Consider the following 82,326-nt stretch of genomic DNA (forward strand, 5'->3'; position numbering starts at 1 on the left):
TTGCTTTTGTTGTTATGAACATTCTAACAGGAAATCATGATGGATTCACCAGACACGCCCTAGAATACCAAAAAAGAGGTGATCAATGTAAAGAAATTGTTGCAAATACTCTAAATAAGCTCAAAGTAGGACGTCAACGTTGCGTTTATCCTTTGTTAATGATCTATGATGATGAGATTACAGTGGATTTTGAAGAAGATAACTTAGAAACAACATGTACAGTTCTTCTTGATCGATCAAATGAGTCCCTACCTTTCTATGTACACTTGGGCCATAAATACCATCTTCTTCGTTTAGCAGCGCAGATGCTATTAGTAAAGGAGTTTTTACCTGAATGTAAAGTTCAAGGAAAGCTCCAGTATCGAAATCAAACGACCAATTTTTATTTTAATCGATCTGTGATGAAAGAGTTAATTGAAGTAATCGGTAATATACATGAAAACAAGATTGATGGAATTATACCTAATTCTTATCGCTGTATGAACTGCAATTTTAATACCAAATGTACAGAATTAACGCGAGAGGTGCGTGAAATGATTGAGCAAAGAACATAATAAGGGAAAAGAGAGTGAAGAGGAAGTAATTTTAACACTTCTAAATAATACCTTAGAAAATATGAAGTATCTAAGGGAAAGCTCAAACCACGTCTCGCCAGAAAGCTTTTTTCCTCATCTTCGAGAAGTAGTGGATTTGATAGCCAAACAACCGATGGCGCTTCAGGTGATAAAGGAGCGTCAAAAAAAGTTTTATGATATCCAATCAGCTGTAGAAACAAGCATTTTTTTAGATAAAAAGTTGAAGCTACCGGATTCATCAGATGAAGAAGTTGTCTTTATTTTTGGGTTATTGAAGTATTTTACACTTGTATATAACCGATACTCAATATTTGATGCGATTTATCCATATAGAGAAAAGACACCAGAAGAATTAGAAGATGAGGAGAAGAGGATTCAACAATCGATATGGGAAACCACTCAAGAGGAAGAAGAATATGATCGATTACAAAAGCTCCGTCGAAAGCGAATGCAAGAGAAAAATAGGAAATCATCATCAACTAACTTTATAAACGAAGTCCTGATCCCTTTTATCCGTATGATTGAGCGAGAATTAATGAAGGCAAAGTTAGAGCTAGAGACAAAAAGGGCTACAGGAGTTCACATAAATATTGAAGGGAATGTTGGAGATCATACCGTTATCGGTAATTTCGAAAATAGTAAAAGCACCATCAATAGCCATAATCAATCTAATTCCACAGATAACCCAGACGAAAGTTAATGAGGAACTACTGTGAAGTAAAGATATAATCCATGTATACCCCTGCCCTGTTTGTTGGAATGACGGTGGGGGTGTTTTTGTTGCATAGAATCAGCGATACAGGGAAAATCATATTTCTACTTTTCATTTTACAGATATCCTCCTTTTTTATATCATATATAATATGGGAAATTTATAAATTTGTATATACTATGAAAATATTAAGGAGAATTTTTATGTACTCCAATAGAATGCGCTTGATCGCTTCATTATTCTCTTTAACTTGTTTAGGATTATATTCCTTATACTTAAGTGAATGGGATACTAGTTCAATTAATGTACAAATCATTCTTTTTTATCTGGCCATTGCGTTGATACTCATTTATACCTATGGGCTTATCGCACACATGTTTATCCTATGGGTATTAAAGAGAATGAAAAAGCAAAAAATCTGGATAAGGGAAATTACTGAGCTTTTCCTGTATTTATTTTTCGGCCTTGTATTTGACTGTTTCATAGGGTTCATAGCAAATCGTTTTGTATTTACAGGTATTGCAACCATTTCGTCCCTATCAGGTTATGCCATGCTTAAAATCCTGAGCTTTCACCGCAGTCGCAACTAGCTAGTGAGCTCAGATGAGTTTCGGTACATTTTCGGAAAAAGAGCGACAATGATCAGGCAGAAGACATTGATAACAAACTCAAAACAGCATTATTGATTATCGATAAAGATTTTAAAGCAAAACTCAATTATTCGCTTATTGTAGCCAGACCGAGAAATGTATTTGCGAATGAATATTTCTTGGTTAATCCTGTAGTCGAAATCTTAAGCCCTTAATGAAAGCTGTAGGCTTGGATGAGTTAGGTTTATACTATGCAGATTGGCTGGAAGAAATCATACCGACCGAAGTGAATGATTGAGGGGAACGTCCTGAAAAAAGTGCATCAGAATTAAGTCATTAGCTTAGCATCGCCGTTTTTATATTGCTTCCACACCTTTAATATAAAAGCCCCATCCGATTAAGTATCGAAGGGGCTTTTTATGCTCTGGATTATTGGAAGGGCAACGTATCCTGCATCTCTGGTGGCTCGGGTTTTAGATCCGTCGAACCCAAGCGTGTGGGAATCTTTCCCACCGAAGTGGATCATCATCAACTTTTGATAAGGGGGACCGCCATCAAGGCGGACTTTATCATCTATTCGCAAGCCACCCCATCCCCATCCCGATCCTTTTTGGCATATCCCGGTTCACCCGTATAGATCGCTGCCGCTCCGGCTGCCGTGCTTCGAAACAGTTCGCGTAATAGAGGCAGGAGGGACGACTTTCGGTTGACCTAAGGCTAAATGAGAATCCGATAGCTATAGAATTTTAGCACTTATATTAACGATCATTTGCTTAGTTATATGGGTTCTAAGTAGGATACGGATTGGGTACCGGATCTAAATTTCAGAAGAAAATCATGGTAAAGGAGAAGTAAAGATGAGTGAGTGGCGATTAGAAATTTTAAAACATGAGGGGAAAGAAGTGATATTAAATCCAACATGGGATCAAATAACATCAGCTCTAAATAAAATGGACGGATATGATACCCTTGACAATATACTATTGATATCAAATGAAAGTGGCCATTTTACAATTACTGGGGGGAATAGGGTAAAAGGAAAAAGGGTATATCATGTTTTTTCTATGGATAGTGAAGGAGCAGACGCAAATTTGGTAAATCCCTCGGTATCTAAGTCAAATAAAGAGTACTTACAAATCACAGTTCAGAGAGTAGGTTTTGAGTTGCTTAAAAAATATCTTGTTGAATATGGTGACATGATTAAAGCAGTTAAACACTTTTTTGAAACAGGAGAACTTACAGGAGATCAAGAATGGGAATAAGTAACAACGAAGAATTGGGGAAGATATCTTCACCCCGTTTAGTATTGCTAAGGGCCATCATCAAAGATGGCTCTTTATTTTGCTTAATATTTTTGTTCGAGTAATGTTCAATGAAAATTAGCAGGATGTAGCCGATATGAAGTTCATTTTTACCAGGAATTGGGCGGAGACGCCGCTTGACCACATTTTGACCACACACTACTGATCACTAGGGTAAATCAGATGAGATATGGCATTGCGAAGAATCCCGATTTCATGCGGACATTTCAACTATAGTACATTAAAATTCACTAGTATTATTGGGCGATACTTCATTTAAATGAAAAAACTGAAACACATTATAAACTCATTAGAAAAACTTTTGCAAAGATCATTCATTATTATTATAAGAGGTTTTGCGCAAAACTTTTTAGTAGAGGTTTTAGAAAAAGGAATACTTAGCAGATTTAATATTGATGTCAAAAAACATTTCATCTTCGTCTTAGCTGTGATGTTTATTCTGGAATGTTTGGTTCTAATATCCATTTCTAGTTTAGCCACCAGTAAATTAAAAGAGCTGTTTTCCTTGCAATCTGTCGTTTATTATTATTATGCGTATGTATTTATTTCCATTGGACTTTTACCGATTATCGCGCGGACTTATAAATTGATTACGCCATTAGATAGACAATTATTGTATAGATCGCCCCTTCGAAATAGAGATATCTATTTATTACTTTGGATAAATGATTTTATTAACAATAGTTCTGTGATTCTTTATTCCTTGAGTATAGGTATTGGAATAAGCTTTCATATACCGCATTCAAAATCCCTATTTTTTTTGATTACTACTTGTTTAATCATCCTAAGTTCTATGATTTCTTATGCTTTGCAGATCATCTTTATCTCGCTTAGAGTAAACATGATTAAAAAGGGATACGGTATTGGAGCTTTTATTATATCTTTAATGATTGGTTTATGTACACTTTGTTTCAGTATTGTTCTTTCTAAATTGATACTTAATCTTTCAATTCCCACTTTTTCTATGATTTTAAATAATGTTCATAAAAAAGCGGCTTTCAATTGGGTTGATTTCATGTCTATATTTTATAAATCTATGATGACAGTAGACCGATTTATGAAAATGATGATGGATGATTGGATGATCAATGCAATAGCAACAAGAATGTTATTCGGTTCACTTCACAAATCCGATTTATTCGCATTATCCATCACATTCATCACATTACTACTCATATTCATCATGTCATTTAAAAAAGCGGGCTTTTGGTACCGTCAATTTTTGGATATGCCCGAATCTGACGTTGCAAAAGGATATATTTCTTATTATGGGGGGGTTTTGCAAAAACTGAATAGAAATCCCCTTGTACGAGTACAAATAAAAAAGCTTTTTAGGGATAATGAACAGTTATCTATGCATTATACCTTCTTTTTTATCGATTTTAGCGTTTGGATGTTTACGGGTTTTGCGATTTCTATTGCGTCTTTTAAGCATGCGTCTGCGTTGCTGAGTTTGTTTGGTACTTGTTTCGTCATCAACGCAATAACCAGAGATGGATTTTCATCAGGAGTTGATCTGTTTCCAGGGCATTTAAAATTTGATGCGGATGGCAAATCTGTACGATTGTTTCGTCTTTCAGGAGGCTCTTTGTCCCAATTGTATCAATCAAAGATAAAAACACAGCGTTTATTAGGCTTACATGAATCGATTTTAGGCCTGTTGATCGTAATCATGATTTTAAGGGTAAATTTTTACTCCCTGCTATTTTCGGGCTTGATTTTTCTACTAAATTATTTGGTTATTCCTCATTTATCAACTTTACCTTCTTATTTGAGTCCTCATTATAAACGACAACACTATACGGAGGCGGAAATCTATAAGGAGCAAGAGTTGTTGGACAATACTATTTTCGGCAGAGCAAGACAATTATTAACTCTTGCCATTGTTGTTCCATTCATCATCGAATATTTTGCCAAGATAAGCATGAACACGTTTTGCATGATGTATGCTTCGTGGGTTGTCATTTTAATCTTGTTTGTGAGTTTAATGATACGTATGACTGTTAATAAAACAACTCGACGTTTGGATCGGAGCGATCTTGTAGCATGATGATATTCAATATAAAAAAATATCTTATCGTTTCTAGTGCCATATACTTCGGATCACTTTTGTTGGGGTGTTTGTTGTATATTACCGTTCCATTTAATCTAGGGAAAATTAAGGTTGTAAATCAAACCGCCTGGTTTGAGTATGTCATGCACAATGGTTCACTCAATCTAGTTCTGATATTTGGATTTTTGACGTTTTGTGTTGTATCTGTGGTTCTCCTTTTGTTTAATGGAGTAATCATTGGATATATGGTGGCGCATGCTGCCAAATATGGCATGTTTTTAAAATTCTTTTTCCTATTGGCTCCTCATGGCATAGCTGAAATACCTGCTATGCTTTTGGCCAGTTCGATCTCTTTTACGACGCTGTCTTACTTACGAAAGCAATTAAGACAGAGGCAAAAAATAAGTTTTAAATACTTATCTTTAAACGTTTTTAAGTATTCCGTTATAGTCGCCATTCTTACATTGATTGCCGGAATTATTGAATCAAATGTCACCATAAACATTTCATCATAGGTGTGATAGCGATGCTGTTAGAAGTGAAGGAGTTATATAAAAAATTTGGCAGTAAGGCAGTTATAGAAAATTTGAATCTACATTTACATAGTAACGAAATAGTTGCTTTGATGGGACAGAATGGAGTTGGAAAAACAACTCTTCTTAACATCCTTACAGGATTGATATACCCTGACTCAGGTGATGTAACGATCGAGGGGAAAAATCTCTTTAATCAAGTAGAAATAAGAAAACAAATCGGATATATTCCCGTAGATGGATTTTTCTATGACCATTTAAACGCATATGAAAATCTAGAGATGGTTGCTTGTTTATATGGAGTAAAACCTAAAAAAACCGATATAGAACAACTATTAGAACAAGTTGGTCTTTATCCAGAAGATGCAAAGAGACCGACTGGAACATACTCTTCAGGGATGAAACAAAAGTTAAACTTTGCAAGCGGAATGATTCATCAGCCTAAGCTATTGGTCTTAGACGAACCATTTAATGCTTTGGATCCCCAAACCACTTCTATTTTCAAAAACTTATTAAAGGATTTTGTTAATAAGGGTAAAGGGATTTTATTTACGAGCCATTTGCCCGAAACGATTCTGCAATTAGCAGACCGGGTTGTCGTCATGAGTAATAAGAAAATAGAAAGTGAGTTAACGTTAGAGAAGTCACTTAGAGTGGAGCAATTATTAAATTGGTTTAATAGTGCTATTAATATAGGGGGATATCAATGAGTAGCGAAAAACAAACTTTTCTTCAGTTGCTTATGAAAGAATTGACGAATGCTACTGTATTATTTCCACTGTTATTCGGTTTGATTGTTTCTTGTTTCTTATTTGGGTTCGATTGGAGAATCATTGCGATGTTTATCGGGGCTCCATTGGTTTGGTTTCTTATTATTTATTTAATAAAACAAAATAAAAGGGACTGATGTAGCACCTTAAAATCCTCTATACCCAAAATGTGGGATTTCGGATGGATATGGGATGATTCGGGAACGGCGAAGCAAGCAGAAAAGTCGCACAAGCCGTGGAGCGTGATTTTGCGTGGACAAGGGGGACCGCCATCAAGGCGGTCTTAGTCATCTATTCGCAAGCAACCCCATCTCCATCCCGATCCAGCTTTTTGGCATATCCCGGCTCACCCGCATAGATCGGTGCCGCCCCGGCTGCCCGCGCTTCGGAACAGTTCGCGTAATAGACGGAGGAAGAACGGCTTTCGGTTGAAGGGGAGTCATTGCTTGAAGAAGAGGAGCTGCTGCTGGTTGTGGTTTGCTGTTTTTTCTCTTCTTCAGCGGCTTTCAGTTCGTTTTCCTTTTTGGTGATTTCTTCTTGCAACTTCTTCTTTTCTTCCTCGCAAGCTTTCAATTTCGCTTCGAGATCCTGCTTGCTCTTTTTCAATTCTTCATTCTGCTGTTGCAGTTGTTTCAGTTGCTTCAGTTGTTCATTGTTTTTAGCCAATTGCTTCTTTGCTTTATCCAGTTCCGCTTCGATTTCGGCTTTGGCCGTGTCCTCGACGGGTTGCGGTTGGCTTGGGGCAAGAATGCCGATCAGGATGAAACAGAGAACGAATAAGGCGGCGTTCCAAACACGTTTCCCCAGATCGACTTGCTTGTAGGCGATTTTTTTATGTAGTGGAGTCGGATAAATGATGCCGACCAGAGCGAACAGCAAAAGCAGCGTGAGAAGTACGATGATAGCTGACATGGGTCAGGTTGCCTCCTTTGTGTGAATGAAAGGTTCTAGCATGAAGGTGAAGTAGGAGAGGTTATTGTTTTTGGGTATCATGCAAAATTGCGATAGAAAACACCATGAAAAGGATATCATCAATTTTTGTATTATACAATATTGTTTTTATTATAAATAAATATATTGTTTTATTGTTGTGATTGTTGGTCCCAGCACATATCGGAAATCAACAGACCGTGAATTGTCTTTTATCTAAAAATTGTGGTATTTTACCCAAACACGGTAACCTTCCCCCGTCTTTTTTTGGTGCTACACTTGATTTGTGACAAAACATCAAGACAGGGAGTTAACAAATGAGTATGAAAGCGCATTCATTTCAGCTACGTCTGCTTTGGCTCTCTCGGCCGCGGCCAGTCTGGTTGTGGCCAGTCCGATCGCCAGTGCGGCCATGCCGTGGGGCTGTACAGGGTCGGCATGATGTCGGCCTGCGGGACTATGCCAAGCGGTGCGTGGTCAGGTTGGGGACGGCGGTGGACGTGAACGCGCTTGCCCATCAACCGCGGTACCGTGACCGAAAACCCTGCGCCGCCTGCACTCCGGCCGGCTTCCTTCGGGACTTTCGTTGCGGGCAATGGAAATCCGCCTCCACCCTTAAGCCGGTTGGTGGCGGATTTTTCGCTTTTCACCAAGCGTCATCTTCCCAAAAAAGTGGCGCTTTGCGGTAAACGGAAGCGATGGTTTATTTTTTATCTTTTTATTCCGATCGTTTGATAAAATTGAAGGAGATGCAAAATGGGTGATGCTTATTATTAAGAACAGACTGAGAAAACTCAATACCTTGCGCAACCAGATCCTTTCTGTCTTTCTCATAGTCATGCTGTTCGTCCTGGCCATCGTGTCCTTTTTGGTGTATAACCAAGTGTCCGCGCTGGTGAAGAACCAGGCCGAGACACAAATGAAGCAGACGGCCGTTGAAGCAAACGGAAGAATGGAAACGCTTTATAAACAAGTGGACACCTTGTCCAGCCAGCTTGCGACGAACCAAACGGTTCAGCAGCTGATGCTGTCCATGGTGAACGGAAACGGTTTGGACTTTTCCGAAAAGCAAACGCTGGCACGAATCATCGGCAACTACCAGGTGTATTCGAACGGCATTCAGTCCTTTGAACTGTATTCGGTCGACGGAAACCGAATCTTCCCGTTTGATGACACTCGGCTTTCGGACAGGATTGACCGCAAGTGGATTGAGCGGGCGGAGTTGGAAAAAGGGAAGGCTGTTTGGGCTGGCAAGGATCCCCACAACGGCAACTATTCCCTTGCGATCCGCAGAGTCAGTTTGATGGACCGCTGGTTTAGCAAAGGGGGCTATCTGGTCACCCGCATTGATAACAGCTATTTTCAGTTAAATCACATTCATCGTGGAGATGAGCGCCGGGAATTCATGATGCTCCTTGACCAAAGCCTCACACCCATCACTTCCAACTATCAAGGTAGCCTGGAAAGGGTATTGGCGGGAGACCGTATTTTTGCTTCCAAAGGATTATGTCAGATACCGGCTGACAGGCAAGATCCACAGTGAATATTCGGATGCGGCGGGAACGTTGTTGCTTGATGTACAGAAAAAAGAATGGAACGAAGAAATTTGCGGGCTGCTCGGAATACCGGTTCAGATGTGCCCGCCGCTTGTTGAGTCGCATGAATGTGTCGGTGGGCTTCTTCCCGCCATATCCGGGGAAACGGGTTTGCGTTCCGGCACGAAAGTGTTCGCTGGGGGTGCCGACAATGCATGCGGCGCGATTGGTGCAGGCATCCTTTCGGAAGGGAAGACGCTATGCAGCATCGGCACTTCCGGGGTGGTGCTTTCATATGAGGCGCAAGGAGACAAGGATTTTCAGGGCAAGGTCCATTATTTTAACCATGGCAAGGAAAACGCTTTTTACACGATGGGTGTCACGTTGTCCGCAGGCTACAGCCTGAGCTGGTTCAAAGACGTTTTCGCGAAAGGAGAAGACTTTGATGCCTTGCTGGCGGATATCAATGAAGTCCCCATTGGTGCTAACGGACTTCTTTTCACACCATATTTGGCCGGTGAACGGACCCCATACCCTGATGCAGCGATCAGAGGAAGCTTCATCGGCATGGACGCATCCCATCAGCGAAGCGATTTTGTCAGGGCCGTCATGGAGGGAATCACTTTTTCCTTGAATGAATGCATGGAGATCTTCCGGGGAAATGGCAAAACAGTCGATTCGGTCATCTCGATTGGCGGAGGGGCGAAAAACCCGGCGTGGTTGCAAATGCAGGCGGATATATTCAACGCTGATGTGATCAAGCTGTCAAACGAACAGGGGCCTGGAATGGGCGCCGCCATGATTGCCGCGTTTGGCTGCGGTTGGTTCCCTTCACTGGAAGCGTGTGCGGACGTCTTTATCCAGCCTGCGAAGACATACAGGCCGATTGTGGAACATGTGGAAAAGTACGATAAACTATTCAGAATATATAAAAAGGTGTATGGGCAAACTAAGGCGCTTAGTGAAGAATTGATGGAGTTCAGGAAATAAAGAACGGGTTAACCACCGCCGGGGCCAGCCATAGAACCAAACGCCACTTGCCCCCGGCTGGTGGTTTTCTCATATGCCCCCATTTTTTAAAAGGATTGCCGGCTCTTTTTTCTGTTCCTACATTTCTATGTAAAATAATTTAAATCATTGATAAAATGTTTTTAAAAATACATAAAGGAGATTGAATGCTGTGAGTCGATGGGAACAATGGGAGATGGAAAGCAAGATCAGGGAAGTGTTGCAAGCGGTGGAGAGTGATCGCGGGGAGTCGCACCATTTTGGGCGTCCGCTTTATACGGCGTACCAAATCGCCATCGCCATAGGCAAGCGGTACCCGGACTTTCTGGAGCAAATTGAGATGGAGATCGGAGGGGAGGGGGCGGAGAGCTCCTTGGCTCGCTATATTGCGCAACGGTTGTCCGTGAGGATCAAAGACGGGCGCATTGCGGATATCGAAGGGTTTTTGTTGGCGGCGGATCATGTGAAGGAGATTGATTTCATCGATCCGAGCCGCGAAGAGATTGAGGCCAATATCACGAGCGATGTGTCGCTGTTCCGGTTGAAGGGATAAAAGAAAGTCCCCCGACATGATGGGGGACTTTGTTTATGTCAGGAGGGGAAATATTCTTTCCACCGCTCATCCACTTTCCGCTTGATGTCCGGGTCGGGTTCCAGTTCATCGGGATAGCCCGGTTTCATCCGCGCATCGACGATGATCGGGAAGCGGTAGCTCGCATGGTGGCGTGTCCATTCCGCTTTGGCGTAAATGTCGTGAGCGGGATCGAAGCGGGTGAAGATGGTCCACAGGAACGGGGTTTGGCCGGAGGCGGCGGTGATGTCGTCCACCAAGAAGATCATCGGCCACGCTTGCAACTCCTCGTGATAGTGGGTGAGCAAGCGGTCCGCCAACTCGGGGGCATCGGCAAACGAATCCGTCTCCAGCACCAGCGCGCCGCGGCAGTAAACGGCGGCCTGCTTCACCCCTTGCATCTCGGGACCGTGGAATTCGGCGGGCAAGTCCCGTTTGGCTTCGCCCGTTCCGATCAGCACGGCCTTGCTGCCGTGGTTGAAGCGGCGTCCTGTGTAATCCAGCGTGTCCATGGAGGTGTTGCCGAAGACGAATAAGTCAGTGGCCGGGTCAAACCGTTCCAATACGGTTTCAAAGAGTTGCGGGAAGTTTTCCAGGGTGACGGACCGGTCGGTCAGGATGAGGAACTTGGTCAGCGTCAATTGCCCTTCGCCCAAGATGCGGAAGGCGTGCGCCAACGCTTCCCGGCTGTAACTTTCCCTGACGACGGCCGCCGCCAAGGAATGGAAACCGGTCTCGGCGTACGTCCACAACTCTTTCACTCCCGGCATCACCATCGGGAATGCCGGAGACAGCAGGCGTTGCAAAAACTCACCCAGATAGTAGTCTTCCTGGCGCGGTTTGCCCACCACGGTCGCCGGGTAAATCGCATCTTTGCGGTGGTGGACGCTGTCGACATGGAACACGGGGAAGTCATGAGCGAGCGAGTAATATCCATAATGATCGCCGAACGGCCCTTCCAGGCGGCGCGCATGGGGAGGGACATGCCCGGACAGGACAAACTCCGCTTCCGCAATGTAAGGATAGCCGCCATCCGCCGGACGGACGACCGGCAACTTTTCGCCGATGATCAGTGAGGCCAACAACAGTTCCGGCAAGAACTCGGGTGCCGGTGCGATGGCCGAAGCGATGAGGGCGGGCGGCCCGCCGAGATGGACGCGCACGGGCAGGGCTTGGTCCTTCTGTTCGGCGGCGAAATGATGGAAGCCGCCCCCCTTGTGGATTTGCCAATGCATGCCCGTGGTCTCGTGATCAAAGATTTGCATGCGGTACATGCCCAGATTGTGCTGTCCGGTTTCGGGATGCTCCGTATAGACTAGGGGCAAGGTGACAAACGGTCCGCCATCCTCCTGCCATGAAGTGATGACGGGCAGCCGGCTCAGGTCCACTTGCGGCTGTTTGGTTTCCAGCACAGGCGCCTGGCTGGCCGAAACGGGTTTCAAACCCACTTTGAGCAATTCGAAGATGAGTTGCCGTTCTCCCCAGATCGCTTTTGGCGTGGGCGGCATGAGTTTATGTACCATGTCGACGGCTTGTTGCATCAGCCTTTCCGGGCGAGGACCAAAAGCGAGGTCCACGCGGCGGGAAGTGCCGAACAGATTGGTGACTACCGGGAAGGAGCTTCCCTTCACATTGGTGAAAAGAAGAGCGGGCCCTTCTTCGGCGATTACGCGGCGGTGAATTTCGGCCAATTCCAGATGGGGGTCAACCGGTGCGTCTATTTCCACGATATCGTTTTCACGTTGCAGTTGCTTTATAAAAGTTCGTAAATTTTTATGCACGAAACATCTCTCCTAAATCAGCGGTGCCGATTGCCACGAAACGAAATGACGGTGTTGAAAGCGAATCGGTCCCCCTGCTCCTCAATGGTCTCTAGGCCTATTATACCGAAGACGTCACGTAAAAATATAGGGCCGCCAAGACCGGTTTCGTAGTATAGTATGAACAAAGGAGTGAATCAACCGATGGCAGTCATTGTGTATTCGCGGCCGCATTGCATTGAATGCAATGTGCTCAAGCGGTTTTTGAACGACTACAAGATTCCGTACGAGGTGCGGGATTGCGGGGAAAATCCGCAATATCTGGAAGAAGTGAAACAAATGGGCTTTTTGGGTGTCCCCGTCACGGTGGTGAACGGGCAAGCGATTCATGGGTTGCAACCGGATGCGATTTTAAAAGCATTAAAAGAAAAAAACAATTAATCTTTGAAAAGTCCTACCTTTAATGGTAGGATTTATTATTTATTTTCGCAAAAAATTCATATATAATAAGTTAACAGTCGCTCAATTCTTAATGATTCAATTCAAAGTAGTTGCTGTTTTATTCTAATTTTTTACTATTTAAAAAGGGGGTAGAATTGTGGAACTCTTTCGTAAAAAGAGCGTGGATTATGCCCTGGAGATGACTCGCAAAGGACCGCAATTGCGCAGGGAACTTGGGGCATGGGATTTGACACTGCTTGGCATCGGCGCGATTATCGGTACAGGGATTTTCGTCTTGACGGGCATTGGTTCGTTGACTGCGGGTCCCGCACTTACTTTATCCTTTATTCTTTCTGGATTGGCCTGTCTGTTTGCCGGACTGACGTATGCCGAGTTCGCTTCAATTGTCCCGGTGTCGGGTTCCGCTTACACCTACAGCTATGTGACGCTCGGTGAATTTTTCGCCTGGATCATCGGGTGGGACTTAATCTTGGAATACTTGCTTGCCGTAAGTTCCGTCTCGGTGGGATGGTCGGGTTATTTTGCCGATCTGCTCATGGGATTTGGCATCGAGATTCCAAAATCATTACTGACGTCGCCACTTGAAGGCGGGGTTATGAACCTCCCGGCTTTCGTTATCCTTCTGCTCATCACCTTGCTGGTGTCGATCGGGGTGAAAGAATCCAAATGGGTGAACAACGTGATTGTGGTCATGAAGCTCGTGGTGGTTCTCTTGTTCATCTTGGTTGGATTCTTCTATATCAAACCGGACAACTGGACTCCGTTCATGCCATTTGGATTTGACGGGGTGTTCCAAGCGGCCGCGGTCATCTTCTTCGCCTACCTGGGCTTTGACGCGGTAACCACGGCGGCGGAAGAAACACGCAATCCGCAAAAAGACTTGCCCAAAGGCATCTTGTGGTCGCTCGGTATCTGTACCGTCTTATATGTGATCACCACGCTGGTGATGACCGGTCTGGTTGAATTCAAACTATTCGAAGATCATAAAGAAAGCCCGGTTGCCTTTGCGATTTCCGTGACGGGCCAAGACTGGCTCCGCGGTTTTGTCAGCGTGGGAGCGACGGTGGGGATGTTGACCGTCTTGCTCGTCATGCTGTATGGCCAAGTGCGTGTCGGTTACTCCATGTCCCGCGATGGCTTGTTGCCGAAAGTGTTCTCCAAAGTAAACGCAACCACGCGCACGCCCTTTGTGAACACCTGGATCTGCGGTTTGATCTGCGCCGGCTTGGGTGGGTTTGTTCCCTTGAGAGAACTCGCTGAGCTGACGAACATGGGTACATTGGCGGCATTCGTTCTCGTATCTGTGTCCGTGATGGTCCTGCGCAAAACGCAACCCGATTTGCCACGGGCGTTCCGTACGCCATGGGTGCCGCTGGTGCCGATTCTAGCGATCTTGTTCTGCGGTTTCTTGATGTTTAAATTGCCGGGAACGACTTGGTTGCGCTTCTTGATTTGGTTGGTGGTCGGTTTGCTCGTCTACTTTGTGTACGGATACCGCAACTCGGAATTGAACAAGAAAAACTAAGAAATGGAAAAAGCTGTTGCCGTTGATCGGCAGCAGCTTTTTTAATCGATCCATTTCATTGTCGACGAGGAGGAAGCCTGAACCTGGCGGTTTCGTTTCCGTTTGCTTTTTTTTCGTTTGAGGTAGGCTTCGCGCTCCCAGCGCTTGAGCAGGGGATAGGGATCAAAGGAATAAGTGTTGCGCCCATTAAACTTGTATAAGCCGTAATGGAGATGGGGAGGGAATTTGCCTGATGTTCCAGGCGGGCCGTAACCGGATGAACCGACATAGCCGATCACATCGCCCGGCTTTACGATATCCCCTTTCTTCAATCCTTTGCGGAAACTGCTCAGATGGGCGAAGTAATGATAGCGGTTGTGGATGTCGCGTATGCCCAAGCGCCAGCCTCCATAGCGGTTCCAGCCCTTTAACTCCACGTAACCGTAGCTGGTGCTGAGCACGGGTGTTCCATAATCGGCGAAAATATCCGTCCCTTCATGAAGACGCAATCCGCCCCATCCACGCCGGTCACCCCAAGTGTTGTGGTAAGTGTAATTGTATTGCAAAGGGATGGGAAAAGATCGCTCATGGAGTTGGACGGTCTGAAACTTGCCGTAGATGCGCGCCATATGGGTAATCACATCGACCGCGGTGGGATGATGATAATAATCCCAGATGCGTTCGCGAATCTGCTCTTCTTTGATGCCTTTCGCCGCCAGGAAAGATGCGATGCTGTAGAGGACATCGACTGGATCGTGCGGATCCGCTTTCCCGTCGCCATTGCCATCCCTGCCGATTCCTCCGAAGAACGAGATCGAAGCGGGGATCAAGTCTTGCGGATCGGGATTGTTTATCCCCGTCCATACCAAAGGGGGCACTTGAATGGAAATGAGCGTCGATGCGGCCGTCTTTTTCTTCTGCGGGTGCGAGTTTTTCTCGTATTGGTCCAGAGCGGCCAGATAGGTCCACGGAACGCCAGTCAATGTCTGCATCGATTCGTACAGGTTTTGCCTTTGGGCCGCCACCGCTTTCTCTGTCGCATCGGTTGGCGCCGGGGAAGAGGCGGCCCAAGCGGGTTCGGGTGTTGCACTGCTGAGGAGGATCAAGCATAAGAGCAATAGCCATCGTCTCTTCATGGTCATCACCATAGATCATAGTTAAGATTGATGTGGATAGTCTGCCACGATCCATGGAATTCCATGATGGTAGATTGAGGAAAAAAGCGAGGCCCCATCTCAAGATGGAGCCTCGCTTACGGTTATGTTATTTTGCTTGCTTGATTTGGTTGACGATTCCGTTCAGTTGATCCAACATGATCATTGCGGCTTTGACGCCGCCAGCGGTGTTCCAGATCACGTCATCCACTTTAAAGGCGCGGTTGTTTTTCACCGCCGTCAAGTTTTTCCACAATGGATCGTTGGTGATTTCTTGTTCTTGCGCATCACCTTTTTTATCCCCTTCATCATAGGTGAAGTAGAAGATGATGTCACCATCGCCTTGCGGAATCTGTTCTTTGGAGATTTCCATCGCAAAGTCGTCTTTTTGTCCCAGTTCCGTGCGGGCAAACCCAACGTCTTTCAACAATACGCCGGTGAAGCTTTGTTGTTGGTAGATGCGGGTTTTGCCGGCCATGAAACGGATGACGGAAACTTTTTGCTGCAACAGGTCGCCTGCGTTTTGTTTCACTTCTTGCACTTTTTTCTCATAGTCAGCCAATACTTTTTTGCCTTCGGCTTCTTTGTTCAGCGCTTTGGCGTACAGGTCGAAGTTGACTTTCCAGTCGCCGCGCAGTTCTTCCGCAAATACGGTTGGCGCGATGGCGTTGAGCTGGCTGTACACTTTTTCTTGGCGCATTTTGTTGCCGATGATCAAATCCGGTTTCAAGCTGGCGATCGTTTCGAGGTTTGGCTCATGCTCATTTCCCACGGTTTTGACGCCTTTGGTTTCAGCCAACAGATGCTTGTAAAAAGGCTTTGCCGTAAACGATTCCACCGCACCGACAGGCTTGACGCCCAAGGCGAGCGCCGCTTCAAGCCCTTCATTGGTCAAGACAACCACGCGCTTGGGTTCGGCCGGCACTTTGGTGGTGCCCATGGCATGTTGAATGGTGCGTGTTTGTTCCGTCGCCTTTTCCTTGGGCGCAGGGGAAGATGAACAACCGACAAGTGCGATCAGCATGGCGCTGAAGACAAGCAGAGAACGAAGAAAATGTTTCTTAAGTCCGATCATAGAGGTAACTCCTTTCAGGTGTGTAACTGATAATGATTATCAATTATTTCGTTGCCTTTACTATAGCGCCTGTGACGATGGCTTGTCAATCATTTTTTGATAATGATTTTCAACGTCATTGACACGATTTCACCCTTCACATAGACTAAAATTGGTTTTAGTGGAAGAGATAACGGAACGAAGGTGACATTAGTTGAAAGAACTTGCTTACACACCTGGACGCAAATGGTTTGGTCTTTTTGGCGGTGTGCTGCTCGTTGGGTTGTTGATGGTGTTAAGTGTCAGTGTCGGTATCATACGCATCCCATTTCATACAGTAGTGGAGTCGTTTACCCATTTTAATGGTTCCAACCAACATCTGATCATTCAGACAACGCGTGTGCCCAGAACCTTGATTGCCGTGATGGTGGGGGGGAGCTTGGCGGTTGCCGGCGCGATGATGCAAGCGTTGACGCGCAATCCGTTGGCCTCCCCCGCAACATTGGGTGTGAATGCGGGCGCGAGTTTGCTTATCGTGGCGGGTGTTTCTTTCTTTTCCTTGACGGCAATGTCTTCCTTGATGGCTCTTGGATTTGTTGGAGCCGCGATATCTTCTTTTGCCGTGTATTTTTTGGGTTCGGCGGGAAGAGGAGGGTTGACGCCGGTCAAATTGACGCTGGCGGGTTCGGCGATTTGGGCGTTGTTTTCCTCGTTGACCCAAGGCTTGCTCGTCATGAATGAAAAAGGATTGAATGAGTTGCTGTTTTGGCTGACGGGGTCCGTGGAAGGGCGCAAGTTGGAGTTGGCGGTTCCCGTGTTTCCTTTCATGGTGGGCGGATTTGTGCTGGCGTTTTTGTTGTCCCGCGCCGTCAACATCTTGCTGATGGGGGATGAAGTCGCCGTTGGCTTGGGTGTGAAAACGGGATTGATCAAATGGTTGGGCTCGGTTGTGATTATCCTGTTGGCGGGTGGCGCGGTGGCCGTCGCCGGTCCGATCGTGTTTGTCGGTTTGGTTGTGCCCCACATCGTGCGTTGGTTTGTAGGGACGGATCACCGGTGGGTTTTTCCTTACTGCCTGGTCTATGGGGCGGCCATGTTGCTCATCGCTGACATCAGCGGGCGTTTTATCATGAATCAACAGGAGATTCCTGTCGGGGTGATGACCGCCATCATCGGGACGCCTTTCTTTATTTACTTGGCTTTGCGAAATGGAGGCGAGCGGACATGAAGAAGATGTGGACGTGGCGGTGGAAGGGTTTTTCCCAGCTCGTAGACGCCAAGGTGATCGGGGTCCTCATTGTGCTGGCCGGCTTCACCTTGTTGGCTGTGTGCGTCAGCGTGGGAGTCGGCGAAATGTACATAGCCCCGCAAGATGTGTTGAAGGTGTTCATGGGTTTGGGGAACCCTTACCATACGTTGGTGGTGGAAACGCTGCGTTTGCCGCGCGTGATCATCGCCCTTCTCGCCGGAGCGGGGTTGGCCGTTTCGGGGGCGATCCTGCAAGCGGTCATTCGCAATCCGCTGGCCTCGCCCGACTTGATCGGCATTACGGGAGGGGCCACCGTCGCCGCCGTCACGGTGATGACTTTCTTCAGTGATGGCTCGACGGCTCTCACGGTTCCGCTCTATTGGGTGCCCCTGGCCGCGTTTGTCGGCGCCATGGCCGTCGCTTTGTTCATGTATCTCTTATCTTGGCGCCAGGGGGTAACCCCTTTTCGGTTGATCTTATTGGGCATTGGCTTTTATACGGCGATGCAGGCCTTCACCAATCTGGTCATTTTGCTTGGGCCGGAGATGCAAGCCGTCCAGTCGAAAACGTGGATCACGGGAAGTGTCTATGGCAGCAATTGGCAGCAGGTCATGATCATCTTGCCATGGATGGCGGTCTTTTTGCCGCTCATCTTCTTCTTTGCCCGCCATCTGAACGTACAACAGCTGGGTGATCATGTCGCGACAGGACTGGGAAGCCGCGTGCATCGGGATCGTGTGCTGTTTTTGTTTTTGAGTACGGCTTTGACGGGCGCCTCCGTCGCTTTTGCGGGAGGGATCAGCTTTGTCGGCTTGATTGCTCCCCATGCGGCCCGCCGTTTGGTGGGGTCTTCTTATGGTGCGCTCTTGCCCGCGTCGGCCTTCTTGGGAAGCATTTTTGTCATGGTCGCGGATCTGTTGGGGAGAACCTTGTATGCGGCTCATGAGATTCCCGCCGGTGTGTTTACGGCCGTGATTGGCGCCCCTTATTTTATCTATCTTCTAATCCAAAGTCGAAATCGGACATAAGAGGATAGCTGGATAAGACAAACCCCAGAGAAGGAAGATTTTTGAAAGCGGAGTGACTGGGAGCTGTTAATCAAGCTTCGTTAAGAACGGAGGAGGAAAGCGGGCAACGGAGCGATAGCGACAACGAATGTGATTGTTGCCCGCGCCGGAGTTCGGTGACGGAGCTACATTCCGATAAGGCGACCAAGGAACGGAGACTCAAAAATCGACTTCGAGACCACTTTGTAAACAAGATAGCTTAGTTTTCCATCCTTTGTGGTAATATAAAGGAGACATTGAAGAATCACTTGTCACATAGATAGGCGGATGTGGTTTTTTTCAGGGGGGATTTAGGTGTCAGAGAACCATGTGACCAAAGAACGGAAGCCGGAGTGGCTGAAAGTTCGCTTGAATACAAATGAAAATTTCCAAGAGTTGAAGCGGATGATGCGGAGCAAGACATTGCACACCGTCTGCGAAGAAGCGCGTTGCCCCAATATCTTCGAATGCTGGGCCAACCGTACGGCCACCTTCATGATTTTGGGTGATATTTGCACGCGCGCTTGCCGTTTCTGCGCGGTGAAAACGGGTCTGCCAACGGAGTTGGATTGGGCAGAGCCGGAACGGGTGGCGGAAGCGGTTGAGCAAATGGGTGTGCGCCACGTGGTGGTCACATCTGTTGCCCGCGATGACTTGAATGATGGGGGAGCGGCTATTTTTGCGGCCACGATCAAAGCGGTCCGCAAACGGAATCCGTTGACCAGTGTCGAAGTGTTGATCCCTGACTTCTTGGGCAACTGGGATGCGCTCAAAGTGGTGATGGATGCGAAACCGGATATCCTCAACCACAACATTGAAACGGTGCGCCGCCGTTCCGACCGCGTCCGCTCCAAAGCGAAGTATGACCGCTCGTTGGAGCTCCTGAAACGGGCCAAAGAGATGCAGCCGACCATCCCGACGAAGTCCAGCATCATGGTCGGCGTCGGTGAAACCTTCGATGAAGTGGTTGAAGCGATGCGGGATCTGCGCGCGCATGATGTGGATATCGTCACGATCGGCCAATATCTGCAACCGACGAAAAAGCACTTGAAAATCGAACGTTATGCCACACCGGAAGAGTTCGCGCAGTGGAAAGAAATCGGACTCAGCATGGGCTTCTCCCATGTCGAATCCGGTCCGTTGGTGCGCAGTTCCTACCATGCGCATGAGCAGGTGCAATCGGCGCAAAAAAACGACCAACAAAAATTGGCGCAGTAACGAATAAAAAAAGGACGGCTCTTGTGATAAGGGTCGTCCTTTTCTCATCCTAGTCCATTCGCGGATTGACTTGGCGCAGGGAGTTGGGATTGGCTGATTCGTTGACGTCCGGCGGTGTCTCATCCCCGAGCTTGCGCAGGAGTTGCTCCAAATCGCCCTTCACCCCTTCGACATCATGGTTGCCGACCATGCGCATGCCGATGTCGTTCATCTGCGATTCCAAACTGCGGTTGGTGGTGATATGGACACGGTAATAACGGGGGGTGACGCTTTCAGCCGTGCGTCTGGCCTCTTTGACGGTTTTGGGGTCCATTTTTCCGTTTTTGGTCGCGATGCCCACAAACACGTGATCATCTGTGACCAGTGTGGTGGCGGTTTTGACATTGGGGAGATACGCAACCAATTCCGAAATGTGGCGGGCGAGCAAGTCGCGGTCGACAAACACGCTTGTGGTTGCGCCCGCTTTGTTGTGATAATTTTCTGGATTATATCTGAAATATCCCACTTCATTCTGGCCGCCGCCACCGGCGTTTTCTTCACCGGTCATCGTGTCATTCCGCACGCGGCCAATCCGTGTTTCTTGGCCCTCTTCACGATATAACGGTTCCGGGGTGCTGTTGTTCAACGTGCCGCCGCGGTTTTCCATACCCTGTTCATCCCCGTTGTTGTTGGCACAAGCAGGAATAAAAAGAAGGCTAACGAGAATAAAGTATATCCAGCGTTTCATTTCTTCACCTCCTATTTGCTAAGGTGCCCAAATCCCTTTTCGTGATACAGAAGGTTTTTTACCTGTTACAGGATGTGATAACATATAATGGAGAATAGGAACAGAAAAGGTTGATCGTCATGGAACGTATTCAGATATATGGTTTGGAGTATGAAGTGTTGACCAATTATCGTGAAGGATGGAATGCTGAGGCTTTTCGCCGCCGATATAGCGATATTTTGGCGAAATATGATTATATCGTGGGGGATTGGGGATACGGGCAATTAAGGCTCAAGGGTTTTTTCGCCGATCAGCATGCCCGGGCGACAACAGAGACGCGCATCAGCTATCTTCAGGAATATCTAAATGAATTTTGCAACTTCGGATGCGCTTATTTTGTGCTGAAACGGGTGGGAGAAAAAAAGGAATAGCGAAATGGAACGAGCCAGCTCAAAACTAAAGAGCTGGCTCGTCCGGTTCATCATGCGTGGGGTGGCTTCCGGGATATTCCCTGGCGATGCCTTCATGAAACTCCCGCATTTCATATGTAAAGCCAGAATGGACCTGTTGACCCGGTTTCCATGGCGTCGACTTGCCCAACTTCTGATTGTGCGCCGCGCCATAGGGGCCTTCTGGAAATTCTTCCGGTTGGATTTTTTCGTGTGAGAATGTCATCTGTTCCGCCTCCCTTACGCTTAAGATAAGATGGCGCGGGGGAGAATATGTGTGTCAAATCATGGTATACAAGAATTGGCGCAGTTCTTCCGCTTCCGCCTCTGACAATTGGTACACATGCTCCAAATAGCCGGGCTCATCCAAATCATCTTGGCCAATAATGGCAAAACGGTTTGATTGCAGGTTCAGCACCAGCAATTTGCCATAGAAACGGTCGGTCACCGTAATGGCCAGATCAAACCGATTCGTCTCTCCCATAAAGCTGACAAAGCGGGTTCGGGTATTGACTGTGTCATCATATAAAAACACCCAATCATTAGACATAAAGAAAAACTCCTTCAGAAGTGTTTTCTTCCATTATACCGAGAGGAACCCGGACCCGAAAGGTGAGATATAAATGGCGTAAAAATGAATGGGCTCAGCCGATCATGATAACATTATAAAAGTCCAAAGAACCGGGATTTTTTCTGCCGGCGCGGCAACAAACCGTATTCGCTGGTGGCGGCGGTCAGCCGTTGGGTGAACGAGACATTGCGCAGTTCAATCCGCAATTGGTCTTGTTTTTTGCGAATCTCATCAAACATATGTTGCACTTCATTGGCTGAGACGGAATCATAGCTGACCGTCAACACTTTTTGCTCCATCTCCTCCAATGATTCAAACAATCCAACCATGTGCGTTTCCATGCGTTCCATCCGTTCATACAATTCTTCCACCAAATCGCCCACATTGTCGATGGTTTCCAGCAAATGATGAAACATCTTTTCGGTTGTTTCCGTGTCCAATCTGGTTGGTTCCGCCGTGGAAGGCGGTTGGGAAAGTGAGATTTTCCCCTCTTGGATCAACTCTTCACGGACTTGTTTTAACGTCTTATTGGAGTCGTTGAGCCGCTTTTTGATATCCAGCAAACGGCTAAAGCTTTCCTCCGACAAGACATAATGGCCTCGCTCGTTCCAATTGGGACCGATATATTCTTGAAACGTATCAATCCAATTGCGGACGGTGCGAGCATGGACTTGCAAGCGCTCAGCCGCTTCTTTAGTAGAGATACACCCCGCTTGAGCCATCTTTTACCCTCCCCAAAAAATAAGTGTTTTTGTACGATTTCGCCCATTGTAAAATATTTCCTTCAATCAAGACAAAGGAAGTCACTAGCTGACAAAACTAGTGACTTTGTCGGATAAACAAACACGCGCGTCGAATGCCGGCGCAAAAATACTGCCCTGTGGGTGAAAGCTTCGTTACTGGGAGATACTTTCCGATAAGGCAACCATGAAACGAAGACTCATCAATCGACTCCAAGGCCGGCTTGTCAGCAAGCTACCCCCCCATGGGCATGAGGGGTTCGGTCTTTATTGATATGGAAATTGCGAGCGGTAGTTGGCAAACTGCTGCGCTTTTTGAGTGACTTTGTTCTGTTCCGCCGCCTCCAATTTGTACCAGCCTTTTTGGTGCATCAGGTTAAACAGATCGCGCTGGGCGCGGTGCACTTCGTTTAACAGTTGGAGTTGGATATCAAACAATTGCTGGTTGCTCGCTTCATTCACCGCGGTGTTATACCCGGCCGCCATATATTTTTCCATCGCCAGCATGTCGTTAATGATATCGCGGTCGTTGATTTCGGGCCCCTTCACTTGCGGCAAACCGGTAGAACGCTCAGGACCGATGATGTTTTGTTGGTTTGGGTTCACGATTGGATCTCCTCCTATTGGGTCATTTGCGGCATTTGTGCCGTAGCCGGCATGGGTGTGCCCGCCCCTGTTGCCATCTGCAACTGGACCAACAATGTTTCATAGTGGCGTTGATGCATTTGTCCCACTTGGTTGATCAAGGTGGCGATGGCAGGGTCTTGCACTTCGCGGGCGGCATGATGACACTTTTTCATGGCAAGAAGTTCCCAGGACATCTCATCCGTCAGATATTGCAAATCTTTTGTTGAAATTTGCACAGGTCATCCCTCCTATTTAGGTTTCGGGAGTAATGTTCGCATGGCGGGGAGTGATTATTCCCTTTCGGTTGAGGGATTAATTGTCACTCATATGTAATGGTTTGCATTCCAACGCCTGGCTTATAATTCAATATGAGTGTCAATAAAACGGCATTTTCCAATGTAGGGGGAACCGATATATGGTGTATGATGTTAATGTAAAGCGAATTAAAGTACAATTATGTTATTTGGCCCAATGTCAAGAGGTATTGCGTCAAATGGATCCGCAAACAAGCGGCCTTACGGAAAAGTTTGCGGCGGAGCGCGCTTTGCACTTGGCGGTAGAATGCATGATCGACATTGGCAGCGTAATGATTGATGGATTTATCATGCGGGATCCAGGGGGATATTCGGATATCGTTGAGATCTTGTTAGACGAAAAAGTCATTTCGGCAGACGTGGCGGAAACATTGAAAAAACATGTGCAACTTCGCGAGCGTCTGGTACGTTATTATGATAAGGTCACCTGGACTGAAATTCGCCCGATGTTAGGTGATATGGAGTTATACACTTCATTCAGCGAACAAGTAGAATCCTATTTAAAGCAAGAATTGGGAGCAGATTGGTTGGCATAAAGGGTATATCAGAAGAGAGAAAAGAGGAGAAAGGAAGGTGATGCAGATGAGCGAAGCGGGTTCAACCAGAAAAGAGATCCTATTGATGCTAAAAATGGAAGGGCCGCTTACAGTAGGGGAAATGGCCGAACGTCTGGGAGTCACAGAAATGGCCGTGCGGCGCCACATCAACACCTTGGAACGGGATGGGCTAATCCAAGCACGGCTTTTGAGACAAGCGATGGGCCGACCAACCAGTCAGTATTACCTAACGGAAAAGTCGGATGAATACTTCCCAAAGAGTTATTCGAACTTTACCATCGATTTATTGCACGATCTTGAAAAAAATTTTGGTCAAGAGATGATCAACCAGATTTTTCACAATCGTGAAGAACGGTTAACCGAGGCGCACCAGGCTGAATTTGCCGGTAAAGATCTTAGTGAAAGAGTGCGCATGTTGGCCGAGCTTCAAGACCAAAAAGGGTACATGGTGAAAGTTGAGAAGTTGCCCGATGGCAGCTACGAACTCATTGAATATAATTGTCCCATTGCCCAAGTCGCCAATCAATACAATCAAGCTTGCCAATGTGAACTCAATTGGTTTGAACGATTGCTGGATGCCCGGGTGGAGCGTCCGGAGTGTCAAGCCAAGGGCGGACAGCATTGCATCTTCCGCATCAAACAAAAACAGACAAGTTAAACGGCACGCCTGTCGTGTCGTTTTTCTTTTGGCGCGGACATGGTACAATCAATGAGAAATGATCAGGAGGGGACATCATGTCAAATTGGTACGAGAAAAGTTTTGGCGAAGATTATTTGATAGTCTATAAACATCGTAGTAGACAAGATGCCTCCCGAGAAGTGGCGAGGTTGCAAGAATGGCTTCAGCTACAAGAAAAGCAACTTATTCTCGATCTGTGTTGCGGAATGGGGCGGCATACGATCGCATTGGCGCGGAAAGGATACTCCATGGTGGGGTTGGATTTGTCGCGCGTTCTCCTTTCCCATGCAGTGAGAGAATCAGAAGGATTGGCGATCCCTTTTGTCCATGGGGATATGAGAGCCCTGCCCTTTGTGGATCACACGTTTGATGTCGTCTTAAACTTATTTACTTCGTTCGGTTATTTTGAGCGTGATGAAGATAATCTCCGTGTACTAAGCGAAATCCACCGCGTCTTGAAACCGCAGGGACAGTTTGTGATGGATTTTCTGAATCGGCATGCCGTTGAACAAAACTTGGTGCCGGAGAGCGTCAGGGAAGAAGACAATGTATGGATACGGGAAGAGCGCTGGATTGACGGGGATTTTGTCTGCAAAAAGATCACTGTCAAAGATGAACGAGGGGAACGGCGATATGAGGAGCGGGTTAAAATGGTTGAATATCCGCGCCTCCGGCAATGGATGGAGCAAACCGGCTTGACCGTTGTCCAAGCATATGGTGATTTTGCAGGCCATCCCTATACGAAGGAAAGCGAACGAATGATAATGGTGGGTTGTGTGAACAAATGAAAAAATACCATGGCTACTTGATCGATTTAGATGGAACCTTATTTCGCGGCACAGAGCGGATTGATGGCGCCCTTGAATTCATTGAGTGGCTCCACAAACAGGACGTGCCTTATCTGTACTTGACCAATAATTCGACACGCACCCCTGAACAAGTGGCTGAAAAGTTGCGTCAGTTCGGTTTTCCCGCCACCGCGGAGCAAGTGTACACCTCGGCATTGGCGGCGGCCCAATATGTCAAACAGGAGCTGAACGCGCCGTCCGTGTTTGTGATTGGCGAAGAAGGATTGCAACAAGCCTTTCGGGATCAAGGGATTCGGCTGACCGACGAGAATCCGGACGTGGTGGTTTCGGGATTGGATCGGGCATTCACATATGACAAGATGAAAAAGGCATGCTTGAGTATTCGTGCCGGTGCCACCTTTATCGGTACGAATGCGGACCGGGCTTTGCCGACAGAAGCGGGCCTTCTCCCCGGAAGCGGGTCGCTCGCGATGGGGATGGCTTATGCGACGGGTGTCGATCCGTTATTCATCGGCAAACCGGAGCCGATCATCATGCGCTTAGCCCTCCAGGCGCTTGGCGTGCCGCCAGAGAGGGTATTGGTGATAGGGGATAACTTGGATACAGATATATTGGCGGGTGTGCGGAGCGGCATCGATACACTCCTTGTGTTCACGGGAATTACCACAAGGGAGATGGCCCGAGCCTCTGCTGTGCGCGCTACATATGAAGTGGAGAATCTCCGTGACTGGATCAAACGAGAAAAAGGGGAATAAGGGATGAATCAATGGGAAGACATCTATCAGATTTCGTTGCCGTTGCCGTTTGCCTTGCGGATGATCAATGCGTATGTCATTAAGGGCTCGACAGGGATTACCTTGATCGATGCCGGTTTGAATATCGAAATGGACGTGCGGGCTTGGCAAGAAGCACAAGCAGCGGGAGGTTGGCAATGGGCAGAGGTGGAGAAAATCGTATTGACCCATTATCACCCCGACCATTATGGACTGGCGGGCACCTTGCAACAGTGGACGGGAGCGCCTGTCTACCTTTCCCGCACCGATCATGAACAAGCGCAAATGTTTTTTGGGCGCGACAGCCAGATGCCTGAAGAAATGATGTCGTTTTTTGCGCGCCACGGCTTGCCTGATGAGTGGGCGACACAGATTCCGGATCATATGCGCAGTTTCCATCCATGGGTGGAGCCCCATCCCAAAGCTTCTTGGCTTGAACCGGGGGATTGGATTCGCCTGGGGGACGTCGACTATGAAGTCTTGCATACGCCGGGCCATGCCGACGGCCATCTCAGTTTTTACGATCCCAAGCGAAAGTGGCTGATCGGTGGCGATTTCTTATTGCCGAAGATCACGCCCAACATCAGCTTGTGGCCGAACTGCCATCCCAATCCGCTGGACAATTATTTGGTGACGTTGGAACGGATGAAAGAGCGGGAGGTAACCAAAGTCTTTCCGTCGCATGGACCCATGTTTGATCACTATAACGAACGGATTGAAGCATTGGAGCGGCATCATGCCCAGCGTTTAAATGAAATGCGATCTTTCGTTGTGGACAAGCGGAGAGCGACGGCGTTTGAAGTGTGTGAGCATCAGTTCGGCACCGATCACACCATCCACAACCTCCGGTTCGCCCTGTCGGAGACATTGGCGCATCTGGAGTATTTGCGCTTGCGGGGAGAGCTGTCCGTCGAAGAACGGAACGGGATGGTTTATTACAAGGAGATCTGAGGATCGCAACCAACGCTTGTCATAAGAGAATGGCCGTCAAACGGAATGCAGTCGTTTTTAGCTCGCAACAAGCGCTGGCTGAGAACGGCTATTTTTCTTGTAACCGCTTGCGGTTGTGGGCGAGCCGGGCGGCGGCGGAAGCGGCGATCGCTCCGACGATGTCATCAAGAAAAGTGTGGATCTCCCCGTCATGCTTATTGTTCAGCCGTGCGAGAACGCCGGGTTTGACGCGATCAATAAATCCGTAATTGGTCAAGCCGATGTTGCCGTATACGTTTAAGATGGCCACTGACAATATCTCATCGATCCCATACAAGCTTTCATCATGCATGACCATCTGTTGCAAAGGTCTTTCCAATAAGTTCCTTTCGGCGAGCACATCAAGCTGAATCCCAGTGATGACGGCGTTTTGCACCTCGCGTTTGGTCAACACTTGATTGACGTGTTCCAGGCACTCGGCAAGCGTGATGTCGGGATAATAATCCTTTTGCAAGTATAAGGTTAATTCCGCGATTTCCTCCAGTTGCACGCCCCTTTCTTTAATACAATTGGCAAATCTCATTTTCTGAACAGGGTTGCGCGTTCTTTGCTTTTTGCACGGTAGGTCACCTTCCCATTGGAATATAAATGGAAAACTTCATCGAACATGCAAGGGTTGGGCAACGTTAGTTTATTCTTAACCATATGAGAGATAATTATGATGTGCATAGGGAAAGGATGTGGCAAGATGAGTGAAGCGAGAGTGGCTCTGATCGCGGGAAGCTTGAGCGGATTGGGAAGTATGATCGCCCGTACGCTAGCGGAGGAAATCATAAGGCTCGTTTTTTGTCTCATGAGAAAACAACTTGCTGTTCAAAAAAAGACGCGGCTTGCGCGTCTGAATGGATGGCGGGCGCTCCAAAACCGTTTTCCCATTTGCTTCACTTGTCCATCGGCGTTCATTGGGAAAAGGTTTTTCCGCTCATCAATGACTTTTGAAATAACTTGCAGATAAAACCTACAGGACGATTCTATTTGGATGCTTGCAAAGAAATGGGATGTCCTTGATTCCACCAAATAACACGCAACTCAGGGTAAAATGCGGCTATGAATAAAGCGACTTCTGAATTACCCGATACAAAATGCGTAAATCCAAGTTCAATCGCTCGACTCCCCTTCCATTTGGCAACGCTCTCCAATGTCGACAACTCAACATCGTCATCTCTAAAGATAATCGGCACATATATGTTGTGTGTGCGAAACCACTTTTCTGTTGACTCTTTGTGACTAACCGGTCGGCTTGAAATAATGATGTCTTGAGTTAAAGGAACGGGCGCGTATTTAGCAATCGGATCCTGATCCCGTAGGAAAGGAGTCCCTTCTGAACCATTATGTATTTGGGCCGATTTGATGCCATCTATGAATACTCCATCCATATCCCATGCTGTACGCTCATATTCATGATCCAAAAGTTCCTGATTTTCAGATGCTGTTCCTGTTGAAGGATTAATGCGATATCTTTCCCATGGCAACAAGAATCGAGCATTTGTTTCTTGACAATCAAAACAATAATAATCGGGGGTGGAGGCCGATTTTCGATCTTTGCAAATCACCAGGGTGGACACATCATAACCCAAATCGACAAGGAATTTTTTGCAATTGATGAGCGTTTTTCCCATGCCGGCGAAATCTTCGCAAATCAATAAACGTTTTTTTTCAGGTATGTTGCCTAACCATGCCGGCTTTTCTATTTTGCGATCGTAACGAAGAAAGTAGTAAGGGAGTCCTGTGAGAAAAGCCAAATGCATGCCAGCGAACGAACCACCACGCAAAATAATCACTAATCCATCAAAGTTAGCTGACATGATATCTTTTGCCAGCGTGTCTAACCGCAAAGAAATAGCATTATAGTCGAGATATATATTGCGAATATTCATGCTACTACCCCTTTAAAAAATTATTAATATTGTAAGCGATTATAACACATTACTATTTCCTGATGAACCCCAGTCAGTTAGATGAATGAATTACCCCTTTCAGACAAGTCTTAAGTTGAAATTCAAAAAGAAAGGAGCCTTTTTTCATGAAGTATCCTGTGTTTGATCTATAACCCCTGGAACTACATCAATGTCTAGACTTATGGGGTTTGCCAAGATTATACTAAATATACTGACAAACCTTTATGAAGGAGTGCTTATTATGAAAATTACAGCTGGCATACAAACATTTATCAACAATTATTTGAAAGCAATAATGGAAGATAGGGCTGCCATTTTTGCCGGTGCAGGTTTATCTGTGCCAGCTGGATTTGTTCCATGGAAAGAATTGCTGCGGGAGCCAGCGATGGATTTAGGGTTGGATGTTGAAAAAGAAACTGATTTAGTGGCCTTAGCCCAGTATTTCTATAACAAAAATCGCAGCAGACAAGAACTGACGGAACTCATTATCCAATATTTTGACAAGGAAGGAGTCATCACAAAGAACCACCATACCCTCGCCAGCTTGCCTATTAAAACATATTGGACTACTAATTATGATCAACTCATTGAAAAGGCTCTGATTCAAAACGGAAAAACACCAGACGTGAAGAAGCGCATACAGGACTTTTCCATCATTAAACCCAGAAGAGATGCTATTGTTTATAAAATGCATGGGGATGTCGAGTTGGCTGATCAAGCGGTACTTATCAAAGATGATTATGAAACGTACGAAGAGAAAAAAAAGTTATTTACCCTTAATTTGAAAGGCGAACTTGTTTCCAAAACATTTTTGTTCATTGGATTTAGCTTTGATGATCCTAATTTAGAGCATATTTTGAGTCGCATTCGTGCGTTGGTGGATGGACATACCCGACCTCACTACTGTTTCTTCAAGAAAGTTCAACGAAAAAACTATCCGAAAGGGGATATAGGGGATCAGGAGTATCAGTATGATAAGATCAAGCAAGATTTGAAGTGCGCAGACTTAATTCGGTATTGCATAAGACCCATATTAATTGATGATTATTCTGATATTGAGCAGATTTTGAGCTTGCTTCACCAGCGATATAGCAGAAATAATGTGTTGATATCTGGGAGCGCCGCGCAATATGATCAGTTCATGCTGAAGGATATAGATCCTACTAGATTCATTCATAATCTGGGTTATCAACTTAATAAGAGAGGATATAAAGTCATTACAGGTTTTGGAGACGGAGTGGGCAGTTCAGTCATAAATGGCGTATTGGAAAGTGTTTATGAAACAAATGAAAGAAAAATTGACAATCATCTTTTAATGCGTCCTCTCCCGCGGTTTGCAACTCAGGAAGAATCGTTGACGGAGCGGTGGGAGAAATACAGAAAAGATTTAATTCAAGAAGCGGGAATTGCTATATTTATTTTTGGAAACAAAATACAAGACAATCAACTGGTTAATTCTCCCGGTGTCAAAAGAGAGTTTGAAATTGCAAAAGAAAAAGGGCTTAAATTGATACCAATAGGAGTTACGGGATATAGAAGTCGAGAACTTTGGGAAGAAGTCATGAGGAATTTTGAAGTTTATTATAGCGACTTTGCTGCCTTAAAAGAACAATTCGCGAAATTGGGCAACGGTAATCTGAAATCTGAAGAAGTCATTCAAGCAGTCATTGAGATATTAGATGTACTAAATGGCAAGAAATAAAATGAATAGAAAGCTCCCTGTTTCCCTTTGAAGGGGATTTAATTATCATATCGGGGAGTTGTCCATTTATGCTGGACCCTCGAGCGATATTGGCCCAAGAAAATGATCATAGTTGTAAAAACGAGGGATGGGAGTGAGGATGCGAAGGGGTTAACCCCCTACCCATCCTCACTCTTAATTAAGGCTGATGTAGAGGTTCATGTTTCAACGAGTAACAATGTAAAAAGTAATGTGCGATCCAACTGACATATTTAAACAGACACGCCCTAGTAAGTTCGATGATCTTTTGCTAGAATTTAAGCATCGAATTACCAATATGCGAGCGTCAAATCGGTAAAATAAAACGTTTGCGCTTAGATGATGTCTTCGTGGATGGTTGTGGGTTGCCCCCCAAATGAGGCATCCATTTGTCAAATTTTAATTGACACATTCCATGAGTGCATTCCTTTGCGGATACATTGAAAAGTTACATCCATGTGGTTATCTAAGATACCGGTTCTCTAATGTTTCCTTTGTTAAACAAGAGAGATGTTGGTTGGATGCGATCAAATATAAGACGATAGGATGAAACAAATCATGAAGCAAAAAGTTGCATTGGTTACAGGTGGAACTCGCGGATTAGGGCAAGCTATCGCGAAAAAATTGGCTGCCGAAGGAGCGATTGTATGGGTTGCCTCTAGATCAGCCGAGTTTACAGAAGAAACCGTTCCTCGGCCTGGCGAAATCAAAGAAATTCACTTAGATGTAACGGATGAAGAAAGCGTAAAAAAACTGTTTGCCTATATTATGAAGCAACATAATCGGTTAGATGTACTGATTAACAATGCGGGAACTGCTATATTTAAACCCATTTTAGAAACCTCTGTAGATGAATGGAATCAAGTTATAGAAACAAACGTAACCGGATTGTTCTTATGCTCAAGGGAAGCATTTCGCATTATGAAATTACAAGGTGGAGGTCGTATTATTAATATTGCTTCCATTTCTGGTTACATTCCTCTTGCAAATAATGGAGCATACGGAACATCTAAATATGCTGTAAGGGGATTTTCTAAGATTTTAAACGAAGAAGGAAAAGAGGCTAACATTAGAGTGTCGGTTATCAGCCCAGGAGCGATACGTACAGGGATAGCAGTAGACCAAACCGGTTTTGACCCAAATGATATGTTAGATCCTGAAGCTGTAGCGGAATCTGTACTCGATATTGCCCGAAGACCTTTAAACACCCATATCGACGAAGTCAAAATTTTACCGCCCAAAGGAGTCCTATAATACACACCAAGTAGACTGGGTATGTAGCCATTGTCTATGTATGAGAAAAACGTTGGTCCGTGATTTGAAAGTCAAAATTGGAGGCAGGAGAAAATATCATGATCTATATGTCAAGAAAACTATCCTTTTCCGCTGCGCATGTGATTCGTGTCCCTTCATGGAGTGAGGAAGAAAATCGGCGCCTGTTTGGTTTTTGTAGCAATCCTCATGGCCATGGGCATGATTTTACTTTAGAAGTGATGGTCAGTGGGAAAGTGAATGAAAGATCAGGGATCGTAGTAAATATCAAGGATATTGATCATGTAGTGAAAAATCTAGTGAACGAAGAATTGGATGGAAAGTTTTTGAATCGGGAACATCCGTTTTTCCGTGAACATGTTCCAACCACAGAAAATATCGTCAGATACCTTTGGAATTCATTGGAAGGCAATGTGCCCGATAGTGAATTGCATAAGATCAGATTATGGGAAAGCCCATTTTTGTATTCCGAAAAGGAGAAAGGATCTATGATAAAATTAACTCGAAAGTATCACTTCAGCACAGTCCACCGTTTGCACAGCGAACAGCTTTCTGCGGAAGAAAATCGAAAGATTTTTGGAAAATGCAATAATCCCCATGGACATGGACATAATTACTATCTCGATGTAACAGTAGCAGGTGAACTTGACCCGATTACTGGGATGGTTATCAACTTAGCTGAATTAGATCAAATCGTAGATAAAATTGTGCTTCAAAAATTTGATCATAAGCATTTGAATTTGGATACGGAAGAATTTAAGAATTTAAATCCTACCTCAGAGAATCTAGCAATTGTTATTTGGAATCTTCTTTCTCCCCATCTTCCAAACCTTTACAAAATCGGTCTGTGGGAGACGGAGAAAAACTACTTCGAATACTTAGGATAAAAGTGTTGAATCGTGATGGTTCATGCACAAGTGAGACATGAAGTCACTTGAGCCGTTGCTTTTTTAATTTCGGGTTAAACCTGCCGATCCACGGGCAGGTTCCTGGATGAGAACTGGCTGTCTAAAGCACCAATAACGGATCCGATAGTCATTATATCACCTGAACCGCTAGGAAAAGCGGTTTTTTTATTGTCAAGTGGATGGGGACGATCGTGTGAAGGTTCGATATCCAATTTTCATGTCCATGTGCACGCTCCTGCATAACGGGCGGAGGGATACAAATATGGTGCCCAGTATGCGGTGAGCGGGCAAAGACATGGTAATTCTTATTGTGTTTCATAAGATCTAGGCACGATTCCCTTGCCCATCACATAACATAGGGATGACGAGAGGTGAGGGATAGTGTCAGTAAACGAATGGACGACGGTTTTGGCTGAGTGGACCGGCGAGGAAAGGTTGCTTGAATTGTTGGCGCATCATTACGGCTTGGAAGTGACACAGGCCCAACCCATGGGGGGAGTATTGAAGCTGCACACCGATCAAGGCGCTTATGTGCTGAAGCGGGTTCGCATGAAGGACCAAGACCGATGGAAACTGCTTGATGAGGTGGCGACATATCTGACGGATGCAAAAAAGTCCGTGCGAATTCTTGCCACACCCGTTAAAACCAACAAAGGGCAATTGGTTATTGATGGCTATCGGTTTCGTTACGTCTTGCTTCCATGGATTGAGGCCGCTCCCGTTCAATTGAACGGCAAAGAAGACTGGATCAAAGTGGCCCGGCATTTGGCCGAAATGCACCAGTCATCCAAAAATTTCGCTCCGGGCGACAACTATCGGGAATATGAATGGATAGGCCATTGGCAAGAGCGGTGGCAGAGGGATCTGCAACATCTGAACATCTTTCAGACGGCGGCCAAATGGACAGTGCAACCCAATGAATTGGATCATATATGGCTTGACATTTCGCGCTTTACGATCGGAATGATGGAAAACCTGCTGGAGTACTACCAAAAGATCGGCGGCGACAAGTTGGCGACCGAATCCAGTACGTTTGGGAAAATACGCCATGGAAGGTTGCGGCAACCCAATATATTGAAAGGGTCCGATGGCACGTTGCATTTGGTCGATTGGAACGAATTGGCGTTGGATGTCCGGGCGGCCGATGTGGCCCAGCTCCTCCTTTATGCTTACGGTCGAACGGGAAGCCCGGAGATATTGGAGGCCATTTTGGAAGGATATCAAACCAAGGGCAAATGTTCGCAAGAAGAATTCGCTTTAATCTATGCGCGGCTCCTATTTCCCGAGAAATTAATTCGTCTGTTGGAGAATACTTATCTTAATCAGGGACTCTCATTGGACGAAGCAGTGAAACGAGTCCGGCCACTGTTGAAGATAGAAGAGAAGAAAATAGGTCTTTTGCAGACATATCATTCCATCTTAAAACAAAAAATGAATGTTTCTATCCCACAGTTAGATTGGATAAGAAATGAAATCCAACCCAGTTAAATGGGTTGTTTTCTTTTTAGTATTAAATTTCTATAATAAAGAGTATTAAGATATTAAGGACAAAGGAGAAATTGGTTGTGCGGATTTTTCGATTTAATACCCATTTAGCCAAGCGAATTGATAAATTTGATAGCCAAAATGCGTTTGTCTGTCCCGTTTTGCGCACCAATGGCTTTGTTCAGGTAGGGTGTTTTTTTGTGCAACCGGAAGGTCGGATTGGTATGCATCCGGCAGTTACAAACCAATTGTTAATGGTTGTGCAGGGAAAAGGATGGGTGCGAAGCAACACTTCCGCTCCCGTTTTTGTGGAGATGGGAGATGCGATATACTGGGAAGAAGGTGAATGGCATGAAGCCGGGTCGGATGACGGGATGATGGCCTTTGTGTGGGAAGGGAAAACGTTAAATCCAGGCCAATTTATGCTGACACAAACAAGTGAGACGCTGACATGAACAATTGATATTAGATTGAACTCATTTGACTTATTCATCCGCAACGTAAAGTCGGTGTGGCAACCATGCCGACTTTTTGGTGTGGGTTATGTGTCAACGTTGTAATAATTAATGGATGATTTATTTGTTTATCAGATGATTTTATACAAAATATGAATATACTACCTATTGGGTTGTCATGGATAAGAGGTCGATTTGTCATTGCCAAAACAAACGGCTCATTTTCAAATAAAAGAACACACCTATTATGATACATAATGATTCTGAAAAATAATTATTGTATTAAAACGAAAAAGGATCCATCCGTGCAATGTTTTGTTTATCATAAGGGCAATTTGACAGAATACGCGTTTGTTTTTGTCAATTATAACCAAAACGTGTTAGTATGAAAGTATCTAACTTGGGAAAAGAGAGATGTTGATGATGAAAATGGTGACAGTCGAATTTTGCATGGCCAACTTAATCAGTGGGTCCCTCTCCGCTTACTATCGATTGAAAGGCCATCAACATCCCAATATAAAAGTGCGAGCGGAATCATGTTTAGGATATTGTGGCCGATGCACGCAATCTTTCTTTGCGTTCGTAAACAACGAATTGGTAGAGGCCAAAACCCCAGAAGACTTATATGAAAAAATAGTGATATGCGTTTCCGATCACCTGACGTAAAGCAACACCAGGGAGAGCAAAATAAAAAAGAGTCCGACCATCAGGCTGGATGTGATCAGTAGCGGAAGCCATGCATTGGTTTGGCTTTGATCCGCTAGCCTTTCCTGTTCGTGGTTGGCCCATGCCGCGCCGGGTGAAAAGAGCCATTGATTGAAATTTTTAAAACTGCTGGCAAATAAATGGAAAAATCCCCCGCGAATGACAAAGAGCGCAGCTGAAACGACAAGCCAGCCGATGCCCAATATGAAGGCGTGATCGATCCACGAGAGAAGTTGCGCTTGTGCACTTGCGCTCAATATGCCCAAGCCCAAGATGATCCCGATGGAAGTGAGAATAAATGGATTTTTTGCTCGCGACATGATTCTCCTCCAACTCTGATGAGTATGAATGAACTGTGAAACATATGCCCTTCAACATTTATTATTAAAATATAACCTTTCCTATTGCAAGTAATTCATTTATAATGTACAAGTCAAAAGCTCAATATTCTATCATTTAACGTAATAATCTGAAAAGAGTGTATCCAGCAATCTTTATAAAGGGGGGCTTAGCCGATGAGCAACAAATGGAATGGGATTGTAGGGATGATCCTTTCCGCCGGTTTGATCCTTGGCGGTTGTGGCTTCAGTGGAAGCCAGCAAGAAGGCTCATCGCTTAGTGAAGATCAGACGTTGCGTTTGAGTGAAACCGGTGAGCTGTCAACACTGGATAGCGCGAAAGCGAAAGATGTTCCGAGCATGAACGTTTTAAACAATGTCCAAGAAGGGCTTATGCGCATGGGTAAAGAGAAAAAGCCGGAAGAGGGAATTGCCAGCAATTACGACATCAGCGAAGACAAAAAGGTTTACACTTTTTACCTTCGTGAAGACGCGAAGTGGAGCGATGGCAAACCCGTGACCGCTTTTGACTTTGAATATGGATGGAAACGGGTATTGGATCCGAAAACCAAGTCGGAATATGCCTATATCCTTTATCCCATAAAAAACGCCGCGCGCTTCAATGGGGGCCAAGCCAGCGCAAATGAAGTGGGTGTCAAAGCAAAAGATGAGCATACCTTGGTCGTCACTTTGGAAAAGCCCACGCTCAGCTTTATTAATATGACAACACATGCAACCTACCTGCCACAGCGCAAAGACATCGTTGAAAAGTATAAAGAAAGTTATGGTCTCAGACCGGAAAACACCGTATTCAACGGACCGTTCATCGTGTCCAAGTGGAGTCCGCAAAAGATTGAGCTGGCCAAGAATGAAAGCTATTGGGACAAGAATGCCGTCAGCCTGACCAAAGTGGACATCAATATCATCAAAGACGTGGCGACGGGGATTAACCTGTATAATTCGAACCAGCTGGATACCGCATTATTGAACCAAGCGTTTGTGGATGCTTTTAAACAGACGCCGGATTATTTGGAAGTCAAGCAGTCTTCGACGGCCTATATTTTGTTAAACCAAAAACATCCGTTTTTCCAGAATGAGAATATCCGCAAAGCGATTACGCTTGCGCTTGACCGCGAGACCATCGCCGAAATCATGAAAGACGGTTCGGAGCCGGCTGGCGCCTTGGTTCCCCCTTCCCTGTCCGGTGAAGGGATCAATTCCTTCCGCATCAATGGAGAGATCATCAAACCGGATGTAAACAAGGCAAGGGAGTATTTTGAAAAAGGTTTGCGGGAGTTGGGTCGCGCCACCCCTCCAACCAATATAGTCATGGTGTCTTATGATTCAACCGCAAAACGGGATGTGGCGGTCAATATCAAAGAACAGCTGAAGAAAAAATTGGATTGGGATATCAAGTTGGATGCGCCAAACTGGAAAGTTCATGTGGATCGGTTGAGCCGTGGTGATTATGACATGGGGATGCTCACATGGAATGCCGACTATGATGATCCGATCGGCCATTTTGAGATTTGGCAATCAAAAAATCCAATGAACTGGTCTGGATTTAAAAACGCAAAATACGATCAATTGGTAGAGCAAGCCAAAAAAACGACCGACTCCAAACAACAGTTTAAAATATTAACCCAAGCCGAAAAAATTCTAACAGATGTAGAAGGTGAAGGCCAGGCTGGATTTGTTCCCCTCTTCTATGCTTCCAAAGCCTATGTTCAGAAAACCTATGTAAAAGATTTATATCGTCATGCCACAGGCTCGGAATATACATTGAAATGGGCGTATATTATTAAGGAGAAAAAGTAAAGCGCCCTTGATTCGCTTAGCATGACTAAAAAAATGGGTGGATTCTTATGAGTGAATCCACCTTTTTTATTTAACATGCTTCTATTTATTTTCCCGAAACATAGCTCTTTACAAATACGCGAATAATGAGTTAAATATAATTATGTGGTGTATACGGAATTTAATATAGCAGATAAAATTGTTCGAAATTTAAGGGTACTTTCATTCTTGACAAATGTAAATGCAATCAAAAGTAATCCTTTATTATTGAATTGTGTTATCTCCCTTTTATTTTTTTCTTCTTTTTTCCAAATTTAGGGTTTACGACCAACAGGTCTAAACTATAGTTTTTTTTAATAATAAAAAAAGGGGGCAATTACATGAGCAAAAGAATTAAGTTCTCGTCTGTTTTCGCCGTTTTGCTCGCGCTATCATTGGTATTATCTGCTTGTAACTTTGGAAGCAACAGCGGGTCAGATGACGGGCAAACCCTCAATTTGATCGAGCTTCAAGAGCCGCCAAGCTTGGATAGTGCCAAAGCGACTGACGCTGTATCCTTTACGGTTTTAGATAACGTCATGGAAGGTTTATACCGAGCGGACGGTAAGGATCAGCCAGTATTGGCCATGGCGGCGGGGGAACCCAAAGTGAGCGAAGATCAAAAAACTTGGACTTTCACCCTGCGTGATGCGAAATGGAGTGACGGCAAGCCTGTTACCGCCAAAGATTTCGAATACGCCTGGAAACGTGTGCTCGATCCCAAAACGGCATCTGAATATGTGCAAATGATGTACGTTCTTGAAAACGGGGAAGAGTACAACAAAGGCCAAGCGAAGCCGGAAGATGTCGGGGTTAAGGCTGTTGACGACAAAACGTTGGAAGTGAAGCTGAAAGTAGCGATTCCATACTTCAAAGCTCTTTTAACCTTCCCAACTTTCTTGCCGCAACGTCAAGACATCGTTGAGAAGTTTGGCGACAAATACGCGCTGGAAGCGAAAAACATGGTATTCAACGGGGCGTTCGTACTGTCCGATTGGAAACATGAGAAAAGCTTCCAATATAAGAAAAACGACCAGTATTGGGACAAAGGTAAAGTGAAATTGAGCACCGTCAATGTGAACATCGTAAAAGACAACGCCCAGGCGATCAACTTGTATGAAACGGGCAAAACCGACTTCACCTTCTTGGGTGCTGAATTCTTAGACAAATACAAAAACAGCAAAGAGAAATTCGTTATTGAAGAATCGAGTGTTTGGTACCTGGAATTCAACCAAAGAGAGAAGGATTTCTTCAAAAACAGCAAAATCCGCAAAGCGTTCAGCTTGGCGGTGGACCGTCAAAAAATGATCGACAGCGTGCTGAAAAACGGATCCACCTTGCCGGAAGGATTTGTGCATTCCGCCATCTACGCGACACCAGACAAGAAGTACCGTGATATTGTGAAATATGAGTTCCCATTTGATCCGGCACAAGCGAAACAACTCCTGGCCGAAGGTTTGAAAGAAATCGGCATGGATAAAGCACCGACGGTGGAGCTGCTCACAGATGACACCACCAGAGCGAAGCGTCAAGCCGAGTTCTTGAAAGAGCAGTTCCGCGTAAACCTGGGTGTGGATGTGCAAATTGCTTCCGTTACCTTTAAAGAGCGTCTGGAACGCGGCAAGAGCGGTAAGTTCGACATTGTGATGGGCGGTTGGAGCGCGGACTACAATGACCCGCTCACTTACTTGACCATCATGAAGTCGGATGAAAGCTACAACCGCGGTAAGTGGACTAACGAAGAGTTCGACAAGTTGGTGAGAGCCGCCACGGTCAATGAGAATTATGAAGAGCGTTTGGAGCAACTCAAGCAAGCCGAGAAAATCCTGATGGACGACACCGGTGTTGCCATGCTGTACTATCGAAACCAAATGGGCCTGAAGAAGGACTATGTGAAAAACTGGCCATGGCGCGTTATCGGTGCACAATACAGCCTCAAAGAAGTTTCCATTGAGGGCAAGAAATAATCTTTCTTTGAGTATCGAATGACCGAAGGTATATGTCCAATCGGACATATACCTTCATTCCATGATTACTAGTGAATGATGAAAGGATGTGAGTTGCGTGCTGAGGTATACGTTAAAGCGGTTGGGATATATGGTTCTGACGTTGTGGATCATCATTACCGTAACCTTCTTTATCATGCATCTGTTACCAGGAACTCCACTGAAGAATGAAGAGAAGATCCCGCCTGAAATCAGGGAGCAGATCTTGGAAGAGTACGGCCTGAAAGACCCACTTCCTGTACAATATGTCAAATTTTTGGGCAATCTCGTGCAGGGAGATCTGGGTAAATCGTTGACTCTTGACGGTCGTGAAGTGGTAGATTTCATTATTGAAGGGTTCCCGGTGTCTGCCTTTATCGGTTCCCAGGCGGTCATCTTCGGGACATTGATCGGTTTGTTGCTGGGAACAGTCGCCGGACTCAACCGGGGCAAAATCGTCGATAACTTCGCGATCATCGTCGCGGTTTTTGGCGTCTCTGTGCCCAGCTTTGTGATGGGGGGATTCCTGTCTTACTTTGTCGGGGTAAAGCTCCAGTGGTTGCCAACGGGTCTGTGGGAATCATATGAATCTTCCATTCTCCCTTCGTTAGCGCTTTCATTTGCGGTGATTGCACAGATTTCGAGATACGTGCGCACGGAAATGGTGGAAGTGTTGGACCAAGATTACATGAAAACGGCGAAAGCCAAGGGATTAAACCGGTCGTCGATTGTTGTCCGCCATGCCTTGCGCAATGCGTTGATCCCTGCGGTGACGGTACTGGGACCGCTTGCCGTGAACATCATCACCGGTTCACTCGTCATTGAGCAGATCTTCGCTCTACCGGGTTTGGGCAAATTCTTCGTGCAATCGATTCAACAGAATGATTACACCATGATCATGGGTGTGACGATTTTCTACAGTGTGCTCATTATTTCCGTTATCTTCTTGGTCGACTTGTTGTATGGCTTGATAGATCCTCGGATTCGCATCTCAGGAGCAAAGGAGTGATTGGAAGATGGACAAGGCAAAAAACTTAACCCCTGATTTATTTAAACCAGCCCGAATCGAACGAACCGAAAAAGATGCGTTAACCCGCACACCGGTTGGCTTTTGGAAAGACGTGTGGGGCCGCTTCCGATCCAACCTAGGCGCCATGCTGGGCTTGGCCATGATTGTTGTCATTATGTTGCTGGCTGTGTTTGGCCCATTGGCCAACGGATACGACTGGGAAACGCAAAAACTTGAGATTCAAAACAGAGAGTCTTTTGGCGACCATTACTTTGGAACGGACCATTTTGGTCGCGACTTATGGCAACGCACTTGGTACGGGGCCAAGATCTCCTTGACCATTGCTTTCTTGGCGGCATTTTTGGATGTGGTGATCGGGGTCACATTCGGAGGAATATCCGGTTACTTTGGTGGCCGTGTGGATATGGTTATGCAGCGGATTCTTGAAATCATGTACTCCATTCCGAACTTGATTGTCATCATTTTGATGCTATTGATCTTTGATCCCGGGATTGTGCCCGTGGCGGTGGCGATGGCGATCACAGGTTGGGTGCCCATGGCGCGCGTGGTGCGGGCGCAGGTCATGAAGCTGAAATCGCAAGAGTATGTGTTGGCGGCCCGCACCCTGGGAGCGAGTCACTCGCGTATCCTGTTGAAACACTTGATTCCGAACGTGATGGGTCCGATCATCATCGCGGTGACCTTTGCGATTCCATCCGCGATCTTTTTTGAAGCCTTCTTGGCTTTTATCGGATTGGGCATCCGCCCACCTGAAGCGAGTTTGGGTGTACTGATTAACGAAGCGTTTACCTATCTGCAGATTTTCCCATATCAGTTGATCTATCCGTCGGTGGTTCTCTCCATCATCATTCTGTCGTTTAACTTGCTGGGAGATGGACTGAGAGACGCACTAGATCCAAGAATGCGGAAATAGAGGGGGGAATCGAAATGAGCAAAATATTGGAAGTAAAAGACTTGCACGTGTCTTTTAAAACATATAAAGGGGAAGTCCAAGCGGTGCGCGGGGTCGATTTCCATCTGAACAAAGGGGAAACGATTGCGATCGTGGGCGAATCCGGTTGCGGCAAGAGCGTAACCTCGCAGACGATCATGCGACTCATTCCCAATCCGCCCGGAGTGATCAAAAAAGGGGAGATCATCTTCGACGGCACCGATTTGGCCAAAGCGTCGGAAAAGCAGATGGAAAAAATTCGAGGATCGGAAATTTCGATGATCTTCCAAGATCCGATGACATCCCTGAACCCGACCATGACAATTGGCACCCAGATCATGGAAGGCCTCATCAAGCATCAGAAGCTGAGTAAGCAAGAAGCCAAAAAGCAAGCGACTGAAATGCTGCGCCTAGTGGGCATTCCATCACCGGAGTCCCGCCTGGACCAGTATCCGCACCAATTTTCCGGCGGGATGAGACAGCGCGCCATGATCGCGATCGCTTTGGCGTGCCAACCGAAGGTATTGATTGCCGATGAGCCGACAACGGCGCTTGATGTAACGATTCAGGCCCAGATCATTGACTTGATGAAAGAGTTGCAGTCGAAAACGGGCACCTCCATCATCCTGATCACCCATGATCTCGGGGTCGTGGCGGATATCGCTGACCGTGTCGTCGTGATGTATGCCGGGAAAGTGGTGGAAAGCGGCAAGTTGGATGAAATTTTCTATGAGCCGAAACATCCGTACACATGGGGCTTGTTGGGGTCGATGCCAAGATTGGACTTGTCCCGCGACCAAGAATTGCTGCCGATTTTGGGGACCCCGCCGAACTTGCTTCACCCGCCCAAAGGATGCCCTTTTGCGGCCCGTTGCAAACATGCGATGAGCATTTGCACGCAAGAGATGCCTGAATTCGATCAAGTGTCTTCTACACACCAAGTGGCATGTTGGTTGCAACATCCGATGGCACCAGAAGTCAAACCGCCGACGGCCGCAGTGGGAGGGGAGTAAGATGAGCAAAAATAACGATGTGATTTTATCCGTAAAAGAACTGAAGAAGCATTTCGATGTGGGACGTGGCCAAATTGTGCAAGCGGTGGATGGAGTCAGCTTTGACATCTACCGGGGCGAGACGTTGGGACTCGTGGGGGAATCGGGCTGCGGCAAATCGACGATCGGACGGACATTGATCCGATTGTACAATGCAACGGCCGGCAGCATCACGTTTAAAGGTAAAGATGTGAGCCAGCTGAAAGGGAAAGAGTTAAAGCAATTCAACCGCGAGATGCAAATGATTTTCCAAGACCCGTATGCTTCGTTAAACCCACGGATGACCGTGCTTGATATCATCGCCGAAGGCATCGATATCCATGGCTTGGCTACCGGGGAAGAACGCCGCAAGCGGGTAGTGGAACTCTTGGAGACCGTTGGTTTGAATGAAGACCATGCTGAACGGTATCCGCATGAATTCAGCGGCGGGCAGCGCCAACGGATCGGGATCGCGCGCGCTTTGGCGGTGGAACCGGACTTCATCATTGCCGATGAGCCGATCTCCGCGCTGGACGTGTCGATCCAAGCGCAGGTGGTTAACCTGATGCGCCGCCTGCAAAAGGAGAAAGGGTTGACCTATCTCTTCATCGCGCACGACCTGTCGATGGTGAAATATATTTCCGACCGCGTCGGTGTGATGTACCTTGGAAATATGGTGGAGTTGGCGGAGAGCGACGAGCTTTATGATGAGCCGTTGCATCCTTACACCGAAGCGCTCTTGTCCGCTGTGCCGATTCCTGATCCGAAGACGGCAAAAACGCGGGAGCGCATCATTTTGCAAGGGGATGTGCCGAGCCCGATCAATCCGCCAAGCGGATGCCGTTTCCGCACCCGTTGTCCCAAAGCGATGGATATCTGCGCGACGGCGGTTCCTGTGTGGAAGGAAGCGAAACCGAACCACTTTGTCGCTTGCCATTTGTATAATGACTGATCGCCACACAAGCCCGGGCAGTTTGAATAGCCCGGGCTTGTCTGTCACTATGACCCTTGTAGGATCTGCCAGTGCTCGGTTATAAACGCACTATTCGCAAAATAAACATCCAGTAAGGGTTGCTCTGGTGTCCGTTTCTTCAAATGTAAGGGCTTTTTGTGTAAAATAAGGAAAAAAGCCCTCCAGCGAGTAGAGGACTTTTCGTCTTAGAGGACTTGTTCCACCTCACGCACTTCCGGAATCTCTTCCATCAGCGCGCGTTCAATTCCGGCTTTCAACGTAATGGTCGAGCTGGGGCAGCTCCCGCATGCACCGAGCAGGCGAACGCGAACAACTCCCTCATCGGAGACTTCCACTAATTCCACGTCGCCACCATCGCGCTGAATGTACGGACGCAATTTATCTAATACTTCTTGTACACGCTCTTCTACGTTCATGGTCGAATTAACCCCTTTCTCACAAGATGGGTTCTTTTGCAGAACTGGTGATGAGTCACATTCATTGTAGGTTACTTTTCACACAAAATCAATGTTCAAATCGATCCCGCCTTCGTTAGGCAAATAAATTATTTGATATCCATCTTTTTAGTTGTAATCATTCTTGCTAAGATGAATATGTAGTTCTTCTTTCCTTGAAATTTTGGTTAAAAGGGGTAAATCCTATGAAAAAAAAGATCGTTGATGATATAAGAGAGCTGATTGGCCATACACCCATGATCCGGTTGAATCGTCTCTCCCTCCCTGAAGGGGTGAAGCTTTATGCCAAGCTTGAGTATTTTAATCCTGGGGGAAGCGTCAAGGACCGATTGGGCATTGCCTTGATCGAAGAAGGGGAACGGAGCGGCTTGCTGAAGCCGGGCGGCACGATCATCGAGCCCACCGCGGGGAATACGGGCATCGGTGTGGCCCTGGCGGCGATAGGTAAAGGGTATCAAGTGATCTTTGTGGTTCCGGAGAAGTTTTCCGAGGAGAAGCAAGAGCTGATGCGCGCTCTCGGCGCGAAAGTGGTCAACACTCCGACGTCCGATGGCATGATGGGGGCCATGAAAAAAGCGATGCAAGTGGCTGAGGAGATTCCAAATTCCTATTGCCCGCAGCAATTTACCAATCCGGCTAATCCACGGATTCATTACGAAATGACAGGGCCGGAAATTTGGGATCAGATGGACGGCAACATCGATATATTTGTGGCCGGAGCGGGTTCTTCGGGAACTTTCATGGGCGTGGCCCGCTACTTGAAAGAGAAGAATCCGGGCATCAAAACGGTGATTGTCGAGCCCGAAGGTTCTATCATCGGGGGAGGCCAAGTGGGCCCACACAAGACAGAAGGCATTGGGATGGAGATGTTTCCCGACTATTTCGATTGGAATTTGATCGATGAAGTGGTCACTGTGACAGATGAGGATGCTTTCCGGCTTGTGAAGGAATTGGCCGCGAAAGAAGGATTATTGGTAGGCAGTTCTTCCGGAGCGGCATGTTACGCAGCATTGGGTTTGGCGGCAGGGTCTCCTGAGGGAACACAGATCGTGACGATCTTCCCGGATAGCAGTGAACGTTATCTTAGCAAAAAAATTTACCAAGGCGGTGTATAAGATGAAGTTGGATACGAAAATGATTCATGGCGGAGTTTTTGGTGACCCTCACACAGGAGCAGTCAGTGTGCCGATTTACCAAGTGTCCACGTACAAACAAACAAGGGTGGGAGAACATGCCGGTTATGAGTACTCACGCACGGGCAATCCGACGCGGGCCGCTCTTGAAACGTTGATCGCAGACCTGGAAAATGGGGCGCGGGGGTTGGCCTTTGCTTCAGGCATGGCTGCGATCTCCACCTTGTTTTCGTACTTTAATGCGGGTGATCACCTGATTGTGGGCGACGATGTCTATGGGGGAACTTATCGGGTGACGAGCCGTGTCTTCAACCGGATGGGCATGCAGGTGACCTTTGTCGACACGAGTGACATCGAAGCGGTGAAAGCGGCAGTGAAAGAGAATACGAGGGCGATCTATATGGAGACCCCCAGCAACCCGCTCTTAAAGGTGAGCGATATTCAGACATTGTCCAATATCGCACGGGAGCATGGCCTTTTGCTGATCGTCGATAATACCTTCCTCACCCCCTATTGGCAAAATCCGCTTGATTTGGGGGCTGATGTGGTCATTCACAGCGCCACCAAGTATCTGGGGGGCCACAGTGATGTGGTTGCCGGATTAATTGTCACCAAAGATGCGCAGTTAGGGGAAGAGTTGCATTTCTTGCAAAACTCCATTGGCGGGGTACTTGGGCCGCAGGATTCGTGGTTGTTGATGAGGGGGATTCGAACCCTTGGCTTGCGGATGAAACAGCACGAGCGGAACGCCCACATGTTGGCTGAGTGGTTAAGCCGGCATGAGCGGGTGCAAAAGGTGTACTATCCCGGTTTGCCCGAGCATCCGGGACATGAGTTGGCTGCCCGGCAAGCGCGCGGTTTTGGCGGGATTATCTCCTTTGATGTGGGCAGTGGGCAACTGGCGGATCAAGTTCTGGAGAAAACGCGTTACTTTGTCTTGGCCGAAAGCTTGGGAGCGATTGAAAGCCTGATTTCAGTGCCTGCCCGGATGACCCATGCCTCGATTCCACCGGAGCGGCGGCGCGAGCTGGGGATTACCGACGGACTGATTCGCATCTCCGTAGGGGTGGAAGATGGAGAAGATTTATTGTTAGACTTAGAGCAGGCTTTAAGCTAATCCCCATTGGAAAGAGGAAAACACCAATGAAAAAGGTAACCGTATTTGTATATGGAGCGGAGCAAGTTTGTCCAAGTTGCGTTAGCCTGCCTTCCTCTAAAGAAACGGCATCTTGGTTGGAAGCGGCTTTAAAAAGGAAATACGGTGAACAAGTGGATGTTTGTTATGTGGATATTCATCAGCCGGTCGGTGAGGCTGAGGCGGCGTTTGCCAAACGGGTGATTGAAGAAGATTTATGGTATCCGGTGGTCGTCATCGAAGGGGAGGTCGTGGCGGAAGGAAATCCAAAATTGAAGGTGATCAGCCAATTGTTGGAAAATATGGGGGCTGTTCAAAAAGTTTGATGACATGATATGGGAAAAGTTCTGGCAGAACGCCAGAACTTTTTTTGTGGAAAGGGCACCGATCATAGAGTGATTCATATTCATTGGTAAATATTGTGCGAATCAAAATATTTCCTTGCTCCGAATAAAGAAATGAAGGGAAGAAATGGACATGTTACCCTATGTTTGTAGGAGTTTCATGATGTAGACAAATTTTAGCTATAGCAACTCTATTAGATTTCTTTATTATAAAAGATGTTGTGGTGTAGAATGATTTATTAACTATCGAATAGGAGATGAGAAGCATGTGGCTCATCCCCATTTTTATGGGTATTCTATTATTTTTGGGAATTTGGGAAAAACGAAGACACCAAAAAAATATTGATTCGATACCGCTTCGGATTAATATTAATGGGATTCGTGGCAAATCGACAGTCACTCGCCTGATTACGGGCGTGATGGTAGAGGCCGGTTATCGTGCGATTGGCAAAACGACAGGAACGGCGGCGCGAATGATATATTGGAACCGTGAAGAGGAGAAGCCAATCAAAAGACGATTGGAAGGACCCAATATTCGCGAACAAAAAGTTGTCGTCGCTGAAACGGCGAAGCTTGGCGCCAACTGCCTGGTGAGTGAATGCATGGCGGTTAATCCCGACTACCAGATCATTTTCCAAGAACAGATGCTGCAAGCCAATGTCGGGGTGATCGTAAATGTCTTGGAAGACCATATGGATGTGATGGGGCCCACTCTGCGTGAAGTGGCGGATGCGTTTACGGCCACCATCCCATACAACGGCCATTTGATTGTATCGGATGGACCCTACGTTTCCTTCTTCAAGCGTGTGGCAAGGCAGCGGAAGACACAAGTGCATGTGGCGGATAACTCGCGGATCTCGGAAAAGTTTTTGCGCCAGTTTGATTACATGGTCTTTCCTGAGAATGCGGCGTTGGCCTTGGCTGTCGCGGAAGCGCTCGGGATTGATGAGGAAACCGCTTTTCGCGGCATGTTAAACGCCCATCCCGATCCGGGTGCCATGCGGATTTTGCCTTTGGATACCAGTGACGAGCCCTCTTATTTTGTCAATGGTTTCGCGGCGAATGATGCGGCTTCCACCCTGAATATCTGGGAACGGGTTAAAATGCTGGGCTACCCCACACAAGATCCAATTGTAGTGATGAACTGCCGCCCGGACCGGGTAGACCGGACGGAGCAATTTGCCAGAGACGTATTGCCGCATATGCAAATCGATACGCTAGTGGTGATTGGGCAAACGACCCAACCGATCGTGGACGCTTTCAAAGCGGGCAGCATTCGGTGCAATGAGTTGTTGGATTTGGAAGATCAACCGACAGAGGCCATTTTTGCGGCCATTGAGCCAAAGCTACATAACCGGATGGTTTATGGGGTTGGCAACATCCATGGTTCCGCCGAGCCGCTTTGCGAGATCTTTGAGCGCATGAATCGCCGGGTGAAAGAAGAACGGATGCGGGCGTACAAGAAACAAGAGACCCAGGAGAAAAAGGTCAAAGTAGCGCAAATTGTCAGCTAGGAGGAAGATTTCGTTGTTCGGTTCAGACTTATACATTTCCTTAATCATCGGAGTTGTTCTCAGTCTGCTTTACGCAGAGAAGGTGGGCGTTGTGCCCGCGGGTTTGATCGTTCCGGGCTATATGGGCCTCGTTTTTGATCAGCCGGTATTTGTGGGTTCGGTGTTATTGATCAGCTTTTTGACTTATCTGATTGTGACGAAAGTGATTGCGCGGTTCACCATTTTGTATGGCCGCCGAAAGTTTGCGGCGATGTTGATGGTGGGGATTGGATTGAAACTCATCTTTGATTTTTTCGCGCCGATGACGTTTCCTTATCTGCCTTTTGAAATGCAGGAGTTTCGCGGGATCGGGGTCATTGTTCCCGGATTGATCGCGAATACGATCCAAAGGCAAGGCCTGGTTCCTACGGTAGGCAGCACATTGCTCCTCAGTGGCTGTACTTTCCTGATCATGTTTGTTTATCATTTGTTCTAGGAAGTGAAAGCAATGTTGACCTGGAGGCAAGAATTACAACGATATATAAAGAAACAAAAGAAAAAAGCCACGCTTCATACGGCGATAGCGACAGTGGCCACAGCGGTTCTGGTATTTACGCTGAATGCGGTGGACCGTGCCCAAGCTGTAACGGTGGACAAGGATCCGAACAGTGCGTTGACCGTGACCCTCGTCGGCGATATGATGTTTGGCCGGAATATCCAAGATGTGATCGTCCCGCGGTTTGGTTATGAGTATCTCTTTAATTATGTGGAGCCATATTTTGCGGCATCCGATTATGTGACAGGGAACTTCGAAAATCCGGTCACGAACCGCGAAGGTTATCCTGAGGCAGACAAATTCATTCACTTGAGCACGCAACCGGAAGCGGTCAAAGCGTTAAAAAAAATTGGGTTTTCATCAGTAAACTTAGCGAATAACCATATGAAAGACTTCGGAAAACAAGGGTTGTTGGATACCCTGAGGGCATTTGACGGCCAAAATGTGGATACGGTGGGCGCAGGGCGTGACTTGAAAGAAGCGACGCGCATCTCGTATGAAACCGTTCATGGCATAAGAGTGGCCGTGCTCGGTTTTTCTGATGTGATGCCGAAGGATTTCCGCGCGCGCAAAGACAAATCAGGGATTGCACCGGCTGACCCGGATGTCTTTTTCCCGCTGGTAGCGAAGGCGAAAAGCAATGCGGATCTTGTGTTGGTTCATATGCACTGGGGATTGGAGTACGACAGCGGTTACCATCCGCGCCAACAAGATTTGGCCCATGCGCTGGTCGATGCCGGAGCCGATGTGGTGATAGGCCATCATCCCCACGTTTTGGAGCCGGTTGAAGTTTATAAAAATGGTGTGATCTTGTATAGTCTCGGCAACTTTGTGTTTGACCAAGGGTGGTCCCGCACGAGGGAAAGTGTATTGGTCCAATACAAAATTCTGAAGGGCGGCAAGGAAGCCAAGTTGGAACTCCATCCGATGATGATTCGCGAAGGCCAGCCCCGTCCGCTGGAAGGTTGGACGGATGCATATCGGCGTGAAAAAATCTTCAACCAACTGACTGAAGAAATGATGTACAGTGAAAAATGGAAGCAGACTTGGACCCGTGAAGGGAATCATTTATCCCGAACGATCCCGCTGACCAGTGCGGGCAAAAAGCAAGGAACGGTTGAGTAGTGGGCCAGTCAGCTTCCATCTCGCCCGGAATGGGCGGAATCAATAGAGGGGAAGGGAAAGAAACGTGAGTAACAAAACGATGCATATCCTTCTTTCCATCCTTGTTGTGGTAGGAATGATATTCGCTTTTTCATATAAGGAGAACGAGTACGATCCACAGGTGTTTGAAAAAACCATTCGTACCAAGAAGAATTACAAGTATGGGGTTGCCGCAGCCCATCCGGAAGCGGTGAACGTGGGCATGAAAGTGCTTGAGCAAGGGGGGAACGCGGTTGATGCCGCGATCGCCGTCGGTTATGCGCTGGGCGTGGTGGAACCGTTTGGTTCCGGCATCGGCGGGGGTGGCACCATGCTGATTCACCCATACAGCAAAAAGCAGAAGCCCATCGTGATCGATTACCGGGAAACGGCTCCATATACCGGGTTAATTCCCGCGAATGGAGTAGGGGTGCCTGGGTTTGTGAAAGGGATGGAATTGGCGCACAAAGAGTATGGCACGATTCCGCTGAAACAGTTGATTCAACCTTCAGTCGAACTGGCTGAAAAAGGGTTTGAAGTGACGCCGCTGTTAAGCGGGCGTTTGCGGGATGCGCAATTTCGCATGAATGCGAAACAGATGCCCCATTTTTACCCGGGCGGCAAACCGATTCAGGCCAAAAAACTGTTGCAGCAAAAACAGTTGGCCACCACGTTAAAAGCGATTCAAACCAATGGTTCCAATGCTTTTTACAATGGGATCATCGCCAAAGATATTGAAAAAGCTTCGCATGGTGTCAAGATGAGTGACCTAAAACGTTACCAAGCGACCAAAAAAGAGCCGCTCAAAGTGAAGTATAATGATTTTGAAATGGTGACGACGCCACCGCCAAGCGGAGGGTTGATGTTGGCCGAATCTCTGTTTATCGCTGACCAAGTAGATGTGGAAAAAACCAAAGACCTGTCCGCTGACTTTATCCATTTGCTGGGGGAAGCGGAAAAGCGCGTGCAAGGTGCCCGCATCAAGAATATCGGGGACCCCAACTTTGTCAATGTTCCAGTGGAAGATATGTCGACCAAAGATTATACGAAAAAATTGTCCGCTGACATTAGTCGGGAGCAAATCTCCTTGCAATATAAACAAGTGGTCGACTCTTTGGCGGATAAAGAAGATCATGACAATACGACACATTTTGTGGTTGTCGATAAAAGTGGAATGATGGTCTCGGTTACCAATACGTTAAGTAACTTCTTTGGTTCAGGCATTTATGTCGATGGATTCTTCCTCAACAACCAATTGAAAAACTTCAGCATCTTAGCAGGTTCCCCCAACCGTGCCCAACTCGGCAAAAAACCGATCAGTTATACGGCACCAACGATTTTTTCCAAGAATGACCGACCTGTCCTCGCCATCGGCAGTGCCGGTGGGAAACGGATCACACCCGTGTTGACAGAAGTGATTTTGCGATTGTTGGAATATGACATGCCGATGCAGACCGCGATCAACCAACCGCGCTTTATCGTGGAAGGGAACATCATCTATGTGGAAAAAGCTTTACCACCAGCGGTTCAGGCTGAGTTGAAACGAAAAGGGTATACGATTGTGCTTAAACCGGCCAGCTTGTTCTACGGTGGTGTGCAGGGCATTCGTGTGAATCGAAGCAAGAACACGATCGAGGGAGGATTTGATAGCCGGCGTGACGGAGCGTTCCGCTTCTCAGACTAATGGATTTTAGTGGAGGCATAACGAAAGATGAAACGGTTAATCAGCATTCTCACCCCATTTCTTGTGATTGGGCTTATCTTGTATATATTGATCGATTTTCGGCGGGTCGAGGTGCTAAGTGCGGAAGAGAAACAAGCGATTGATCGATACCGACAAGAGTTGGTCAAGGGAACCTTGCTCAATAAAAGCCAAAATGAAGGGATTTTCGTTAGGCAGGATTTTGATCGAATCGCTACATCATTGGAGTTGCTGCATGAGCACTCCCACTATTATGTCTTTGGCCCGGAATGGGGCACCAAGTTAGCCAATCCTGCGGGTGAATTTAACAAGATAGAAGCCATTCTCAATAAACCCGTTTACAAATCCAACACGAAACACCAAGCGTTTTTTCAAGCCTTGCAGGGTGATCTTGCGGAAGCGCGCAAACAGATCGGCAAACGGTTGGGGCATGACATCTTGGACGATCTGTCCACATTGGTGTTTACGGATACGATAGAGGAAGAACGGCAATGGAGCAATGCGAAAACGATCCAAGTGATGAAAGAGCTCGGTGTGAAATTGATTAAGGAAGATACCGACGCGGGTGTGAAGCCGGCGGCGCAGACACCTGCCAAAACACAACCGAGCCATCCATAAGCTTAACCCCCTTACTATTGCGGAGGGGGTTTTTTTTATGTTCGTCCAGATTAAATGGCTGAGTTGGGAAAATGGATGGACCTGTGTATAATGTCTACATGGGGAAAGTAGATTATTGGAGTGAAGATAGATGATACCCTTAGTTGAGTTTTGTATAAACAATTTGACGCCAGATGTCTTGGAGATAAAGAATAAATTGGAACAAGACCCTGGAATCGACGTGTTGGAGTATGGCTGTTTGGGGAACTGCGGCATTTGCGCGCAAGGGCCCTATGCGATGGTGAATGGGGAAGTGATCACGGCAAACTCAGGTGAAGAGCTGCTGCAAAAAATCTATCAAGCGATGGATGAAATGGAAGTGCGGTATTGATTGCCAAAAAGGCACGGAGCGTTCAATGCTTCGTGCCTTTTTGGATGATCATTCATAGACTTTGATTTCGTTATAGAAAGTATCACGTTCAACAGCGGTGCGGTTAGCCCCCTGAATGAGCCAGACCAGCTCGTCGCGGGTAAGGGCTTGTTGGGTCAAAGCGCCTGCCGCATGGCTGATGCGTTCTTCCACCAAAGTGCCATGCAAGTCGGAGGAGCCGAAGTGCATCGACAGTTGGGCCAACTGGGTACCAATGTTGATGAAATAAGCTTTCACATGTGGGAAGTTATCCAACATGAGGCGGCTGATGGCCATTGTGCGCATATCGTCCATGGCGGAAGTGCGGCGTTTGATCGATGCGTTGACACTGCGCGGTTGCATGGCCAATGGGATAAAGACCATGAAACCGCCCGTCTCATCTTGCAACTCTCGGACGCGCATCATGTGGATGAGACGTTCTTCCAGCGTTTCGATGGAGCCGTACAACATCGTGGCATGCGTTTTCAATCCCAAACGATGAGCGATGCCATGCACTTCCAGCCATTGGTCGGTGCTTGCCTTGTCGGGGCTCATCTTGAGGCGGTATCGCTCCGTCAAGATTTCGGCGCCGCCCCCCGGCAAGGTATCCAATCCCGCGTCGATCAGCTCTTTTAACACGTCCTCAAAAGAGCGGCCGGTCATGCGCGAGAAGAACTCGATCTCGGCGGCGGTATACGCTTTAATCGTGACTTGAGGATAATGTTTCTTCAGTATGGAGATGGTTTCCAAGTAATAATCGAACGGGACCGTATGATTGTGGCCACCGACGATATGGAACTCACGAATCCCTTCCGTGTAGCGGGAGCCCACATATTCCAGGAGTTCATCGGTAGACATCGTGTAGGCGCCATCGGCTCCCGGATCGCGCCGGAAACCGCAGAAAGCGCATTTGGCTTCACAGACGTTGGTGGGGTTGATGTACATGTTTTGAATGAAATAAACTTTATCCCCATTCCGCTTCAAGTTCACTTCATTGGCCAATTGGCCGATCGTGAGCAAATCGGGTGAATGGTATAGCGTAAGTCCGTCTTCCAGGGTTAAGCGTTCCCCGTGTTGCACCTTTTCGATAATGGGGTGCAAATTTTTGTCCGTTGGGGTAATGATCAATGACATGAAGGTTCCTCCTCCCGCAACCGTTACTGAGTGCGAATTTGTGATATCGGTTTTCTTTCGACCGGGATGGTCCGGCATAAACAACCTTGATCGTATGGATAACATCATGCTTTGCGTCATTTGCTTCGTTTTGGCACCGGCTCATCTTTTTTCATAGCGGTGCCAGCCAAGTCATCCACAGAAATAATCGGCTCGACAGATGTGAAAGCTTGCACATGAGGGTCCGGCCTTGTATTTGTTGGCCAAGTGAATTCAGATCGCTATTTATTTCGATAAACTAAATAATTGATTGCAATTTCCTCCATTCATTCTAACATAAAGACTCTTGGCTGAAAATAAGGGGACACATCGGTTATGGGGGATGTTGGGACGGACAAACGGGAAAATGTTGACATTTTTTTACAAATATTCGAAACCGTTGTTTTACCGTGTCAATCTCCTTGACAATATGTTGTCTAAATGGTAAGTTTAATCAAACAATTTGTAAAATGAACATCTGATGTTCTGGTTTTTGTCAGTCTATACAGAGAAATGGTGTGTTATTTGCAAGCTGAAAGAGGGATGGGTCAGATTAAGGGGAGGAGGGCTCATTTTGGAGATTTGTGGTACGCTCGCCGAGCGCATGGAATGTGTCAGAAGGCGGATGGAAAAGGCTGCGCTGGACTTAGGGTTGGGGCATCCGCAAGTATATCAACTCAGCCAGGAAATGGATCGCTTGCATAACATGTGGGAGCAAGCTTGTTCCGGTCGAAAAAGAGAGAATGTGTACCATATCCGGTCAAATATGGTACCAACCAAAGAAGCGAATGAGCATAAAAGATATAAGGTCATGTGATGGTCGGTCAGTTGTATGATGGGATGATTCCTTAGTATACTGTATAAAGAAGGAGGGAACACCCATGATTACGTTGACTGAGCAAGCCGCTTTAAAAGTGAAAGAGATGATGCAAGGTCAAGACAACCCGGAAGCCCTGTTTTTGCGCGTGAGTGTGCAGCACGGCGGATGCAGCGGATTTTCCTATGGGCTTGGGTTTGACACTAACAAACAAGATGAGGACGCGTTCCTGGAACAACATGGCGTAAAAATATTGATAGATAAAGAAAGCCAACTGATGTTGAAGGGAACGATAATTGATTATAAAGAATCGATGATGGGTGGCGGGTTCAGCATCGACAATCCAAACGCCACCGCCACCTGTGGTTGTGGATCCTCTTTCCGCACCGCCACCGAAGCGGGCAAGCCAAGCGAATGCTAATCTTTTGGCGTTCAAGTAGAAGCGAACCAAATAATCGGAGAAGCATTTAAGGGTTGCAGATTCTGTCTGCTTTGTACCCTGTTATCAACCCTTCTTTTCCGTAATGATTAACCTGCCTCTGTATGCGTTGAAAAGCTTAACGACGCACTAAAGGAGGCAGGTTTTATTTTATCGGAAATCAATATAATGATTCTAAGCATTTATAATATAAATAAGGGGGGACAAGCCATATGAAATACTCGACGGGCATTGAAACCAAAAGAAAAATCATCGATGCGGCATTTCAACTCATGGCCGATAAAGGATTTGACGCGTTAAGCATTGATGACATCATGACCAGCATTGGAAGAACCAAAGGGTCCTTTTATGTTCACTTTAAAAGCAAGGAAGAACTGCTGTATGAAGTGATGCGTACACGCTTGGATCGGGGTCATGGTCAGATGGCAGAAGAGATTCTAAAGGAATTGTCCAAAGACAACTGCAATGTCCGAGCCATTCTGGAAAAAGTGACAGCTGAAATCCGTGAAAGCTCAGGAGAAGATCGGTTGACTTGGGCATTTGCTTTTTATCATCTCTTAATCCATTCCCGTAAGAATGAATTTGTACGTGAATGGTTGGAAACCAATGCGGATCAGTGGTCAAATTTTCTAAGCATGATCGTCAAAAGAGGTCAGGAGTTGGGACAAATCCGAACGGATGTGGATACGCAAACCCTAACCAATATGTGTATGGGCATCGTACTGGGGTATGACATTCTTTTCATGCTTAATCCCCATATTGATGTTAGCGAGGTGAATCATATTCACGATTGGATTTTTATTAATGACGATAAATCCTCTGAAAAAGACTAAGTTTTGATTCCCGTGGTATGATAAATCTAGGTGATGGAAGATGCTGTATGATGATGACCACCTTGATTTTGAAATCCAACTCAAACGATATGTCTATCTTGAGGTGCTGCTGGAAGCGTTGAATTCAAGCAAATGCTAATAACCAAACGCGAACGAACCTGTCTCCAAAGAGGCGGGTTTTACTTTATGCGAAAAAAACGGGTAAATATTGAGACTCAACATGGCAGAAGCCGTGAGATTTATGTCCGATAAGGTAGATGATTTGATATGAAAATGGATGAAATTGTTTCGGAACTAATGTAATATGTCCCTTGTGCAAAGAAAAGTTGGGAAGATTAAATAGGGCGTGTGATAAATATGTCGGCGGCTCCAAAACCGCTTCACTTGTCCTTCGGTGCTCATCGGGAAAAGGTCTTTCCACTCATCAACGACTTTTGAAATAACTTGTATATAAAAAATAAAAGGAATTTCCGGTTGAGAAGGGGTTTTTTACCTTAAGGAGGTGAGAGACATGGGATTGTTTGACCGATTTTCATCCAAAGAAGAAATTGGGAAATCAGGAGAACTCCAAGAGATTTATGAAGAACTGATTCACCTGTACAACAAACTGGAAGTGTGGGAAGGTGAGTTGGCCCAATTGAGGAAAGCGGATCAGCAGTTGCAAGAGGCCGCTGCCGTTCGGCAATCCGCGATGATGGTTTCGGAAAAGTTGAGCGAAGTTTACCGGGATGTGCAACTGATCAGTGAAGCGATAAGAAAAGATGATAGAGAAACCAGGCGATTCGTTGTTCAACATGTCGGTAAAATGGAATCAACCGCCAGAAACGCCCTTGCGGAAGCCAGGGAAGCCATCGCTTCCGAGATTGCTTCATTTAAAGGGGATCTGTCCCAACTGGTTGATCAAACGCATCGTGAATTGAAAAAGCGGATGGAAGATGAGTGGCAAGAACTCATTTGCCGTCTGGAAGAAAAGCAGTCGCAACATGATTCGGCCATTCAAGCGCTGCAAGACCAACTCAATGAATGGCAAAAGAAAAATGAGCAAATGGTGACAGGCCTAAACGCTGAATTCATGCAAAAAGAAGAGCGATGGAAAAGCCAGTTAAAACAAAGGGATCGCTTGCTGATCATCGCTATGCTGGTCAGTATCGCTCTGTCCGCATGGTCTTTATTGACCTAGGGTTACTCCGAAACACAGCAAGGGAAGAATGGGATCATATTGAAAAAGGCGGGCTTTTTCAGTACATGCTTTCCTGGACCAACTGTACGCCTTCATGACCACAATGCCCACAAGTGGCATAATGGGGACATTGGTGAGTAGATGCGTCGATCAGCCCGTCCGTTAACTTGAGGTCATCAATGGGGCGATACGGACTATAATTCTCAAACAGGTCCATATATCGGCCCGCGTCTTCCAGGGGTCGCCCACACGACGGGCAAGAGGCTTGAAAGGCGCTGAATCCATTGCAGACAGGGCAAGCGGTTGTTGATTTGGGTGTCATGGCCAACCTCCTTTTTAATTAATTTGCCTCATCCGCATAGGAACCATGCAAAAGCAAATGGCTCCCGCCACAATTGCGGGAGCCATTTCTTACAGCTTTAGGTTGGAGCTGTGTCCAGGCTGCAGTCTCGCTTCAGGATCTAAGTATTGTTTCGCGTTGTTGACGGCGGTCGGCGCTTCACCGAAGCCAACGGCAATCAGCTTTACTTTGCCGGGATAAGTGGCAATGTCCCCAGCCGCATAGATGCCCGGAATATTGGTTTCCATGCGGGAATTGACCTTGATAGCCCCATTCTCGATCTCCAGCCCCCACTCAGCGATGGGACCCAAAGAGGAGACAAATCCAAAGCTGACGATCAACGCATCAATATCCAACGTTTCGCTCACCTTGCTTTTTTTATCGACGAGGGTAATTTGCTCGATTTGTTCATCCCCATGCAGGGCTTCGATTTCACGGGGGGTGATGACGCGGATGCTGGAATTCATCATCTGTTCCACACTGTGTTCATGGGCGCGAAATTTGTCACGGCGGTGTACGACCGTTACGCTTTTGGCAATCGGTTCCAACATCAGGGCCCAATCCACGGCAGAATCTCCGCCACCGGCGATCATCACGTTTTTGCCGGCGAACTGCTGCTTGTCTTTGACAAAGTAGAACAGGCTGTTGTTCTCAAATCGTTCAGCACCGGGCAAACTCAGCTTACGGGGCTCAAAAGCGCCACAGCCCGCGGTGATGATCACCGATCTGGCGAGATGGACTTGTTTATGTGTGACAATCTCAAATAAGCGTTCTTCCTTTTTGTTTACTTCCAATACCTTTTCATCTAAGCAATATGTTGGGCTGAAGTGATTGGCCTGTTCAATCAGGTTATTGATCAAATCTTGGGCCACCACGCGGGGAAAGCCAGCCACATCATAAATGTATTTCTCAGGATAAAGGGCGGAAAGCTGTCCGCCTAATTGGGGCATGCTTTCAATCACCTTAACGGATGCATGGCGCATTCCAGCATAAAAGGCGGCAAATAACCCAGCGGGACCCCCACCGATGATGGCGATATCAGTCACCTGATTATCTGTGTGCTGCTGCGAAGTCATGCGAACACCTCCGGAATGTTCTTAATTTAATTATTAAATCTCTATTTACTTCCCTATATAATACCTTAAATCATATGAAAAGGAGTATACGATGGATAAAAAATTACCAAGTGCATTGAACCTAGGTTAAACACGGATAATGGCAAGGTTTGTGAGATAAAATGAAAGTAAAAAGCTCTTGCCAAAAGAACGTGAAAATCATATCATAAACAATGGCATGATACAATGAGGACGCTGATGTAAGACTTCCCTAGTTTGTGAGAAGCTAATCATAATAAGTAGATGGATGTGATCAATGATGAGTGTACCTAAAATCGTTATTCTGGGTGCAGGCTATGGCGGTCTCATGACGGCAAAAGGCTTAGCCAAGGAATTGAAAAGCAACGAAGCAGAGATCACTCTGGTGAACCAAAACTCTTATCATTATGTGACAACGGAACTTCATAAACCGGCAGCTGGCACTTCCCATCATGACCATGCGCGCCTCTCGATTCCATCTGTGATCAATACGAAACGGATCCATTTCATCCAAGACCGTGTAACGGCGATCAAGTTGGAAGAGAAAGAAGTTCAATTGGAAAACAATGAGGCGCTCAAATACGACTATTTGGTCATCGGATTGGGTAGCGCTCCAGAAACCTTTGGCATCAAAGGTCTCTTGGAAAATGCCTTCTTTATCCGCAATATCGCCAGTGTGCGTACGATTCGTGAGCACATGGAGTACATGTTTTCGCGTTATGCGAATGAGAAGAAGGAAGAGTTGATCACCATCGTTGTGGGCGGTGCCGGATTTACCGGGATCGAGTATGTGGGTGAATTGGTGGATCGGATGCCGGAGCTGTGCCGCGATTATGACATTCCGCTGGAAAAAGTGCGCATCATCAACGTGGAAGCCGCGCCAACCGTGCTTCCGGGATTCGACAAAGAGCTGGTTGATTATGCGGTGAAATACCTCGAAAGCAAAGGCGTCGAGTTTTTGATCAGCACGCCGATCGAAGAGTGCACCGAAGATGGCGTGATCTTAAAAGGTGGACAAGAGATCAAAGCGGCCACGGTGGTATGGACCGGCGGCGTGCGCGGGAACAAGCTGGTTGAAGAATCGGGCATCGAAACGATGCGCGGACGCGTAAAAGTAGATGAAACCTTGCGCGCCCCAGGGTTTGACAATGTCTTCGTCATCGGGGACAGCTCTTTGGTGTTTAACGAAGACGAGCGTCCATATCCGCCTACAGCACAAATCTCCACCCAACAAGGACAATACCTGGGCAAAAACTTGGCCGCATTGCTCCGCGGCGAAGAAATGAAGCCATTCAAATATATGCCGAAGGGCACCGTTGCTTCCCTTGGCCGCAAAGAAGCCATTGGAGTAGTGGGCAACAAAAAATTGAAGGGTGGAGCGGCAGCGTTCATGAAAAAAGTGATCGACTTGCGTTGGTTCTACCTGTTGGGCGGCTTTTCTTTGGTGTTGCGGAAAGGCAAACTGTAAAAAGTGAAGACCCTTCTTGAGAGGGGTCTTTTTATTTTTTGTTTAACCATGCATTTATTCGAAAACAGTAGCAATAGATTGTTAATACCACATACATCCGTTATAATAAGAATATATCCATCTATATGGATGTTTATTTATTCATTAGCATCATATATAATGTTCAGAAAATGAAAACTAGGAGGGGAATATAAATGATTCGGTCTAATTATTATGAGACGGATGTATGCACCTATTGTGAGGGAGATGGATACGTCACTTTGCTCCTTGGCGGTTCGGAAACGTGTTATGCTTGCAAAGGGAGCGGACATAAAAAATCGAATCACTCTAAAACCGAATCGGTTTCTTAAAATATGCTGAAGATTCATAATGTTATAACAAAATGATTGGAGTCCCGTATCCCGGGACTTTTGATTTTACAGCGTATTTAACGCATCCGTGATTTCCGGATGATTAATGCAGGTGAACATGGGTACGTCACGAAGAGTATAGCGGCTTGCTTCCGTCTCGCGCAGTTCTTGCACAAGGTTTAAGAAGTCTTTGGGATCATCGGTTTCAAAGGCGACGACAAACTCTTGATCGTCGATGCCGAAACTATAGGTTGTATTCAATTTGACGGATGGATATTTGCTACCCACTTGGATGTGCTCGTCCATCATCCCTTGGCGGGCAGGGAAAGAAAGTTGGTACCAATCGCGAGTTTTCACGAATGGATAGATGAACAGATATTTGCTGCGGCCCGGAATGATATGGGTGCGTGGGTTTTGATGTTCCGGATCCATCTTGTCAACATAGACACTGCGCTTGGTCAAAGAGAGATAAGAATATGTGATGGTTAAGTATTTACCCAAACCGGTGCGCATCAGCTGGCTGGTCATCTCTTGGAACGTTTCCAATTCGTTGGCGATCCGCCAGAGCATCAACTCGGCATCAGCCCGAATTCCCACCAGGGAATATGATAAGACAAACATGCCAGGGTGATTTTGGTATTCTTTCACAACCGCCGCAAACTCCTCTTTCCCTTTTTGTTGCTCGGCATCGCTTAGACGGCGCCATGCCGGATCTACTTTGAAAAAGGTAAAATTAACGAATTGTGTTGGGAGTGTTGGGCGTTTGGGTGCTTCTTCGCCTGATTGTGCCCTCGGTCTTCCCGCGAAGGAAGGTCTGCCTTGTGGACGCATACGAAAGTCCTCCTTTTGCTTAATCCAGTCTTTATTGTAGCGAAAGAGAACAGAAAGAAGCAAATCACTTCAACAAATCGCCAACATTTGACTCTTACATTGACCAATCGGTTTATTTTCAGTACAATGAGTGGGGATTTTTAGTGATGACGGAGGCGGTTAACTTGTATCTCGCCCAGTTAATTATTTCCATTCCTTTGCTCTTTGTGCTGTTTTTTGGAATCGGATTTATCTTAAACATGATCTTAAAGACCACATGGCTTCCTCTGGTTATCTTTTTCGGAGTTGCGCTGTATGTGGGCAAAGATGTGCATCAAATCTTCACCGTTGTCAACGCGGTACTCTTCTTTTCGGGACTGGCGGGCGCGATCGGCGGCGTCTGGACGATCAAAACGTTGCGCGAAAAAGGATACCGTATGTTCTAATTGGCATGGAAGTCCGGAACCTCATGTGGTTTCGGATTTTTTTCTATGGAGGGTTGCGGATGATGCTCATTGTCGTCAATCAAGGGGCTGGGCGGGGAAAAGGGCGGTTTGTCTGGCGCCAAATCAAAGACCGCTTGGATGAACAGAATCAACCGTATCAAGTGCTATACACGAAACCGCATGTTCGTGTCGTCGATGAACTTTCAAGGGTGCTCGCTGGTAGTCATGTTGACCGCGTGGTCGCGGTCGGCGGTGATGGCACATTTAGTGAAGTGGCGGAGGCGTTGGCGTCGACCGGGATTTCACTTGGATTGATCCCGGCGGGCACAGGCAATGACATTGCACGGGCCTTACAGATTCCTTCAGAGCCAGAGGCCGCCCTGCGGAGGGTGTTCTCGAACCAACCACAAACCATCGATATGGCCAGACTTAAAGAACGAACCATGTTGGGCTTTGCTGGGATGGGGTTTGATGCCGCTGTTGCCGACGCGGTGAATCGCGGCAAATCGAAACACTGGTTGGGATCGTTGGTCTATGGTGTGACGGCGGTTCGGATGCTGCGACAGTTTAAGCCATCCCGGGTCACGTTGAGGGTCGATGGTCAGGAGTGGGTGTATGAGGCTGTTTGGATGGTGGCTGCCTGCAACACGTCACAATTTGGCGGTGGCATGAAGATATGCCCTCACGCGTCCCCGAATGATGGCACATTGGATGTTTGTGTGGTCAAAGAGTTAACCGTTTGTGAATTCTTGCGAATATTCCCATCCGTTTACCGTGGAAAGCATGTGAACCATCCCGCTGTCGCTTTTCATCGGGGATGTGAGATTGGGATTCGGGCGGAAGAGCCGTTTTTAACGCACATCGATGGCGATCTCGCCGGTGGTGGCTTGGAGCAGATACAACTGTTGCCGCGGGCGCTCTCGATATTGTGATTAAAGCTTTAAACGTGTGTCAGCATACGGGTCGTCCTCGTTGGGAGCGCGAAAGTGATCAGGATAAAGCAAATGGGCCACTTGCTTGACTCCCAACAGCAGACGGGGGGATGGCCGACAAAACCACCCTTCCTCCAGGATATGAATGTTTTTCTCTTCCGCGAGGGGCGTTCCGCGCCAAGCTGGACGGGAAGTGAAAAAAGTTGACTTGATTCGTTCGCGTGGAATGCCGGTCCATGTGACCAACACGTGATCGGGGCACCGACTGGCCACTTCGCTCCAGTCCGTTTGCACGCTTTCCGCATCATGATCCCCATAGATGTTGGTAGCCCCTACAATGTGGCATAGCTCTGTTAGCCAGTTTTGGCTTCCGGGGGTAAAAACGGGTTTGGGCCACCACTCAAAATAGAGACGCGATGGAATGGTTTGGGCGGGAATCGCGGTTCGGATCGCCGTCAGCTCCCGCAGGAAGCGGTCTTTTGCCAACTGTCCTTGGAGGGGAAGGCCGAGCGCCTCGCCGAGATAGACGAAATCTTCTGCAATATCCTTGAACGACTTGGGATTGAGGATAAGGGTGGGAATCTGCTCTTGTTGGAGCTGTAAGATATTTTTCTCCATCCCCGGTACACTGAGGGAGGCGATCACCAGATCTGGACGGAGTGCTTTCACCTTCTCCATGTCTATATCCAGATCTGGTCCTACCCTAGGGAGGTGTTGCCATTCATGTGGCCAATCGGAATAGTCGTCCAAACCGATGACTTCCTTTTGCAAACCCAAGAAATACAGCATTTCCGTATTGCTTGGACAGATGGATAGGATGCGTTTCATACCATTCAACACCTCTTGGCTTCGATTTTTGTCAATACCAAAGAAAATACATCAAAATGGCAATGAGCACTCCAAACCAAGCTCCAGTAAACACTTCGATCGGCTTATGGCCCAAAATTTCCTTTAACTTGATTCGTGTTTCGGCGGACGGCTTTTCGTTTAGATGGCGGATCTCACGCAACAGCAGGGAGAAGTCTTCCGCCAATTGATTCAATACCTGGGCATGCATCCCGGCTTGTCTGCGTACACCTGTCGCATCATACATCACGATGATCCCGAAGATCGTGGCGATGGCGAAAGAGGGGGAGTGCCAGCCCGAAGTCAACCCGATGGAAGTAGCGAGGGAAGTAACGGCAGAGGTATGACCGCTGGGCATGCCTCCCGAGCTATAAGCCCAGTTCCAGTCCCACTCGCGTGTGATGGTATAGTTCCATGGCACTTTTAATAATTGTGCAAGTGTAATTGCGACAAGTGATGTCCAGAGGGGAAAGTTGTGTGCCAGTTGTTCCAGCATCGATCTGGGTCACCCTTTCTCAGAAGTGCGATAAACGGATTTGATTTATTAAGGCAATGGATTGAAAAAGCGGTTGCAAGGGAAGTGAGCAAATAGCTCTCTCTTACTTTCTTCCCTTATGTTAGGGATTTGCAATTGGGAATCCTCCCCATTTTATGGGAGGAACTGTCGCCACGTAAAATGATACTTGTCACGTGGGAAAGGTCCACAAACATTTCCATTGGTACCGTAGGGACTACGGGAAGTTACGCTCGTGGAGAGGACTCACTTAGAGACTCAATGAAATGAGAAACTCTACCGCTTGAGCGGAGAGTAGTTCACGGATAAACTATTTCATTATATCTTATCCTACCCTTTTTTTGAAACGGAGGATCCTCTTTTTGAAAAGAGGAATTACAGATTACACTATAGAATTATTTGTATGCTATTTCCCAAGGTTTAAAGGAGAAAAGATGGTTCAAGAACATAAAGTGCGACGGCAAGAAAAAGATAATTTAAAAGAAATATAATTATTTAAAATAAATATGTTCGGAGGGCGAAAAAATGAAGAATCACCTTCCGGGGCTTACCCAACTGCATGACCAGTATGAGTGCCCTCGTTGTCGGTCCGGCTTTGGATTGTTGCAAGGCAGTCCGCTTGAGACCATCCAATGTCCTGAGTGCGGCGAAATGGGTTCCAAACAATATTTTTTAACTTCCGACAGCTTGCTGTTTGAGTTGGCTTTGTCGCGACAGAAGATGGAGAAAGCTGTGTTAAAAGCGAAACTTTCCCAGAATGGTGAAGAAAAAAATTAAATTTATACTCATTCTTTTGCCCGAAAAAGGTTGTCAAAAGGATAAAGTTATGTTATATTTAATTTCGTTGTTGTGAATCGCCGAAGTGGCGGAATTGGCAGACGCGCACGACTCAAAATCGTGTTCCCAAAAGGAGTGTGGGTTCGAGTCCCACCTTCGGCACCATTATACATAACTAATCAGCGCCTATGATTAAGCTGACTTAATCATAGGCGCTTTTTAATTTTTGGTTTGTATTTATTCAATATTCATGTAATTGTTTCCGCGAATGAGCAGAATGATATTGACTTCATTTTATATCCATGTTAAATTAAGTTCTGTCAACTGATAAAGCATGCTGGGGTGGCGGAATAGGCAGACGCACAGGACTTAAAATCCTGCGGTGGGTGACCACCGTGTCGGTTCGACCCCGACCCTCAGCACCAAACAAATTACCTTGACCCATATAGGGTCAAGGTTTTTCTTATCTATATGATGTGCCCATAAAAGGCAAAAACGCCCCGCGACTGTCGAGGCGTCTTTGATGATATTAAGTGAGCGATGCAACATAATAGGAAGGACCGGAGATGCGCAACAATTCTTTTTTGTCGGGCCCTTCGTAGATCGTATCAAGGATGTGCTTGAGCACGAGATAAGCGGACAATGGTTCGGCAAGGTAATTTTCCATATAAAAGCGGCGCGTTTCGGGGCATAAGATAAATGCCTTGAGCTCTTCGAGCTGCTTGACCCGATTTTTTATCACCTGCAAGATGTCCGGTTTGTCCGCGATCAATTCGCCTTCACGCCACGTTAGGGTAATATGGTCAAACAGCCATCCCTTAATGGTGAATTCTCTTGTGTGTTTCATGGCTACCTCCTTATTCCCGCATTGCATATCTGCTTACTAACTATACGGCAAAGAAAACAACTTTCCTGCAAAAAAGTCCGAAGAAATATTATTGGATCAAGCCGTAAAATTCGGATAAGTGAGTCCGGAGCAGGACATGGCCTCATTTGCGGCGCCAGGCTCTTTTCTTGTTCATCCTTTTTTTGCGACTTGAAATTGATCACCGATCAAGAGCCAGTTTTGCGGGAAGGGCTGACCGAGGCGCCAATAACTGAGTCCGCGTAAACTCAGCTCCTTGACCAAATCGATTTTGGCTTGGATGGAACGGGCGTCTTCAAACCAAACGGTATGCCTCCGTCCCGCATCGTCCGTATAATCAAAATGGGGTGCCTGCGCGACGCGATCATACTGGATCTCAACATCTTCCCGGGCGGCGATCTCGAGCGCTTGTTGCGGATTCAGTCCCCGGGCAGGCGGGTTGCCCCTGCGGTAGGGCAATGTCCAATCGTAGCCGTATAAATTTTGCCCGAGCGAGATCTTGTTTGCCGGCATCACACTCACGGCGTAATCAACCACCTTGCGCACTTCATTGATGGGGGAGACCGCCATGGGTGGACCTCCGCTATATCCCCATTCATAAGTCATGAGGACCACAAAATCGGCAACACGCCCATGAAAGGGATAATCATGCGCTTCATACCACTCGCCGCGTTGCGCCCCGCTCGTCTTGGGGGCGAGAGCGGTCGCGACGGTGAAACCGAGAGGGCGTAGGCGACTGACCGCTTTTTCGAGAAAACGGTTATAAGCTTCACGATCTTCTACAGGCAGAAATTCAAAGTCAAAGTGGATATCCCGATAGCCGACTCGGTTGGCCGTTTCGATAATATTGGAGAGAAGGCGGTCTTGCACCTCCGTATTCGTCAAAATAATATGGCCGAGTTCGTCGCTGAATTGAGCCCCTTCCTGGTTGGTGAGCACCATGGCCAATGCCACCCGATGACGGGGGGCGATTGCGGGCAGTTGGTCGATGTCCGGGGCTTGGAGAGACCCGTCTCGCTGGACACGGTAACTGGCTATGGAAAGGTAAGTTAAATAGGGTGAAACTTGTTCCGTTTCCTGCCTGAGCTCTTCGCTCACCCCTTGCGGGGGAGGTTCAATGTAAGCGTTGATTTCCGCTCGTCTTTTTGCGGTGGGTGGTATGTACAGGCGCATTCCGACGCGTAGGCGGTTTTGTAGGGAGAGACGATTGGCTTGTGCGAGTCTGAGTAATGTGACACCAAAACGTCGCGCGATCCGATACAAGGTATCTCCGGGACGAACCCAATAGTACCGACCGAGAATGGGGATGACCAACGCTTGCCCGGGAACGAGGTCTTGCGGATTGGGCAGCTGGTTCGCCTGTTGGATGACATCTGCCGAAACAGAATAAGCTTGAGCGATTCCAGGCAGCGTTTGACCTTTTGTTACCACATGGATTTGCATAATAAAACCCCTTTCGCCGTAGACATATCTTGTTTCATATGTATGAACGGGTTGATCAATTATTCAGATCGAAGGATCTCCCCATAGCCTCTTGATGAATTTTGGAAGATGAGAAAAATAAATGAATAAACAACCCTTATATTGAATGTTTTTATTTTGCGATATATTATATTTCTTGTTGTACATATTTCATAAAGGGGCTTATTATATGAAAAAGCTAGCCATCGTCCTTGTTATCAGTTTATTGTCACTTGTGGGATGTTCAATTTTGGATCAAGCGGATGCTGAAAAAGTGGTCCAAGGAATCAGTGAGCTTGTGGATAAGGGCAACGCATTAAACAACAGTTTATCCGCCAGTGCGGACAATATGGCGCTGGATACGGCCATTAACACACTGAACCTCAGTTTGGAACAAGGGAAAGTGGATCAAAAGGCGCTTAAAAAAGTGTTGGATGAGATGAATAAACAAAAAGCGGCTTCGGAAAAAGAGCGCAAAGGCTTGCAAGAAATCGCCAGCAAAATTCCCGGGGTCCGAGCGCAAACAGCCAATTTGTCCGAAGAGCGGAAGAAGTTAGCCGACCAAGCTTTGGCTGATCTGCAAACGTTGACTGACAACGAGCTTAAATTGAAAGATCTGGAGATCGAGATGTTTGAACTGAACTTGAAATATTATGAGGCGATCGGCAAAGGAAAGGAACCGGCAGAGGACAATTATGAACAATTGGAAGCCGAAAGCAAGAAGATGGACAGCCAATTGGAAAGTGACCTGAAGAAATTCAATGATTCCTGGAACGCGTTCCATAAAGATGTTCTCGGGGAAGATACCAAAAAGCCGATCGGTGAATAAAGGGGAATCGTCACGCCAACCCTGAATAATGGCAGGGTTGGCGTTTTTCTATGAAAAAAATGGAATACATATTCCTCTCGGTTGTGGTATGATGAAGATTCATTCTTGCGTTTCTCTAATGAGACATCAGCTCCATCAATCGAATGGGGTAGATGATTTCGTTGATGGAAGCTGAAAGGGGCTTTATCTATATTGAAAACATTTCAGGACTTCGGGCTTAGCCCGGAATTGTTAAAAGCTGTTGAACAGATGGGATTTGATCAGCCGACTCCCATTCAGGGGAAAACGATCCCCCTCGCTTTGGAAGGGCATGACGTTTTGGGACAAGCGCAGACAGGAACAGGAAAAACGGTGGCGTTCGGCATTCCGCTCGTGGAAAAAGTTTCCCTTGATTCTGATGAGATACAAGGCCTTGTGATTACTCCCACCCGTGAATTGGCGATGCAAGTGGCCGGAGAATTGCAACGCTTGGGGAAAACGAAGCGTGTGCGGATTTTGGCTGTGTATGGTGGTCAAGAGATTGATAAGCAAATTCGCTCGTTGAAGAAACATCCCCATATTGTGGTGGGAACACCGGGACGCCTGCAGGATCACTTGCGCCGCCGCACCATTCGTCTGGATGATTTGCGGATGGTGGCGATTGATGAAGCCGATGAAATGTTGCAGATGGGCTTTATTGAGGAGATTGAAGCGATTATGGCGCAAGCGCCGGAGACCAGACAAACGCTTCTGTTCTCCGCAACGATGCCACCTGCGATCAAAGCGTTGGCTGAAGCGTTTATGATTGAACCCGTTCATGTGAAAATGAAAGCCAAAGAAGAGACCATTCCCAGCATTGAGCAGTATTATATCGAGATGCAACCAAAGCAGAAATTTGATGCGCTGTGCCGGATGATCGAAACCCAAGCGCCTGGATTGGCGATTATCTTTGCGCGTACCAAAAAGCGGGTGGACGAGATTACGGAAGGCTTGAATAAGCGGGGTTACCATGCCGAAGGGTTGCATGGAGACTTATCCCAAGCGCGCCGGACAGCCGTGATGGGGCGGTTTAAACAGGGAACAATCTCCATCCTCGTGGCGACGGATGTGGCTGCGCGTGGATTGGACATTACAGGGGTCACTCATGTGTACAACTATGATATCCCGCAAGAAGCGGAAAGTTATGTGCATCGGATCGGCCGAACCGGACGAGCGGGGAAATCGGGTGTGGCCACCACCTTTGTCACCCGGCGCGAAATGGATCATTTGCGGATGATCGAGCAAGTGATCCGGCGCAAAATGGCGCGAACAACGATTCCAACCATCCAAGATGCCTTGCGGGAGCAACAACGGATGGCTGTGGACCAATTGGTGTCAGTCGTTAATGAGCAAAGTGTGGGCGAATATGCGAGTTGGGCGCACCGCTTGTTAAGTGAACATGATGCCGTGGCCGTTGTAGCGGCTGCTTTGAAATTGCTGACCAAAGAACCCGACACCACGCCTGTCCAAATTGCGGAAGATGGAGGCGACTTCTTCCCCAAGAAGAAAGGATTTGGAAGAGGGAAAGGCGGCTCTCGTGGTGGCGAACGCGGAAAAGGAAAACCGCGTCGTCAAGAACGACCTGCCAGCAAGGGAAAACCATTTTCGTCAAACAAGAAAAAAGGGAAAAAGCAATCACGATAACACAAAGTAAAACCCTGCTGGTCCATCATCATCACGACCAGGGGGTTTTTTTGTGGTGTAAATGGCGGATGGTACCCTGTGCCCCATTGACCCTGTTAATATGGAAAGGTAGCCTATCTGTATGAATGGAAAATGAAAGCGGGGAGCGGACTGATGCCGATGAAACGGATGCCGACATATCCAGAGTGGTCTTGGTCACAGTCACGACACCATCTGTTTGAGGAATGCAAACGCAAATATTACTATCATTACTACGCTTCATATCCGGGGTGGCAGGCGGAGGCCCCCGAAGAGGCCAAGCGCCTGTATCGGTTGAAACAGTTGCGGACATTAACGTTGATGTTTGGTGAGGTGATTCACCGCCTCGCCCAAATGGTGATTTGGCGCTTGAGACAGGAGCGGGTCTTGCCAACCGCTGAAGAATTGCTGCATAAAGCGAGAACTTTGTTAAACCAAGCGGTGCGGGAGTCACGGGATAAGGAGTTGTGGTGGGAGGTTCCAACGAAACGCTTGATGTTGCAAGAACTTTATTATGGGGATCACTTGCCGACGGGATTGGTGGAAGACTTGAAAGAACGCCTGTCCCTGTGCGTTCACCACCTGCTGCAAAGCCGTAGCCTGCGCGAATATGGCGAGGCGACCGCGGCGGAGACGGTGGAAGTAGAGCAACTGAACAAATGGATATTGGAAGAGACAAAGGTGTATGTTAAGGTGGACTGGATTTATCGGGTGGGGGAGAAATGGGTGATCGTGGATTGGAAGACAGGCCAAAAAGAGGAGAACCATGAAGCGCAACTCAAGTGGTACGCCTTATATCTTCACCAATGTTATCATGTGCCACTCTCCCAGATTGAACTGCGGACGGAATATCTGTTGACTGGGGCATGCGAACGGATGACTGCCACGGAACAAGATGTGGATGAAGCGCTTGCCCGGATGAATGACAGCATGGAAGCGATGAAAACGATGCTGTCTGACCGTGAACGGAATGCCGCTCTTCCCGAAGAGGCTTTCCCCATGACCCAGGATGAACGGAAGTGCCAGTGGTGCAATTTCCAAGAATTTTGCTATGTGCGCCGCTAAGGCGCTTTTTTGCTGTAAACGAGTAGGAAAAGAAATCTTGATCCATATTAAGGGGGAAGAGGAAAGAAGGAGGAGACGGATGAGAAAATCAATGTTTCATTTGTTTCTGCTGGGTTCGTTTGTGGCGGTTCTCATCTGGTCGGCGATCCGTCCTGCGATGTGGACAGCATGGTGGTATGAAGCGAGTTTCGCTGTAATCATGGTTCTTGTTTTAACCGTGACCCATCGGCGGTTTCCGTTCACTCCCATCACTTATTTTTTTGTCTGGGTCGGCGCCATTATCATGCTGTTGGGCGCACACTATACCTATGGCAACATGCCCTTATTTGACCAGTTAAAGGATGCTTGGCACTTATCCCGCAACCATTTTGATCGCTTCGGACATTTTTTTCAGGGTGTGGTGCCTTATTTGATGTTGAGGGAAATTGTCGTCAGAAAGAATGTGATTCATCGCCGCTGGCTATGGGTCACTTTGGTCAGTTTCAGTTTTACCATCAGCGGATTATATGAATGTTTTGAGGCGTTCTATGCGGCATGTTTTGAAAATGATCCAGCCGATTTTTTGGGCATGCAAGGCGATGATTGGGATGCGCAGTGGGATATGACTAGCGCCCTGGCGGGAGCGATGTTCGCAAGCTTATTTAGCCGTTGGCAAGATCGCATGATGCGTGAGTGAGCGAAAGAGGAGACCGATGTCTCCTCATCCTGCGTCTTGTTTTTGGTCGGACTGTTCACACAAGATGCACATGAATACTTTGCCCAACGTTCAAAGTTGGGTATTCACGATCCGATTCATTCAGCTCGGAAAAATCAGGTTTGAGAGGGAAAAGCATCTCATTCCACATTGTACAGATATGACTGAAAATAATCATGATTTCGCTTATAATGAGTTTAGAAAGAATCCTGGTTTCACAGGAATATGAGAGGATAAGTGCATATGTTCAAGGAAAGCTGGAGCCGTTGGTTGGGCATTATCATTGTCGTGATCGGACTGGTTCTTTTTTTGGCGTATTGGCAAGCGCAGTCGGCCCAATACTCGCTGACGGGTTTATATCCCCAAGTGGCCCAAGCCACGGAACAATTGATCAAGAACTGTAAAGAACGTGGAATCGCGATTAAGATAACAGAAGGTTTCCGCTCATTTGAAAAACAAGATCAGCTCTATGCCAAAGGTCGAACGGTGCCGGGGGAAATTGTGACTTATGCGGAAGGCGGGGAGTCTTACCACAACTATGGGCTTGCGGTGGACTTTGCGCTGTTTGACGCGAAACGGAAGCGACTGAGTTGGGATATGGAGAGAGACGGCAATAAAAACGGGGTCTCCGATTGGGAAGAGGTCGCCCAAGAAGCCAAGAAGTTGGGCTTTGACTGGGGAGGGGATTGGTCCCGGTTCAAAGATTATCCCCATCTGGAGATGACGTTTGGCCAATCGATTGTGGGACTGAAGGCGACGATGAAATTGAGAGAGTGGATGATGGGCGAGACTGTGCCAAAAGAAAAAGGTGAGTGAGGCTCGTATGTGGTGATGGAAAACGACGTACGAGCCTTTTCTGTGGATGGGCGAGTCGGTGTAGGCACCCTGGCAGCGAAAAGTCTGACCGATCCCTTACGGGGTCAAAGCATTGCCGATCTGGTGCGGTTGATCAAGGTAGGGCGGATTGATGTCAGTGCCCACACGGAACAAAATCCCGATGGTGAAATCCGTGGCCAGGTACGGGTACGGGCGATTCGCAAATGACCGATGAGAGATTTGCCAAGTAGCTTCACAAGAAGGGATGGACTCGGAAAAAATTTTCGCCTCCCATCCTTTTAAGTGTCGGATCGATTTACCGGATACGCCTTCGTCCAAATAGCCTAATTTTTCATCCTCCATCAGGCGGTATTTTTTATAGTCGAAGCTTCAACTTTTTGGTAAACTCGTCTTTGTAACGATTGAAACAGGGGTGAGGGGATGACAGGGCAAGAGGCATTAGTGAATTTGTTTAAGGAAGTCCAATTGCCGAATGAGTGGTTAGACAAACAGTTTAAAGAAGCGACGATTACCGAAGTGCAGGTCGATCCGGGGGCCAAGGCGTGGAAGATTCGGATTCGCCTGCCGGAACCGATCAATTCAGAAGTTTGGCAAGAATTTCAAGTACGCATCAAAAAACACTTTCAACCACATATCCAAGTCAGCGTGATGTTTGACTATGATCACATAGAACACGAAACGGTTTTGCGGATGTATAAGCATTATATCCAACGGTGGATACAGGAGAGAGTCGCTCCGGCCGCGTCGGCCTGGTTTGGACAGGCGGATTGGCGGGTGCGTGATGGGCAGATCGAAATCGTCTTCCCGAATCCGGCCGTCTTGCAAATGGCTGAGCAGCGGGGGGTGGAACGGCACATCTCCAGGTATTACCAACGGATCACCGGTAAGGAGATGAAGGTGCGCTTCACTTGTGAGCATCCCGATCCGGAAGTCTCGCCTGCCTCTTTTTTCCAAGAGAAGATACAACAGGAAGAACGGCAGTTAGTGGCGAAAGCGTTGGCGGAGCAGAAAGAGATGGCGGAGAGAGCCAAATCCGGAGAAGCGGAGGAAGTGGAAGCGCCGGCGTTGGAGAAGAAGATCGGTTACGCGATTCAGGAAGAACCGGTTGAAATCGCGTCGATTACGGAGGAAGAGCGGAGGGTTGTCGTCAAAGGAAAAGTATTCAAATGTGAAGTGAAAGTACTGAAGAGCGGCAGGAAGCTGCTGACGTTCAATATCACTGATTACACCAATTCGATCGCCTGCAAATTCTTCGCGTCTCCCCGTGAGAAGGAGCAGGAGCAAATCATTGCCATGATCAAGGATGGAGACTGGCTGAAGGTACGCGGGTCCGTCCAGTTTGACACCTTCTCCCGCGAGTTGGTATTGATGGTTAATGATTTGATGGAAGTACACGTACCGGAACGGATGGATACGGCGGAAGACAAGCGGGTTGAGCTGCATTTGCATACGGCCATGTCCACCATGGATGGTATTACGGATGTGGGGGATGTGATCAAACGCGTGGCCAAGTGGGGACACCGCGCGGTGGCGGTTACCGATCACGGCGGGGCGCAAGCGTTCCCGGATGCCTATGCGGCGAGCAAAAAGCATGGTGTAAAAGTGCTGTATGGGTTGGAAGCCAATGTGGTCGATGACGGGGTTCCCATGGTGATGAATCCGGAAGACCGGGTTCTCGCGGATGATACCTATGTGGTGTTTGACGTGGAGACCACCGGTTTGTCGGCGGTTCATGATGTCATCATCGAATTGGCGGCCGTCAAAGTGAAGAATGGGGAGATTATCGATAAGTTCTCCGAGTTTGCCAATCCCCATCGCAAGCTGTCACAACAGATCATCGAGCTGACCCATATTACCGATGATATGCTGACGGATGCGCCGGAGATCGATGATGTGATCGCGCGATTCCTGCAATTTATTCAGGGCAGTGTGCTGGTTGCGCATAACGCCCGCTTCGATATGGGCTTTTTGCAAGAGGCGGTAAAGCGCATCGGAGAGAAGCCAGTGACCAATCCCGTCTTGGATACCCTCGAGTTGGCTCGTTTTTTATATCCGACATTGCGGAACCACCGGCTGAACACGTTGGCCGATAAACTCGGCGTAAAGTTGGAACAGCATCACCGGGCGATTTATGATGCGGAGACGACCGGACACATCTTGTGGAAGATGCTGGGCGAAGTGAAGGAGAAAGGGATCACTAACTTGAAGGAGCTGAATGAAAATCGGGGTGATGCCGACTTTGCGCGGATGCGACCGTTCCACGCCATTCTGCTGGTGAAAAACCAGGAAGGCATGAAGAACTTATACAAATTAATCTCCATGTCGCATTTGAAGTATTTCTACCGTATTCCGCGCATTCCGCGCAGTGAATTGGTCAAGCACCGTGAGGGGCTGATCATCGGCTCCGGATGTGAGCGAGGGGAACTGTATGAGGCGGCGCTCAACAAAGCGCCAAGCGAAGTGGAAGAAATCGCCCAATTCTACGATTATCTCGAAATCCAGCCGGTGGAGTATAACTTGCATCTGGTTGAAAAAGGATTGGTCGAAAGCCCGGAGCGCCTGCGTGAAGCGAATCGCCTGCTGGTGGAGATTGGTGAGAAGTTGGGCAAGCCCGTCGTTGCTACCTCCAACAGTCACTACCTGGATGAACATGAGGCGATATTCCGGGAAATTATCGCGATGAACCAAACGGGTGCCAAGCCGCAATTGCCGTTGCCGAAAGCGTACTTGCGGACAACGGATGAGATGTTGGAAGAGTTTTCCTATTTGGGGGAGGAGAAGGCGAAAGAAGTGGTGGTGACCAATACCCAACGCATCGCCGACTCGATTGACGACGGGATCAAACCGTTCCCGGACGAGACCTTTACCCCGGAATTGGAGGGAGCGGAGGAAGAGTTAACCGAGATTTGTTACCGCACCGCCAAAGAGTGGTATGGGGACCCGCTGCCGGAAATCGTGAAGAGCCGCCTCGAGCGGGAACTGGGCTCGATTATCAAACACGGGTTTAGCGTATTGTACATGATTTCGCAGAAGATCGTATATAAATCGCTCCAAGACGGATACTTGGTGGGATCGCGGGGTTCGGTGGGATCGTCGCTGGTCGCGGCACTCAGCTTTATCTCCGAGGTGAATCCATTGCCGCCCCACTACCGTTGCGAAAGCTGCCAATACAGCGAATTTATTACCGATGGTTCGTATGAAAGCGGCTTTGACCTGCCTGATAAAAAATGTCCCAAGTGCGGCACCGACCTGTGGAAAGACGGCCACGATATACCTTTCGAAACCTTCTTGGGCTTCGAAGGGGACAAAGCACCCGATATTGATTTGAACTTCGACGGTGAGTACCAACTCCGGGCCCATCAATACACTGAGGAATTATTTGGCAAAGCGTATATTTACCGTGCGGGGACGGTTGGAACCGTTCAGGAGAAGACAGGATACGGGTATGCCAAAAAATATGCGGAACAAAAGGGGATCGTTCTGCGGCAAGCGGAATTGGATCGGTTGGCGCAAGGGTGCGTGGGAGTTAAACGCTCGTCGGGCCAACATCCAGGGGGCTTGATGGTCGTACCGCAAAATAAGGAAGTCTTCGATTTCACCCCGATCCAGCATCCGGCCGATGATATGAAGTCCGGGACGATCACGACCCACTTCGATTATAACGCCATCAGCGGGAAAATCCTCAAGTTGGACCTCTTGGGACACACCGGTCCGACGATCCAGCGTTATCTGCATGAAATGACCGGGATTGACCCGACCAAAGTGCCGCTGGGCGATCCCGAGGTGATTGAATTGTTTCGTAGCACCAAGAGTTTGGGGATTAAACCGGAAGATATCAATGGCATTGAACATGGTACGCTCGGGATTCCTGAGTTTGGCACGTACTTTGCGCGGGGGATTTTGAAGGATGCCAAACCCAAACGCTTTAGCGAATTGGTGCGTATTTCCGGTTTGTCCCACGGAACTGACGTTTGGCAAGGCAACGTGCAAGATTTGATCAACGAGGGCGTCTGTACCCTGTCGGAAGCGATTTGTTGTCGTGACGATATCATGTTGTACCTGATCCGCATGGGCTTGCCTGCCAAAGCGGCGTTTAAAATCATGGAGAAAGTGCGGAAGGGCAAAGGCGTGACGGAGGAAGAAGCGGACTTGATGCGGCAGAACAATGTGCCGGAGTGGTACATCGGCTCCTGCCAGAAGATCAAGTACATGTTCCCGCGGGCCCACGCCGCCGCATATGTGACCGCGGCTGTGCGGATTGGTTGGTATAAGGTATATTACCCGGCCGAGTTTTATGCCGCTCTCTTCTCCACCAAAACCAAAGACTTTGATATTGAAGAAGTTCTCAAAGGATACAGCCATGTTTCGCGCTTGATCAAAGAGATCAACGAGAAAGGGTTCCAAGCTTCAGCCAAAGAGAAAATGTTCTTAACCGTCTTGGAGCTGGTGCAAGAGATGTATGCGCGCGGTATCAAGATGCAGTCGGTGGACCTCTACCGTTCCCAAGCGGAGAAGTTTACCGTGATCGATGGAGAGCTTGTTCCTCCTTTCGCCTCGATCTCCGGTGTGGGTGAGAGCGCGGCGCAGAATATCGTGGAAGCGCGCAAAGAGGGCGAGTTCCTCTCGAAAGAAGATTTACAGAAACGGGCCCGTTTATCCAGTACCGTGGTGGAAGTGCTGGAGCGATTGGGTTGCTTGGACGGCTTGCCGCAAAGCAATCAATTGGCGTTATTCTAAGAGAAATAGACGGACAGATAACCAAGCTCCCCCTCTCACGCCAGAGGGGGAATTTTTTTGATGTCAACTGGGTCAATGGACATAGCGGCCTTGTTCTGGCAGGGCAATTCGGTCAAACTCAGTCACCAATTGATCTAGGGCTTGGGTGAGTTCCGCCCCGTCCATCGGGATGCCGTGTCCGGTAATGGCAACGGCAGGAGCCAAGGCAGCCAAACGTTTGACCGATTCCTTCGCTGCCTGCCAGTCAGTGGTGAAGTATTTGGGAGGGCCGGAAATTTCTTTGATTTGGAGCATGACTTTATATAATGACTCTTGCTTCACGGTCACAAAGGCATCGCCAACGATGAGGGAGCGATCGCGTTTGCGAAACAATGAGATGTGGCCGGGGGTGTGGCCGGGTGTATGGATGACACGCCATTCAGGAAAATGGGGGACAGAGCCATCGGTCGGTAATGCTTTAACCTGGCCTTGAAGGCGAATGCCGTGGTTGGGAAACCAAGGGGACAAATCGCTTACCATGCCCCCGGCCACTTGCGGGTCGCCGGGGGGATAGTCGGCTTTGCCAGTTAAATAGGGCAACTCTAATTCATGGGCGTACACGGGAACGTCCCAATGCTCGATTAATTCCACGATGGCCCCGACATGGTCAAAGTGACCATGTGTGAGGAGAATGGCGCGGGGACGACGGGAGCCAAAGCGCTGTTCAGCCAGAGCGATGATGTCCGGAGCGGAATGGGGCATACCAGCATCCACAAGGAACCATGGGTCCGGGCGATGGGGATTGCCCACCATGCAAATGTTCACAATCTGGATTGTATGGCAAATCAAATCGGCTGTGATCTCCACGCTGTTTCCGCTCTTGATGGAAGTCATGGGGGGAATGAATTCATCTTCAAATGCTTTATCCATAATGTACCTCCGTTCACGTCAATCTTCTTGCTTATCATGCCCTGGATAAGCCAAGTATCTTCATTCACTTGTATCTCACGCCGTGATAGATCACATACATAGTTGATGGGGATCTCCAAGTCCAAGCCCAGTTTGCCTTGATCCTGTTGCTTACGAGATTTGCTTTTTGCGGATTTCTGCATGTTGTCCAATTGTCACCCTCCTGTCTCTGTGTTTAGCTTGCACAGGAAGGGGATTATCTATATTTCCGGGCCACAAAAAATTGCACCAACGGATTCAGCACCAAGACAAAGCACAATGCCGCAAACAAGGAAACATTGCCAAAGTCTTCTTTTCGCATGAACACGATCCGATCGATGATCCACAGCACAAACAGGCCGATGGCGGCCACATTGTAACTGATGGTGGCACTGCGGTAAGCGATCTGTTTTCCCATCTCATCTTTTTGCATTTTTAGATCAATGCCCCACGTGAACAGTTGCATCCAAGCCACAAACAAGAGGACAAAGATCATGATGTCGGCGATTTCGAATGGGTCCCCACTTAGGTGGTCGGTCACTTTCAGTCCAATCAGCACCAAACTGATCAGCCCTAGGACCATTCCGCCAATGACTGAACTTGATAGTCGTTTATGCATATCTATCCCCCTGTGCATCAATCTTTTTTAAATCGAAACAATTCATCCACCGTCACGCCCAACACTTCCGCCAACTGAAAAGCCAAGGCCAAGCTGGGGTCATACTTGTTGTTTTCGATCGCATTGATGGTCTGGCGTGAGACATCACACGCTTTGGCCAATTCATCCTGCGACAGCTGATGCGCTTTTCTCAGTTCTTTGATTCGATTTTCCATAGGCTTCCTCTTGTTTGAGATGTAAAAAACTTTTTACATTTTCAGTGTACGACAGCTACGGAGTTATGTCAAATATGTTTTACATTTATCTTTGGACAAACGCAAAAAAGCCCACTACCAAGCAGTCAGTCCGTTTCCAAATCGGAGGTTCGGCAACTGTTGCGCGGTTCTGTTAACAATTCACATTTCATTAACAAAATGAGATCCCCAAAAAGGGGTGGGCTCTCGAATGATATATTGTGAAACAATATATTGCTTCTCATTTTGAAAGGAGATACTCGCTTGAGGAAAAAATTTCTTACGGGCGTTCTTGCCACAGCAGTTATCAGCTCTTTGCTCGTGCAACCAGCTTTGACGGATGCCGCACCGGGCAAAAAAGTGAATTTAGCTGATGAGATTGAGAATTCACTGCGCATCAAAACCCAACATAAACTGGAAACCTATTTGCAGGGTGGAGGGGCTTCCGTTTCTTCCAAAACGGTTCGCAGCATGGCGAGTACCACACAAGCAACGGTGGCCAACACGCTGAAACCAAGCGCGTTTCACTCCTACAAAATGGTTGTGACGACGGGTGGCACCTTAAACATCACGGAGCCAGCGTCTGAAGAATACGGTTACGTTGTCTTTTCCGAAGAAACTGGTGAGGAGTATTTCTCGGGTGACACGATTCCTGCGGGAACATACCATCTGTTGATCTTCAGCATGTCCGATGCGGCCGTCAGTTACAGCATGAGCGTGAGCGGTGTGACGATGAATATTGATACCGTTTTGCCGGCGCTGAATGTGACCAGCCCAAACAAAGTGGATTATCGTTTGGCTAAGAATACGACGGCTTTGACGTTGAGCGGTAGCGCAACCGGAGCAGACAACACCTTCTATGCGATTGACGATTCGGAAGACATGCCGTTCAACAGCACCAGCTTCAACAAAACGATCACGGCTTCCCTGGGACACCATGGCGTGGACCTTGGAGCGACCACTGCGTCCGGCAATATGGTAGTGCACAGTTATTTTGTCACCGCTCCAGGGCTGAAGCGCATTGCGGGCGCCGATCGCTACGCGGTATCGGCGAACGTGAGCAAGGAAGCTTTCCCATATGGGGCTGATACGGTTGTGATCGCACGTGGTGACCTCTATACCGATGCCTTGGCCGGTGGTCCTTTGGCCGCGATGAACTATGCGCCGATGTTGCTCACCACGACGAATGCTTTGCCGGCTCCCGTCTCCGCTGAAATCAAGCGTTTGCAACCATCCCGCGCGATCATCTTGGGTGGAACCGGCTCCGTTTCGACGGGTGTGGAAAACACCTTGAAAAGCATGGGGATGACTGTTGAGCGGATTGCGGGTGCGGATCGCTTTGTGGTCTCCACCAACATCGCCAGTCGCATGAAGGCGGATGGTTTTGAGACAGACACCGCGATTATCGCGAGCGGTTTGAACTACCCGGATGCCCTGTCCGCTTCCAGCCCGGCAGGCCAAATTCCGTTACCCATCCTAGAAGTGTCGAAAGACTCCATCCCGGCTTCTGTTGATTCATACATCAAAGCCAATGGGATTAAAAACTTCATTATTGTCGGCGGACCGGGAACCGTGTCCGATACCGTGAAAAACAAGCTGGCGAGCTTTGGCGGTCAAGTGGACCGCATTGGCGGGGCGAACCGCTTTGAAGTGGGCGTGAACATTGCCAATTACTTCCTTGATGGGGAATACGGCATGATGTTCCCGAGCACGATTGTCTTTGCGACCGGGCTTGATTTCCCTGACGCCATTTCCGGAAGCCCGATGGCGGCCAACATGTACTCTCCGATGCTGTTAACGTATCGCGACAAGTTGGATCCAATGGTGAAAACCTATTTGGAAACGACGGTGCCAAGCATCACCACGCGTGACGTGTTCTACTTGATCGGAAACACCACGACGGTGAACTCCACGGTGGAAACGTACTTGAAAGGCTTGATTGACTAGATAAAGCTTCCTTGAAGCGAGGACAACGAAAGGCTGTTGACCGAAGGTAAGGTCAACAGCTTTTTTTATATCTTTGCGAGCTCTTTTGGTCAAATAAATAGAAACGTATAACAATCGAAACGAATTTTTATATAAATCGAAATAGAATTATGATATTACTGGATGATCAAAGGAACGAATAAGGTGCGCATGTTGTCGATTGATACCCCGGAAACCAATTATCAGGGAGCGGCTCAGGATCCTTGGGGCACCCATGCGAAAAATTACTTGGCTCAGCTCCTTCCCGCCGGAACGAAAGTCACAGTGGAAACCGATGTGGAGGAAACGGATGCGTATGGACGCTTGCTGGCGCACATCCACAAAGGCACCTTGGATGTGAACAAAGAAATGGTGCGCCAAGGGCATGCCGTCACTTACTACATCTGGCCCAACCAACTGCACTTTGCAGAATATCAAAACGCTTACTTGGAAGCGAAACAAAATGGGCGCGGCATGTGGGACCCCTCCAATCCGATTGACGAGTTGCCATTTGAATTCCGTGATCGGATCTCAGGGCAGCCCCAAGATAAATATGTGGGCGATTACAGCACGAAAAAGTATGTAGAGCCGGCCAACTATAAACAAATTCCCGTGGAGAAAAGAATCTTCTTCTTCAATGAAGCGGATGCGCAAGCAGCGGGTTACACCAAAGCGTCGAATGGGGGAGGAGGCACACCTTCCACAGATCTCGTTATCAATGAAGTGCTTCCCGCTCCATCCAGCACATTTACAGATTTTTGCTGGCTTTTCAATCAAGGGATGAAAGACGGCGTTGCTCGGTATCCCCATAAAGGGGATGCTTAGAGCAACTATTTTTTATCTTTTGATGTTGCAGTTTGCGGATCGAACGGTTAGGATCTGGATATGGAACAAGACGACAGAAGAACGGTCTCTTTAATCAACTATCATTTTGTTTTCTGTCCGCGCTATCGAAGAAAAGTACTGGTGAATGAAGTAGAAGAGCGATTCAAGGAACGGGTGACCGAAATTTGTGAAGAGAATGAATGGATGATTGTCGCTATGGAAGTCATGCCTGATCATTGTCATTTGTTCTTGAACTGTCCCATCTGGTAAGTCTTTGGACACGTTCTTTCTTCGTTAGTACAGCAGGAAATGTATCAAGTGAAACCATTAAACGCTATGTAGAATCACAGAAGACAAGGGGGTGAACACATGCCAACCATCACACTACGCTTAGAGCTACATAAACCAACCCAAGCTAAACAGCAGATGTACCAACGAATGACCGAGATGAATACGGAATTTGCGAACTGGTTACTCACACATCCAGAAGTGAACAAAGCAACAAGTAAGATATTCAAAGAATTTTCTTCTGAAAAGTTCCCTTCGGCTGTCACGAATCAAACGATTCGTGAGGTGAAATCCCAAATGAAAAATCAAGAGGCGAAGACCTTTAAGAAGATGTGGTGTTGCTTTAATAATCAGAATCTAAAAATAGAGAAAGCGGGAGCTTTCTAGAGAATGTTGACAAACCCTGCGAATCAACTTTGTTGATCGCAGGGTTTTTGTATATAAAAGGGATATAAACAATTAATGGATGAATATCAACCCATATAAACTTAAAACCACCTCCCTTACC

The 82,326-nt window shown here is 47.2% G+C and carries 86 protein-coding genes, 2 tRNA genes and 3 pseudogenes; 65 read left to right on the forward strand and 26 right to left on the reverse strand.

Annotation, left to right across the window (positions count from 1 at the left end; genetic code table 11):
• Positions 1-554 (forward strand): hypothetical protein (locus tag ACFQNG_RS00505; RefSeq protein ID WP_379862837.1); only part of this gene is annotated, 554 nt, incomplete at its 5' end.
• Positions 538-1,275 (forward strand): hypothetical protein, encoded by a 738-nt coding sequence (locus ACFQNG_RS00510; protein WP_379862838.1) that lies wholly within the window; start codon positions 538-540, stop codon positions 1,273-1,275. The genes ACFQNG_RS00505 and ACFQNG_RS00510, both read left to right, overlap by 17 nt.
• A 1,175-nt stretch (positions 1,276-2,450) precedes the next feature.
• On the opposite strand, the gene ACFQNG_RS00515 is transcribed toward ACFQNG_RS00510, so the two are convergent.
• The gene (locus ACFQNG_RS00515) at positions 2,451-2,567 is read right to left on the reverse strand and encodes an excalibur calcium-binding domain-containing protein (protein WP_379862919.1); all 117 of its coding nucleotides are present in this window, start codon (positions 2,565-2,567) and stop codon (positions 2,451-2,453) included.
• A gap of 167 nt (positions 2,568-2,734) precedes the next feature.
• Here ACFQNG_RS00515 and ACFQNG_RS00520 point away from each other — a divergent pair, with 167 nt between their 5' ends.
• From ACFQNG_RS00520 to ACFQNG_RS00540, 5 genes are all read left to right on the forward strand, one after another.
• A complete protein-coding gene (locus ACFQNG_RS00520) occupies positions 2,735-3,139 on the forward strand; it encodes a hypothetical protein (RefSeq protein ID WP_379862839.1) in 405 nt (134 codons plus the stop codon).
• A gap of 319 nt (positions 3,140-3,458) precedes the next feature.
• Positions 3,459-5,249 carry a hypothetical protein gene (locus tag ACFQNG_RS00525; protein WP_379862840.1) on the forward strand — a complete coding sequence of 597 codons (1,791 nt, stop codon included), beginning with the start codon at positions 3,459-3,461 and terminating at the stop codon, positions 5,247-5,249.
• A 74-nt stretch (positions 5,250-5,323) separates the two neighbouring features.
• Positions 5,324-5,767 carry a stage II sporulation protein M gene (locus ACFQNG_RS00530; RefSeq protein ID WP_465261207.1) on the forward strand — a complete coding sequence of 148 codons (444 nt, stop codon included), beginning with the start codon at positions 5,324-5,326 and terminating at the stop codon, positions 5,765-5,767.
• 11 nt (positions 5,768-5,778) lie between these two features.
• Positions 5,779-6,495 carry an ABC transporter ATP-binding protein gene (locus tag ACFQNG_RS00535; RefSeq protein ID WP_379862841.1) on the forward strand — a complete coding sequence of 239 codons (717 nt, stop codon included), beginning with the start codon at positions 5,779-5,781 and terminating at the stop codon, positions 6,493-6,495.
• Positions 6,492-6,692 (forward strand): hypothetical protein, encoded by a 201-nt coding sequence (locus ACFQNG_RS00540; RefSeq protein ID WP_379862842.1) that lies wholly within the window; start codon positions 6,492-6,494, stop codon positions 6,690-6,692. Before ACFQNG_RS00535 ends, ACFQNG_RS00540 begins: the two co-directional genes overlap by 4 nt.
• Before the next feature lie 154 nt (positions 6,693-6,846).
• On the opposite strand, the gene ACFQNG_RS00545 is transcribed toward ACFQNG_RS00540, so the two are convergent.
• Positions 6,847-7,467, reverse strand: coding sequence for an excalibur calcium-binding domain-containing protein (locus ACFQNG_RS00545; protein ID WP_379862843.1), 621 nt, complete (start codon positions 7,465-7,467; stop codon positions 6,847-6,849).
• A gap of 335 nt (positions 7,468-7,802) precedes the next feature.
• On the opposite strand from ACFQNG_RS00545, the gene ACFQNG_RS00550 reads away from it, so the two are divergent.
• The 4 genes and pseudogenes from ACFQNG_RS00550 to ACFQNG_RS00565 all read left to right on the forward strand — a co-directional run bounded on the left by ACFQNG_RS00550 (position 7,803) and on the right by ACFQNG_RS00565 (position 10,581).
• Positions 7,803-8,174, forward strand: a complete 372-nt coding sequence (locus ACFQNG_RS00550; protein WP_379862844.1) for a hypothetical protein — start codon at positions 7,803-7,805, stop codon at positions 8,172-8,174.
• A 74-nt stretch (positions 8,175-8,248) separates the two neighbouring features.
• Entirely contained in the window at positions 8,249-9,028 is a 780-nt protein-coding gene (locus ACFQNG_RS00555) for a cache domain-containing protein (RefSeq protein WP_379862845.1), read from the forward strand.
• A pseudogene (gene xylB, locus ACFQNG_RS00560) lies at positions 8,961-10,010 on the forward strand (xylulokinase); the annotation flags it as partial. The gene ACFQNG_RS00555 and the pseudogene xylB, both read left to right, overlap by 68 nt.
• Before the next feature lie 190 nt (positions 10,011-10,200).
• Positions 10,201-10,581: a hypothetical protein gene (locus ACFQNG_RS00565; RefSeq protein WP_379862846.1), complete on the forward strand. Its 381-nt coding sequence runs from the start codon at positions 10,201-10,203 to the stop codon at positions 10,579-10,581.
• Positions 10,582-10,619: 38 nt separating this feature from the next.
• Here the strand turns inward: ACFQNG_RS00565 and ACFQNG_RS00570 are convergent, their stop codons facing one another.
• Positions 10,620-12,380 (reverse strand): UbiD family decarboxylase, encoded by a 1,761-nt coding sequence (locus ACFQNG_RS00570; RefSeq protein ID WP_379862847.1) that lies wholly within the window; start codon positions 12,378-12,380, stop codon positions 10,620-10,622.
• 183 nt (positions 12,381-12,563) lie between these two features.
• Here ACFQNG_RS00570 and ACFQNG_RS00575 point away from each other — a divergent pair, with 183 nt between their 5' ends.
• Positions 12,564-12,800 carry a glutaredoxin family protein gene (locus tag ACFQNG_RS00575; RefSeq protein WP_379862848.1) on the forward strand — a complete coding sequence of 79 codons (237 nt, stop codon included), beginning with the start codon at positions 12,564-12,566 and terminating at the stop codon, positions 12,798-12,800.
• 157 nt (positions 12,801-12,957) lie between these two features.
• Complete coding sequence (locus ACFQNG_RS00580; RefSeq protein WP_379862849.1) at positions 12,958-14,346, forward strand: amino acid permease; 1,389 nt, start codon at positions 12,958-12,960, stop codon at positions 14,344-14,346.
• Positions 14,347-14,387: 41 nt separating this feature from the next.
• Here ACFQNG_RS00580 and ACFQNG_RS00585 read toward each other — a convergent pair whose 3' ends face one another.
• Together ACFQNG_RS00585 and ACFQNG_RS00590 are read right to left on the reverse strand one after the other, a co-directional pair.
• Positions 14,388-15,467, reverse strand: coding sequence for a M23 family metallopeptidase (locus ACFQNG_RS00585; protein WP_379862850.1), 1,080 nt, complete (start codon positions 15,465-15,467; stop codon positions 14,388-14,390).
• A gap of 121 nt (positions 15,468-15,588) precedes the next feature.
• Entirely contained in the window at positions 15,589-16,554 is a 966-nt protein-coding gene (locus tag ACFQNG_RS00590; protein ID WP_379862851.1) for an ABC transporter substrate-binding protein, read from the reverse strand.
• A gap of 193 nt (positions 16,555-16,747) precedes the next feature.
• Here ACFQNG_RS00590 and ACFQNG_RS00595 point away from each other — a divergent pair, with 193 nt between their 5' ends.
• The 3 genes from ACFQNG_RS00595 (at position 16,748) to lipA (ending at position 20,046) form a co-directional block, all read left to right on the forward strand.
• On the forward strand, positions 16,748-17,761 hold the full coding sequence (locus ACFQNG_RS00595; protein ID WP_379862852.1) for a FecCD family ABC transporter permease: 1,014 nt from the start codon (positions 16,748-16,750) through the stop codon (positions 17,759-17,761).
• Positions 17,758-18,810 carry a FecCD family ABC transporter permease gene (locus ACFQNG_RS00600; RefSeq protein ID WP_379862853.1) on the forward strand — a complete coding sequence of 351 codons (1,053 nt, stop codon included), beginning with the start codon at positions 17,758-17,760 and terminating at the stop codon, positions 18,808-18,810. The genes ACFQNG_RS00595 and ACFQNG_RS00600 overlap by 4 nt, the downstream gene beginning before the upstream one ends.
• A 333-nt stretch (positions 18,811-19,143) precedes the next feature.
• On the forward strand, positions 19,144-20,046 hold the full coding sequence (lipA, locus tag ACFQNG_RS00605; RefSeq protein WP_379862854.1) for a lipoyl synthase: 903 nt from the start codon (positions 19,144-19,146) through the stop codon (positions 20,044-20,046).
• A 49-nt stretch (positions 20,047-20,095) separates the two neighbouring features.
• On the opposite strand, the gene ACFQNG_RS00610 is transcribed toward lipA, so the two are convergent.
• Positions 20,096-20,773: a YhcN/YlaJ family sporulation lipoprotein gene (locus tag ACFQNG_RS00610; protein WP_379862855.1), complete on the reverse strand. Its 678-nt coding sequence runs from the start codon at positions 20,771-20,773 to the stop codon at positions 20,096-20,098.
• Positions 20,774-20,892: 119 nt separating this feature from the next.
• On the opposite strand from ACFQNG_RS00610, the gene ACFQNG_RS00615 reads away from it, so the two are divergent.
• Positions 20,893-21,183, forward strand: a complete 291-nt coding sequence (locus tag ACFQNG_RS00615) for a YutD family protein (RefSeq protein WP_379862856.1) — start codon at positions 20,893-20,895, stop codon at positions 21,181-21,183.
• 25 nt (positions 21,184-21,208) lie between these two features.
• On the opposite strand, the gene ACFQNG_RS00620 is transcribed toward ACFQNG_RS00615, so the two are convergent.
• From ACFQNG_RS00620 to ACFQNG_RS00640, 5 genes are all read right to left on the reverse strand, one after another.
• A complete protein-coding gene (locus tag ACFQNG_RS00620; protein WP_379862857.1) occupies positions 21,209-21,427 on the reverse strand; it encodes a hypothetical protein in 219 nt (72 codons plus the stop codon).
• A gap of 54 nt (positions 21,428-21,481) precedes the next feature.
• Positions 21,482-21,751 (reverse strand): DUF3055 domain-containing protein, encoded by a 270-nt coding sequence (locus tag ACFQNG_RS00625; RefSeq protein WP_379862858.1) that lies wholly within the window; start codon positions 21,749-21,751, stop codon positions 21,482-21,484.
• A gap of 113 nt (positions 21,752-21,864) precedes the next feature.
• Positions 21,865-22,494, reverse strand: coding sequence for a MerR family transcriptional regulator (locus ACFQNG_RS00630; protein ID WP_379862859.1), 630 nt, complete (start codon positions 22,492-22,494; stop codon positions 21,865-21,867).
• A 285-nt stretch (positions 22,495-22,779) separates the two neighbouring features.
• Complete coding sequence (locus ACFQNG_RS00635; RefSeq protein WP_379862860.1) at positions 22,780-23,118, reverse strand: spore coat protein; 339 nt, start codon at positions 23,116-23,118, stop codon at positions 22,780-22,782.
• Between the two features lie 14 nt (positions 23,119-23,132).
• The gene (locus tag ACFQNG_RS00640; protein ID WP_379862861.1) at positions 23,133-23,375 is read right to left on the reverse strand and encodes a hypothetical protein; all 243 of its coding nucleotides are present in this window, start codon (positions 23,373-23,375) and stop codon (positions 23,133-23,135) included.
• A gap of 179 nt (positions 23,376-23,554) precedes the next feature.
• On the opposite strand from ACFQNG_RS00640, the gene ACFQNG_RS00645 reads away from it, so the two are divergent.
• From ACFQNG_RS00645 to ACFQNG_RS00665, 5 genes are all read left to right on the forward strand, one after another.
• The gene (locus ACFQNG_RS00645; protein WP_379862862.1) at positions 23,555-23,989 is read left to right on the forward strand and encodes a DUF86 domain-containing protein; all 435 of its coding nucleotides are present in this window, start codon (positions 23,555-23,557) and stop codon (positions 23,987-23,989) included.
• A gap of 40 nt (positions 23,990-24,029) precedes the next feature.
• A complete protein-coding gene (locus tag ACFQNG_RS00650) occupies positions 24,030-24,668 on the forward strand; it encodes a helix-turn-helix transcriptional regulator (RefSeq protein ID WP_379862921.1) in 639 nt (212 codons plus the stop codon).
• Between the two features lie 77 nt (positions 24,669-24,745).
• A complete protein-coding gene (locus ACFQNG_RS00655; RefSeq protein ID WP_379862863.1) occupies positions 24,746-25,477 on the forward strand; it encodes a class I SAM-dependent methyltransferase in 732 nt (243 codons plus the stop codon).
• A complete protein-coding gene (locus tag ACFQNG_RS00660; protein WP_379862864.1) occupies positions 25,474-26,253 on the forward strand; it encodes a TIGR01457 family HAD-type hydrolase in 780 nt (259 codons plus the stop codon). The genes ACFQNG_RS00655 and ACFQNG_RS00660 overlap by 4 nt, the downstream gene beginning before the upstream one ends.
• 3 nt (positions 26,254-26,256) lie before the next feature.
• The gene (locus tag ACFQNG_RS00665) at positions 26,257-27,222 is read left to right on the forward strand and encodes an MBL fold metallo-hydrolase (protein WP_379862865.1); all 966 of its coding nucleotides are present in this window, start codon (positions 26,257-26,259) and stop codon (positions 27,220-27,222) included.
• A gap of 88 nt (positions 27,223-27,310) precedes the next feature.
• Here ACFQNG_RS00665 and ACFQNG_RS00670 read toward each other — a convergent pair whose 3' ends face one another.
• A complete protein-coding gene (locus ACFQNG_RS00670; protein WP_379862866.1) occupies positions 27,311-27,784 on the reverse strand; it encodes a phosphatidylglycerophosphatase A family protein in 474 nt (157 codons plus the stop codon).
• A 448-nt stretch (positions 27,785-28,232) separates the two neighbouring features.
• Positions 28,233-29,138, reverse strand: coding sequence for a phosphoribosyltransferase (locus ACFQNG_RS00675; protein WP_379862867.1), 906 nt, complete (start codon positions 29,136-29,138; stop codon positions 28,233-28,235).
• Positions 29,139-29,400: 262 nt separating this feature from the next.
• Here ACFQNG_RS00675 and ACFQNG_RS00680 point away from each other — a divergent pair, with 262 nt between their 5' ends.
• The 6 genes from ACFQNG_RS00680 (at position 29,401) to ACFQNG_RS00705 (ending at position 35,665) form a co-directional block, all read left to right on the forward strand.
• Positions 29,401-30,861, forward strand: coding sequence for an SIR2 family protein (locus ACFQNG_RS00680; RefSeq protein WP_379862868.1), 1,461 nt, complete (start codon positions 29,401-29,403; stop codon positions 30,859-30,861).
• Positions 30,862-31,437: 576 nt separating this feature from the next.
• The gene (locus ACFQNG_RS00685) at positions 31,438-32,133 is read left to right on the forward strand and encodes an SDR family oxidoreductase (protein ID WP_379862869.1); all 696 of its coding nucleotides are present in this window, start codon (positions 31,438-31,440) and stop codon (positions 32,131-32,133) included.
• A 98-nt stretch (positions 32,134-32,231) separates the two neighbouring features.
• Entirely contained in the window at positions 32,232-33,038 is an 807-nt protein-coding gene (locus ACFQNG_RS00690; RefSeq protein WP_379862870.1) for a 6-carboxytetrahydropterin synthase, read from the forward strand.
• 402 nt (positions 33,039-33,440) lie between these two features.
• On the forward strand, positions 33,441-34,547 hold the full coding sequence (locus tag ACFQNG_RS00695) for a phosphotransferase (protein ID WP_379862871.1): 1,107 nt from the start codon (positions 33,441-33,443) through the stop codon (positions 34,545-34,547).
• A 77-nt stretch (positions 34,548-34,624) separates the two neighbouring features.
• Positions 34,625-34,999, forward strand: a complete 375-nt coding sequence (locus ACFQNG_RS00700) for a cupin (RefSeq protein ID WP_379862872.1) — start codon at positions 34,625-34,627, stop codon at positions 34,997-34,999.
• A 429-nt stretch (positions 35,000-35,428) separates the two neighbouring features.
• Positions 35,429-35,665, forward strand: a complete 237-nt coding sequence (locus ACFQNG_RS00705) for a YuzB family protein (RefSeq protein ID WP_379862922.1) — start codon at positions 35,429-35,431, stop codon at positions 35,663-35,665.
• Here the strand turns inward: ACFQNG_RS00705 and ACFQNG_RS00710 are convergent.
• Positions 35,653-36,024, reverse strand: coding sequence for a DUF3899 domain-containing protein (locus tag ACFQNG_RS00710; protein WP_379862873.1), 372 nt, complete (start codon positions 36,022-36,024; stop codon positions 35,653-35,655). The genes ACFQNG_RS00705 and ACFQNG_RS00710 overlap by 13 nt on opposite strands.
• A gap of 195 nt (positions 36,025-36,219) precedes the next feature.
• Between ACFQNG_RS00710 and ACFQNG_RS00715 the strand changes: the two genes are divergently transcribed.
• The 6 genes from ACFQNG_RS00715 (at position 36,220) to ACFQNG_RS00740 (ending at position 43,807) form a co-directional block, all read left to right on the forward strand.
• Complete coding sequence (locus ACFQNG_RS00715; protein ID WP_379862874.1) at positions 36,220-37,860, forward strand: peptide ABC transporter substrate-binding protein; 1,641 nt, start codon at positions 36,220-36,222, stop codon at positions 37,858-37,860.
• Positions 37,861-38,219: 359 nt separating this feature from the next.
• Entirely contained in the window at positions 38,220-39,845 is a 1,626-nt protein-coding gene (locus ACFQNG_RS00720) for a peptide ABC transporter substrate-binding protein (protein ID WP_379862875.1), read from the forward strand.
• A 97-nt stretch (positions 39,846-39,942) separates the two neighbouring features.
• Positions 39,943-40,872, forward strand: a complete 930-nt coding sequence (locus ACFQNG_RS00725; protein WP_379862876.1) for an ABC transporter permease — start codon at positions 39,943-39,945, stop codon at positions 40,870-40,872.
• A 7-nt stretch (positions 40,873-40,879) separates the two neighbouring features.
• The gene (locus ACFQNG_RS00730; protein ID WP_379862877.1) at positions 40,880-41,806 is read left to right on the forward strand and encodes an ABC transporter permease; all 927 of its coding nucleotides are present in this window, start codon (positions 40,880-40,882) and stop codon (positions 41,804-41,806) included.
• Between the two features lie 14 nt (positions 41,807-41,820).
• Positions 41,821-42,837: an ABC transporter ATP-binding protein gene (locus tag ACFQNG_RS00735; protein WP_379862878.1), complete on the forward strand. Its 1,017-nt coding sequence runs from the start codon at positions 41,821-41,823 to the stop codon at positions 42,835-42,837.
• 1 nt (position 42,838) lies between these two features.
• On the forward strand, positions 42,839-43,807 hold the full coding sequence (locus ACFQNG_RS00740; RefSeq protein WP_379862879.1) for an ABC transporter ATP-binding protein: 969 nt from the start codon (positions 42,839-42,841) through the stop codon (positions 43,805-43,807).
• 206 nt (positions 43,808-44,013) lie between these two features.
• Here ACFQNG_RS00740 and ACFQNG_RS00745 read toward each other — a convergent pair whose 3' ends face one another.
• Complete coding sequence (locus ACFQNG_RS00745; RefSeq protein ID WP_379862880.1) at positions 44,014-44,244, reverse strand: NifU family protein; 231 nt, start codon at positions 44,242-44,244, stop codon at positions 44,014-44,016.
• A 224-nt stretch (positions 44,245-44,468) separates the two neighbouring features.
• Here ACFQNG_RS00745 and cysK point away from each other — a divergent pair, with 224 nt between their 5' ends.
• From cysK to ACFQNG_RS00790, 9 genes are all read left to right on the forward strand, one after another.
• Entirely contained in the window at positions 44,469-45,398 is a 930-nt protein-coding gene (cysK, locus tag ACFQNG_RS00750; protein WP_379862881.1) for a cysteine synthase A, read from the forward strand.
• Between the two features lies 1 nt (position 45,399).
• On the forward strand, positions 45,400-46,533 hold the full coding sequence (locus ACFQNG_RS00755) for a bifunctional cystathionine gamma-lyase/homocysteine desulfhydrase (RefSeq protein ID WP_379862882.1): 1,134 nt from the start codon (positions 45,400-45,402) through the stop codon (positions 46,531-46,533).
• Positions 46,534-46,559: 26 nt separating this feature from the next.
• The gene (locus tag ACFQNG_RS00760) at positions 46,560-46,877 is read left to right on the forward strand and encodes a YuzD family protein (protein WP_379862883.1); all 318 of its coding nucleotides are present in this window, start codon (positions 46,560-46,562) and stop codon (positions 46,875-46,877) included.
• A 284-nt stretch (positions 46,878-47,161) separates the two neighbouring features.
• Positions 47,162-48,409 (forward strand): poly-gamma-glutamate synthase PgsB, encoded by a 1,248-nt coding sequence (pgsB, locus tag ACFQNG_RS00765; RefSeq protein WP_379862884.1) that lies wholly within the window; start codon positions 47,162-47,164, stop codon positions 48,407-48,409.
• A gap of 13 nt (positions 48,410-48,422) precedes the next feature.
• Positions 48,423-48,884 (forward strand): poly-gamma-glutamate biosynthesis protein PgsC, encoded by a 462-nt coding sequence (pgsC, locus tag ACFQNG_RS00770; RefSeq protein WP_379862885.1) that lies wholly within the window; start codon positions 48,423-48,425, stop codon positions 48,882-48,884.
• Between the two features lie 12 nt (positions 48,885-48,896).
• Positions 48,897-50,069, forward strand: a complete 1,173-nt coding sequence (locus ACFQNG_RS00775) for a CapA family protein (protein ID WP_379862886.1) — start codon at positions 48,897-48,899, stop codon at positions 50,067-50,069.
• Positions 50,070-50,133: 64 nt separating this feature from the next.
• The gene (ggt, locus tag ACFQNG_RS00780; RefSeq protein ID WP_379862887.1) at positions 50,134-51,771 is read left to right on the forward strand and encodes a gamma-glutamyltransferase; all 1,638 of its coding nucleotides are present in this window, start codon (positions 50,134-50,136) and stop codon (positions 51,769-51,771) included.
• A 27-nt stretch (positions 51,772-51,798) separates the two neighbouring features.
• A complete protein-coding gene (locus tag ACFQNG_RS00785; protein ID WP_379862888.1) occupies positions 51,799-52,407 on the forward strand; it encodes a hypothetical protein in 609 nt (202 codons plus the stop codon).
• A 130-nt stretch (positions 52,408-52,537) separates the two neighbouring features.
• Positions 52,538-52,777, forward strand: a complete 240-nt coding sequence (locus tag ACFQNG_RS00790; protein WP_379862889.1) for a YuzB family protein — start codon at positions 52,538-52,540, stop codon at positions 52,775-52,777.
• 48 nt (positions 52,778-52,825) lie between these two features.
• Here the strand turns inward: ACFQNG_RS00790 and mqnE are convergent, their stop codons facing one another.
• Positions 52,826-53,929, reverse strand: a complete 1,104-nt coding sequence (gene mqnE / locus ACFQNG_RS00795) for an aminofutalosine synthase MqnE (protein WP_379862890.1) — start codon at positions 53,927-53,929, stop codon at positions 52,826-52,828.
• Positions 53,930-54,521: 592 nt separating this feature from the next.
• Here mqnE and ACFQNG_RS00800 point away from each other — a divergent pair.
• The 4 genes from ACFQNG_RS00800 to ACFQNG_RS00815 all read left to right on the forward strand — a co-directional run bounded on the left by ACFQNG_RS00800 (position 54,522) and on the right by ACFQNG_RS00815 (position 57,216).
• Positions 54,522-54,764 (forward strand): Spo0E family sporulation regulatory protein-aspartic acid phosphatase, encoded by a 243-nt coding sequence (locus ACFQNG_RS00800; protein ID WP_379862891.1) that lies wholly within the window; start codon positions 54,522-54,524, stop codon positions 54,762-54,764.
• A 64-nt stretch (positions 54,765-54,828) separates the two neighbouring features.
• Positions 54,829-55,185, forward strand: coding sequence for an iron-sulfur cluster insertion protein ErpA (gene erpA, locus ACFQNG_RS00805; protein ID WP_379862892.1), 357 nt, complete (start codon positions 54,829-54,831; stop codon positions 55,183-55,185).
• A 230-nt stretch (positions 55,186-55,415) separates the two neighbouring features.
• Complete coding sequence (locus ACFQNG_RS00810; protein ID WP_379862893.1) at positions 55,416-56,036, forward strand: TetR/AcrR family transcriptional regulator; 621 nt, start codon at positions 55,416-55,418, stop codon at positions 56,034-56,036.
• Positions 56,037-56,547: 511 nt separating this feature from the next.
• Positions 56,548-57,216, forward strand: coding sequence for a hypothetical protein (locus ACFQNG_RS00815; protein WP_379862894.1), 669 nt, complete (start codon positions 56,548-56,550; stop codon positions 57,214-57,216).
• A gap of 58 nt (positions 57,217-57,274) precedes the next feature.
• Here ACFQNG_RS00815 and ACFQNG_RS00820 read toward each other — a convergent pair whose 3' ends face one another.
• Both ACFQNG_RS00820 and ACFQNG_RS00825 read right to left on the reverse strand, forming a co-directional pair.
• Positions 57,275-57,538: a hypothetical protein gene (locus ACFQNG_RS00820; protein ID WP_379862895.1), complete on the reverse strand. Its 264-nt coding sequence runs from the start codon at positions 57,536-57,538 to the stop codon at positions 57,275-57,277.
• An 89-nt stretch (positions 57,539-57,627) separates the two neighbouring features.
• Positions 57,628-58,632: an NAD(P)/FAD-dependent oxidoreductase gene (locus ACFQNG_RS00825; protein WP_379862896.1), complete on the reverse strand. Its 1,005-nt coding sequence runs from the start codon at positions 58,630-58,632 to the stop codon at positions 57,628-57,630.
• A gap of 298 nt (positions 58,633-58,930) precedes the next feature.
• Between ACFQNG_RS00825 and ACFQNG_RS00830 the strand changes: the two genes are divergently transcribed.
• Complete coding sequence (locus tag ACFQNG_RS00830; protein ID WP_379862897.1) at positions 58,931-60,118, forward strand: NAD(P)/FAD-dependent oxidoreductase; 1,188 nt, start codon at positions 58,931-58,933, stop codon at positions 60,116-60,118.
• 194 nt (positions 60,119-60,312) lie between these two features.
• Complete coding sequence (locus tag ACFQNG_RS00835) at positions 60,313-60,468, forward strand: YuiA family protein (protein WP_379862898.1); 156 nt, start codon at positions 60,313-60,315, stop codon at positions 60,466-60,468.
• Positions 60,469-60,534: 66 nt separating this feature from the next.
• On the opposite strand, the gene ACFQNG_RS00840 is transcribed toward ACFQNG_RS00835, so the two are convergent.
• The gene (locus ACFQNG_RS00840; RefSeq protein WP_379862899.1) at positions 60,535-61,299 is read right to left on the reverse strand and encodes a chlorite dismutase family protein; all 765 of its coding nucleotides are present in this window, start codon (positions 61,297-61,299) and stop codon (positions 60,535-60,537) included.
• Positions 61,300-61,445: 146 nt separating this feature from the next.
• Between ACFQNG_RS00840 and ACFQNG_RS00845 the strand changes: the two genes are divergently transcribed.
• Complete coding sequence (locus ACFQNG_RS00845; RefSeq protein WP_379862900.1) at positions 61,446-61,724, forward strand: YuiB family protein; 279 nt, start codon at positions 61,446-61,448, stop codon at positions 61,722-61,724.
• Positions 61,725-61,783: 59 nt separating this feature from the next.
• On the forward strand, positions 61,784-62,656 hold the full coding sequence (locus tag ACFQNG_RS00850) for a diacylglycerol/lipid kinase family protein (RefSeq protein ID WP_379862901.1): 873 nt from the start codon (positions 61,784-61,786) through the stop codon (positions 62,654-62,656).
• On the opposite strand, the gene ACFQNG_RS00855 is transcribed toward ACFQNG_RS00850, so the two are convergent.
• Positions 62,657-63,484, reverse strand: coding sequence for a cobalamin-binding protein (locus ACFQNG_RS00855; RefSeq protein ID WP_379862902.1), 828 nt, complete (start codon positions 63,482-63,484; stop codon positions 62,657-62,659).
• A 31-nt stretch (positions 63,485-63,515) separates the two neighbouring features.
• The gene (locus tag ACFQNG_RS00860; RefSeq protein WP_379862903.1) at positions 63,516-63,998 is read right to left on the reverse strand and encodes a divergent PAP2 family protein; all 483 of its coding nucleotides are present in this window, start codon (positions 63,996-63,998) and stop codon (positions 63,516-63,518) included.
• 543 nt (positions 63,999-64,541) lie between these two features.
• Here ACFQNG_RS00860 and ACFQNG_RS00865 point away from each other — a divergent pair.
• From ACFQNG_RS00865 to ACFQNG_RS00875, 3 genes are all read left to right on the forward strand, one after another.
• The gene (locus tag ACFQNG_RS00865; protein WP_379862904.1) at positions 64,542-64,793 is read left to right on the forward strand and encodes a hypothetical protein; all 252 of its coding nucleotides are present in this window, start codon (positions 64,542-64,544) and stop codon (positions 64,791-64,793) included.
• 79 nt (positions 64,794-64,872) lie between these two features.
• Positions 64,873-64,958 (forward strand) — tRNA-Leu (locus tag ACFQNG_RS00870).
• A gap of 171 nt (positions 64,959-65,129) precedes the next feature.
• Positions 65,130-65,218, forward strand: a tRNA-Leu gene (locus ACFQNG_RS00875).
• A 104-nt stretch (positions 65,219-65,322) separates the two neighbouring features.
• On the opposite strand, the gene ACFQNG_RS00880 is transcribed toward ACFQNG_RS00875, so the two are convergent.
• Positions 65,323-65,640 (reverse strand): hypothetical protein, encoded by a 318-nt coding sequence (locus ACFQNG_RS00880; protein WP_379862905.1) that lies wholly within the window; start codon positions 65,638-65,640, stop codon positions 65,323-65,325.
• Positions 65,641-65,811: 171 nt separating this feature from the next.
• Positions 65,812-67,101: a LysM peptidoglycan-binding domain-containing protein gene (locus ACFQNG_RS00885; RefSeq protein WP_379862906.1), complete on the reverse strand. Its 1,290-nt coding sequence runs from the start codon at positions 67,099-67,101 to the stop codon at positions 65,812-65,814.
• Between the two features lie 208 nt (positions 67,102-67,309).
• Between ACFQNG_RS00885 and ACFQNG_RS00890 the strand changes: the two genes are divergently transcribed.
• The 7 genes from ACFQNG_RS00890 to ACFQNG_RS00920 all read left to right on the forward strand — a co-directional run bounded on the left by ACFQNG_RS00890 (position 67,310) and on the right by ACFQNG_RS00920 (position 76,961).
• Positions 67,310-67,948 (forward strand): hypothetical protein, encoded by a 639-nt coding sequence (locus ACFQNG_RS00890; protein ID WP_379862907.1) that lies wholly within the window; start codon positions 67,310-67,312, stop codon positions 67,946-67,948.
• A 192-nt stretch (positions 67,949-68,140) separates the two neighbouring features.
• Positions 68,141-69,610 (forward strand): degradosome RNA helicase CshA, encoded by a 1,470-nt coding sequence (cshA, locus tag ACFQNG_RS00895; protein WP_379862908.1) that lies wholly within the window; start codon positions 68,141-68,143, stop codon positions 69,608-69,610.
• 153 nt (positions 69,611-69,763) lie between these two features.
• Positions 69,764-70,693 carry a PD-(D/E)XK nuclease family protein gene (locus ACFQNG_RS00900; RefSeq protein ID WP_379862909.1) on the forward strand — a complete coding sequence of 310 codons (930 nt, stop codon included), beginning with the start codon at positions 69,764-69,766 and terminating at the stop codon, positions 70,691-70,693.
• 79 nt (positions 70,694-70,772) lie between these two features.
• Positions 70,773-71,369, forward strand: a complete 597-nt coding sequence (locus tag ACFQNG_RS00905) for a DUF2238 domain-containing protein (protein ID WP_379862910.1) — start codon at positions 70,773-70,775, stop codon at positions 71,367-71,369.
• 261 nt (positions 71,370-71,630) lie between these two features.
• Positions 71,631-72,203, forward strand: coding sequence for a M15 family metallopeptidase (locus tag ACFQNG_RS00910; RefSeq protein ID WP_379862911.1), 573 nt, complete (start codon positions 71,631-71,633; stop codon positions 72,201-72,203).
• 15 nt (positions 72,204-72,218) lie between these two features.
• The gene (locus ACFQNG_RS00915; protein ID WP_379862923.1) at positions 72,219-72,431 is read left to right on the forward strand and encodes a CHRD domain-containing protein; all 213 of its coding nucleotides are present in this window, start codon (positions 72,219-72,221) and stop codon (positions 72,429-72,431) included.
• Between the two features lie 213 nt (positions 72,432-72,644).
• Positions 72,645-76,961, forward strand: a complete 4,317-nt coding sequence (locus ACFQNG_RS00920; protein ID WP_379862912.1) for a PolC-type DNA polymerase III — start codon at positions 72,645-72,647, stop codon at positions 76,959-76,961.
• A 72-nt stretch (positions 76,962-77,033) separates the two neighbouring features.
• Here the strand turns inward: ACFQNG_RS00920 and ACFQNG_RS00925 are convergent, their stop codons facing one another.
• From ACFQNG_RS00925 to ACFQNG_RS00935, 3 genes are all read right to left on the reverse strand, one after another.
• Positions 77,034-77,870: an MBL fold metallo-hydrolase gene (locus ACFQNG_RS00925; protein ID WP_379862913.1), complete on the reverse strand. Its 837-nt coding sequence runs from the start codon at positions 77,868-77,870 to the stop codon at positions 77,034-77,036.
• Positions 77,871-78,105: 235 nt separating this feature from the next.
• A complete protein-coding gene (locus ACFQNG_RS00930) occupies positions 78,106-78,507 on the reverse strand; it encodes a hypothetical protein (RefSeq protein ID WP_379862914.1) in 402 nt (133 codons plus the stop codon).
• 17 nt (positions 78,508-78,524) lie between these two features.
• On the reverse strand, positions 78,525-78,722 hold the full coding sequence (locus ACFQNG_RS00935; RefSeq protein WP_379862915.1) for a helix-turn-helix transcriptional regulator: 198 nt from the start codon (positions 78,720-78,722) through the stop codon (positions 78,525-78,527).
• 282 nt (positions 78,723-79,004) lie between these two features.
• On the opposite strand from ACFQNG_RS00935, the gene ACFQNG_RS00940 reads away from it, so the two are divergent.
• From ACFQNG_RS00940 to ACFQNG_RS00955, 4 genes and pseudogenes are all read left to right on the forward strand, one after another.
• On the forward strand, positions 79,005-80,687 hold the full coding sequence (locus ACFQNG_RS00940) for a cell wall-binding repeat-containing protein (RefSeq protein WP_379862916.1): 1,683 nt from the start codon (positions 79,005-79,007) through the stop codon (positions 80,685-80,687).
• Between the two features lie 162 nt (positions 80,688-80,849).
• Positions 80,850-81,530 carry a thermonuclease family protein gene (locus tag ACFQNG_RS00945; RefSeq protein ID WP_379862917.1) on the forward strand — a complete coding sequence of 227 codons (681 nt, stop codon included), beginning with the start codon at positions 80,850-80,852 and terminating at the stop codon, positions 81,528-81,530.
• Between the two features lie 60 nt (positions 81,531-81,590).
• Positions 81,591-81,895, forward strand: a pseudogene (gene tnpA / locus ACFQNG_RS00950) (IS200/IS605 family transposase).
• 4 nt (positions 81,896-81,899) lie between these two features.
• A pseudogene (locus ACFQNG_RS00955) lies at positions 81,900-82,202 on the forward strand (RNA-guided endonuclease TnpB family protein); the annotation flags it as partial.
• Between the last annotated feature and the right edge of the window lie 124 nt (positions 82,203-82,326).

The organism is Laceyella putida, from assembly GCF_042665195.1.
GTDB lineage: Bacteria > Bacillota > Bacilli > Thermoactinomycetales > Thermoactinomycetaceae > Laceyella > Laceyella putida.

Bases quoted from the DNA above. Each gene is read 5' to 3' on its own strand.
- ACFQNG_RS00520 (WP_379862839.1), top strand. From the start codon at position 2,735: ATGAGTGAGTGGCGATTAGAAATTTTAAAACATGAGGGGAAAGAAGTG.
- ACFQNG_RS00525 (WP_379862840.1), top strand. From the start codon at position 3,459: ATGAAAAAACTGAAACACATTATAAACTCATTAGAAAAACTTTTGCAA.
- ACFQNG_RS00535 (WP_379862841.1), top strand. From the start codon at position 5,779: ATGCTGTTAGAAGTGAAGGAGTTATATAAAAAATTTGGCAGTAAGGCA.
- ACFQNG_RS00540 (WP_379862842.1), top strand. From the start codon at position 6,492: ATGAGTAGCGAAAAACAAACTTTTCTTCAGTTGCTTATGAAAGAATTG.
- ACFQNG_RS00545 (WP_379862843.1), bottom strand. From the start codon at position 7,467: ATGTCAGCTATCATCGTACTTCTCACGCTGCTTTTGCTGTTCGCTCTG.
- ACFQNG_RS00550 (WP_379862844.1), top strand. From the start codon at position 7,803: ATGAGTATGAAAGCGCATTCATTTCAGCTACGTCTGCTTTGGCTCTCT.
- ACFQNG_RS00555 (WP_379862845.1), top strand. From the start codon at position 8,249: ATGCTTATTATTAAGAACAGACTGAGAAAACTCAATACCTTGCGCAAC.
- ACFQNG_RS00575 (WP_379862848.1), top strand. From the start codon at position 12,564: ATGGCAGTCATTGTGTATTCGCGGCCGCATTGCATTGAATGCAATGTG.
- ACFQNG_RS00585 (WP_379862850.1), bottom strand. From the start codon at position 15,467: ATGACCATGAAGAGACGATGGCTATTGCTCTTATGCTTGATCCTCCTC.
- ACFQNG_RS00590 (WP_379862851.1), bottom strand. From the start codon at position 16,554: ATGATCGGACTTAAGAAACATTTTCTTCGTTCTCTGCTTGTCTTCAGC.
- ACFQNG_RS00600 (WP_379862853.1), top strand. From the start codon at position 17,758: ATGAAGAAGATGTGGACGTGGCGGTGGAAGGGTTTTTCCCAGCTCGTA.
- ACFQNG_RS00610 (WP_379862855.1), bottom strand. From the start codon at position 20,773: ATGAAACGCTGGATATACTTTATTCTCGTTAGCCTTCTTTTTATTCCT.
- ACFQNG_RS00615 (WP_379862856.1), top strand. From the start codon at position 20,893: ATGGAACGTATTCAGATATATGGTTTGGAGTATGAAGTGTTGACCAAT.
- ACFQNG_RS00620 (WP_379862857.1), bottom strand. From the start codon at position 21,427: ATGACATTCTCACACGAAAAAATCCAACCGGAAGAATTTCCAGAAGGC.
- ACFQNG_RS00625 (WP_379862858.1), bottom strand. From the start codon at position 21,751: ATGTCTAATGATTGGGTGTTTTTATATGATGACACAGTCAATACCCGA.
- ACFQNG_RS00630 (WP_379862859.1), bottom strand. From the start codon at position 22,494: ATGGCTCAAGCGGGGTGTATCTCTACTAAAGAAGCGGCTGAGCGCTTG.
- ACFQNG_RS00645 (WP_379862862.1), top strand. From the start codon at position 23,555: ATGGTGTATGATGTTAATGTAAAGCGAATTAAAGTACAATTATGTTAT.
- ACFQNG_RS00650 (WP_379862921.1), top strand. From the start codon at position 24,030: ATGCAGATGAGCGAAGCGGGTTCAACCAGAAAAGAGATCCTATTGATG.
- ACFQNG_RS00655 (WP_379862863.1), top strand. From the start codon at position 24,746: ATGTCAAATTGGTACGAGAAAAGTTTTGGCGAAGATTATTTGATAGTC.
- ACFQNG_RS00660 (WP_379862864.1), top strand. From the start codon at position 25,474: ATGAAAAAATACCATGGCTACTTGATCGATTTAGATGGAACCTTATTT.
- ACFQNG_RS00665 (WP_379862865.1), top strand. From the start codon at position 26,257: ATGAATCAATGGGAAGACATCTATCAGATTTCGTTGCCGTTGCCGTTT.
- ACFQNG_RS00670 (WP_379862866.1), bottom strand. From the start codon at position 27,784: ATGAGATTTGCCAATTGTATTAAAGAAAGGGGCGTGCAACTGGAGGAA.
- ACFQNG_RS00675 (WP_379862867.1), bottom strand. From the start codon at position 29,138: ATGAATATTCGCAATATATATCTCGACTATAATGCTATTTCTTTGCGG.
- ACFQNG_RS00680 (WP_379862868.1), top strand. From the start codon at position 29,401: ATGAAAATTACAGCTGGCATACAAACATTTATCAACAATTATTTGAAA.
- ACFQNG_RS00685 (WP_379862869.1), top strand. From the start codon at position 31,438: ATGAAGCAAAAAGTTGCATTGGTTACAGGTGGAACTCGCGGATTAGGG.
- ACFQNG_RS00690 (WP_379862870.1), top strand. From the start codon at position 32,232: ATGATCTATATGTCAAGAAAACTATCCTTTTCCGCTGCGCATGTGATT.
- ACFQNG_RS00705 (WP_379862922.1), top strand. From the start codon at position 35,429: ATGGTGACAGTCGAATTTTGCATGGCCAACTTAATCAGTGGGTCCCTC.
- ACFQNG_RS00710 (WP_379862873.1), bottom strand. From the start codon at position 36,024: ATGTCGCGAGCAAAAAATCCATTTATTCTCACTTCCATCGGGATCATC.
- ACFQNG_RS00715 (WP_379862874.1), top strand. From the start codon at position 36,220: ATGAGCAACAAATGGAATGGGATTGTAGGGATGATCCTTTCCGCCGGT.
- ACFQNG_RS00720 (WP_379862875.1), top strand. From the start codon at position 38,220: ATGAGCAAAAGAATTAAGTTCTCGTCTGTTTTCGCCGTTTTGCTCGCG.
- ACFQNG_RS00730 (WP_379862877.1), top strand. From the start codon at position 40,880: ATGGACAAGGCAAAAAACTTAACCCCTGATTTATTTAAACCAGCCCGA.
- ACFQNG_RS00735 (WP_379862878.1), top strand. From the start codon at position 41,821: ATGAGCAAAATATTGGAAGTAAAAGACTTGCACGTGTCTTTTAAAACA.
- ACFQNG_RS00740 (WP_379862879.1), top strand. From the start codon at position 42,839: ATGAGCAAAAATAACGATGTGATTTTATCCGTAAAAGAACTGAAGAAG.
- ACFQNG_RS00745 (WP_379862880.1), bottom strand. From the start codon at position 44,244: ATGAACGTAGAAGAGCGTGTACAAGAAGTATTAGATAAATTGCGTCCG.
- cysK (WP_379862881.1), top strand. From the start codon at position 44,469: ATGAAAAAAAAGATCGTTGATGATATAAGAGAGCTGATTGGCCATACA.
- ACFQNG_RS00755 (WP_379862882.1), top strand. From the start codon at position 45,400: ATGAAGTTGGATACGAAAATGATTCATGGCGGAGTTTTTGGTGACCCT.
- ACFQNG_RS00760 (WP_379862883.1), top strand. From the start codon at position 46,560: ATGAAAAAGGTAACCGTATTTGTATATGGAGCGGAGCAAGTTTGTCCA.
- pgsB (WP_379862884.1), top strand. From the start codon at position 47,162: ATGTGGCTCATCCCCATTTTTATGGGTATTCTATTATTTTTGGGAATT.
- ACFQNG_RS00775 (WP_379862886.1), top strand. From the start codon at position 48,897: ATGTTGACCTGGAGGCAAGAATTACAACGATATATAAAGAAACAAAAG.
- ACFQNG_RS00785 (WP_379862888.1), top strand. From the start codon at position 51,799: ATGAAACGGTTAATCAGCATTCTCACCCCATTTCTTGTGATTGGGCTT.
- ACFQNG_RS00790 (WP_379862889.1), top strand. From the start codon at position 52,538: ATGATACCCTTAGTTGAGTTTTGTATAAACAATTTGACGCCAGATGTC.
- mqnE (WP_379862890.1), bottom strand. From the start codon at position 53,929: ATGTCATTGATCATTACCCCAACGGACAAAAATTTGCACCCCATTATC.
- erpA (WP_379862892.1), top strand. From the start codon at position 54,829: ATGATTACGTTGACTGAGCAAGCCGCTTTAAAAGTGAAAGAGATGATG.
- ACFQNG_RS00810 (WP_379862893.1), top strand. From the start codon at position 55,416: ATGAAATACTCGACGGGCATTGAAACCAAAAGAAAAATCATCGATGCG.
- ACFQNG_RS00815 (WP_379862894.1), top strand. From the start codon at position 56,548: ATGGGATTGTTTGACCGATTTTCATCCAAAGAAGAAATTGGGAAATCA.
- ACFQNG_RS00820 (WP_379862895.1), bottom strand. From the start codon at position 57,538: ATGACACCCAAATCAACAACCGCTTGCCCTGTCTGCAATGGATTCAGC.
- ACFQNG_RS00825 (WP_379862896.1), bottom strand. From the start codon at position 58,632: ATGACTTCGCAGCAGCACACAGATAATCAGGTGACTGATATCGCCATC.
- ACFQNG_RS00830 (WP_379862897.1), top strand. From the start codon at position 58,931: ATGAGTGTACCTAAAATCGTTATTCTGGGTGCAGGCTATGGCGGTCTC.
- ACFQNG_RS00835 (WP_379862898.1), top strand. From the start codon at position 60,313: ATGATTCGGTCTAATTATTATGAGACGGATGTATGCACCTATTGTGAG.
- ACFQNG_RS00840 (WP_379862899.1), bottom strand. From the start codon at position 61,299: ATGCGTCCACAAGGCAGACCTTCCTTCGCGGGAAGACCGAGGGCACAA.
- ACFQNG_RS00845 (WP_379862900.1), top strand. From the start codon at position 61,446: ATGACGGAGGCGGTTAACTTGTATCTCGCCCAGTTAATTATTTCCATT.
- ACFQNG_RS00850 (WP_379862901.1), top strand. From the start codon at position 61,784: ATGATGCTCATTGTCGTCAATCAAGGGGCTGGGCGGGGAAAAGGGCGG.
- ACFQNG_RS00855 (WP_379862902.1), bottom strand. From the start codon at position 63,484: ATGAAACGCATCCTATCCATCTGTCCAAGCAATACGGAAATGCTGTAT.
- ACFQNG_RS00860 (WP_379862903.1), bottom strand. From the start codon at position 63,998: ATGCTGGAACAACTGGCACACAACTTTCCCCTCTGGACATCACTTGTC.
- ACFQNG_RS00865 (WP_379862904.1), top strand. From the start codon at position 64,542: ATGAAGAATCACCTTCCGGGGCTTACCCAACTGCATGACCAGTATGAG.
- ACFQNG_RS00880 (WP_379862905.1), bottom strand. From the start codon at position 65,640: ATGAAACACACAAGAGAATTCACCATTAAGGGATGGCTGTTTGACCAT.
- ACFQNG_RS00885 (WP_379862906.1), bottom strand. From the start codon at position 67,101: ATGCAAATCCATGTGGTAACAAAAGGTCAAACGCTGCCTGGAATCGCT.
- ACFQNG_RS00890 (WP_379862907.1), top strand. From the start codon at position 67,310: ATGAAAAAGCTAGCCATCGTCCTTGTTATCAGTTTATTGTCACTTGTG.
- ACFQNG_RS00900 (WP_379862909.1), top strand. From the start codon at position 69,764: ATGCCGATGAAACGGATGCCGACATATCCAGAGTGGTCTTGGTCACAG.
- ACFQNG_RS00905 (WP_379862910.1), top strand. From the start codon at position 70,773: ATGAGAAAATCAATGTTTCATTTGTTTCTGCTGGGTTCGTTTGTGGCG.
- ACFQNG_RS00910 (WP_379862911.1), top strand. From the start codon at position 71,631: ATGTTCAAGGAAAGCTGGAGCCGTTGGTTGGGCATTATCATTGTCGTG.
- ACFQNG_RS00915 (WP_379862923.1), top strand. From the start codon at position 72,219: ATGGAAAACGACGTACGAGCCTTTTCTGTGGATGGGCGAGTCGGTGTA.
- ACFQNG_RS00920 (WP_379862912.1), top strand. From the start codon at position 72,645: ATGACAGGGCAAGAGGCATTAGTGAATTTGTTTAAGGAAGTCCAATTG.
- ACFQNG_RS00925 (WP_379862913.1), bottom strand. From the start codon at position 77,870: ATGGATAAAGCATTTGAAGATGAATTCATTCCCCCCATGACTTCCATC.
- ACFQNG_RS00930 (WP_379862914.1), bottom strand. From the start codon at position 78,507: ATGCATAAACGACTATCAAGTTCAGTCATTGGCGGAATGGTCCTAGGG.
- ACFQNG_RS00935 (WP_379862915.1), bottom strand. From the start codon at position 78,722: ATGGAAAATCGAATCAAAGAACTGAGAAAAGCGCATCAGCTGTCGCAG.
- ACFQNG_RS00945 (WP_379862917.1), top strand. From the start codon at position 80,850: ATGATCAAAGGAACGAATAAGGTGCGCATGTTGTCGATTGATACCCCG.